This is a genomic window from Terriglobia bacterium, from assembly GCA_020072645.1.
Taxonomy (GTDB): domain Bacteria; phylum Acidobacteriota; class Terriglobia; order Terriglobales; family Acidobacteriaceae; genus Angelobacter.
In genome coordinates this window covers 1-115,343 of the sequence record JAIQGK010000013.1, presented here as the reverse complement: position 1 = coordinate 115,343, position 115,343 = coordinate 1, and the positions used below count along the sequence as shown (strand labels likewise).

Here is a 115,343-nt window from a genome sequence, read left to right as displayed (position 1 = left end):
ACATTGACTTCATCGGATCGCGCGAGGCAGAAAAAGCCCGCCTTTCGGCGGGCTTTAGTAACCAAACTATAATCCATCTACTGCACCGGGTTTCCATCCGCATCTATCTTGTGGATCTCGCCTAGGTTCAGCTCGCGGATGCCAGCTTCCACCTTGCTCATATCGCCAACGACCACCCAAATCAAGTGATCGGGCAGGATGAATTTCTTGGCGATCTCATTTGCGGACTCCGGCGTCAGCGACATCGCCTTTTGGGTAAACGTATTGAAGTAGTCCTCCGGCAAGCCGTATTGCAGGATCTGACTATAAGCTCCGGCAAGTTGCTGCACGGTTTCAAAACTACCGGGCAGGCCGAGCGTGGCATTGTCCTGCTCGTCTTTCAGTTCCTTTTCCACGATAGGCTTGCCGCCGGCGATGTCCTTGTATTCCTTGACCAGTTCTGCCAGGGATTCCTTAGTCTTGTCAGTTTCCACAGGCGAGATGCTCAGGTAAGGGCGCTGGCCGCGCGCCGCAGGGATCGCGCTGAAGACACCGTATGACCAGTGCTTGTCTTCACGCAGGTTCATGTTAATGCGCGAGCCGAAGCTGCCGCCGAAAACGTCATTCACCAGTTGCAGTGCGACCGCGTCAGGATCGTTGCGCGGCGGGGCCAGTTGCGCGCCAAAGATGATGCTTTGCTTGGAATCAGGACGGTCGATCAGGTAAACGACATTCTTTTCCGGCTCCGGCACTTTTGTGACGTTCTTCTTTGGCACGTCGCCCGGCTTCCATCCGGCAAAAAGTTTCTCCAACTTGGGTTTGATGGCGTCCAGAGTGGTATCCCCCACAATCAGCAGCGTAGCGTTGTTGGGCTTGAACCATGTGTCATGCCACTTGGCCAGGTCTTCACGCGTGAGCTTGCTTACGCTGGCTTCAGTTCCGCTACCGGTAAAAGGCAATGAATAAGGATGCCCTTTGCCATAAAGAAGCTGCGGCACCACGCGCAGGGCCATCGTCTGCGGCTGAACTTTTTCACGCCGGATAATGGCAATGCGGTCCTGTTGCAGCCGCGCAAACTCCTTCTGTGGAAACGCCGGATGCAGAATGAGGTCGGCATAGATATCAAGCGCTTTATCCATGGTGAGCGCCAGCGTGTTCAGGTTGACGAAGGCCCAGTCAAGGTTCGCTCCGGCGCCAAAGTTTGCGCTGAGCGATTCCAGTTCTTCACCTATCTTGAGTGAGTCGCGCGTGGGCGTGCCTTCTTCCAGCATGCGCTGTGAGAAGCTGGCTGTGCCGGGAGCGCTGGATGGATCGGCGGCATATCCGCTATCCACCAGCAGTGAGAAGTTTACGACTGGCGCTGTGTGCCGCTCTGCCAGCACAATCTTCAGCCCATTGGAAAGCGTTGCTTTCTGCATGGGCGGCAGCTTGAGTGACATAGGTTCACCCGTGGCCGGCGGCTTGGAGCGATCTAGTTTGGCGTCAGTTTTCAGGTTAGAAGGATAGGGCTGCACTTCAAGAACATAGTCGCCGTCGCTAAGCCAGTCGTTAGCCGCTTTTTTTACTGTGGCAGGGGTGGCGGCTTGTATCCACTTGAGATAGTCCTTGTAGCAGTCAGGATTGCCGGTAAAGGTCTGGCAGCGGGCCAGAAGATCACTCTTTCCGCCAAAGCCACCAATGCGCTCCACAATGCGCGCATAGTTGCCAAAGATCTGTGTCTTGGCCAATTGTAGTTCAGCTTCTGTAGGACCATTCTTCAGGAAGTTTTTCAGTTCTTCATCAGCGGCTTTCTCAGAGTTGCGGAAGTTTGCCTGGGCTTTTTGCAGGTCCTGATCGGGCTTGGCCGTGATGGTGAAATCAAACTGGCCGCCGATCTCGTTTGTGTCGTCAGAAGCGGTGGCGCTGGTGGCAGTCTGGTCTTTATAGACAAGGCGCTTGTAAAGCCGGGAAGTTTTTCCGCGGCCCAGCACCTGCGCCGCCAGATCAAGCTGCGCTTCTTCCGGGGAGCCATATTGCGGAACATTCCATATGCGGTAAAGCCGCGCTTGCGGGACGCGGTCCTGCACCCAGCCACGATGCGTGCCGGTACGCTTGGCAACCCACGTTTCCTGCTTGGCAATCGGAGGGCCGGGAGGAATCTCACCGTAATATTTTTCAACTTTCTGGCGCGCAACTTCAGGAGTGATATCGCCGGCGATCACCAGCGTAGTGTTGTTGGGCCCATAATAAGTCTTGAACCACTCCTGCACGTCAGTCATGGCGGCGTCGTCAAGGTCCTTCATTTCGCCAATAACAGTCCATGAATAAGGATGGCCCGCCGGATAGGTATTCTTAGTAACCAACTCTTCAACTACACCATAGGGTTGGTTTTCACCCTGGCGCTTTTCGTTCTGCACCACGCCGCGCTGCAGGTCGAGCTTCTTCTGGTCGAGCACCGGCAGCAGGTGGCCCATGCGGTCGCTTTCGGCAAAAAGCGCATAGTCCAGCATGGAAGTAGGCACGTTCTCAAAATAATTGGTGCGATCGTTATTGGTAGTGCCATTCAGGTTGGTGGCGCCGATGCGTTCCAGCGCATTGAGAAAAGTAGTATTAAAGTTCTCACTTCCGCTGAACATCAGGTGTTCAAACAAGTGAGCAAAGCCGGTCTTGCCCGGCTTCTCATTCTTGGATCCCACGTGATACCAGGTGTTCACGGCCACGATCGGCGCTTTATGGTCCTCATGCACCAGGACCGTCAGTCCGTTCTTCAAAACAAACTTTGTGTACTTAATGTCAGGTATGGGGATTTGCGGGGATTTTGCCGCGGAGTGCGCGGCTGCCTTTGGCGCAGGATCCGCCGCTGGCTTGGTCGGAGCGCTCTGGCTGAAAGAACTGGTGCCGATCAGGACAACTACCAGGTACAGGCCGGCGATTGTATGCATGAACTTGCTTCTCAAGGTGCCTCCATGTTGAATAACCATGTTGAATAACAGAGATAAGTTGGACCTGCGGCGGCAATCATGCCGGCGCGATTGGTTTCAAAAATCCCACAAAAGGTCTGGCTCCCCGCTGACGCAGCTCTCTCCAAAAACATGTGTGAGAGAAAAAAGCGTAGCAAAGATTGTCGGGCTTCAAGGGGTGCTGCGCATAATCATACCAGCGCAGGCGGCATATTTTATGCCTCTTTGCAGATGTTTTTGGCCTTTATCTGGCTTTCGCAGTTATAACCATCTAACGTTGCCGTGGCGCGCGAGTCTAAAGTCAATGTAGGAGTGTTTCTGTCGGCTTAGCGTGGCGGCTCTGTCACTACAAAGGCTTTTGGATATCAGAGTCGTTAGCGCGACGATTCGTGTTACGAGCCAGGAAAAACTTTTTCCATCGCGACTGCAATGCCCCGCGCCGTGATGTTGCATTCTTCTGCCGTGATAATAAACGGCGGAGCGAGCAGGATGTGATCGCCGTGCACTCCGTCCACCCAGCCTTGCGTTGGATAGGTGAGCACACCCTGGTCTATGGCAGCCTGAAAAATTTTGCCGGCAATGTTCTCTTCGCGCGGGAACTGCGCGCGGGCGTTCTTATCTTTTACGAACTCGATACCTGCCAGCAAACCGAGGCCGCGAACATCGCCCACGTGACGGTGTTGTTTGAGGGGCTCAAGCGCGGCAAAAAGTTCGCGACTCGCTGCCGGCACTCGCGTAAATAGCTTCTGCTCTTGCAGGATATCGAGCACCGCATTGCCTGCCGCCATCGAGACCGGATGGTTCTGGTAGGTGAAGCCATGCTGAAAAGCGCCGGAGCCGCTTTCGATGGCTTCCACCACGCGCGGCGCGACAATCACTCCACCCAGTGGAGCATAGCCACTGGCCGCGCCCTTGCCGAACGTAATCATGTCCGGCTCAACGCGCCAGTGATCCACCGCGAAGGGCTTGCCGGTTCGGCCTATGCCGGTCATTGCCTCATCGGCGATGAGAAGCACATCGTGCTGACCACAGATTTCGGCAATCCGCTGAACATAGCCATCGGGCGGAACGGCTGCGCCCAGTGTCGCGCCGACTACGGGCTCGAAGATAAATGCCGCGATAGATTTTTCGCGATCCTCGCGCAGCAGGATTTCCAGTTCTTCGGCGCAGGCCAGCCTGCATTCAGGGAACCGCAATCCCAGGGGGCAATGCCGGCAAAAGCACGGATCAACGTGTCCCCACTCCAGGAGCAGCGGCTGGTAGGGCTCACGCCGGGCCATGTTGCCGCTCATGGCCATGGCGCCGAGCGTGCTGCCGTGATAACTCTGCCGCCGGCTGACCACGCGAAAGCGTTGCGGCTGGCCTCGCTCCAGAAAATGCTGGCGTGCCAGCTTGATGGCGGTCTCATTGGCCTCAGACCCACCCGAACAGAAATAGATGCGGCCTCCGCGGCGCATAGCTTCAGGAGCTAGTGCAAGCAGACGCGCAGCAAGTCTTTCGGCTGTTGCGGTATGAAACTGGGAGCTGTGCGCAAAAGCAAGCTGTGAAGCCTGTTCGGCCATCGCCCTTGCGACAGAAGCCAGGCCATGCCCGATGTTTACGACCGCAGCCTGACCCACTGCGTCCAGATATCTTCTGCCGTCAGCGGCGGTAATCCAGCAGCCTTCTCCACGCACAGCAATGGGGTATTGCTTTTTGAAATTACGCGGAAAGAGCGCTGCATCATTCGGCACGGCGTGAGGATTTTAGCAGAGCGGCGGACGACCGTCAGTCAACAGGCTCAAACAGATCTCTGCTGCGGTGCTCCATGATCGTATCCAGCCCGTCGATGACATATTGCTTGAAGTATGGCGCATTGCGATGGGCTTCCAGCGCCGCAGCATCCTTATATTGCTCATAGAAAAGGAACTTGCGCGGGTCTTCTGTGGACTGGTGTCCGATGTACAGCAGGCAACCAGGCTCCTTGCGCGAATGTTCCTGCAGGATTTGGATGTACTCACGGCACTTCGCTTCTGTGCCGGGCTTCAGCAGCATGTCAACTTTTAGAACGATCATTTTGAATCACCTTCCACAAACCGGTAGCTGGCATGGCAGTCATAATCAATGCCATGTTCTTTCTTTAATTCCTGAATGTAGTGGAGCGTGGTTTGCGCGTGCGGCCCAACACCATCATTTGTATGCAGCAGCATCTCTTCCAGGCAACTGGTCACGCTCATGCGTTTGTGCTTTGCCAGGTCCTGGAGCAGGGCGGCAAGGCGTTTCTCCAGTCGCACCGGCACGTCCACCCGCTCAATCTTGATCGGCGGCCCAGCGTTGAAGATATGGTGCCCGAACGAGAGATGGTATCCATTCAGATCGCGCACGCCGTAGTCTCTGATTCCATAATCCCTGTCGGTAATCTCCGCTGTGACTTCAACGCCCTTAGCGCGATGGAATGCGTAGAGCTGGTCCGCGTCGCCGACGAGAAAGGTCACGGAACATCCCTTGGGACTGGGCGTTCCCTTCTGCAAGAACATCTGCACCTTGCCAAGGTTCACGCCCGCGAAAGTCGGCGGATCACCACCCCATGTGAACGTCAGTTTGAAGCCTAACTTTTTTGTGTAAAAGTCTATGGCGGCGGGGATGTCGCTGACTGCCAGTACCGCATGGACTTGATCGCATTCCACAAAGGGAGGGGCCGAGGCCGTCATGGCGTTCTCCTCTTAAACTATTTTAAATTTGGGTCTGTTTTGTACAAAAAAGCAAGTCCCACCACGGATGAACACGGATGACACGGATTTATTAATTCAAATGGTTTTATCGAACTTTTTTTGATCCGTGTAAATCAGTGTCATCTGTGGTGAGGTTTGGGGTTTTTGTGCAAAGCCATTTGGGTCCATTATTTCGCTTTTGCGCCTTTTACCGGAGCAGCTTTCTCAGCCGGGCCAATGATCGCGGCTTCGAATTCCGGCAGAAGCATGGTCTGATCGCGCTCAGGACCGGTGGAAACCATCCCGATCTTAGCTCCGCTCTCGCGCTCAATGAATCGCAGGTATTCCTGCGCTTTCTTCGGCAGATCGTCAAAGCTGGCCGCGCCTTCAGTAGATTTCTTCCAGCCCGGCATTTTTTCATAGATGGGTTGCACCTGCTCAAAGCCGGTGGCCAGCGCAGGGATGGAATCCATTTTCTTGCCCTTGACCTTGTAGCCCACGCAGACGGGGACTTCATCGAGCACGTCCAGCACGTCCAGCTTTGTCACCACCCACCAGTTCACGCCGTTGATCATTTGCGCATAGCGGAGAAGCGGCAGGTCAATCCAGCCGCAACGGCGGGGGCGTCCGGTGACCGCGCCGTATTCATTGCCACGCGCGCGAAGCTGATCGGCAACCGGTCCTTCAACCTCACTAGGGAAGGGACCGCCGCCCACGCGGGTGCAGTACGCCTTGGTCACGCCGATCACATTTTGAATCGCGTTTGGAGGTACGCCGGTGCCGGTGGCCGCGCCGCCCGCGGTGCAGCTTGATGACGTAACAAAAGGATACGTTCCGTGGTCGATATCAAGCATGGTAGCTTGCGCGCCCTCAAACATCACCGACCCGCCTTCCGCCAGCGCCTGGTTCAGCAGCACAGCAGTATCGGCCACGAAGGGCGCAATCTGTTTGGCGGCTTCTGCGTATTCGGCGTACATGCTGTCGGCGTCGAGCGGGTCGGAATTGAAGAGCGCGTGCGCGATCATGTTTTTCTCGCGGCAGGCGTTTTCAATCGTTGACTTGAGCAGCGTGGAGTCCAGCAGGTCGGCCACACGCAGCCCGCGGCGTCCCATCTTGTCTTCATACGCCGGACCGATTCCGCGCGATGTGGTGCCAATCTTCACGCGTCCCGGGGCATTCTCCGCTCCCATCTCAATCATGCGGTGGTAGGGCAGGATCACGTGGGCGCGGTTAGAAACGAATAGGTTGCCATCCACTTGCACGCCAGCTTCGCGCAGCATCTTTACTTCCTTCAGGAAGGCCAGCGGGTCAAGCACTACGCCGTTGCCGATGACCGAGCGGCAGCCTTTGCGCAGCACGCCACAGGGAACAAGCTGCAGCACAAATTTTTTGCCCTTGATAATGACGGTGTGCCCGGCGTTATGCCCTCCGGCATAACGGGCCACCACGGAGAAATTGTGCGACAGTACGTCGACAATTTTGCCTTTGCCTTCGTCGCCCCACTGGGCGCCTACGATCACTGCTGTCCTGCCGCGCTTCACTGGAAATGCACACTCCTCGCCCGTAACAATTTTTCACAGACTAAAAAAATGATCCTGGGAAATCTAGACGGGAAAGTTTCTGTTACTTATAGATTTTAACAGAGAAGCCTCGTATTCGCAGATGTGGAATCATGGCCTCTTTCATCGTCGCGTTGACTAATCTTTGCCGTACTTTGTAAAACTTTGGTTCTTTCAGAGTGCCTGCTCTTCTATCATCTTCCATATCAGCCTGACTATAAAGGCTCAGGGGACCTGTTCGCAGTTGAATTGAAAACGTCGGATCGGAGGAGTTATGAGAATCGCTCTCATCATGATGTTTTTGGCCGTATCCGCATTTGTCCAGGACGAGCCTCCTGTCCCGGCAGCTTGCGGCCGTAAAGATACAAACTTCAAAGTTAAGCTGGATGAGTCCAGACACGCGATCGCGCAAGCCGAACCCGGAAAAGCGCGGGTTTACTTCATTCAGGATGTTGGCCGGATAAGCTGCCTGGGAGGTTGCTTTAAAACAAAAATTGGGGTGAACGGAACCTGGGTTGGCGCCAATCAGCGCAACTCCTATTTCTCAATCTCCGTGGAACCGGGCGAGCACCATATGTGCGCGAACACAGGATCAGTAATAGCGCTTGCGCATTTCACTGCTGAAGCAGGAAAGGTCTATTACTTCCGCGTCCGGGCTTTTAATACGGACCAATGGATCTTCGATTTTGACCCCATCGATAGTGATCAGGCCGAGTATCTAATTGCTTCTTATCCGTTGAGCGTTTCGCGCCCAAATCCGTAAGCAGTAAAAGCCATTGCGCGCTGCGAAACACGGAATCGCGCCCTAATTGGACGCGATTCCAAAGAAGCATTATTGTGCCTTCGCACAATTCAACATCCACTTGGTCCCGAATTGGTCCGTGAACATGGCAAAACGTTTGGCCCAGGGAGTTTCCTGCGGCGGCTGTATGGTTTTGCCTTTTTCGCTGAGCGCAGCAAACAATTTATCTGCCTCCTGTACAGATTCACACTGTATGCAAACAAAATAGTTATCGCCGGCGTTGAACGCCATTCCCGGCATATTGTCTGAGGCCAGCAAAACCGCGGCGCCCTTGCTGATTCTGGCGTGGGCAATCCGGTCTTTGGCATCCGGTGGCACATTGCCGCCCATATCGCCGAACGTTATCAGTTGCAGTTCAGAGCCAAGGCATTTCTGGTAAAACGTCATTGCCTCGCGACAGTTTCCATTAAAGATGAGATATGCGCTGATTTCCTTCATGGTCCACTCCATTTTTAGTTTTAATGACTGACGAAATGAATTATGTTGTTGGCAACACTAACTCCGCAGCGGGATAAGGGCACACGGTCGATTTTCGCGCAGCTACAGTCCTCCACACAACAGCAAGCCGCGTTGCTTGAATTTGCTTCGCGTATACTTGCAGGTGGGAGACTGAAAGCCATGCTCTCATCGCAACACCGTTCCCGCACCTTCCAGCCTGCTCAACGGTTGATCTTTCCCTATCTGCTTGCGATTGTCCTGCTGTTGAATGGATGCGGCATGGGCAGCAAAAATCCGCCGCCAATGGCCACAGCCGGCTTTGCCTTTGTAACCAATTCAGGTTCCGGCTCTGTTTCTGCATTGGCCATGGATAGTTCCGGCGCTCTTTCACTCATTGCCGGTTCTCCGTTTCCGGCGGGCGCCGGCGCAGAGTTCCTCACATTTGATTCAGTGCATAAGTTTCTCTTTGTGAGCAACCAGAATGCGAACACAGTCTCAGCATTTTCAGTAAGTACCGGCACTGGCCAGCTTACCGCTGTGCCCGGCTCTCCGTTTGCCACCGGCGCACGACCCATTGGGATTGCCGTTGATCCAGCGGGAAAATTTGTTTTTGTAGCGAACCAGGCGGCGGACAGCATTTCCGCTTTCAGCATCGGTGCAAACGGCTCGCTGGCTCCTGTTGCAGGATCACCGTTCACCGTCGGCAATCCCTATGGACTGGCTGTGAATGTAGCGGGGACGGTATTGTTCGCCAACAATTTCCCTGATTCTTCAATCTCTGATCTCAACACTGTCTCCGCGTTCCAGATTGGAGCCAACGGCGCTTTAACCTCCGTTGCCGGCTCTCCATTTCCGACCTCAAGCACCGCAGGCTTTGCGTCTGCAATCGGACTCGCCGCCGATCCCGCGGGAAAATTCCTGTTTGTTGGCGATCACATGGCCCAATCCATTGTCCCATTCAACATCACTGCCACAGGGGCTTTGACGCCGGTTTCCGCGCTGCCCGCTGCCGCGCCCGCTTGCTCTGTTTCCTGCCACAATAATCCGTTGCGGCTGGCGGTCCATCCCAATGATCAGTTCGTTTACGCGACGAACGTGCAGGCCGGAACCGTGTCCGCGTTCAAAATAACAAATGGCGCGCTCTCTTCGATTGCAGATGTTCCGGCCGGCCAGCATCCATTTGGCGTGGCGCTTGATCCCGCAGGGCAGTTTTTGTTTGCGGTCAACAAAGCTGATAACACCGTGTCTGCCTACGCCGTGAATTCTTCAACCGGCATGCTTTCTCCACTGAGCGGCTCGCCCTTTTCTGGAAACTTGAATGCGCCCACGGACATTGTGGTAATAGCTAAAAAATAAACGGCAGGAACAGTTTTGCATCTGCTGGGTTTGCATTTGTTCATGCGCGCGAGCGCCTGTGGCAGGGCGAATTGTTACGCGTCCCAGCAGCAAAAGTGACAGTTCTGGGATTTACGTGCCGAATCTTTCGGCCGCACGCGCGCGTGCTTTAGCGGCCTCTTCTTCCCGGTTCTTGGGCGGCGCGGTGGTTTCCAAAGAGCGCAGCAGCCGGTTTGAGATAGCGGCGATTTCATCAATCGCTGTTTGAAACGCCGCCTCATTGGCCTTGGACGGCTTGTTAAAGCCGGTGATCTTTCTTACGAACTGAAGCGAAGCTGCCTGCACTTCTTCCTTAGTCACTGGCGGATCAAAGTTAAAAAGCGTTTTGATGTTTCTGCACATCTCTCAATCCTTAGGGATTTGGCTTGCGGCCGTTGGCCGGGCACGAACATGATTGTCCTAATGTTCGCGCACTTTAATTTAGATTCGATGGAGCCGCCTACCGGCTCACGATTTCATGCCCTAGGCCGCGCGGGCTACGCTCGCCGCCGTGCCAAGACGAAACTTCTTAACCGCCAGAGTTCCCGCCACAATGAAGAGCACCAGCAGAATGCCCTGGGCAATCGCAAACGGAGGCTCATTTCCATTTGGCGCGAGCGCGTGGAGTGACGGGATCTTCAGGAAGCTCTGCGCGATCAGCACGAAGCAATTAAAGTACAGAGCGATCACAGCGGTGATCACGTAGAGCGCCCGCCATTTACCCGCCATGTGAAATGAATAACGCGCAGGGATCGTGATAGCAAGGACTATCAGGGACAGAATCCCAAGGATGATGCCGGGCGTCACGTGTTCAAACGGAAATCCGAAGCCGGTCAGGCTGGTCAGGGCAGTGGTCGCAAGAAAGAGCGCGGTCATGCCGTCAAGCCGCTTGGCGCCGAACATCCCGAACAAAACAATCAGGCCGGAGACGATGCCAATCAGGCTGATGACGACGTGGATCAACGTGTAGGTTGCCAGAGACATGCCGAAGACCATGGGAACCTCCCCTCGCAAAATTGCGATCTGAAATGGTACGACTCCGCGCAGCAAATTGCCACCAGAGACGGGCCGTGCGCATGCGGGCTTTGCATAGCGAAGGTGCGAAAGGATACCCTTATCGGCGATGCTTCCTTTCAAACTGATTTATACCGACGACTACTATCTGCCCATCGGCGCGCATGTTTTCCCGGCGGAAAAATACCGGATGATCCATAAGCGGCTGCTGGAGAGCGGCGTGGCCGAGCCGGGAGATTTCATCACGCCCAAGCCGGCGCATGATGAAGATATTCTGCTGGTGCATACGCGAGAATACGTGCACAAGCTGAAGACCGGCACGCTCTCAGCCCAGGAAGAGTTGCAGATGGAGGTGCCGTACTCGCCGGAGCTGGTGAAGGCGTTCTGGCTGGCCGCGGGCGGATCGATCCTGGCGGCGGACATGGCGCTGCGCGACGGCGTCGCGTGCAACATTGGCGGAGGATTTCATCACGCCATGCCGGACCACGGCGAGGGCTTCTGCGTGATCCACGATGTGGCTGTCGCCATCAAGCGCATGCACCAGGAAGGCAAGATCGATCGCGCGATGACCGTCGATTGCGACGTGCATAACGGCAATGGCACGGCGGTAATTTTTCCCCCCAAGATCAGGCCCGGCCATCCGCTGCCGAGCGCCAGCGCAAGCAGCCGCGACATTCATACAAAGCACGAAGACCACTTTGCTCATCCCGTGGGCGAGCTGGATGTGTTTACGATCTCGCTGCACCAGGCGCACAACTATCCGGTGGTGAAGCCGCCGTCGTCGATTGACATTAATTTGCCCGATGGGACGAACGATGACGAATATCTGGGCTGGCTCGATCAGTCGCTAAGCTCGGCGTTCCGGCATTTTTCGCCGGAGCTGCTCTGCTACATGGCCGGCGCAGATCCATATAAAGAAGATCAGCTTGGCGGGCTGGCAATGACCATCGACGGGTTGAAGAAGCGCGATGAGTTGGTGATGCGCGTGGCCAAAGAGCATAACGTCCCGGTGATGGTGACGTATGCCGGCGGATATGCGCGGCACGTGGAAGATACGGTGACGATCCACTGCAACACCGTACTGGCGGCGAAGGAGATTTTTACAACGTAGACCTGGGCTGGAGGGAGACACATCCTATGCGTTGGCTGTGCTTTGTAGTTCTGTCATGTGCGGTTGCGTGCGCCCAGACGCCCGCGGACACAAACCCTTTCCAAAATCACGATCCTGAGAAAACCCTGATCACGGACGACGATGTGACGCTTTTCTGGAAAGCCTATGACCATTGGAAAAATGATTTGAAAGGCGATCCAGCAAAGCTCCCCGAAGCGCTGCAGACGGGATACCTCGATAAAGGTTCACAAGGCGTGAAGGACTTTATGGCTGGGAGGATCGAAAACGCTAAGCACTTGAGCGCGGTCGTGCTGAAATACCAGCCCGCTTACGAAAGTGCGCGGCGCAACAATGCCAAGATCCAAGGCCTGCTGCCGGAGATCCGAGGGAACTTTGTCAAGCTGAAGCAGCTTTATCCGGATGCCATCTTTCCGCCGGTTTATTTCGTAATCGGGGCCCTGAGTACAGGAGGGACGCAGAGCAGGCATGGACTGATCATCGGGGCGGAGATGTTGTCCGGCGAAAATCCATATTCCATCGAACTCGATGGCGTGGGGTTGGTGATGCACGAACTCGCGCATTATCAGCAGAAGCATCCCGATAACGACCTGTTGGCCAAATGCATGCGCGAGGGCACAGCTGATTTTGTGGCCGAACTGGTGAGCGGCCACAACCTCGACGCGCGCATCAAGGTTTACGGAGATTCGCACGAGGAACAGCTCTGGATCAAGTTTCAGCGGGACATCAGCCGGAATGAGAATCTGGATGATTGGCTCTACAACGGCGGAAAAGAAGGCCTCAAGTTCCCGCCCGACCTGGGCTATTACGTGGGATATAAGATTTCCCAGGCGCTGTATGAGTCAGCTAAAGACAAGAGCACGGCCCTGAGAATGATTATTGAAATGCGCGATCCGCAGAAAATTTATGAGCTGAGCGGCTACGGCAAGCGCTTCAGCAATCAGGCGGTGAATTAGATGAAGTTGCAACTCGTCCGCCATGCCACGCTATTGCTGGATTATGCGGGGATGAAGGTCCTGGTTGATCCGATGCTGAGCGAAGCGGGAGCCATGGCGGCCATTCAGAATTCGCCGCAGCCGCGGCCGAATCCGCTGGTGCCGCTGCCGTTTCCCGTCGAACAAGTCCTTGATGGCGTGCAACTGGTGCTGGTAACGCATACGCATCGCGACCACTGGGACGATGCGGCGATCCAGCTTGTGCCCAAAGACCTGCCGCTGCTGTGCCAGCCGGAGGACATGCACAAGATGGAAGCAGTGCATTTTGTGAATGCCTCGCCGGTGCATGATATGAAGCACTGGAGCCACATCTGCATTACGCGCACGCCGGCGCAGCATGGATCGGGAGAGATTGCGCGTGCCATGGCGCCTTCCAGTGGATACGTGCTCACCAGCGCAGGCGAGCCTACGCTTTACATCACCGGCGACACCATCTGGTATGACCAGGTGGCAGAGACGATCAAACAATTCAGCCCCCAGGTGATTGTGGCGAATGCCGGCGCAGCGCAGTTTCTGCATGGCGATCCCATTACCATGACAGCCGGAGACGTTGTCCGCGTCTGCCGGGCAGCGCCGCGTGCGCAGGTGATCGCAGTCCACATGGAAGCCATCAATCACTGCTTGCTCACGCGGGAAGAACTGGCCAAGAAGGCGGAGAGCGCGGGCGTGCGGGTGATCATCCCTGATGATGGTGAAGAGATGCAGTGCGGGTAAAACATTTCGCCGCAGATCTGCGCAAATGCACGCAGATAAAAAACAAAGTTAGCCGCGATCACGCGAATCAACGCGAATGGATTGCAGTAAAGATGCGGAGCAGGTCCGCTGCAGACCCGCTGATAAGAACTCCTTGAGGCTGTCTTTTCTCTCGAAACAATACCCTCATGCAACTGACGCAGGGGGTTAAGGCTACTGGAGCCTCGTCTGTAACTTTTTGTGAAGTAGAGAATCTTACGTAAAGCAGAGGGAGAAAAAATCCAGAGCTGCACAACTCTTTTGGGCCTTAAGGGTTCCTACCTAGGAGAGCAAAAGCCATGAAATGCGAAATCTGCAAAACCATCGAGAAACTTGGACTTGATCCGGCAACGCATGATTCATGGATGTGCGCGGATTCCAAATCTCCCAGGCTGGCGCTGAACAAGACGCAGACAGCGGCCCATCACTTCTTTCACGCACTGAGCGCGCTTTTTCAGGCGAAGTGGCACCATGCCGGCCACAGGCTATGGCAGCGGGCACAGTACGTGACGCTGGGACTCTAAATTAAAGATCTCGACTTTCGTATTTATTTTGCTATAATCGAAAGTGCTCTAGCGGTATATCCGCGAACTCCAGTGACAAGACGCAACGGTAACCGCCGTTGCGTTTTGTCATTTTGGGGTGCGACCCTCTGCCGATTCTTGGGTGGAATTGAGTGTACATAGGGGGAGGGTGGGCGTGCGTAGCGCGCCTAATCGACGGAATCGCACGTAATCGCCGACATCGCCGGGATCGGAAAAGAAAGGACTTACCGCGGATGAGCGCGGATTTTCACGGATCGGAAAGAAGACTTACCACTGATAACACTGATTCAAGAATGGAGAATTCGCTTCTGTTTGGTTCGCCTTCGTACTATTTACGCGAAGGTCCCGAAGACGGGCAGCGCTTGCCCGTGGCAAGGCCAAGAAGCTCGAGAAGGTTTACAATTTGAGCAATCAGGCAAAGGCGAGAACCAGCAGCACAGAACCAGCAGAGGCCAACGAATCTATGGACTCCTCGATCATCCGCCAACTCAGGAAAATTGCAGGCAAAGATGCGGTATTGGACCGCCCGGAAGAGCTGATGCTCTATGAGTATGACGCGGGCGTGGACAAGCACCGGCCCGGCGCGGTGGTGTTTGCCCAAACCACGCAGCAGGTGTCGCAGGTGATGAAGCTGGCGAGCGACAAGAAGATTCCCGTGGTTCCGCGAGGCGCGGGCACGGGACTAAGCGGCGGCGCCATCGCGCGGCGCGAGGCGATTGTGCTTTCACTGGCGCGGATGAACAAGATCCTGGAAATTGACGTTCCGAACCAGCGCGCCGTGGTCCAGCCGGGCGTGGTGAACCTGGAACTGAGCAACGCGACCACAAAATTCGGCTATTACTATGCGCCTGATCCTTCCAGCCAGAAAGCATGCACCATCGGCGGCAACGTGGCGGAAAATTCCGGCGGCCCGCATACCTTGGCGCTGGGCGTGACGGTGAATCACGTCACGGGACTCGAAGTGGTGCTCCCGGACGGAAAAGTGATTGAGCTGGGTGGCAAAGCACAGGACTCTACGGGGCTCGACCTCACAGGATTTTTTGTGGGCTCGGAAGGCACCATGGGCGTGGTTACCCGAATCACCGTGAAGCTGACCAAGCTGCCGGAGCACGTGACGACGCTGCTGGCGATTTATAACACTGTGGAAGACGCCGCTAATACGGTTGTCGCGATCACGCAAAGCGGAGTAACACCGGCGGCGCTGGAAATGCTGGATGGCTGGATGGTGCGTTGCGTTGAAGCCAACGTCCACGCCGGATATCCGGAGGACGCAGCGGCGGTGTTGCTGATTGAGCTTGAGGGCATGCGCGAAACAGTGAACGAGCAAGCCGAGGCGGTAAGCGCTGTTTGCATGCAGCAGAAGGCCCGCGAAGTGCGCCACGCCAAAGACGAGAAACAGCGCCAGCTCTTATGGCTGGGACGCAAAACCGCGTTTGGCGCCGTGGGTCGCGTTTCACCTTCTTATTACACGCAGGATGGCGTGATTCCCCGCACCAAGGTCCCGTACACGCTGGCCGAGATCGAACGCATCAGCAAACATTACGGGCTGGTTATCGGAAACGTGTTTCATGCGGGCGACGGCAACCTTCATCCGCTGATCCTGTTTGATAGCCGCGATCCCAGGCAGACGGAAAACAGCCGCAAGGCCGCTAAGGAAATCATGGCGTGCTGCCTGAAGTTTGGCGGATCGATTACTGGCGAGCACGGCGTGGGTCTGGAAAAAATGAGTTTGATGACGGCGATGTTTACCGAGGACGATCTTGAGGTCATGGTGCGGCTGCGCAATGCCTTCAATCCGGAGTCGATCCTGAACCCGCAGAAGATGATCCCTGATCTGCACTTCTGCCGCGAAATTACCGGGCCGCTGCCCAAAGCCAAATTTGAGCCCGTGGCAGGATTGCCGGTATGAGCACCGTAACATCACCAGCTTCGGTTGATCGTGAACTGGCCGCGATTGTGGGCAACGCCAACGTCAAGCGCACAGACTTTGAGATTAACGGCATTGTTCCTTCCGTTGTGGTCTCTCCCGGCTCAGCCGATGAGGTTGGCGCGATTCTGCATTTGGCGAATAACCGCGATTTGATCGTGGCCCCTGCGGGCGGACTCACCAAGCAGCAGATTGGCTGCGTGCCGGAGCGAATCGACATTCTGCTGAGCACCACGCGCCTGAACAAGGTTGAAGAATATGATCCGGGCGACCTGACGATTGCAGTGCAGGCCGGCATGCCGTTTGCGGAAATGCAGCGGCAGTTGGGTGAACATCAGCAGTGGGTCCCGTGCGATGCGTCCAGTTTGGAGCACGCGACGATTGGCGGGCTGCTCGCTACGGGCGCGGCAGGGCCGCTCAAATCCACGTTCGGCCACATGCGCGACTTCTGCATTGGAGTCCAGTTCGTGACGGCCGATGGCAAAGTGGTAAAAGGCGGCGGACGCGTGGTGAAGAACGTCGCGGGTTATGATCTGATGAAGCTGCTTACCGGCAGCTACGGATCGCTGGCGGTAATCACGCGGGCCAACTTCAAAGTCTTTCCCCGGCCGCGGCAGACGCGGACGTTTGCCTGCTCATTCCATTCACTCGATGAAGCGCTGCAATTCCGCACGCGGCTCTTTCAGTCTCCGCTGACGCCCATGTGCATGGAAATTATTTCTCCGGGAGCTTCAGAGTATCTGCGCAACCAGGGAACGGTGCGCGATCCAGACCATTACTCGCCGGAGCAGCCCGTTTCACTGCCAGCCGTGGAGTGGCAGATTGTGCTGCGCGCAACGGGAAGCGACAACATCCTGGGCCGCTATGCCCGCGAACTTGGTTCGGCTGTCACTCGCACGCTGGAAGGCGCGGCTGAAGAAGAGTTCTGGGGATGGATTTCCCACTTTGAGGAAAGCGTGCTGGCACGGCACAGAAACGCCATGGTGCTGTACACGCATCTGGCCATCCAGAATGTTGGCCCGGCATTGCAGGCGCTGCAACGCGTGGCTCCGGATTACAACCTTATTCCTGCCGCCGTGGGCCGCGCCGCCACTGGTAACCTGGTGCTGGCGCTCATGCCGCTCTCGGTCGATCCGCCATCGGCCATGCAGTATGCCAACTGCGTTTCCGCGTTGCGCGGGATGCTGCCGCCTGGCTCGTCGGCTGAAGTGGCGCACTGCCCCAAAGAAGCCAAGCCTCACTTTGACGTTTGGGGCACGACGCCGACGGACGTGAAGATGATGCGCGCGGTGAAGCGGGCCATTGATCCGAAAAACATTTTGAACAGGGGAAGATTCATTGTCTGAGACCACCGCGTTCAAGCCGCATGTGCACGATCCTCATTTGCAGCCGCCTGCAAACCTTGCAAAGGATGCTCCGAGCTGGGAGCTGCTTTCCACGTGCGTCCATTGCGGGCTGTGCCTGAACCATTGTCCCACGTACAAAGTTCTGGGCATGGAGATGGATTCGCCGCGCGGCCGCATCTACCAGACATTGCAGGTGAATGAAGGCAAGATGCCGCTGGGGGATACGTTTGTCCAGCACATTGACCGCTGCCTGGGCTGCGTGGCCTGCGAGATCGCGTGCCCCTCCGGCGTGAAATATGGGCGCATTGTGGAGCGGGCGCGGGCGCAGATTGAACAGGGCTATAAGCGTCCGTTTATTCAGCGCGTGCTCCGGAGCTTTTTTTATAACAAGGTGATTCCGAATTTCCGTACCTTAAGTCTCGTGGCCAAGCTCATGCGTTTCTATCAAAGGTCAGGTTTGCAGACGCTGGTGCGGAAGTCTGGCCTGCTGAAGCTGCTGGGCGTAGCTGACCTGGACAAACTTTCTCCACAGATCGACAAGGAGTTTTTCTTCGGCGAGATTGGCAAGGTCTTTCCGGCAGTCGGCGCGAAGCGCGGCAAAGTGGCTTTCGTGGCAGGATGCATCAACAACGTCGCGTTCTCACACCTCAACCATGCCACGGTAAACGTGCTCACGCAGAACGGAATTGAAGTCCACATTCCCGATGGGCAGGGCTGCTGCGGCGCGTTGCATGCTCACGCCGGACTGCGGGAAGAAGCGCGCGAGCTGGCGCGGCATAACATCAATATCTTTCTGGGCGCCGACTATGACGCGATTGTGACCAACGCAGCTGGTTGTGGATCGAATATGAAGGAATATGACGACCTGCTGGAAAACGATCCGGCATACCTGGGCCGCGCGAAAGAATTCAAGGCCAAGATGAAAGACGTGACGGAATATCTGGCGGGAATCGGTTTGGTTGCGCCGAAAAGAAAAATCGGGCAGAAGGTGGCTTATCAGGATCCGTGCCATCTGGCCAATGCGCAGCGCATCCGCACGCAGCCACGCGAACTGCTGGCAGCCATTGGATGCGAACTGGTGGAATTGCCGCACTCTGACCAGTGCTGCGGCAGCGCCGGAGTGTATAACGTGGCGCAGAATGAGCTCTCGATGAAAATCCTGGAGAAGAAGATGGAAGACGTGACCTCCGTTTCTTCTGACATGCTGGCTACGGCGAACGTGGGGTGCATGATCCAGTTACGCGCCGGAGTGCAGCAGCGTGGGCTGCATACGCCGGTGAAGCATGTGATGGAACTGCTGGATGAGGCGTACTCGAGCAATTAGCAGCTAGCAGCTAGCAATTGGCAATCAGCCAAGGCGAGATGTGCAAGCAGCCTGAGGTAGAGGCTAAGAGCCAAAGCCAAAAGCCAAGAGCCAATTTGGAAGCAGCAAATGAAGATCGTGCCGGGTTCAGGAAGACTTGATGGCAACTCAAACCAGAACCGAAGTCAACGTCGAACAGGCCGTACCGTTCTTTCGTGTCAGCAGCATGGAAGCGTCGCTGCGTTTTTATGTCGACGGACTCGGCTTTGAGATGACCAAAAAATGGACTCCGGATGGCGACGGCAAAATACGCTGGTGCTGGCTGGAACTTGGTAATGCCGCGATCATGCTGCAGGAGTTCCGTAAAGAAGGTCCAAATGCCTGGACGGCGGAAAGCAAGGTTGGCGTGGGCGTTTCCATCTGCTTCCAATGCAAAGACGCGCCGGCTCTTTACAAAGATTTCAAGTCCCGCGGGATTGAAGCGAAAAGGCCGTTCGTCGGGAACGCGATGTGGGTAACGTCCGTGGAAGATCCCGACGGCTACAAACTCGACTTCGAAAGCTTTACTGACGTCCCAGAGGAAACGGTGTTTTCAGAACCCCGAGAGTAGTCAATCGAGCTGAAATTGCACCGCACAATGATTAGTGCATGAGCTGAAAAAGCATGGCTGAAATCGCGCAGTTTAAGGTGTTCCAGCTTTTTACGCAGCGCTGAATTCTGTTCAGAAAAACCGGCAACTTGTGTGATTACCCTCACAGAAATGGGCGGTCTTTAGGCGCAAACTGTTGCTCGATCCTGCCAAGTAACGTTATGCAGGTAACGTTACTTAGCTAGTGGATAGTAGGCAGGGTTCTAAGGTCTTTGAGTGATTCGCGGTTGCGTTCACTCCTAGAACAATGGTGAAGCTATGAACAGAGTCGTAAACAAATTCGTGCAAGCCCATGACCGGTATTTGGAACTCGACCGCATTCGTACGGAATGCACCAGCCCCGCGCAGCGCGAATCAGTGCATATTGCGCTGATGACGGCGTACCTGGAAGTTCAGCACCACGCAAAGCAGATTGCCGGGCTGCAGTTTGCCGACGGCATGGACTTTGCTGAAGTGAACTAAAGGCCCGTTCCCCGGATGGGTTGTTAAGTTTGCTGAAGTGACTGAAAAGGTCGCCCCCCAGACACCCCTCGCCTCGCAATTTGCGTCTAATTATCCACGCCACTGCTGTACTATGTACACGTGCGGCTGGATTCCTGAAAGATTCCGGCCTCTGTAAAATCTCCTGGGAGGTGGCTCCCCCATGCCACTGGCTCGCATACTTACGCGCAATCCGGAACGGACAGCGGACCTTTCCAGCCAACTCAAGCAACAGGGTTATAGCGTTGAAGTGGCGCGTCCGGACCAAATCAATCTGACCCCGGCTGATCTGGAAATAGAGTTTGAGGTCTGCGAAAGGGCAGACGTGCTGGACCGCGCCGCTGACCTGGCGACCGAGCTTGGGGCTGACGTGGCCGTGGCTCCCGGCGTTTTGCAGATGACGCCAAAGCCTGCAGCAGAGCCGATTATGTATGGATCGACCGCGCCACAGCCGATTGAATCCGAGATGAGAGCGCCCGAGCCTGCGATATTCCAGAAAGTCATGGCTGAACCGGTGGCTGAAAAAGTGATGCATCTGGAGTCGCAGCCTGCGGCTGAGCGCGATCCAGAGCGCGATTTTGAAGCTGCTTTTGCTCCCGTGATTGAAATGCCGGCAGCGCAGGTCAGCAATGAAGTGATTGATGTACCTGTAATGGAACAGGAACCAATGCCGCCCGTGGCGTTCCTGGAAGATTCGCCCGCCGTGGAACCTATGGCGGCTGCACCGATGGCCGAACGGCGCACGGAAGAGCATGCTGCTGCTCCCATCATCTTTCCTGAGCCGCCCCGGGCCGCCGATCCCATGCCTTACTTGGCACAACTAACACCTTTTAGCGGTCGGACAAACCGCACGGATGAAGAGAAACAGCAAGAGGCTGCGCCTGTAGTCCGTCGCCAGGATCATTCGCACATCCCTGAGCGCGGCAAAAAAGTTTTGCAGGATGGCGCACGAGTCGCAGCACAGACATGGGCAGGCGCGCTGGCTCTGGCTGCATCCACTAAGGCTTCTGTTCGCGATCATTTTGAGGAATACAGGAAGCGGGCGCAGGTGCGCTCCGCTGAAGCTCGGGCTGAACATGCCGCTCGCCTGCTGGATCTGGAACAGCGCCGCGCGGAAGCGCATCAACGTGCCGCGGAGCTGGAACTGGCACGCGAACAGGCAGCCGCAAGGCTAATGGAACTTGTCCGCCAGCGCGAGCCCGGATTGCCTCCGGAGCGAGCGCGTGAATCCATGCCTTTTGAGCCCCCCATGCCGGCGCCGAGCCAGTCTTCATCGAGCTATTATCAAAGACCGCCTGCTCAGGAACGTCGGCGCGAAGCGCCGGCTGTTGCGGCCTCGAAACCAGAGCCGGTAAGTCCAGCCCGTGCCGCCATCACGGCTACGCCGATGGAGCTATGGCGCAGTATCAATCCGCCGTTGCGCGCTGTGTTGACCGGGGCCGCCGCAGTAACCGCGCTGTTCATCATGGGAATTGTCCTGGGACTGTTTCATTCGTCGCGCCCGCCCTTGGCCAGCACTACAACTCGGCCCTCGAATGGCGTGACTGTGCAAACCGGAGGGCAAACTGCAGGCGTAACTGTCCAGACCGGAACGACTAAGCAGCAGACATCGCAGCCCATTGCGGCGTTGCCACAAGCCAAGCCGCAGCCGGGGCAAGGAGCGCGGCCCACGCAAACACAATCGGCGGGAACTGTTACAAAGCCTTCGCCGCGCGTGCGACAAGCGCACCTGGTGGCGGAGCAGTCTGAAAAGCAGATTGGCGATGACGTTGTCATACGCCACTATTCACGCCCGATGCCGACGCAGAAACCAAAACAGGCTGGCCAGCAGGCAGGATTGAAACATTTTTCTGATTTGGACAATTAGGTCAGAGATTTAAGAAGGATCAGCCGGTGCTTGAGCGCCGGCTTTTCTTTTTATTGGCGATTGTTAGCGCGAGGATGAAGGCCGGATCGCTCTGCGCGGAACCAGTTTTATGTTGACCCACTCATGCAGTGACGTCATTGGAAAATCCAGGCGCTCAATCGTGTCGGCAAATCCGGGACTCTCGACTCTGAGTAAATGCGCCTGGCGTGACAGGTGCGGAATCACATACCTGCCGTAGGATGTTGGAGGCAGTTCTTTGCCGTCAAGAAAGACCGTTACGTCCGGCGGGCTGCAGACAATCACGGTTTCCACGCCCATAAAATACCAGCCGCCAAAACCACCAATCACGATTAACAGCAGCAGGACCAGAACAATTATGCGAAATCCGTTTCCTCCGGGCTGCGCGGGCGGATAGTCACTGGGCGTGGCGTAAAGCGGCGCAGCAACGTGCGGAGTTGGTTCGACTGGAGCGGGTTCAACTAGAGTTGGTTGGATCGGAACAGCTGCAATGGGCCGAGCTTCCACCAAAGGCTTTGCTGCGACTGCGGATTGCGTTGATTCCACTCTCGAAGCCACAGGTGCAGCGACAACCGGCTCCGCCTTGTTTGGATATTTTGTTTGCTCGTCACTGGCTGGGTTCGCAATGACCGGTTCGACGCGAACCGGCTGCGTAGCTTCAACCGCCGGAGTCGGGATCGCAGCGTTTTTCTCTTGGTGCGGAACGTTGGTTGATTCGTCCGCTATCGGCTGTCCGCAATTCGTACAAAAGCCGGTTCCGGGTTCCAGCTTGGTTCCACACGATGTGCAAAAAGGATTACGTGAAGCTGTGGGCGCAGTGTTCTTTGCTTCGGGCGGAGCAATGGCCGCGACAGCAGGAGCAGCTTCGCCAATCAGTGCTGGCTCAGCGTTCAGCGGTTTGCCGCATTCCGTGCAGAAAACAGAATCAGGATCGGCCTGCGCGCCGCAGGAAGCGCAAATTGGCCGCGCAACCGTTACCGCCGAGGAAGGCCGTGCCGCAACGGGCATTGGCTTGCCACACGACGTACAGAAACTTGCCGCGTCCTCTACCTGATTGCCGCACGACGTACAAAGCGCCATTCACTTTGCTCCAGGCATTCGCACTGCGCCTCTTGGCACAAGCAGCCAATACGCGGGCTGAATTTATTTTCCTGCCGCAATCTTCTCCACCAGCTGTGAGTAGTCGGTCTTCTCGATCCCGTAAACCTGCTTGTTGAACTCGTCCACCTTCTGCGAGTAATTCATGGAGCAGAATTTTGGCCCGCACATGGAGCAGAACTTGGCTTCCTTGTAGTAGTCATCGGCCAGCGTTTCGTCATGCATGGAGCGCGCGGTTTCCGGATCAAGCGATAAGGCGAACTGCTTGTCCCAGTCGAAGGTATAGCGTGCATAGCTCAGAGCGTTGTCGCGGTCCTGCGCTCCGGGGCGATGCCGCGCCACATCCGCCGCGTGCGCCGCGATCTTGTACGCGATGATTCCGTCCTTAACATCTTTTTCATTGGGCAGGCCAAGGTGCTCCTTGGGCGTGACGTAGCACAGCATCGATGCGCCATGCCATCCGATCATCGCCGCGCCAATGGCGGAAGTAATGTGGTCGTAGCCGGGAGCAATGTCCGTAACCAGCGGCCCCAGCGTATAGAACGGAGCGCCGTGGCACCACTCCACTTCTTTGTCGACTTGCTCTTTGATCTTGTCCAGCGGCACGTGTCCTGGGCCTTCAATCATTACCTGGACGTCGTGCTCCCAGGCTTTGCTGGTGAGTTCGCCCAGCGTGCGCAGCTCAGCGAATTGCGCTTCATCGCTGGCATCTGCAATGCAGCCCGGTCGGAGCCCATCGCCCAGCGAGTAAGAAACGTCATACTTCTTCATGATCTTGGTGATGTCGTCAAAGCACTCGTAAAGAAAATTCTGTTTGTGATGGTGCGCCATCCATTGCGCCAGGATTGCGCCGCCACGGCTCACAATGCCGGTGATGCGTTTAGAGATCAGCGGCAGGTATTGCACGAGCACGCCGGCATGGATCGTCATGTAATCGACGCCCTGCTGCGCCTGCTCTTCAATTACTTCCAGCATCAGCGCCGCATTCAGGTCTTCAATGCGCTTCACCCGAGAGACAGCTTCGTAAATCGGTACGGTACCAATCGGCACGGGCGAGTGCCGCAGAATGGCTTCACGAATTTCATGGATTCCGCCGCCGGTGGAAAGGTCCATCACCGTGTCAGCGCCAAAGTGGACAGCCGTATGCAGCTTCCTCAACTCTTCGTCCACGTTGGAAGTAATCGCCGAATTGCCGATATTGGCGTTGATCTTGCACAGCGATTCCACCCCAATCGCCATCGGCTCCAGCTCAGGATGATTAATGTTGGCCGGGATAATCATCCGCCCTGCGGCCACTTCATCCCGAATCAGCTCCGGCTTTACCTTTTCCCGCTCTGCCACGTACAGCATCTCTTCTGTAATCAGGCCTTTACGGGCAAAGTGCATCTGTGAAACATTGTCGTCACCGGTGCGGGTTGCATGTTCTCGCCGGCGCGTAATCCACTCTTCACGGGGTTTAATTTGCGCTTTGGGGTGGGTTTGCGGAGTGTTGTGGGTTGTGCTCATGAATTCACCTTATGATCGGAAACCCTTTATTATACGCGCCATAGAAAGCCCTTGTGATCTGTATCACGCATCTCCATTAAGACGCTTGACCCGCGCCCCAAGCGGGGATAACCTTTGAGAAGTCATGTCACAAGAACGCAATAAATACCTTAAGTTTGGGGCCGCGATCATGCTGATCGTGTTGACCGTGGCTTATCTGGCCTATCTGGGCGCGCAGGAAAGCAAGAGCTATTACGTCACCATTAAAGAGCTGCACGCGATGGGTGATGATGTTTACAAGAAGAACCTGCGCGTTGCCGGCAATGTACTTCCCGGATCCATCAAGATGAGCGGCCCGCATGCCGATTTCCAGTTGGTGGAAAACGGCGAGACGCTGCGTGTGGTCTATAAAGGCTCAGAGCCGCCGCCGGACACTTTCAAGGACAACGCCCAGGCGCTGGCCATGGGTGTTTATAAGCACGATGGCGTTTTTTACGCCAATGAGCTACAGGCTAAATGCGCCTCAAAATACGCTCCGCAGCAGCAACAGCCCGGAGCGCCGGCCGCACAGCAGCCGTCGAAAGGATACTGAGGTCCGCCGCTGACGACTCCCGACGCTCCTCCTGTCCGCACTGAAAACGTCTCCAAGATTTATGGCCGCACCGCCGCGGTAAGAAAAGTCTCGCTTGCGCTGGAGCCGGGGCGGTTTTATGTACTGCGCGGAGAAAACGGCGCAGGCAAATCCACGTTGCTGCGCATGATTGCCGGACTCAATGAGCCGACGGAAGGCAGCATCCAGATTTATGGCATTCACAACAAGCAGGCGCTCAATCGCATGGGCTATATGGCCCACGCGCCGCTGCTCTATGACGAGCTTTCCGGCATGGAGAACCTGCGCTTCTTTGGCCAGCTTTACGGCGTGAACTCTGATGAGCCTCTGGCCCAGGCGATGCAGCGTGTCGGCCTGGATGACAAGCTGGACCGCCGAATCGGCCAGTATTCACAGGGAATGCGCCAGCGGCTTTCTCTGGCGCGGGCGATTTTTCACGAGCCGCGGCTCCTCTTGCTCGATGAGCCTTTTTCCAACGTGGATCCTGACTCAGCATTGCAGATTGCCAAACTGCTGGCGGACATGCGCTCCGGCGGCACTACAATTTTGCTGGTCACACACCAGATCGGATTGCTGGCCAATTTAGCCGACGAATACCTGATGCTTTCGCACGGACAGCTTGTCGATCGCGGGCCGATGACAAAAGGAACGGCGTGAGCATGTCCATCGCAAAGCTCACATGGATCAACGTCAGTAAGGACCTCCGGCTGGAATGGCGGTCGCGCGACGTTTTTAATTCCATGATGTTCTTTGCCCTCGTCGTAGTGGTAGTCTTCAGCTTTTCCTTTGAGAAGGAAGATTCGCGCCCGGTAATGGGCGGGCTGATCTGGATTGCATTTTTGTTCTCCACCACCATGGCGCTGAACCAGAGTTGGGCGCGTGAGCTGCGCAACGGCGTGCTGGACGCCTACCGCGTCTCCCCGGCTCCCGCCGAAGCTTTGTTCCTGGGCAAGTGCTTAGGTAACTTTATTCTGGTGATGTTGCTGGAATGCCTGATGGCCCCATTATTCGTAGTCTTTTACAATTTAAGTACGGTGGGGCCTCTATGGCAGTTGCTGCTGGTTGCCATTTTAGGCACTTGGGCGCTGGTGGTAAATGGAACGTTTTTTGCCGCCATGTCCATTCGTACCCGCAACCGCGAACTCATGCTGCCGCTGCTTCTGTTGCCCATTTCACTTCCGGCAGTGATCAGCATGGTAGGGGGCACTACCCAGGTACTGAGCGGCGAGGGTTCGCCCGCTGTACAGTTGAAATTTCTGGCAGGATTCTGCGTGATCTTTACCACCGCATGTTTCCTGCTGTTTGATACGGTGTTAAACGCAGAATGAAAACCAAACTATTTTTCGCTTTCGCCGCTTTTTGCTGTGCCTTTCTGGCCTACGGAACGTACCAGGGACTCGTCGTTGCGCCCACTGAAGAAACCATGGGCGACGTGCAGCGAATCTTTTATGTCCACGTTCCCGCTGCCACGGTCGGCTTCACCATGTTCTTTGTCAACTTCCTGGCGTCCGTCTTTTATCTTTGGAAGCGTAGCGCGAAGGCGGATGCGCTGGCCGCTACCACCGCTGAAGTGGGCGTGGTGTTCTGCACCGTTGTGCTGATTACGGGACCCATCTGGGCGCGTTATGCCTGGGGTACATGGTGGTCAACCTGGGACATGCGGCTCAACACCACGCTGATGCTGTGGCTGTTGTACGTGAGCTATTTAATGATGCGCCGCTCTTCCACGGCTGGTTCCACTTCAGTTTTGGCGGCAGCGCTGGCGGTCTTCGCATTCCTCGATGTGCCAATTGTTTACATGGCCAACCGCTGGTTTAAGACCCACCATCCACCGCCGATGATTGGCACTTCCAACCTTGATCCCAGCATGCAGCATATTTTATTCATCAATATGCTGGCTTTCCTCTGCTTCGGTTCGCTGATTGGCTGGTTTCGCTATGAGATGGAGCGTACGGCCCAGAAGATTGACGCGGCGCACATCCAGCGCGCCGCCGGCGGCGCAGCCGGCATGATGCTGATACCGGCAATGTTCTTTATGTCTCCCGGTCATGTCGCACCGATTTCATATCTGTGGGCGGGCTACCTGGCGGCATGGGGCATCTACGTTGCCTATCTGCTCTTCCTGATGAGCAAGCTGGCCCGGCTGAAAAAGGAAGCGGCGGAGTTGGGCGCGTAGGCCACGTAAATGCAGAGTGGCGTAATGTATCCTAATACTGGGATAACATGCCGCACCACCGAACCAAAGCACCACGCGGAGCGTTAGCTAGAGCGCTTGTTGTCACTGGTTAGGATTGGCGAGGGTTGGATAAACGCCATGGAATTCAAAAAGCGTACTCTCATGCAGATATCTGACATGATCTGCGGTAATTTCAAAGCTGAGGAAAGCTTCTTCCGGTACCGAAGCAGCAGTTACTTAAACGAATTCTTTGAGGACTGCGGCACCGATTTTAGACACGATGGCTCAACACGAAATTACTGGGTCGCAGAAACAATTAAGCAAATTCTTGCTGAACCTCAACCTAATTCGAGCACACCGCCTGAGACCTTTTCACGGGTGATCCGGACACTTATGGACCAAGGGGATTCTGTAAACGAGGGAGCAGATAGGACAAGGGCCTTGGCACTCCTGAATGCAGCCCTTACTCGTGAGGGGTTCGAGGCGTTCTATGGCCCTGACAAACAATGCTATTTACGCCACATTGGGAGCGATACGGTCGCGACAATATCGCCCAACCCACACCGTCCTTTCTCGGCGGCGGAACTCAGGAAGCGGGAGCAGCTCATAATGTACCTCGACGACGCATCCGAGGACGCATTGATCAATGAGGTTCTATTACCTCTTTTTCGCCAGCTTGGCTTCCATCGTGTGACCGTTGCAGGGCACAAAGACAAGGCACTGGAATATGGCAAAGATGTTTGGATGAAATTCACACTGCCGACACAGCACGTGCTGTACTTTGGTATTCAAGCTAAAAAGGGAAAGTTAGATGCATCGGGCACCAGCCAAGCCGCAAACGTAAACGTTGCCGAAATCCATAATCAGGTCCTGATGATGCTCGGGCATCAGATTTTCGACCCGGAGATTGGTAAACGTGCACTCGTCGATCATGCATTCATTGTCGCGGGTGGAGAAATTACCAAAGCAGCACGGAACTGGCTCGGGAACAAATTGGACTCTTCGAAGAGGAGTCAGGTCCTTTTCATGGATCGAGATGACATTCTCAATCTATTTGTGGTCACTAACCTGCCGTTGCCGGGTGCAGCACAGTTGGGGACATCATCATTTGATGACATTCCACCGTTCTAGTTCGGCGCAGGAGGACTATGAAACGCGTTTCCGCGAAAAGTAAAACATCCGTCACTCCGGGATCGGGAAATGTCTTTACAGACTTGCGATTACCCAACGCCGAGGAAAAGCAGACGAAAGTCCGCCTGGCTGTAACTATTAACCAGATCCTTGCAAGCGCAAGTCTTTCCCAAGCTGCGGCTTCAGAGGTACTGAAAATAAATCAGCCGAAGATATCCGCTCTGGCGAATTACCGCCTGGATGGATTTTCCGTGGAACGCCTCATGAATTTTCTCAACGCGCTTGGCCGGGACGTAGATATTGTAATCCGCAAGGCTCCCGGAAAACGGGCTCCCAAAATCCGCGTGACTGCGGCGTGAGGTGAAATCGGAAATCCTCCCGCTCCCGCCCCATCCGAATATCAAGTTTTGCCGATCCATCATAAAATCAGCGATCTTTTGCTTCGGACGGATACGTGCTGCTGGAGTTCCCGGCGTGCCTGGGCGCGTAGAAACACCCTAACGATTGTCACGAGCCAGCAGTTGGCCTGACAAATTGAAACAGCGCAATAGAATTCATTTCACGAGGTAGCGATTCTGATACGATTTGGCCTCCTCTAATTTTCTACCGGGAGAGTATTTGTGACGGACGTCCGCCTTGGGCAAACCTGCTTACTCGCTTTGGTCCTTATTCTTCTGGTCACGCCGGGTCCGGCAATTGCCGCCACCTGTGAAAGCATGGCCGCGCTCAAGCTGCCTGATACCACTATCTCGTCAGCTCAGCCGGTTGCTGCCGGCGCATTTATTCCTCCGGGCGAGAGCGTGCCGCCTGCTTCGGTAAAAAATCTGCCGGCATTCTGTCGCGTTGCGGCCACTATCAAGCCGGCCAAAGATTCCGAGATCAAGATGGAAGTGTGGCTGCCGCTCACGGGGTGGAATGGCAAGTATCGCGGAGAAGGAAACGGCGGATTTGCCGGATCCATTTTCTATCCCGGACTGGCTACGGCGGTATCTGAGGGTTACGCTTCTGCCAGCACAGACACTGGGCACTCCGGCTCGCCAGTCGACGCCCACTGGGCGCTCGGTCATCCCGATAAAATTGTTGACTTCGGCTGGCGCGCCATCCATGAGATGACGGTCAAGGCCAAGAGCATCATCCAGGCGTTTTACGGCGACGCTCCAAAGAAATCCTATTTCACCGGCTGCTCCAACGGCGGCCGCCAGGCGCTGATGGAAGCGCAGCGCTTCCCTGAAGACTATGACGGCATCATCGCCGGTGCGCCAGCAAATTACTGGACCAAGGTCTTTGCCACCTTCATCTGGGACATCCAGGCCATGCAGGTGGAAACCGGCAGCTATATTGGCGCCAATAAAATTCCCACCATTGCCCACGCGGTGATCGCGGCGTGTGACGCCAATGATGGCGTGAAGGATGGTGTGCTCAATGATCCGCCTGCCTGCCACTTTGATCCCAAAGCGCTGCTCTGCCAACAGGGTGACTCCGATACTTGCCTGACTGCGCCGCAGGCGACCGCTCTCAAAAAGATTTATGACGGCCCCGTGGACGCCAAAGGCCAGCAGATGTTCCCCGGCTTTCTCCCTGGCGGAGAAGACGGTGAGGGCGGATGGGTAACGTGGATTGACGGCGGCCCTGGCAAAGACCTGCAATCTGTCTTTGCTCACGGGTTCTATACCAACATGATTTCCACTCAAGAGCCCATTGATCTGAAAACCATCAACGTTGAAACCGCCGTCAAACTGGCGGACGATCAGCAGGGCCAGACCTTCAATGCCATTGACCCGGACCTCAAGGCATTCGCTCGGCGCGGCGGAAAGCTCATTGTGTATCACGGCTGGAGTGATGCTGCTCTGCCGCCGCAAGGCTCCATCAATTATTACAACAGCGTGGAAGAGGCCATGGGACTGGGCAAGCCTGCGCTGTTCATGCGGCTCTTTATGGCTCCGGGCATGCAGCACTGCGGCGGCGGTCCGGGCCCAAATTCCTTTGGACAGTTTGCGCCAGGCGTCGATGCCGACCATGATCTCAACCAGGCGCTGGAGCGCTGGGTGGAAAAAGGAATCGCGCCGGACAAGCTCATCGCAACAAAGTTTGTGGACGATAAGCCTGAGAAGGGCGTGGCCATGACTCGTCCGCTCTGTCCTTATCCTGCGGCGGCAAATTATAAAGGCACGGGCGATACCAACGACGCCGCGAACTTTGAATGCACCCATGATGCCGAAATCATTCATGCGCTTAAGGACCCGGGGGTAAAAGCGCCTCGGCCTCTACATACTCCAGACCCAAAATATTCAAAGAGCGCAAAGAATCAGGGGATTGAGGGTACTGTAACGCTTTCCGCGGTCATCGGGATTGACGGCAAGGCCCACGATGTGAAAGTGGTGAAATCGCTTGAGCCTTCCCTGGACGCCAATGCCATTGAAGCGGTAAAGACCTGGAAGTTTGCCCCGGCCACCAAAGATGGACGGCCCGTGGCGGCGGCCATACGTTTGGAAGTCGACTTCAAGCTCTGGTGAAGGCCGTCGCGGAAAATCAAGACGATTTAATTGCAAGTCTTTCAATTGCAAGTCAATGAAGCTTTGCCCGTAAACATCTCGCCACTGACCGGGGTGGCCGTGATGGTTACTGGCGTCGCGACTGCGGTAGTACAAGTGGCTGTTACCTGCGTAGCTTGGGGAGCTGACAGATGAACAGAAGGATCGCTTGCCGTCCAATTGGAATTCACCAGGGCCGCTGTTACCGCAGGGCATCCGGGGTTGCCCTTGAATTGAAAGCTGGCGCTGAATAGCTGGTTGTTGCCGGGCGGCGCGGTGGCATGATTCACCGTGGCCGCAGCGGGACCGACGTTTAGGCCGTTGACTCCGCAATCAGGGGGATGCGGTACCGCCACAGCCCACGGCTGATAAGAGCTCCGTGGACAGCAGAACAGCGAAGAGCAATTTGCATCCAAACATCTTCTCTACCTCTTGCCGGATTGCTATTTTAACAACTCTGCTAAGTCCTGACACTCCGCGCTCCATCACTTCGGACATGGATACGAACTGCCTGGCGTGCCCGGAGTGCCTGGAATCACCGTGTCAGGCGTACGCGGGCTGCCTGGAATCACAATATCCGGCGCGCCATTCATTCCCGGAATCACTGTGTCGGGCGTTCCTGGTGACCCCGGGATTACCGTGTCCGGCGTTCCGGGTGAGCCGGAGTCATAGCACATCTTCGGTTTGACCGGAGGCTGCACGATCTGTACCGGAGCATTGCTGGTCTGCTGGTCGTACTGCTGGATCGCCGCCGCAACGCGCGTGGCATCGAGATAGACCGGCGCAGACAGAATGATTTCCAGTGGCGTGCCGACTTCTATTTCTGGATCGCGGTTGTGAGCCAGCACAATCAGCACAGTCGTTCCCACTGCGGCAGCTATTCCAACGCCGATCATGGCATTGCGCACGCCGTTGAAAGACGGCAAAGGCGGTAACGGCGGTAACGGTGGAGGAGTCACGCTTCCCACAGCCGCCATCGCTGGCACGGGCTGGCCAGCGGCAGAGCCGGGCTGCGGAGGCGCCAACGCGGCATTCGTTGTCCCGACCGTGACCGTGCCGCCAATCGAAACCGTGTAGCCGTTGGAAAAAATCAGGTTGGCGGAGCTGATGGCAAATTGCAGCGAGCGCCGGTCTTTCTTTACGATCTGCTGGACGATGCCCTGAACATACGCGCCCGGCGGGATCATCATCTGGTTTCCCACGGTTACCGGAAACGTAATCTGCAGATAAACGTCTTGTCCAGACTTGACCCGCAAAGGACGCAACAGCCCCAGCGGTAGTTTAGTTCCCGGCGGCAGCATATAGGCGGAGTTAGGAGGTTGAGCTTGCTGATTGTTTTGCGGGGAGGAAGTTTGCGCGGGAGCAGCTTGCTGTAGTTTTGCCGTTGCGTCCTCTTGCGCCTTTTTGGCTGACGCTGCGGCCTCAGCCTGCAGGACTGACGAATCGATCTCCTGCGCCCAGCCGCTGTTGACCACGATCAGCAGCAAAGTGGTTATTGCCAGGGCCTTTCTCAAGCTCTCGAACGCGGCCTTCTTCAAGGACGCCCAAGAACCCGATCTGAATGGATAACATGAATCCAGGTTCGCCATATGTGGCACCTTCATTACGGGGCCAGCGCGCTTGGCTCTAGCCGCTTGCCGGCCCACGCCGTTGGGAAGGAGCTTCTCTTCAGCGCACACCCATTTAACGTCCAGAGAAGCTGAAAGTGAGATTTGGATTTATGAAGATTTGTGGAAGGTCAGATAAGAAGAATGTAGGTTTAGTGAGGATCCACGCGGGTTAAGTCACACTCGTCGGGTGATCTACGGCGCGGCCGCTGCCTATTTACCCTTCCCCGGCACAACCAGATTGTTCCGGACGGAAAACACTCCCGGAACTCCGTTCGCGCGAATTCCGGCGAAGTTCTTGTCTGATTCATGATCGACAACGCCTTCCAGCGTTACGTTTCCGTGGTTCACGATGATGCGAATCGGGCGGTTTGATCCTACGCCATAATGCTGCAGCGGGCCGTAGCGGTAGATGGCGATGAACAAGTCGCGGCGCAGTCGATCGTCATTGCCTGACGTCGGCAGCACTTCAATATGGTTCTCGACGTGCTCCACGCCTTCAATTCTTTTCACCACGTGCTCGGCATCGCTCTTGAGCGAAGCTTGCACTACCTGCCCGTAGAGAACAACGTCATAGCCGTTGAGCTTGAACGCAATGCTATCGAAGGTGCCAAAGTCGGGAAGGGACAATATCTGGTGACGCACCTCTTTGGTAATGCGCTCCTGGGCTTTGGCGGAGAATTTCTTATCGCTCTGGGCGACTGCCTGCAAAAAACACACGGTGCAGGCCGTCACTGCAATTGCATAGATCGCTCTGCGCATGGTCGGGCCTCTCGTCTCTCATTCAGTTTAATCCTTCCGGACCTGCTCAATGGCAGTTTCAGATTTTGCCGCCTGCAATTAAGATAGTTCATTGCGCTGCCGAGCGCGCAAATCCTATGACGGCATCGAATCCCAGACCGGAAGAGACCGCAGCTCCCGAGCCGGCGCGCCCTTCCAACTTTATTCGCGACACCATTATTGAAGACCTGAAGACCGGCAAATACAACGGCCGCGTGTGGACCAGGTTTCCTCCCGAGCCGAACGGCTATCTTCACATTGGCCATGCCAAGGCCATCTGTCTCGATTTTGGCCTAGCCGACGAATTCGGCGGCGGCACCAACCTGCGCTTTGACGACACGAACCCGGAGAAGGAAGAAACCGAGTACGTTGAATCCATCATGGCCGACGTGAAGTGGCTGGGCTTTGAGTGGGAAGGGCTTTACTACGCTTCAGATTATTTTCAGCAACTGCATGACTGGGCCGTGCAGCTCATCAAAGCGGGCAAAGCTTACGTGGATGACTTGAGCGCGGAAGAAATCCGCAAACATCGCGGCACGCTGACTGAGCCGGGGAAGGAAAGCCCGTATCGCAACCGAACGGTGGAAGAAAATCTTGATCTCTTTGCGCGCATGAAGGCCGGCGAGTTCCCTGACGGTACGCGCGTGCTGCGGGCCAAGATTGATATGGCGTCGCCCAATTTGAACATGCGTGATCCCGTGATGTACCGCATTCTGCATGCGGAGCACCATCGCACGGGCGATAAGTGGTGCATTTATCCCATGTATGACTACGCGCACGGCCAGTCAGATTCGCTGGAAAACATTACGCACTCCATGTGCACGCTGGAGTTTGAAGACCATCGTCCGCTATATAACTGGTTCATCCAGGAGCTGGGCATATTCCCTTCACAGCAGATGGAGTTTGACCGGCTCAACCTGACCTACACGCTGCTGAGCAAGCGCAAGCTGCTGCAACTGGTGCAGGAAAGACACGTAAGCGGCTGGGACGATCCGCGCATGCCCACGCTGAGCGGTATCCGACGCCGCGGCTATACGCCGGAAGCGCTACGGAATTTTGTGGCGAACATCGGCGTGACCAAGACCAACGGCACGCTTGAACTGGCCATGCTGGAGCACTTTGTGCGCGAAGACCTGAACCGTCGCGCACAGCGCGTGATGGCTGTGCTGCGGCCCTTGAAGGTAGTGATCGATAACTACCCTGACGGCCAGACGGAAGAGATGGACGCCGTCAACAATCCTGAGGACGAAAGCGCGGGCAAGCGCAAAGTGCCGTTTTCCCGCGAACTTTATATCGAACAGGACGATTTCCGCGAAGTTCCGCCTAAAGGCTACTTCCGTCTTTCACCAGGAAAAGAGGTTCGGCTGCGTTATGGATATTTCATCACGGCGCAAAGCGTGGTCAAGAACGATCAAGGTGAGGTGGTGGAAGTTCACGTGACGTATGATCCGGCTACGCGAGGCGGCAACGCTCCCGATGGACGCAAGGTAAAGTCCACGATCCACTGGGTGTCTGCGGCGCACGCCATCAACGCCGAGGTGCGGCTCTATGACAACCTCTTCAGCAAGGAAGATCCCAATGATGTTCCTGAAGGCCAGGATTTTACCGCCAACCTGAATCCCAATTCGCTGGAGACGGTGACGGACGCAAAGCTTGAACCTTCGTTAAAGTCAGCATTGCCGGGCGCGCGTTACCAGTTTGAGCGGCTGGGATATTTTTGCGTGGATACTGATTCAAACCCAGGAACGCCGGTGTTCAATCGTACCGTGGCGTTAAAAGATACCTGGGCAAAAAAGCAATCAAAGTGAGTGGAAATTAGAGCGGAGCCAGACATTTGAGATATCGGGTCGCAGCATTCATCTTCAGCTTGTTGGTGTCCGCGGGCGCGTTTGCCGCGCAGATTACCGGAACCGTTACCAACGCCACCACCAACAAACCTTCCTCAGGCGATGAGGTTACCCTGCTCTCGCTGGCCAGCGGCATGGATGAAGTGGCAAAAACAAAAACCGATAGCCAGGGCCATTACACGCTGAATGTTCCCGATGAAGGCGGGCAGCACCTGGTTCGCGTGGCACGGCAGAACGTGCATTATTTCAAGGCCGCGCCGCCGGGCGTTGCCACTGTTGATATTACTGTTTATGACGCTGCTACTCAGGTTGAAGGGCTGGCCACGGATGCGCGGGTCTTTCATCTGCAAGCCAGCGGCGGCAACATGGACGTGCAAGAGCTTTACATCATCAACAACCAGTCGCAACCTCCGCGCACAAAAATCGGCAACCAGACTTTTGCCATCACGCTACCGGATGGCGCTCAGATCGGCGAAGCCTCTCTCACGGGTACAAGCGGCATGCCACTCACGGTGGCCGCGGTTCCTTCCGGAGCAAAGAACCGTTACGCGTATGATTTTGCTATTAAGCCGGGACAGACGCGTTTTGAAGTGACGTATAAAGTGCCCTACAGCGGGTCTCATGAGTTTTCCCTGAAGCCCGAATCGCCTTTGAGCGAGCTTGGCGTGTTGCTGCCCAAGAGCATGAAGTTCGATGGCATTTCCGGCGGCTTTGCCCAGGATGTTGATGAAGCTGGCCTCGCCGTCTTCTTCGCCAAGAATGTTCCTGCCAATCAGGAAGTAAAGTTTTCCGTCTCTGGTGAAGGACTCATTCCCAATGAGCCGCCGGGCGGAAATCCTGGCCAGCCAGCGGGTGACAGCAGCGGTACTCCGATTCCCAACTCCTCCGGCGGCACGCGGGAAGCCCTGTGGTTTATCGTGGGCGCGCTGGTGATACTGATCGGTGGCGGCGCGTTTGTAATGTGGCGCAAGAGCGTTGCGGCAAGAGTCGCTGCTCAAGATCCTAAAGCAGCCTCCAAAGCGAAAGTGCAGGCGCGAGCTCAGGCGCAGACTCAGCCGGCTAAGCCATCGCAGGGCGATATGCTGGACGTGCTGAAGGATGAACTTTTTCAGCTTGAGACTGATCGCGTGAGCGGCAAGATCTCTCAGGAAGAATATGAGAAGAGCAAAGCCGGATTGGACACGCTCTTTCGCCGCCAGATGAAAAGGAAATAATCAGTTGGGACTGGCGTGGTTTGTGCGTCTGCTGAGCACGATTCGGTCGGTAATGGCTCGTTCAGAAATGATTCGCTCAGGTGCGATTCGCTAGGAACTTACGTGTGGCAGAAATAACCGCAGAAGAACTCCGGATCAGAGAATCGCCAGATCACACCGCCCCGTGGCGAAGCTGGGGTCCATACGTAAGTGAGCGCGCGTGGGGGACCGTGCGCGAAGACTACAGCGCTAACGGCCAGCCGTGGGAGTATTTCCCGCATGATCATGCCCGCTCGCGGGCCTATCGCTGGAACGAAGATGGGCTGGCCGGAATCTGTGACCGCCACCAGCGTCTGTGCTTTGCGCTTGCGCTATGGAACGGCCGGGACACAATCCTCAAAGAGCGCCTGTTTGGCCTGAACGGTGAAGAAGGCAACCACGGCGAGGATGTGAAGGAGTATTACTTTTACCTCGACTCCACTCCAACGCACTCCTACATGAGGTATCTGTACAAGTATCCGCAGGCGGAATATCCCTATGAAAAATTGGTTGCGGAGAACGGCCGCCGTTCAAAGACTGACCCTGAATTTGAGCTGATTGATACAGGCATTTTCGATGAAGACCGTTACTTCGATGTTTTTGTCGAATACGCGAAAGCTGACTGGGACGATATTTGTATCCGTATCACGGTAACCAATCGCGGCCCGCAAGGCGCTGAAATCCTTCTTCTGCCAACTTTGTGGTTTCGCAACACATGGTCCTGGGCAGCGAAGCCCAAACCTGCGCTGGCATTGGACAAAACCACTGGCACAGACACAATACTGGCGCGGGAAAGCGAGATCGGCGATTACCGCCTCTACTATGCCGATGGCAGTTCACCTCTGTTCACTGAAAACGAAACGAATAGTGAACGGATCTTCGGCGCAAAAAATGCTTCGCCCTATGTAAAGGACGCGTTTCATCGCTACGTGATCAACGGTGAGACCACGGCAGTGAACCCGCAGCTCACAGGTACCAAAGCGGCAATTCAGTACAAATTCACCGTGCCGCCGGACGGGGAAGTTTCCATCAAACTGCGGCTCAGCAAGGACAAACCGGGAAATACCACTGCTACCGCTCTAGGCGAGGAATTTGAACGCACATTTGTCGCCCGCAAAGCTGAAGCCGACGCGTTTTACTCAAGCGTCATTCCTTCCACCGCAGATGATGATACGTGTAACGTGATGCGCCAGGCCTTTGCCGGCCTTCTGTGGACAAAGCAGTATTACCACTATGTTGTGCGCGACTGGCTCATGGGCGATCCTGCTGAGCCCGCGCCGCCGCCTGAGCGCAAAAACGGCCGCAACCACGCCTGGGGACACATCTACAATGCCGACATTATTTCCATGCCCGACAAGTGGGAGTACCCATGGTATGCGGCGTGGGACCTGGCTTTCCACTGCGTATCTTTGGCAATGATCGATCCCAGCTATGCCAAGGAGCAGCTTGTGCTCATGCTGCGCGAGTGGTACATGCATCCCAATGGACAGATTCCCGCGTATGAATGGGCATTCGGCGACGTGAATCCTCCTGTCCACGCATGGGCCACGTACCAGGTTTACCTCATCGACAAAGCAAAGAACGGCGGCGCAGGCGACACGCAATTTCTTGAGCGCGTTTTCCATAAGCTACTCTTGAACTTTACCTGGTGGGTGAACCGTAAAGATCCGGACGGCATGAACGTATTTCAAGGCGGCTTCCTTGGGCTGGACAATATCGGAGTGTTTGATCGCAGCTCCATCTTGCCGACCGGCGGACACATTGAGCAGTCTGATGGCACCAGTTGGATGGCCATGTACTCGCTCGATCTGCTGGCCATCGCGCTGGAACTGGCTGCGGGTGACGCGACGTATCAGGATGTCGCCAGCAAATTCTGGGAGCACTTCATTTATATTGCGCGCGCCATGAACCATCTTGGCGATGACGGCCTATGCCTGTGGAATGAGGATGACGGCTTTTTTTATGACGTGCTGCATCTGCCTGATGGAGCGCGGGTGCCCCTGCGCGTCCGGTCGATGGTTGGCCTGATCCCATTATTTGCCGTGCAGATCATGGAGCCGGAGCTGCTTGATTCCATGCCAGGCTTCAAGATGCGCCTGGAATGGTTTATTGAAAATCGCAAAGACCTTACCGGGCACATGGCCTGCATGGAAACCCCTGGACACAAGCAGCGCCGGCTGTTTTCCATTACAGACCGCGAACAACTCAGGCGCATTCTTGCGGTCATGCTGGATGAAAATGAGTTCCTGTCGCCGCACGGCATTCGCGCGCTCTCGCGTTATCACAAAGAGCATCCTTACATGCTGGACGTGGCCGGCATAAATCACCAGGTTGACTATGAGCCCGCGGAATCGACCACAGGACTTTTCGGCGGCAACTCCAACTGGCGCGGCCCCATCTGGTTCCCGGTAAACTTTCATTTGATCCAGGCGCTGCGCCGCTTCTATCAGTACTATCACGATGGGTTTTGCGTGGAATGCCCCACCGGCTCCGGCCAGATGATGAACCTGGACGAAGTAGCCGACGAGATCAGCCGTCGCCTGGTCTCGACCTTCCAGCGCGACGCCCAGGGATGCCGTGCGGTTTTTGGCGAGAATGAAAAATTCCAGTCAGACCCGCACTGGCGTGATTACGTGCCGTTTTATGAGTATTTTCATGGTGACACCGGTGCTGGAGTCGGCGCGAGCCACCAGACCGGCTGGACTGCGCTGGTGACCAAGATGATTGATGAACTCTCCTTGAAACAAAAAGCTGCTGACGGCATCACACTCAAGGCTACGCAAGGGCGCTGATTCAGATGAGAAAACGTTAACCAGCCAGCGTGTTCGCTGATACAAGGCATCCAAAATATCAATGAAGCGGCTGCGTCTTTTCGCAGTATGATACGCCAGTACTGCGCGGGCGATAGTGCTTCTAAAGCATAAGTCTCCCCGGCGCATCCGGCGGCGGACCCAAGATGTGCACGCTGACCTTTATCCCGAAGCCCAACGGATATCTGCTCGGCATGAACCGTGACGAGCGGCTGACCCGCGAAGTTGCGCGTGCGCCTGAGGCAACCGCCGTTGCCAACATGTCCGCTGTTTATCCCCGTGAAAGCGGCGGAGGCACATGGATCGGCTCCAACGCCGCCGGCATAACATTTGCTCTGCTCAATCAGAATCCCGGTCCGCAAGCGAAAGCCAAGGAGCGCAGCCGCGGGGAGATTATTCCCGCTCTTCTGGAGTCGTCGCGATTCCCCGCAGCCATGCGGCACTTTCAGCATCAGGACCTGCGCGGCATGTTGCCTTTTATGCTGGTCGGTATCTTTCCCACGGAGCAGATCATCAGCCAGTGCCAGTGGGATGGGGACGAATTAAAGTTCCTGCGTATCGGCTGGGACGTTCGCCACTGGTTTTCCTCCGGCGTTTCTGACGACATGGCGCGCAAAATCCGCGGCGGCACGTGTTATGAAGCCTGGCGTCGCCGTGACGCGGGCTCTGCGGAATGGCTGCGTGGACTCCATGCGTCGCACTCGCCGGTGCGTGGCTCGTTCAGCATCTGCGTCCATCGTCCTGATGCGGCAACAGTCAGCTATACAGAGATTGCCTTTACCGGCGGCGATCTCTCCATGCGCTATCATGCCGGGCATCCATGCCAGGCGCTGGGACGCTTTGACGCTGAAGTTAACCTCCCGACAACATCACCGATCGCGGCTGCCAGTTAAATTTCATATCGAATTCATAAATAAAAACGCCCCCGGGTTCGTCGCCGGGGGCTGGAGCGCTTCTTATTCGTGCGGTGTTACTGCACGTTCGCTGTCACTGACGAATTTGCGTTCAACGTCAGCGTACAGGTCTTGGCCTTTGCGCCGCCGCTGGAGCATGCGCCGCTCCAGATGGCATCTCGTCCGTTGGTGATGCTGAGCGTTACTGCGGCGCCGGGAGCAAATTGCGCGCTGCCGGTGCTGCCGGTTGCCACGCTCAGACCTGTTGGGTTCGATATAACTCGCTCCCCGCTGCGGCCACCCGCAGTTACAACCAGTGAGATGGTGCTTGGCGCTACGACCGGATTCAGCGTCAACGTGGCTGAGCGCGTTACTCCACCACCTGAGACTGAGATCGTTGCCAGCGTCTGCGTGCTGACCGCAGCAGTGTTGATGAAGAACCCGCCTGTCGTGCTGCCGGCCGGAATCGTCACTGAGTTTGCCGTCAGCGATGCTGCCGCGTTGCTGCTGCTGATCTGGAATATCTGGTCAGTGGCTGAAGGCGCCGCCATGGTCACGGTCGCAAAGGAGCTGGTTATTCCGCTTACTGAAGCCGGGCTCAATGCAATCGATGCAGGCTGCCCTTGTGGCATGATCGCCAGAGGAGATTGAACGCTTGCGCCGTTCCATCCGGCAGTAATGTTGGCCAGAGTGTTTGCGGCTACAGCGTTCGTAGGAATGGGAACCGTGACGGAATAGCTGCCTGCTGGAATTGTTGCCAGCGCGGGCGGCATGGCTGAAGGTGAATCGCTGGAGAGATCCACGACTGCGCCGCCTGCCGGGGCCTGGCCGTTGAGCATTACGATTGCGCCACCCTGAGCTCCGCCGCTGATGGTCGATGGGGTTAGAGAGATTGATTTGAGCGATGGCGGCTGAACGTTGAACTGCACAGTTGCCTGGCCTGAGTTAAGCGTGGCGGTAAGAGTTACGGGCGTTGCTGAAGTAACTTGTCCGGCCTGGAGCTGGAACTGCATCCATGCTGTGTTGCCTGGCATATTGACTGAAGCCGGAACAGGCGCGGCGGCTGGGTTTGAGCTGCTGAGGTTGATGATCGCGCCGCCGGCCGGCGCTGCCGCGCTGAGCTGCACCTGCACCCATGTGGTGTCGCCGCTGTAAAAAGTGTTGTTCGTAAGGGCCAATGATGCGGGGGCTGCCGGTGCTGCGCTAATGGTGAACGATCCCTGGGCCGACCACGCCGTTACGGCAGCGGTGGTGGGAGAAGAATCGCCCTGAGCCGAGCGTACGCGCCAGAACTTCTGGCCTGATGTTAATGAAAGCACCGTACGGTTGGGATTGTTGAGCTGCGGTGAATCATCTTCAATCTGCTGGAAGCCGGAATCTTTTGCGATCTGCAATTCGTAGCCGCTGGGCTGTGGATTGGCAACATCTGTCCAGGCCACCTGTACCGGCAACGTCAGCGATGCGCCATTGGCGGGCGAGACCGGAGCCGGCGGCGCTCCAATCGGATTGTTGTAGAAGACTGAGTAGTTGATGATGTTCGAAGGTACCCCGGCGATGCCGTTTGCGTTGACTGCATAGACGCGCGCTGAGTACGAACCTTCATCCGGCGTAGAAAAAGAATACGTGGGGTTCGGAATGTTGTTGAATGATGTCGTCGTGCTTATGGGGAAGCTTGAATCTGTCGAAACCTGAAGCACGTAGCTCACCGCGCCGGTCACCGGAGACCAGTTAAACGTCATGACTTCAAGCGGATGAAATGTGGAATAAGCCTTGGTCGGTGACAACACGGGCGCCGCCGGCTGTCCTGCTCCGGCGCCTGTGATGTTGAAGCTGCGTGCCGCGGACCATGCGCTCTTCACGAATGCGCCACTCACCGCCTGCACTCGCCAGAAATATGTGCCATTGGGAAGGCCGCTGACTGTGTCCTGCGTGGTTCCTACGTTTGTCGAATTTTGCAGGACAATCGTTGGGAACGTTGAAGAGGTGCTGACCTGCCAGTTATAGCCCAGAATTCCGCTCGGATCGGTTACAGCGGACCATGAGATCGTTAGTGGTGATTGCAAGCTTGCGCCAGAGGCGGGTGATAGAGGATTAGGAACCGCTACAGCGGCAAATGCGGAACAGGATGCGCCAAGAACCAGGATAATGGCAAGCAGCAGATTAAATACACGCGTTTTCATGGGGTGTGTCTCCAGTGGTTTTAAAGGGGGAACGGACGATCATTTGGCCCCGGATGGAATGATTCAGCCGATTAACCCTGATTGATGAAGCTGTTGCACATTCCGGAAATGTTTGGTGTTTCGGAATGTTGCTAACTCTGGTAAGACACGCATGCGCGCGCGTACAGAACAACTACGAGGTACATGTCCTTCATCGATGGTGGATATTGGCCCTGGCTGTCCGTAAGGACACTTTGTTTACGTGATGGAAATGTCTGAAGACCGTGGAATCATCGCGCACGCAGAACCGCTCTCGCATTCGAGGGATCACTGGAATGGTTTCTGTCGGAAAGCTGGTAACTATCCTCTGAGGGGAGAAAATTCAAATCCAAGATTATGCGGAGCCAATGGAATCCACGCCGTACGAATCAAGCACGTCGCGCAATGTGACCACGCCCTCAAGCTTATGAACATCGGCGCGGTTGACCACCGGCAAAATATCGATATGGGCATTGCTCATCCGCTCCAGTGCGACATGGAGTGCCTGGTCTGTATGCACGTGGGGAAACTCAATTGTATCCAGCAGGCTCAAGAGTGTTTCTGCTGACTTACCTTCATCAACCGCATTCGTTAGCTTTGTTCTGCTTAAGACCCCGACAATGTTTCCTTCGTCCATAAGCGGCCACGCGCGGAACTGGCTGTTGGCAATCAGTTCAATCGCCTGTTGCACGTTCGATTGTGCTGCCAGGCTTTCTGTGGCATTCCGCATTGCCTGAAAGACCTTGCGCTGCCCGAGTGTTGCCCGCGACTTTGAGTCCGGCAGATGAATGCCATCCTGGTGTGCCAGTGCTTCATAAATCGGCTGCTTCTGCAGTCGCGACGAAATAAAAAGGCTCGCCAGGTTGGCGATCATCAATGGCACAATGACCGCGTAGTCGTGCGTCATTTCAAAGATCATCAGCACGGAGGTCATGGGCGCGCGAACAATCCCCGCGAACAGCGCTCCCATGCCAACCAGCGCATAAGCTCCCGGCAGTGCGGTGGAAGCAGGAAAAAAATGATGGGCTATGCTGCCAATGGTCCCGCCAAGCATCGCACCAAGGAACAGCGCCGGACCAAAAATTCCGCCGGCGTTGCCTGAAGCGTAACTCACGGTCACCCCAAAAAGCTTCAGCACTACAAGGAGCGCCATCAGCTTCAAGGCCATATGGTTGTTCAGTGCATCGCCAACGTAGCTATAGCCAACTCCCAACGCCTGCGGCACAAACCAGCCCATCAATCCAACCAGCAGACCACCGGTTACCGGATGCCACCATCGCGTCTTCATGGGCAACAGTAAAAAGCGCGTGCGCATTCCCAACAAAAGCTTGGTAAAGGCCGCCGATAACAGTCCTCCCGCCACGCCCAGCACCGCATAAATCGCAAACTCTCCGGGATGGACCAACTCATACTGCGGGACGTGGAACAGTGGATTGTTACCCAGCAACATGCGCAATATCGCCCAGGAAGTTGCTGAGGCCAGCACCACCGATCCCAGGATCGGCGCATTCAGGTCTCCCATCACCTCCTCAAGGGAAAACAGAACGGCGGCCATGGGCGTGTTGAATGCGGCGGCAATAGCAGCGGCCGCGCCCACCGGTATGAGCGCTTTTACCTTTTCCTGACGCAATCCCAGCCGCCGTCCCAGCACAGAAGCTATCCCCGCGCCCACCTGCACCGATGGGCCTTCACGCCCCAGAGGAATTCCGCTGGCCAGCGTTGCCGCGGTGCAACCAAACTTCCCTATCACGGTGCGGAGTGAGATATATCCTTCGCGCGCAAACAATGCTGCTTTCGTCTGGGGCACGCCGCTGCCTCGGGCATTCGGGAAATAACGCGCCAGCAGATAACCCATCGCGAGCGATCCTGCCACGGGAATCAAGACACGCCTCCACGGATCGCTGCCTACCGGATATAGCCGCATCCCCATGTGCTCCGTCAGGACGATGAACGCGACCACTGCAAGTCCGACGAGCGCGCCAATGACCAGCGTCAGGGCAAGGAAAACCTGCTCTTCGCGCTGGGACGCAAACACAAGCCAGCGCTTTAGAAGGTTGTTCGTCTCCGATTCGGAAGTTATTTCGGTGGGAGAAATACTCACTCCTCTAGCTTACTAAAAACATCGCGTAACGATTAATTCTCCGGCTTGATCGTACATTCATCGTTTGCACTCGAAAAGCTTCATAGCGATCATAGGTTTCAATGCTTCGCCAATCATAGATGACGGTTAAAGAACTCCAGCGTGCGCTGCCGCGCCAGCTTCGCGGACTCTGGCTCGTAATCCTTGCGCTGATCGCAATTGAAACCATGGCCCGCTTCGTATAAGAATATCGGCAACTCAGGATGAGCTGCTTTGATCTTTTCGATTTCTGCAGGACCAATATGAGGATCCTTAGCGCCGAAATGCATCATCACGGGACAACGCGGCATCTCCGCGGCGTTGGCCGCGATCTGTCCGCCGTAATAGCACACGGCCGCGGCGGGATCGAGTCGAGTGGCGGTCAGCCACGCCAGACTGCCTCCGAAGCAATAGCCCAACACGCCAACTTTCAGCTTGCTCCATTCCGCTCTTGCATGGTTGATAGAAGCCGCAACATCCAATAAAGCTTTGTCCATGCCAATCTGTCTGGCTGCTTTCATGCCTTGCGTCATGTCAGTCGGGTTGTAGCCAAGTTCAAGGTTGCACTCTACGCGATCAAACAATGCCGGAGCAACAACGTGAAAGCCGTGACTCGCATAGTCATCCGCAACGGAGCGTATGTGGCTGTTGACGCCAAAGATTTCCTGGATCAGAACAATCGTGCCGCGCACCGGACCGCTGCTTTCGGCAATATATGCGTCAAGCTCGTGACCATCGGCGGCCTTCAGCTTTATTTTTGTGCCCATCTTCTCACCTATATATGCAAAGCCGAGAGTTTCTCGGTTGCGTCCAGCACCTGCGCCATAAAGTCCACCAGCTGCCATTGTTGCTGCCACGTTACTTTATTTCCCATATCCACGTGGACGAGCGCGGAACTGACCAATGACGCCCTGAGTTCAGCCGAGGGCACGTCTTTCGCCAACCACAGCGTTTCCGACGCTGGAATAACCATATCTCCCGCGCCATGCAGCAAAAACACTGGCGTGTGTAGCTGCGCCAGATGCGCGTGCGGCGAAACCGCCTCCATCTCATCTTTATGCAGCGTGATCTCTCTCAACAGCGGCTCACGCAACTGGTCGCGATGGTGAAGAAGCAGGTCAAGCTCATGCTTTCCTTCAGGACTCAATGCAGCCGCTGTCTTCATGGCTTCCGGTTGTTCCCACAACCATTGCCGCAACGCTTCGCGTGCGACGGGGATATCTTTGGCTGCAAAAAAATCTTCCAGGTGCGAATACGCCAGAATCAAAGCGCCATATTCATGTGCCTGAAGCCGAGCTTCCGCGCCATCGGGGCCGGTAATTACATTGGTGGCAAAAAATCGTGCCACGCGGATCATGTCATCGTGAGCGCCGATGGCCACCACAAAGCCGATATTGTCACTGAACTCTTTGCGGTCCGCCGCCAGCAAGGCAAGTCCACCGGCAAAGCTTAGCCCCAGAACGCCCACTTTGCGTCGCATGCGTTTGCTCAACGCCATCGCCGAATCCCCAATCACATCAATGGTCCTGGCCGTTACGCGGTAATCCGCCAGGTCCTGCAGCTCCGGAGTCATGACCAGCACTCCTGCGCCAGCCAGCGCCCGCGCCAGGTTCCACATCCGTGGATCATCGATTCCCAGATGGTGAACGCCGTGCAGCAGCACCACGCCGCCAGGATCCTGAACATCCTGCGGTGTGTAGGTCCTGAAACGGACGGGACCATGTGGGGTCAGAGCATAGCCATCTTCTTCTTTGAAAGGGTGATCGGCGAAGCGGGCCGGCAATCCCTGCGCATGAGCATCAGAAAACCGCAGCAGCAGTGACATGGCCCGCAAGTGAGCGCCCACAGGATGCAGCAGGACCGACCCGGTCAGAACGACCGAAGCCAACAGCACAAACAGGAAAATAAAAACTCTTTGTCTGCGTGTGAATCTTGCCACGCTATATCTCCAGAATTACCGGCATAATCAGCGGCCGGCGCGCTGTCGTCTTCACGATAAACCGCTTCAGGTCAGCACGGATTTTTTCCTTGATCACGCCGTAATCGGCCTTTTCTTCCGCCGTTGAGCTGTCCAGCGTTGCAGTGACGATGCGCCGAGCCTCGCGGACAAAGCCATCTTCAGATCCGGCAGCAAATCCGCGCATCACGATCTCGGGAATAGACTCCACTGTGCCCTTCAGTTTATTGATGGCGATGATCGGCAGCACAAATCCGTCTTCGCTCAGGTGGCGGCGGTCTTTGATGACCAGGTCTTCCACCACGTCCGTGCGCGATCCGGAATCAATGCAGATGCGGCCCACGGTGACTTTCTCCAGCTTGCGCGCGCCCAGCTCGTCGAACTCAAGTACGTCGCCGCTTTCAAGCATCATCACCTGGCCCACGGAGCCATGCATTGACCGCGCCATGTCAGCCTGAATCCGCATCTGCCGGTATTCGCCGTGGATGGGAATAAAATATTTTGGCTTTACCAGGTTCATAATCAGCTTTTGTTCTTCCTGGCTGGCGTGTCCGCTTACATGGACCGGCGGGTTGGAGCCATCGTCGTAAATCACGTCGGCTTCGCGGCGGAAGAGATGGTCAATCATCCTATAAATGCCTTTTTCATTGCCGGGAATAATGCGGGACGAAAGCACCACGGTATCGCCCTTCTCAATCCGCGCATGCTTGTGATTATCCACCGCCGCGCGCGAGAGCGCGGACATGGGCTCGCCCTGTGTTCCGCTGATCATCACGCAGACCTGCTGCGGCGCGTAATCCTTTATTTGCCCCGGATGAATCAGCAGTCCTTCAGGAACATCAATGTAGCCCAGGTCCATGGCGATCTCTGATGCTTCTGTCATGGAGCGGCCCACCAACGCAACCTTGCGCTTATATTCTCGCGCCATTTCAAATGCCAGCTTGATCCGGTGAATGGACGATGAGAAGCAGGAGATAAACAGCCGGCGATCAGCGCGTGCAAAAATTTCATCAAACTTGCCCCGCACCGCGCGCTCACTGGGCGTATAGCCGCGACGCTCTGCATTGGTGGAATCCTGCAGCAGCGCCAGCACGTTGCCGTCTTTGCCATATTCCGCGAATGTATGCAGATCAAATAAGCGCGTGTCGGTGGGCGTGGGATCAACCTTGAAATCGCCGGTGTGGATCACAACGCCAAGCGGCGTATGAACAGCCAGGGCGACGCAGTCCACAAGGCTATGCGTGACCTGTATAGGATTAATGGTGAATGGCCCAAGGCTAAAACGTGAGCCGGCGCGGATCTCGCGCAGATCAGAATCCTCAAGCAGGCCGTGCTCTTCCAGCTTGTTTTCCACCAAGGCCAACGTGAATTCCGTGCCAAAGACCGGGACTCTCAGCTCCGTGAGCACCCAGGGCAGAGCGCCGATGTGATCTTCATGCCCGTGGGTCAGCACAATGCCGCGAACTTTATCGCGGTTTTGCAGGAGATAGGTAATATCCGGAACAACGATGTCCACCCCGAGCAGTTCGGATTCAGGGAACATCAGACCGGCATCGATAACAATAATGTCGTCACCGTAGCGCACGGCCATGCAGTTCATTCCAAATTCGCCGAGGCCGCCAAGGGGTACAAGATGGAGTTTATGAGAGGGCATGGTCAACAGATGATGCTAACATTTCATCCTGTCGCTTCGCTCCAAACCGCTTACTTTCATTCTCGCCTGATATGCTTTTGCGCTCCTGGGGCAGCGCCGCTCGCCGCGTGGTCGGGCTCGCAGCTTTCCTGCAGGTCTTTTTATTGGATCTGAGAGCACTCATTGCGCCACAGCATCCATTACGGTAGGCGATGGAGTCTCGGTCCCCAGCTCTCCTTCCCATCGGGCAACCACGGCGCTAGCCAGGCAGTTGCCCAGAACGTTGGTGGCCGTCCGCGCCATATCCATGAACTGATCTATGCCCAAAATCAGCAGAACGGGCCAGGCTGGCAGATGGAAGGAATCAAGCGTGCCGAGCAGGATCACCAAGACGGCGCGCGGCACTCCGGCCACGCCTTTGCTGGTGAGCATCAGCGTAAAGACCATGACCAACTGCTGGCCGAAGGTCAGGTATATGCCTGCGGCCTGTGCAACAAAGATGGATGCCAGCGAGAGATAGAGCGTGCTTCCGTCCAGGTTGAAGCTATAACCGGTTGGCAGAACGAAAGCCACAATCTGGCGCGGCACGCCAAAGGCTTCCATACATTCCATGGCTCTGGGCAGGGCCGACTCCGAGCTGGCTGTGGCAAAAGCAATAGTCACCGGTTCAGCCACTGCTTTGATAAAACGCTTGATCGGCAACCGCGTAATCAACGCTACCGGCAGCAGCACACAGACAAGAAATACGATCAGCGCCGCGTAGAGCGTCACCAGAAGTTTAGCCAGATTGGCCATCACGCCAAAACCCATGGTTCCTACGGTGTATGCCATGGCGCCAGCCACGCCGATGGGCGCAAACAGCATCACGATGTTGGTGAACTTGAACATCGTTTCGGAAAGGCTTTCACAGAAGGCCAGCATGGGCCGCCGCTTGTCTTCGCCAATGAGCGCCAACGCTATCCCGAAGATAATGCTGAACACCACGACTTGAAGCACTTGGCCATCCGCCACGGATTTGGCAATATTTTCCGGAAAAATGTGCAGGACAACGTCAGTCCATTTTTGCGCCGGTGCGCCTGAAACTGTAGCGGTGGCGGCATTTGGCGGAGGCGTGAGGCCCACGCCGGCCTTAGAGAGATGGATTGCTCCCAGCCCAATAAACAGCGCCAGAGTGGTGACAATCTCAAAATACAAAAGCGCCTTGATGCCCATGCGCCCAACCTGTTTCAGGTTAGAGTGCCCGGCAATGCCGACAACGAGCGTACTGAAAATCAGTGGGGCAATGATGGTTTTGATCAGGCGCAGAAAGATGGAGCTCAATACCTGAAGATTGGCGGCGGTGTGCAAGCGTGTAGCTTCGCTGGCAAATGTGAGGTCATATCCAATTTCGGCGCCCACCAGCATGCCGGCAAAAATCCATGGCGTGAGCGAGCGGCGAAAAAACGCATAGCCGCAAAGAGCAACAATCGCTGCCCAGCGAGATCCCGCCAACAGATAAGGATGGATTAAGACGCCGCTGTAATGCGAGATCGCCCACAAAATGGAAGCGACGCCGGCAAACCCCAGAAACGCGAGTAGAAATCTGTTCTGCAAGCTTTTCATTGAAACGCCTTTGTGCTATCTGCTCATGCGGTGAGCTTCATTTATCTCAATGACGCTCCAGCCCTGTGCCTGTAAAAACCCAATGCTGCTCATCACTGCCGGGCCTGAATAAACGCCAGTGTTCACCCTCTAAAGAGTCGTTAGGAAATATCTGCAAGGTAAGGCCGCCTTCCAGCAGCAATGCAAGCGTTCCAGCCTGTCCCACTTCAATCCTTAGCACAACAAACTGGTTTGTTCCGCCTGCAAACAACTCGGCCAGCACTTCATCGCACCGGTTGGCTCCCTGCACGTCCCAATTGAATTCTTTAGGAATTTCTTCTCTTGTGTCCCGGTAGCTGGCTGGATAATATAGGTCGCGATTGCCTACCACGATCTTTTCGTCTTGCACAAAACGCCATGCGCATTGCACGTGCAAGGCGTATTCTCCAACCTCTCGGGGTTTGCCGCGAAAATCCTTGATGATCTGGCGTCGGCCGAAAGCTAACCACATCAGGTCGGCAGCCCTTCCCGCATCCCAAAGAGGTTTTCCACCAAGAGACGCCATTACATTCTCAACCTGTTGCTGGACTGAGAGAGGATCATCCATGCAAACGACCCGCTCGTCTGAGCCGCCATCTCTTCTTCAGGGCCTCCGCTTCTCCATGGCGGATTTTGGTTTGCGCAGCGATCACCGTAGCAGGTCCTCCAACTCAATCGATCCCTGGGTCTTATCGTCGCGGTATTTCACGATCACCGGAGTATAGAGTGAAAGCCCCCACTCCCGAGCTTTTCCTTTGGTGATGGCGCGCGACCCCGGCACGACGACGGCGTTCTCAGGTATTACCAGCGGCGAATCGGCCGATGAGCGACAGACTTCGCCGCGCACGATGTCATATACCGGCGTGGCGCGGGTAAGGATTACGCCTGCGCCCAGCACCGCGCCCTTCAGAACCTGCGTGCCTTCATAGACGCCGCAATTTCCGCCGACCAGAACGTCATCCTCAATAATCACGGGAGAAGCGCCCACCGGCTCAAGCACGCCGCCAATTTGCGCCGCCGCGCTCAGGTGCACGCGCTTGCCAATTTGCGCGCAGGAGCCGACCAGAGCATGCGAATCGATTAGCGTGGCTTCGTCCACATACGCGCCCACGTTAACGTACATCGGCGGCATGCAGATCACGCCGGGAGCGATATAAGCGCCGCTGCGGATTGACGATCCGCCGGGCACCACGCGCACACGATCTGACAGTCCGAAGCGACGTGCTGGAAAAGTGTCTTTATCAACGAAGCTAAGCACGCCGCTGCCGGATTCTTCCAGGTCGCCCAGGCGGAAGCCCAGCAGGATTCCCTGTTTCACCCAGGAGTTGACCCGCCATTGGCCGTTAACCTTCTCGGCTGCACGGACTTCGCCACGGGTGAGCGCTTCATGAAATTCCCGGAAAGCATGCCGCGCATGCACTGCCACTTCGGGGGGCAGGGTGCCCTTGGAATATAACCGCTCGATCTCTGCGCGTAAGACGTCCATGATTTATGGGCCGTGGAACTCAGGCCGGCGCTTGCCATCCCTTCAGGTTTTGAGTTTAAAAGAACAAGTGCGGAGTATAACTGCAAGAGCGTTTGGCCAGCAAAGCCTTACTTTATGTGGAGGTGTTTGGCATTCCCTCTGATCCTGCATCTAAAGCAACGATGGCCCGGATTCTTTACGTCGCGTATCCCCTGCTCCAGGTCCATGACGAGTCAGCGGGCGGCGCGGAACAGATCTTATGGACGCTGGAGCGCGAAATGGCTCGCGACGGCGCGCAGACCACTGTGGCCGCCTCCTCCGGATCGCGCCTGAGCGGCGAACTATTTTCTACCGGCGAGCCATGCGCGAAGATCGACGATTACGAGCGACGGCGCGACGAGCATGAAGACCGCGTCATTGAGTTGATTCACCGACGCGCGCGCGAGGGCAAGGCGTTCGATCTTGTCCATGACCATTCCGGAAGTTTCTGGAAGCGGGCCGCTGAGGTCGATGCGCCCGTGCTGGCCACGCTGCACCTGCCGCACAGTTTCTATCCGGCAGGAAGTTTCGTTGATGTTCCAGCCAATGTGAGCTTCAACTGTGTGTCCGATACGCAGGCGCGTACCTTCGCCAACCTCGATGCGCTGGCCGGTGTAGTTCCCAATGGTATCGCTTTGGACTGTTTTGAGGCCGAGAGCGATGTTGCGAGGAATGACGACCGCCAAGGGCTGCTCTGGCTGGGGCGTATCTGTGAAGAAAAAGCGCCGCATCTGGCCTTGGAGATCGCAGCGCAAGTGGAAGTCCCCATCACGATCGCCGGACAGGTCTATCCATTTTCTTATCATCAGCAGTATTTTGAGCGGGAAGTGGCGCCGCGACTGCAACGCGTTCCGAATGCCAGATTCATCTCCGCGCCACGGGCAGAGCTGAAGCGGCGCTTGCTGCGAGAGTCGCAAGCGCTGTTGATCACCAGTCTGGCGGAAGAAACCAGCTCCCTGGTAGCGATGGAAGCGGCGGCGTCTGGAACGCCAGTGATCGCCTTCCGCAAAGGCGCGCATGCTCAGGTCGTGAGAGACGGCGTAACGGGTTTGCTGGTGGAAGACGTGGCCCAGGCTGAGTTGGCTCTGCAGAAGATTTCCGCAATCGACTCAAAGACCTGCGTGCACCACGCTCAGAAAAACTTTAGTGCGGTAAAGATGGCTGAGAGATATTCCTCGCTCTATCAGCGGCTTGCCGATCCTGAGAAGATCGTCCGATTTGCTGAAGAGACGGCCTAGGGCTTCTTTCGTAGGCCTTGTGATCCTGAAGAAAGTTATTGAATCGGCTGCAAAATTAAAAATCTCTGCAAGAAACTTTGCCTGTCAGCGATCTTCCAATGAGGGATGTTCTCCTAGGTGGGTAAGCCCTCTGGACACGGACGCCGGGCAAGAATTTGAACTCCTTCCCCCGGCAGCCGTGTCCGGAGGCGATGCATGAGCGGCTGCGCTAAACGGCGTGGCCGCTCCTTTTTGCAGAATCGCTGCTGCGGCTTAGCTGAACATCTTCTGGTAATGCCGATACCAATTGCTCTGAAAGAGTCCCGCAGGATCGTACTGCGTCTTGAGCTTGAGGAACTGTTCGAACTGCGGATAGCAGGCTTCCACCTGTCGCCGCTCGGCGAATCGGTGATACGTAAGGTAGTAGCTGCCGTTGTGCTTGATGGCCAGATCAATCAGCGAACGGAAGCTGCGCGCGGCATTCTCAATTCCCACTGGATCATGCGTGACGTGGAGATTGAAGACCACGCAGGCATAGCGGTCTTTGGCCCAGGGCATAAAACTTTCATCGTCGCGCTCAATCAGCCGCACCACGCCATAGATCACGTTGGCATGCTCACGGCGCAAAGTCTGGGCGGCCTCATCCATGAAATCAATCAGCGCCGGACGCGGCACGTCAATTTCCGTAATCATCTCCGTTGCCGGGACGCGAACGTGCATCCGGCGATCGACATCTTCATGGTAATTGTCCAGATAGTTGCCGAAGAGCTGCGAGTCCGACCAGTAAACCTGCCCTGAGGTTTGCGCATATCGCGAGCCATAAATCTCAAAGGCGCGGCGCTTATATACATGGACGTAATACGTGAGCTTGGCCCAGTCTTCAGGGCTGAACCGTGTTGGGTGCTCGGTAATGGGAGTGCTGCCTGGCACGGGCTGATAGCAGGAGAAGACGCCCCGGTGCAGGAAGCTGGGCCGCCCGCTATCGATGGCAAACTGGAAATCGCCGTAAAGATAGCCATCGCGGATGCGCTGCTCAAAAGCATCCGGAATATCTTTCAGATCGTGAATCTCCACGATCCTGCGCACTTTTACCCGGCGACGTAGCCGCAGTTTTACTGAGGTAATCAGTCCGAACAGCCCATAGCCGCCGATGGCCAGGCGAAAAAGCTCAGGGTTGGATTGCCGGCTGCACTCGCGGAGCTCTCCGTCAGAGTCGAGCAAAGTGAAGGATTCTACGTTTTCGATGATGGGCTTGTTCTGCAGCACGCGGCCGTGGACGTTCGAGGCCAGAGATCCGCCCAGCGTGAATTTGTCCGCGCCAGTCTGCTTCTGCACAATGGCCCATTGCTTCTCTTGCCCTTCCTGTTCGGTATGCAAGTATTCGATCAATTCCGGCCACTCGATTCCGGCTTCCACGTCAAGCAGGCCGCGTTCGCGATCAAAGCTCACTACACGTTTCAGGCTGCGTGTATCGATCAAGACGGAACCATCCGCAAATTGCTGGCCGCCCATGGAGTGGCGGCCGCCCGCAACAGAAATGGCTTTGCCCGCCTGTCGTGCGGCGAGCAGGATGTCACGGCATTGGTCGATGGATGTCGGATTCTGCACTTCGCTCACCAGCGCCGAATTTAACTGCGAATGGATGTCATTGACCTTGATTCCGGTCAGGGCTGGCGGACTTGAAATCTCAGGCGCTGATGACAGGCTGATCGATTTCTTTTCCGCTGCGCATCCGCCAAGCCACAAGGCTGCGCCCGACACGACCGAGGTTTTCAGGAAATCGCGACGGGAAAATCTGGGCTTTGTGTTCTTCATTGCGCTAGCTCCGTGGTTGTCGATTGATGGCGGAAAAGCCGCCGACCACGAAGTTATAAAAGCAGGAGAGCGCGCTCAAGCGGCATGTTGCGGCAGGGGAGCCGTGCCGTGGAATGTCGTGCGGGAATCAGACGATCGCTGCCGGAAAGCAGTATTACTCCTGGCTTTTCGCTGGCGGCTCGCTTTTAGGAGAAACTGGATTGCATTCAGTGCGGTCAATGCGGATGGAGCCGGTTAGGTTGGACGAACCAGCATGCTTCTTCTTTCTTGGCTCTTCGTGAAGTGTGGTGTATCGGAGCATCAGATCAGACGAGATCCAGTCGCTAAGTTCTCCCCAGCCTTTGGTGATATCCACCTGATCGCCCCAGTGAGCGGCGACCTTGGTGAAATACTGCCGCTCCGTGCATCCCCAATCGGAACACGGCTGCGCCGCGGTCAGATTCGAGGCTTCTTCCGCGGTGGGTTCCCATCTTTGGGTAGAACACGAGAATTCGCCGCCTTCAGGGACAGGCGTTCTCTCTGCGACAAGCTCTGATACTTGTTGAATGATCAAGAGGTGGCAACAGCCCATGTGACCATACCCTCTGAAATAGGGGCGCCCACCAGCGACCTTCTCTTCGTGCGCAGCGTAGAACCGTCCGGTAATGGTTGAGGTCACCGTATAAAGACTACATATCCTAAGGCCGGCGCAGGCGCTCCCATCAGGTTCATGAGAACGGAAAGCGCTCAGGCGGTTATCCATGTCCCGATATTGCTGATCTTCGATCAATTTCACGCTATCGACGCGCGCCTGTTGAGCCCAGTTGCGCATGTCATCCGCCGGCCACCAGGAGTGGACAACAAGATAAGTCCTAGGACCTTTGCCATCGCCTCCGGGCTCGAGCCAGATGGAGTTGCCACATCTTTGAGGTAAAAAGAGAGCCGATGGATCACCGATGGTGAAATCCTCGAAACCGCGCGTCACGGTACCGCGCACGCGGACCAGCTTGCCTTCGAACTGCAGAGGATTGCGCTGAAGTTCGCACACTGTAACCGGCATGGCACTCTCCGCAGACTGCGCCAACGCTGCAGGGCCGGACGAGAGAAATCCCAGAACCAAAACCGCGAGCATGGTTGCAGTTTTCACAAGTTGCCTCCCAACTTTGCTGAGAGCGTGTGTCTACAAATCTGAAACTGATGCGTGCACTTGCAGCAACCCGACTTCAGCGGCAATCTTTTCCAGTTTCGACCGCGTTTCCGGCTTGACGGGCAGCATGGGCAGTCGCAGCACTTCTTCAATGCGGCCCATCATCGCCAGCACGGCCTTTGCTGGCATGGGATTTGATTCCAGGAAGTTGGCCTGCATCAGGCGCAGATATTGGCGCTGCAAGCGGCGGGCTTTGTCCCAATCATTGTTTAGAGCGGCCGCAGTGAGTTGCGACATTTCTTTGGGGATTTCATTCGAGCAGACGGAAATAATACCCACGCCGCCCAGGGCGATTACGGGAATCGTGATGGCGTCGTCGCCGGAAAAGACGAGGAAACTTTCCGGCACGTGATTGAAGACCTCAGCGATCTGGGAGATGTTGCCGCTGGCTTCCTTCACGGCAGTGATGTTGGGAATCTTGGCCAGGCGGCCCAGCGTCACGGGCTCAATGTTGGCACCGGTACGGCCAACGACACTGTAAAGCACCAGAGGCTTGTCCACGGCCTCGGCGATGGCTTTGAAATGTTGATATTGTCCTTCTTGCGTCGGCTTGTTGTAGTAGGGTGACGCGGTCAGGATCGCGTCCACGCCTTTGCGGCGATTCAGTTCTTGTGCCTTCTCCACGGCGTCAGCAGTGCAGTTCGACGTGGCACCGGCTACGATCGGCACGCGACCGCCTGCAACTTCAATCGTGATATCGATTACGCGCAGCCATTCGTCCTTGGTCAGCGTCGGCGTTTCGCCCGTAGTCCCGCACGGAACAAGGAAGTGAATGCCGGAGGCAATCTGCCACTCGACCAGTGAGCGAAGCGCTTTCTCGTCAATACTCTGGTCTTGCTTGAACGGGGTAATGAGCGCGGTGCCGCAGCCTTGTAGTTTCATGGAATTCTAGGATAAATGGAGGCGCGCCTTGCTGGCTACTGCGGTCTTTCAACTCTGAAATCTCAGGCGTACAATGGGTCGCCGCAGCCTACAGCTATATAGTTATTCGCCGAGTGTAATCCTGCGAGCAAGTCTGGGCCACTTTCACGATAGAAAAGGAGTATCGCATGTCACTCTCCCGCACGCGTTTCGCCGCTTCACCCTCCAGTTACCGGCCAGCCTTGTTCGCCCGAAGTCTGACATGGCTCCTGCTCTTTTTGCTGGCGCTTCCGCTTGCACTTTTCGCCCAAAATGATCTGGATAACATTACGCCCCAGAAGCTGCCGGGATTGCAGGCATCAGTGCGCGTGATTCGCGATACCAATGATATTCCGCACATCAAAGCGGGCAACGAACATGACATGGCATTCGTGCAAGGCTACCTCCATGCGCAGGACAGGCTGTTTCAGATGGATGTAAGCCGTCGCCAGGCCAGCGGCACGCTTGCGGAACTTGTGGGCCAGGCAGCGCTGGCGCAGGACGTGCAATTGCGCACGCTCGGACTGCGCAGAGCAGGAGCGCGGTCGCTGGCAGTGCAGTCGGCGCGCTCATTGAATCTGTTGCAGGGTTATGCCGATGGCATTAACGCCTGGGTGGCAACGCATCCGCTGCCGCCGGAGTACCAGGCGCTGGAACTGACCAAGTTCACGCCATGGACTCCCACGGACTCACTGGCAGTAGTGAAGCTGATTGCTTTTGGCCTGTCATTCGATATCGATACACAAGGCACGGTGGAATTGTTGAGCATGCAGGGAGCAGGAAAAGTCGTTGGGTTTGACGGCACAAAACTGTTCTTTGAAGATATCGAGCGCTCGGGGCCGTTTGATCCCGCATCGACGGTTCCCGACGCGTCAGTACCACTATCGCAACAGTTGTGGAGCAAGAGCGGCTTCAATAAAACCTTGCCTGGGGGACTTCGACCGGAAACGCTGGCTCTCGCGCAGGAATATGTGGCAAAGACTAAAGACATTCCGCTCCTGCGCCACGCGCGCGAACAGCAACTTGAAGGCGCGTCCAACGAGTTCGCGGTCAGCGGACGGCATACGACGAGCGGAGCGCCGCTGGTGGAAAACGATCCGCATCTTTCGCTGGGTGAGCCTTCCACGTGGTATCCCATACACCTTGAAGCAGGCGATCTGGACGTGATGGGCAATGGCTTCCCCGGCACGCCAGGCGTCACGCTGGGCCGCAACAAGTTTGTGGCCTGGGGCGCGACCAATGATGGGATCGACGTGACCGATACTTTCCAGGAACAGGTTGTGCCTGACGCTACGTCGCCGAGCGGATTTAGCACGATATTCAAGGGCGCGTTGGAGCATGTGATCCCGGTGCCGGAAGTTTTCAGGTTTAACAAAGTGGGAGATGGCATCGTGGACGATCTGATCACGGTGCCGCCGGGGGGAAGCATTCCTCCGGCGACTCTGATTGTTCCACGGCGGAATAATGGTCCGATCATTTCGCTGGATACGGCCACCGGAGCCGCTTTGAGCATCCAGTGGACGGGATACAGCCCCACGCACGAACTGGACGCGGTGCTGACGTGGGCTTCCGCGCACAACCTCAAAGAGTTTGAAGCGGGGCTGCCGTTCTTCTCCTGCCCGCCGCAGAATATTGCTTATGCCGATGTTGATGGCAACATCGCTTATTTTGCTGTTGGCGAAATGCCGGTGCGGGAAGACCTGCAAGCAGGTACCGTTAACGGTGTGCTGCCTGTTTTTATCCGCAATGGCCAGGGCGGGAATGAGTGGCTGCCGGTGATCCATCCTCAGCCGGGGCAGTCCACGGCGTTTGAGATTCTGCCGTTTGCAGAGATGCCGCACGTTATCAATCCGAAAGCGGGCTTTTTTGTGAATGCCAACAATGATCCCGCAGGCGTTACTCTGGGAAACAATCCCATTGGGCAGTTGCGGCCCGGCGGTGGAATCTACTATCTGGGCTACACGTTTGATGCGGGCTTCCGCTCCGGCAGGATTACGCGGCTCATCAAGGATCAGCTCAAGAATGGAAAGATCTCTTTCCAGGACATGCAGAAAATCCAGGCCAACGTGGCGCCGCTGGATGCCGAGTTCTTCACCTCTTTCATCACTCAGGCGTTTGATAATGCGCAAGCACGGGCCGCGCAAAACACACAACTCGCGCAGCTCTCTGGCGATCCGGCCATTGTGGAGGCTGTGGGCCGCTTGCGCGGATGGGATTTCACCATGCCCACGGGAATACCCGAGGGCTTTGATGGTTTCGATGTCGGCGCGCCACCGTTTCCGCGATCAGGCAAGGAGGTTGCCAATAGCATTGCAGCCACGCTTTATAACGTGTGGCGGAGCGAGTTCATCAGTCAAACGCTGGGAACAACGCTGAGCCATGTTGGGCTGGGATCGGTGGAGGCAGCACTGCCGTCACAGACGTATCTCAAAGCGTTGCGTCATTTGCTGGAGAATTTTTCCACGGCGCATGGCGTGGGCGCGTCTGGACTCAACTTTTTCCAGGTCAGCGGGGTAGCGGACGCAGGCGACCGGCGTGACATCGTGATCCTGCAAAGCCTGAAAGACGCGCTAACGCTGTTGGCAAGCCCGGCATTCAACGCTGCCTTTGGCGGATCAACCAACCAGAACGATTATCGCTGGGGCAAGCTGCACCGCATCACGTTCTCGCACATCCTGGGATCGCCTTTCAGCATTCCGCCGGCGGGTGGCGCATTCCCGCAGCCCCTGGCCGGATTGCCGGGTATCCCCACCGACGGCGGTTACCAGACGGTGGACGCAGCCAGCTTCTCCGTAACGGCCAACACTGTGAACGGATTTACTTTTTCCTCCGGCCCTTCTCAAAGGTTTGTTGGCGAAGGCAAGGATGAAGGGATTCGCGGTGTGAGTTCTTTGCCGGGCGGAATCAGCGGAGTGCTGGGCAGCCCGTTCTATGTAAACCTGTTGCCGCAATGGCTTACCAACCATGCATACCGGCAACTTTTCACCCATGATGACCTGGAGCACAACATTTTGAATGTAACCAGGTTTGTGCCGGGGCACTAAACGGCTAAAGACTTCAAACACAAAGGATACGAAGGTGTCCCTTCGTATCCTTTGGGGTAAATCGCTTTCTAAAGCTGGTCCACGATCTCCGGAAACTCAAAGAACCCCGTTTTCCCTCTGATCCATTCGGCGGCGCGCACTGCGCCTTCGGCAAAGCCGACGCGCGATTTAGCGTCGTGGGTGAAGAGAATCGTGTCATTGGCTGAGTCGAGCATGACCAGGTGCATGCCCACGGTCTCGCCTTCGCGGACTGAAGCGATTTCTACTTTCTCCCCAGAGCCAGACTCAAGAAGTCTCTGGAGTGTCACAGCCGTCCCGGAAGGCTTGTCTTTTTTATGGACGTGATGGCGCTCCACAATGCTGCCGCGATATTGGTGTTTCAAGATGGGCGCCACGGCCTGCACGGCCTTGAAGAAGAAATTCATCCCAATGGAAAAGTTTGAGCCGTAGAGCACGGCGGCTTTGCGTTCGCTAGTCAGCTCCCGCACTTTATCAATGTGGTGGTACCAACCAGTGGTGCCCACCACGATGGGAACTCCAGCTTCTACACAGCGAATAATGTTGGGAATCGCAGCGTGTGGCGTGGTGAAATCTATGACCGCATCGATCTCTTTCAGCGTGGCGGGTGTCAAGGCGCGGCCATCCTGGTTTTCCTGGCTGGCCAGCGAGCGGACTTCATGCCCGCGTTCTTTGGCTATCTCTGCAACCAGTGCGCCGGTTTTGCCGCGTCCCAGGACCAAAATTTTCAAGAGAGCACCCATTGACGTTTCATGCGAATGGCTTTCATGCGAACGGCTTTCATGCAAAGACCTCGGGATCCACCTGCGCAAAGAATGTGCGGTGCAGGCGCGAGACTACGTCCGGAACGGCGTCTTCATCAATCACAAATCCTATATTAATCTCCGATGCGCCCTGGGAGATCATGTGGATGTTGGCTTCAGGAATGGCGCTGAAGACCTTGGCGGCAATGCCCGGTGTGCTCTTGATGTTTTCACCCACCAGGCAGACGATGGCCTTGCGACCTTGATATTTCACGTCGGCCAGCTTGGCCAGATCCGCGGCAATGGCCGCAATGGATTCGTTTGAATCAACGGTGACTGAAACGCTGACCTCGGAAGTAGAAACCATATCCACCGGGCAGCGATGGTTGGCAAAAACTTCAAAAATATTCTTGAGAAAGCCATGCGCCATGAGCATGCGCGTGGCGACTACATCCACCACGGTAATGCGTTTCTTGGCGGCTATGGCCTTGAAAATGTTCTTACTCTTGGGAGCGGTGGCGGTGATCCGCGTGCCTTCGCATTTGGGATTGCGCGAGTTAAGAATCAGAACCGGGATATTCTTCTGGATGGCCGGCAGCAGCGTGGCCGGATGCAGAACTTTCGCGCCGAAATAGGCAAGCTCAGCCGCTTCTTCAAAGCTGATGTTTTTGATGCGACGCGCGTCGGGACAGAGATTAGGGTCGGTGGTCATCATGCCGTCCACGTCTGTCCAAATCTCAATGCGCTCGGCGTTAAGTCCTGCGCCGATGATGGCAGCGCTGAAATCCGATCCACCACGTCCCAGCGTGGTCGCAACGCCTTCTCGCGTGGCTGCGATAAAGCCCCCCATCACCGGAACTCGCTTGCGGTCGAGCAACGGCTTCACGGTTTCCGCCAGGCGGGCGTCCGTCTCTTCAAATTGTGGAACCGCCTTGCCGAACGTGGCGTCGGTTACGATGCATTTCCGTGAATCAACATGCTCGGCTTCGATATTGCGCTGGGAAAATGCAGCGGCGGCGATCTTGGATGACACTCGCTCGCCAAAGCCTGCAATCGTGTCGATGGTGCGGGGCGTGAGTTCGCCCACGGCAACAACGCCGCGCAAAAGCTCGTCCAGGCCGTTAAAGTCAGCTTCCAGCTCCGGCGCGATCTGCGCAAACGCATGTGTGCCCAGCAAATCGCTGGCACAGTTGTAATGGCGCTCGCGCGCAACGCGGGAAAGCTCAAGCGCTTTTGCGCGGTCGCCAGCCCCGGCGGCGGCTGACATGGCCAGAAGCTGATCTGTGATTTTGGCCAGCGCGCTGACGACGACCACGGGACATTCCGGCAGGCGTTCGCGCACGATGGCCGCGACGCGATCGATGGCTTGGGCGTCCTGCACGGAGGTGCCGCCGAATTTCATTACGATCATGCGGATAACCCCCACCACGGAGGCACGGAGGGACGGAGAAAGGCAATGGGAGATGTACTGATGAAAACGACGTTATTTTTCTGGCCGAGACAAGTGTCAGGGCATGACTTCAGTCGTGTCGTGTGCGGCTCAAGAAATTTGGCCTTCAGGCCCTGAGGTTTTGAGCAGGGGCTAAAGCCCAAATTCTTTTTCGGCTGAACGACACGAGTAAACTCGTGCCCTGACACTTGTCTCGCACGTGGATGCCATTTGATATGGTCGATCACAAATCGCGCTCGCAGCATCAATTGCTTGCGGTTCAAAAGCGAGGAGCTTTCGCCGCTTGAATTGCTGACCAGGATGTCGCGCAATCGAGCGTCCTTCAACTCAGATATCCCTGCGCTTTAAGCAGCTCGCCATTCAGCAGGGCCGCGCCCGCTGCGCCGCGGATCGTGTTGTGCGAGAGCACGGTGAATTTCCAGTCGAAGATGTTGCAGGGCCGCAAGCGCCCGCAGACAGCGCTCATGCCGCGTCCGCGATCTCGGTCGAGTCGAGGCTGCGGGCGGTCCGGCGCCGACTCATAGATCACTGGCTGTTCCGGTGCTGTGGGCAGCTTAAGCTTTTGCGGTAGGCAGCGAAATTCGTTCCAGGCTTCAATGATCTCTTCCGCCTGCGCCGACTTGCGTAGCTTTAATGAGACGGATTCAGTATGGCCATCTTCCACAGCAACGCGGTTGCAGTGCGCGCTGAGCGTGAGATCAGCATCGATCACGCGCGAGCCGTTCAACGATCCTTTTTTCAGTGAACCCAGCAGCTTGCGCGTCTCCGCTTCCATCTTGTCTTCTTCCTTGGCGATGTAGGGAATCACATTGCCCAGAATGTCCATGGAGGCGACGCCAGGATAGCCCGCGCCGCTGATGGCCTGCATGGTGGCGACGAAAATCTTGTCAATGCCAAAACGGCGATGCAACGGCGCAAGGGCCAGCACCAACCCAATGGCGGAGCAGTTGGGATTGGTCACCATGAAGCCGCCATTTTTCTTGTACCACTTCTGCGTCTTGATAAGCGGAACGTGGTCGCCATTGACTTCAGGGATGATCAAAGGAACGTCTTCCGCCATACGAAACGCGCTGGAGTTGGAAACCACAGCGTGGCCTGCTTCCGCAAACGCCGGCTCAATCTGCTGCGCGGCAGTGGCATCAAGTGCGGCAAAGACCAGCTTGGGCGTGCTGCTGTCCGGGGCGGCGGCGGAGACTTTCATTGCGGCGATCTTTCCCGGGATCGGCGTGGACAGGTTCCACTTGGCGGCTTCAGGGTAAAGCTTGCCTGCTGAGCGGTCTGAGGCCGCGAGCCATGTAATTTCAAACCACGGGTGTTCGTGGAGCAGTTGGATAAATCTCTGCCCGACGGTCCCGGTAGCGCCGAGAATGCCGACTGGAATTTTGCTGGTCATGGTGACTGTTGAAAATTAGATTTTAGCATCAGCAGAGAATCTCACCACAGAGACACTGAGGCACGGAGAAAAGCGGAAAGATTTACCGCAAAGGCCGCAAAGGAATTTATGGGGTTTCGCTATCCATCTGTGAACGCTTCACGCTTCATCGGCGATGGACGATCACAGTCGTTCTTAGATTGTCCTTTGCGACCTTCGCGTCCTTTGCGGTGAAGGGATCTTAGTCCGCCGCTGCTGCTGCCTTCGCCGCTTCTGCTGGCTTGCGTTTGACCAGGTATTCATCGGCCAGGACCATGACCAGCGCAGCGGTCGGAACGGAAACCAGCGCGCCTACAACGCCAGCCAATGCGCCTCCAAGAGAAAGAGCAATGATCACGGTGAGCGGCGACAGGTTGAGCGTGTGGCGCATGATGCGCGGCGAGAGGAAGACGCTTTCAATCTGGAAATAGACAGCAAAGAAGATGATTACGCCCACGAGTTTCTGTGGCGAGTCCATGATGGCCACGGCCGAGGCCAGTACAACAGCGCTGATGGGGCCGGCAATCGGCAGAATGTTAGCGATGCCGGCAAACATTGCCAGCAGATAAAAATATTTCAGGCCGAGCGCCCAATAGACGATCAGGCTGCATACTCCAAGGCTGAGCATGAGCATTGACTGGCCAATCAGCCAGTTGCGCATGCGGGCTTTGGCGCGCAGCAGAGTCGAGTTCAGCCGGGGCTGTTGGTGAAGCGGGAACATGGAGACAACCCAATAGAAGGTACGGTCGCCATCAATAATGAAGTATGCGGTGAGGATGATAGCGGTAAAGAAGCCGAAAATACCGCCAGCCAGGTTCAGGAAGAGTCCACCGGCGCCTCCGGCAATTTCGGCGGCATACTTCTGCAATCCTGCAGGATCAATCTTTGAGGCAAAAGGAAGATGCTTGATTCCTTCAGTGAACTCCGTCAGGTGCCGAGGCCAGTCAGCCGAGAAGTTGCGGCCGTCGCGATAAACGGGCGGCAGGGCAAACACGGCAAATAAGGTGCCCGCAAGGGCCAGCATCAGGATCAGGAAAACGATGGCGAAGCCGCGTCCAGCGCGCCAGCTGCCAATATGCATTTTCTGAATCATACCGATGGCCGGCGACAAGACCACGGCGAACAGCGCGCTTACATAGATGAGCATCAGCACGTCACGGACGCTATAGGCCACCCACAAGGCAAGGATCACGCCAAAAAAGAACAAGATGTCAGACCGGTGGTTATTCGCCATACATTAGTCAAGCCAAGATGAATCGAGCCAACATGGGGGAAGGGTTAACAAGAGTTTAACCCAGAATGGCTGAAAACGCGGTTTCCAGAGGTACTAAAACTTTGGGCGGAACGAGGTTTGGCAAAGGCCGGATATTTTCCGCGCAATAGCTGCGGAACGGACAGGTAAATTTCAAGTCAACTGCCTCAATTCACCATAACTTGCCCTGAATTGCCTTGATACCGTACGTGGAACCGTGCATCTTATCTAAAGAGACGAGTTCGCAACATTCCATGAAACGACTTTATATCATTCGTGTTTTTTCCGCGCTGCTGCTGGTTGCGGCTTTGTGTCCCGTCGCGTCGGCAGCCGAACTTAAACAGAAGACCAACACCGCGTTTGATCGCTACGTCGCGGCCACTGAGGCACGGTTTGCCAACGAACTGCGCCCGGGCGGGACGTTCCTCTATATCGACGCTATGAACCCCGACGCGCGGCGACAGGCTTATGACCAGCTCAAGAACGGCGAGATCCTGGTGGAGAAGCTCGAAACCAAAGCGTCGGGCGTAACCTCTGACGTTCCGGACGGCATGGTGCATCACTGGGTAGGACTTATCTTTATTCCTGGCGCCACGCTGGCTAAGACCTTGCCGATCGTCAAGGATTATGATCGGCGCGCCGAACTCTATAAGCCAGACGTGAGTGCATCCCGCACCATTTCCCACAATGGCGACGATTTCAAGATGTTCCTGCGGCTCCACCAGAAGCGATTTACCACCGTGGATTTCAACACAACGTATGACGTCCATTGGGGCAGGGTTGACGCAAGCAAAGTCTATTCCAACTCCATCAGCACGCGCATTGCTGAGGTAAAAGATCCGGCCAAGCCGGATGGAGAAGAGTTGCCGGTCGGTACCGGACACGGCTACCTTTGGCGGTTGAATACATACTGGCGCTTTGAAGAAAAAGATGGCGGCGTGTATTTACAGTGTGAAGCCCTGTCACTCACACGCGATATTCCCACCGGTCTGGGATGGTTGCTGAAGCCGCTGGTAACGTCGATCCCAAAACAATCGTTGAACCGCGCGCTGGGACAGACGAGAAACGTGGTCCTGCAGGAAGAGAAGAACTGCTGCAAGTCTGCGCAGGCACGCTAGACCCGTCAGACCATTGATGGGTAGCGAGAGCCAAACTTTGAAACACTGAGGAAAGGAGTAAACGAAGGGAATTTGGTAAATGAGTAATTTGGTAATTGGGTAAATGAGGATTGGCCCGCCCTCAAGCTTGCTCCCCCAGCCCAACCTCGATGTATTTTCGTGATTGCCGCAGTGAAGCTTCATACAATCAGATTCGGTATGAGATTTCAAACTCCTCCGCGTCCTCCGTTCCTCCGCGTTTCAAAGTTCTGGTTCTTGTCGCCAACAAAAAAGGGCCCGCCGAAGCGGACCCAGTTTTTTGCAAAGGACGAACGGTGCTGGTTATTGGTTGTCGTCAACGCGCGACGCGATCATGCTGTACGAGCCGGCGTTGAAGAAGATGAGACCGCGCACGCGCACGGTGTTGGCGTTCACGGGTGTGACTTTCAGGTTAGTGCCGCTCACGATTGAAACGGCGATGGTTGATTGACCGGTCAGGGTGGCAAAAGCGGAGCTGGCGTTCAGCGTCAGCGTAAAGCCTGACGCGCTTGCGCCGGAGACAGTTCCCACCAGCGCTTGTTCGCGCAGCTTGAGTTTGTCCGCGGGCATTGGCGAAACAGTGCTGCTGCCTGTATCGGCTTCAACGCGCTGGCCCTTGCCAATGTGGCTGGCATCAAAGGCCGGCGTGGCGCCGCCCAGATTCAGTTTGTCTGTGCGCACGGAGAACGCGGTGCTTGCGCTAATGGCAAGGTCCACGGTGACCGGCGGCGTAGCGGAGTTGGACGAATCAACCTGATGAGCAATCGTGATCTGCGTGGCCGGCGCGCCGGTTACGGCAGTGATTACGCCTTCAGCTTCTTCGCCGCTCTGGCTTTCTTCCACACCAATCTTGGTAGCAAGCTTGCTGCCGTCGGGCTTGGTGGTTGCATCCACTTCAACAATGTCACCTACCTTGAGCTGTGAAAGCGAGGTGATGCCATCCTTGAACTGCGTGGTGGCGTCAGTGGCAAAAACGATGCTGCTGGTCTGGGTCTGGATAGTGAAGTTCGGCGCTGCAATAGATGTCACGCTGCCGTGAACGTCATCCATTTCGCCGCTGTCTTCGTCAGTATTGGTGGCGGTGGCGGTGGTCACGTTGAATTTCGCCGTCACGGTGGCCGAGGTCGGCGGCGCGCCGTTGAGCACGACTGAGTTGGCCAGATCAAGGTCAAAGTTAATGACTGAGGAACTGCTGCTGGTCACGGTAATCGGGGCAGTGAAAGTCACCGTTACGCTGCCGCTGGTAAGGGTGGCCGGAATTTTTACCGGCGCCGGCGGTACAGCATTGTTCATGACCACGACTTCAGGATTGGAAACCGTGAGCGATGCTCCGGAATAAGTTCCCGGCGGAATGTTGACCAGGGCCAAAGGCTCAAACGATCCTGCCTGGTGGACAAACTCAACCTCGGACGTTTTAGAGAGCAAGTTGCCCGTGGTGGCTGTGGTTCCGCTTCCGGTAAGTGTCAGAGAGCTGACAGAAAGCTCAAACTTAACGATCGCATCGTTCAGACCGTCAGTAGTGTTGATGGTGGCGTTGGTCGGTCCGGCATTGAGATTGCCGGTTCCGCCGCAGCCTGTCGCCAATATCATGGCAACCATTGCAACAGTTAAAAGTAAATACCGCTTCATAGGGGCCTCCAAGTTTTCAGTGAGTGGGGAAGTCCTCGCGGTGGATAAATGCACTTGGCGGGCCAAGCGTGCCAAATAGGATAAGTGCTGCTTTTTCAGTCGCAGAAGTATGCGGGGGATAGGATTGGGTGGGGTCAAGGCAGTCCAGCTGTGGCGATAAGCCACACCGAATCAAACACTTGCGGCCAATGGCCAAAGGTAACATCCTTTGGTCCCGACAGAAAGGCAGGCGCGAAAACAGGTTAGAAAAGAGAAAAGGCCGCGATCCTCGGCAGCCTTTGAATATCGATTGATAAACGCTGACTTTACTGCAGTTCAATCTTGTTTACGGTCATACGCTCGCCATTCATGGTTCCGGTCACGTTGACCTTGATGTCATTATGCTTCTGCATATCGGCAATGAACTGTTTGGCTTTGGCGTTGCTTGCGGCGTCAAATTTGATGATTTTCTTGTCGTCCGTCAGCAGGCCGTATCCGCTACTCGCGCAATCCGGCATTTGCAGGCAGTCTTTTGAGTGCTTAACGCCAAAGTTGGCGCGTTGACCTTCTTCAGAAGCGCAGGCTATATCTACCAGATAACCCTGAACCTTTCTATCCGCGGCGAACGCGCTAAGCGCCACGGCTGTGAGCAATACGAGCGTTAGTTTCTTCATCCTTCTCCCCTGAACTGATTTGTCGTAAGTGTATAGATTGATAACTGATGTGCGGGTTACAAGTAAAGCGCTAGTTTGCGACCTTTGGCTGGGTGACTCAGAGACGAAAACAGCCCGCTCAGTGTAAAATCATATTGTTGCGGTCATTTTTTGTGGTCATTGGACGCACCGCTTGAGAGGCGTGCCGTCCCCAAATTTCCCGCCGCATTTGCCGCCGCCGACTAAGGCCGCGGAAACCCGACATCCTCAGGAGAAGATTGAATCATGGCTAAGATCGCCAAAACGGCAGACCGCAAGAAAATAATGGACACCACCAAGAGCACCGATTGCCCTAAATGCGGCAAGCCGACCAGAATCGTGAAGCGTGTGAAAGACCGCGAACGCAACACCCCTGGCGGAATCTTTATTTCCTGCTCTGGCTGCGAATTCCACGAGAAGCTCTAACACTTGCACGGGCTGCCGCGCTGACCTGCGACGGCCCACTTATTATCCCTTCGCTACTTCTTGCCACCTATTTTTTCTGGCTTCTTGCCCTGCATAGCAGCAGGGTTTGCGTTTAATGCCGGGCTAGGAGGTGCAAGCGGCAGAGCAGCAGGTTTTGCCAGCGCTGCTTTCGTCGGTTCAGGCAACTTGTCAGCATGCTGCAGCAGTTGCGATACCTGCCACATTTGCGTGGGCGTGAGCATGTCCTTAAAGCCGGGCATTCCGGTCAGGCGAATTCCGTTTTCCACTTTCCAGTAGATTTTGCCCGGCGGATCGTCGGTGACCATGTCGTCGCCGGATAGGAGCTGTGGCGGCAGGGGGAACATGCCTTTGGCCGCGAAGCTGGCTTTCTCGCCGGCAAAACCATGGCAGAAGGCGCAATTCTCAACATAAACATGCGCGCCCTGCGTCAGGTTAGGCTCGTCTGCCGGCACCGGCGATTGCTGCACCGGGTCTTTCGCCATTCGCGCGCGCAACGCCATCTTGGCGATCTTCTCTTCCATCGGCAAGGGCGCAGAGGCCGTGGCCACCGGCATCATGCCCATCTTGATGTATAAATAGCCGCCAATCGCAGGAATCAACAAGCCGACAATCAGTCCGAGAACAAATTTTTTCAAGTTGTTTCTCCTTGATCCTGATCAATGATAAGTGATCAGTAATGAGTGTATGAATCCAATTTGCGTTACAGCAAGTGTCTTCCAAGTGACAAAGCGGTCAGTCTCAGATCGTAGCTGGCGGCAGAACTGCAAGCAGCCAAGAGCTAATGGCCAAGGCCATTACCAATCTCCCATCACACAATCTTGTTCCCGCACTCCGGACAGAACTTTGTGCCGGCTTCAAACTTTGTTCCGCACTTGCCGCATTCGTTCTTTGGCCGCAGAGCCTTGCCGCACTCCGGACAGAACTTTGCTCCCTGCGTGCGCGCCCCGCAGGCGGGACACAGCGCCACGGCTTCCGTCGCCAGGTCCATGCCCTTGGTCATGTCTTGCTGTTGCAGCTTCTGCTTCATCTGATCGACGGTGGTCTGCACCTGCGCCGACGCCAATTCCGTATCAATATCCGGCGCACAGTCATAGCAGAGTGAGCGCTTCGCGTTCCAGCATGAAGCCTGACAAACCCAGTGTGTGCACTTGGGACATTGCCGGAAATTCGGCTTCGCCTCTTCGATTGCGTTGCGAAATGCTGAGTCGTGCGCCGGTCCTCTCACCGCGCGCTCAATTTCGTAGCTCGATGAACTGGCTTGTCCCAGGACGCCGCCGAAAAAACTTCCCGCCGCGTGCAGCGCGCTGGCCGCCATCCCCGTAGCCGACGCCTTATACTCGCTCATAAATCCGTTGCCGCAGCGATCGCAGAAAAACTCAAACTGAAAACCTTTGTCCGTGGAGTGGTCAGTGTGATTTCTTGTGAACTGGATAAGCGCCATGGCATTTCTCCCAGGAACGATGGGGGGATGCCTCGGATTCTAGTGGATGCAGCGGTGCGAGTCCACCCGGAACCCCTAACTGGTGGACGGACATGGATGGCACCCGAGGTTTCTGTTCACACGGATAAATGCAGGCCACAGGCGGGGGCACTGAGGCAAGACAAACTCACGTTCTCTGTGCCAAGACATCTGTAGAAGGGAAATGCCCAAAGTGGAGGCGTTCACAACCGCTGATCGCGATCATCATCACGATCATGCGTCTCTACCCGGATGAGAATCTCCCTTCTCAAGCAGAGTCGCAACAAGCAGAGTCGCAACAATAGGGCTCCCTCGCTCCGCTCGGGATGTTAGAAGATGTCAGGAAAGCAATCCTTCCACCGCAGCGTAAGCTTCATTCAACGCAGCATCAAGCTGGGCGGGATCTTTGCCGCCGGCTTCCGCCATGTCTGGGCGTCCGCCGCCGGAGCCGCCGACTTTTTCCGCGACCTGCTTAATCACTTTTCCGGCCTGCACGCGTGAAGTCAAATCGGCGGTGACGCCGACGATCAGCGCAACTTTGCCGTCTTGTACCGAGCCGAGCACCACAACGCCGGAGCCCAGCTTGTTGCGCATGTTATCGACCAGCGTGCGCATCTGGCCGCGATCAAGATTATCCACGCGCTGCGCCACGACTTTTACGCCTTTGATATCGCGCGCCTTTTCGCCGACAGATGCTACCTGCGAGCCTGCCGACTTCATGCGCATCTGTTCCAGCTCTTTTTGCAGCTTCTTGATCTCGGCATCTTTTTTGTCGAGTTCACCGCGCAGAGCTTCTGCCGGCGAGTGAGACTTGGTCTGTGGGATCAGAGAAGACACAAGGTTTTCCAGCTTGTGATCCAAGCGAAAGTGCTTGAGAGAGCCTTCACCGCTGAGAGCTTCAACGCGTCGCACGCCGGAAGAAACGCTGCCTTCACTCATGATCTTGATCAGGCCAATTTCGCCGGTGGCGTGCGTGTGCGTGCCGCCGCAGAGTTCGGTGGAAAAATCGCCGATCTTCACCACGCGGACGCGCTCGCCATATTTTTCTCCGAACAGCGCCATGGCCTTGTATTCGTTGATGGCCACGTCGATCGGGACATTCTCAATCGTATCCACGGGCGTGTTGCGCAGGACGTGTTTGTTCATCAGGTCTTCAATGTCCTGAAGTTCTTCATCGGCCACGGCGGCGAAGTGCGAAAAATCAAAACGCAGATGGCCAGGATCAACCAGCGATCCGGCCTGCTTTACGTGTGGGCCCAGCGTTTCCCGCAGCGCGGCATGCAGCAGATGCGTTGCGGTGTGGTTGCGCATGGTCGATTCGCGCACGTCCACGTGGACCACGGGATCAACTTTCATGCCGACGAAAATTGGCTGCCGCGCCTTGACCTTGTGCGCGCGCACGCCCTGTACCGGCATATAGCAGCCATTCACTTCAGCAACGATGCTTGAATGCGATTCGTCGTAAAGGATTCCGATGTCACCCACCTGCCCGCCGGAATCGGCATAGAACGGCGTATGGTCCAGAACGATCTCGCCTTCTTCGTCCGGGTTGAGCACCTTGACGCCTTGGCCGTCCTTTACGACAGCAAGCACCTCACTGCCTTTTGACCGCGTGGCGCGATAGCCTTCAAACTCGGTCTTCTTCAGGTCGCGATAGACAGGCGCGGCGGTCTGCTTGGAGCCGCCTTTCCAGGACGCGCGGGCGCGCTCGCGTTGCGCCTGCATCGCGCGCTCAAAACCTTCCACGTCCACGCTGATGCCCGCATCGCGGCAGGTGTCCATGATGAAATCAAAGGGTAGTCCAAAAGTGTCATACAGCTTGAACGCATCTTCACCGCGATAACGCAGCTCACGTGCGCTCTGGTACTGGTGCTGCGCCAGTTCCGCGCGCGACATGCCTTGCTCGCCCAGAGGATCGCGTGCGAGCGCGGCCTTCTGGCTGTCCGCTTTTTCCTTGCGCAATGTCTTGAGATCGGCCTCAAGCCGCGCCAGCCCGGCATCAAGGGTGTGCGCGAATCGGCGCTCTTCTTCAAAGACAACTTTGGAAACGCGATCTGCCTGCTCCACCAGCTCAGGGTAAGCGTCCTTCATCAGGTCGCGGACGGCCTTTACCATTTCATGCATGAACGGCTTGGTGGCGCCGAGCAGGCGTCCGTGGCGTATGCCGCGACGCAGAATTTTGCGCAGCACGTAACCGCGGCCTTCATTCGCGGGCAGGATTCCATCTGAAATCAGGAATGTGACAGCGCGTGCATGATCGGCGACAACACGCAGGCTGGCCGCTGAGCGCGAACCTTTTTCCGCCGCCAGTTCCTTTTCCAGATTGACTCCCGTGAGCTTTGCCGCAGCCGCCAGCAGAGGCATGAAGAGATCAGTATCGTAATTGGAAATCTTGCCTTGCAGGACAGACGCGACGCGCTCCAGTCCCATGCCGGTATCGATGGAAGGGCGCGGCAGCGGGTTGAGCGTGCCGGTGTTGTCACGATCAAACTGCATGAAAACCAGGTTCCAGATTTCCACGTAGCGGCCGCATTCGCAGGGGAACATGCAATCAGGATGGCCTTCGTCGGAAGCGGCGGGGCCCATATCGAAATGGATTTCACTGCACGGGCCGCAAGGACCGGTATCTCCCATTTGCCAGAAGTTGTCCTTCATGCCCATCTCAAAGATGCGCTCTTTAGGAACGCCCACGGCGCGCCAGTGCTTTTCCGCGTCGTCATCACGCGGAATACCCTGCTCGCCCTTGAAGATGGTCACGTAAAGATTGTCGCGGGAAATGCCATACCATTCAGAAGCGGTCACCAATTCCCACGCGTAAGAGATCGCTTCCGCCTTGAAGTAACTGCCAAAGCTGAAATTGCCGAGCATCTCAAAGAAAGTGTGGTGGCGCTTGGTAAAGCCCACGTTTTCCAGATCATTGTGCTTGCCGCCTGCGCGGACGCACTTCTGTGAGCTGGCGGCTTTGTTGTAGTCGCGCTTTTCCAAGCCAAGAAAAACGTCCTTAAACTGGTTCATGCCCGCGTTGGTGAAGAGCAGCGTGGGATCATTGGCAGGCAGCAATGACGACGAATGCGCGCGCTTGTGCCCTTTGCTTTCAAAGAAGCGCAGGAATTTCTCGCGAATTTCAGAGCCGGTCGGCATCATCTCTATTGTAAACATAGAAACATACAGAACGGCTTCCGATCCTGCGGGCCATGCCGCTCTTTCCACTTGCCGGGTTTCATCACTTCATCTAAAGTGTGCGATGAAAGTGAGGCCTCAGTGGCTCAACGGTTTGGTCTTGGGCAGACAAATAGGCTGGTCTTGTTGGCAGTCCTTGTGTGTTTTTCCTGCAAGGCCCAGGATAGCAATGAACTCGGCAAACTGGTGAACTCCATTTCAGAGTGGGGAGATGAACTCAACTCGCCGGGGACTAAACTTGAGGCGCACCTGATGGGAAAGCAGACAAGAAATGGCGCTGACTATGCCCTTTATGATTTCTATCTCACCGGGGCTCCGGCTGATCAGGTTTATACAATTTTCCAGTGGCCACTCGGCAAAGCTGGGCCTGAAACAGTTATGCCCGCGTATATTTCCGACAATGGCAGGCTTTGCATGCATGCGATCGGCTGCCAAGGCACTTCAGGCCCTTACGTATTGTTGGCCTTCCTTTCTTTCCCAGGCTTGCCGCATCGCATAGGCATTGCCTCCGAAGATAAAAAATATAAGGCCGCAATTACAATTATCCCCAATCCCATCATTGCTGAAGACAAAGGATGCAGCGTAGAAGTTATTCGCGCGCGCGAAGATTTTAGTCTTGCTGTCCTTCGCGGCAAGGGCTTTCAGCCCAGTGACGAAATCAAGTACACGTCAAATTCGGCCGGTGAGAAGATGAAGGGGTCCTTTAGAGCCAACGAGCATGGCGAGTTCGTTACAGGTTTCGGTCCTGGAGTGAAAGGCAAGCTGAAGGGAAACGACAAAATAGACTTTAAAGCTCCGGGCTGCGCCCCTTCTGTTTCCTATCATTGGGGCGCATTAGGAGATTAGTTGTCTCAGTCTGCCAAAATTCTCTCTGCCTACATTTAGCGTTGGCTGTTCGGTTCTTCGGTCGATTCCTGCTCCTGCTGTTTGCGCAGCAGCGGGAAAAGGATCACGTCGCGAATCGATCGCGAATCCGTCAGCAGCATGGTCAGCCGATCAATGCCGATGCCTTCGCCACCGGTCGGCGGCAGGCCGTAAGAGAGTGCGCGGATATAGTCTTCATCCATTGCGTGGGCTTCTTCATCGCCCCGCTCTTTTTCTTTTAGCTGCTGCTCAAAGCGGCGGCGCTGCTCTTCCGGATCGTTCAACTCGCTGAACGCATTGCCAATCTCCAGGCCGCCGATGAACACTTCAAAGCGCTCCACCCAGTCCGGTTCGTCGCGCTTGTTCTTTGATAAAGGCGAGATAGCGACGGGAAAGTCATACAAGATCGTAGGCTGGATCAGGTGATGCTCGGCCACATGCTCGAACATCGCTGCAATGGTCTTGCCCGCAGGCTCTTTGGGATCGTAAGGCATGTGCGGCATGTGGCTGGCGTTGAGGCGCTTTACCAGCGCAGCGACAGACTCATGCGTGGCAAAGTCCGCGATCTCCGGCTTGGGCGCGGCGGCTTCCGGCCAGTATTTAATAATGGCTTCGCGCATGGAGAGCCGCTGCCAGTCGGCAAAATCAAATTCCTTGCCGTCGAAAGTGGCCTTGGTGGTGCCGTTCACGTCCAACGCTACCTGCTTCAGCATGTCTTCCGTAAGCTGCATCATGTCGTGATAGTCGGCATAAGCCTGGTAGAACTCCAACATGGTGAACTCAGGATTGTGCTGCGTGGAAATGCCTTCATTGCGAAAATTGCGATTGATCTCGTAAACGCGTTCCAGCCCGCCTACGACGAGGCGCTTCAGGTACAGCTCAGGCGCAATGCGCAGAAAAAGATCGACATCGAGCGTGTTGTGGTGCGTAACAAATGGGCGCGCTGTCGCACCGCCGGCGATGGGCTGCATCATCGGCGTTTCCACTTCTACAAAATCGCGTGCATCCAGAAAGCGCCGGATCGACTGCACCACTTTGCTGCGTTTGACGAAGACCTCGCGCACGTCCTGGTTCATGACCATATCGACATAGCGCTGGCGATAACGCAGTTCCACATCGCTAAGGCCGTGCCATTTTTCCGGCAGCGGCAGAAAATCTTTGGCCAGAAAGGTGATGTCTTCCGCGTGGATCGTCAGCTCACCGGTTCGCGTGCGGAAAAGATATCCGCCCACACCAATGTGGTCGCCCAGATCGAGCAGCTTATACAAGGCGAAACCCTTTTCGCCGACAAAGTCGAGCTTCACGTATATCTGCAGCCGCTTGCCGCCCTGTTGCAGGTGGGCAAAGCCGGCCTTGCCCTGCAAGCGTATGGAGATGATGCGGCCAGCAACTTTTACCGGAACGCGGCCCTGTTCCAGCTCTTCAGCGGTGTTGTGGCCGAATTCGGCCAGAATCTGTGGCACGGTGTGGGTAAAGGCGAACTTGTGCGGATAAGCCTGCTGGCCCAGGGCTTCAATATCGCGCAGCTTCTGCTGCCGCAACTGGTAAACGCTATCTTCAAAGGACACTGTGTGGCTGAACCTCGTAGGTGTAAACGCTCGATTATAAATGACGCGAACCGGCAATCCGGCATCAGATGTCATGATGGCGGCGGCCCGTTTCCTGTATCATTCTGCCGCAGTCAAAGAGAGGAGCATCCATGCTCAAAGGTTTCCGGCAGTTCATTATGCGGGGCAACGTACTGGACCTGGCCGTGGCCGTGGTAATTGGCGCGGCGTTCGGCGCGGTAGTCACCTCATTTGTTGGCAACATTCTTACGCCGCTGATTGCAGCCATTGTGGGCAAACCGGATTTTTCTGCGCTTAACTTCTTCATCAACGGTGCAGTGATTTCCTATGGCATCTTCCTGAACGCGCTGATCTCATTCCTGCTGGTTGCGGCGGCGGTTTACTTCTTTATGATCGCGCCGATGAATGCCTGGAAGGCACGCGCTGCTCGCAACGCGATTCCGGCCGATCCCACCAGCAAGAAGTGCCCGGAATGCCTGAGCGAAATTCCCATTGCCGCGCGACGCTGCGCATTCTGTGCCTCAGTGGTATCCACGCCCACGGCGCCGGCAAACGCATAAGCTAGTGCCCGTGGTCCTGGGGTAGCAAGTTGATCAAAGTGCGTTGGACGGCGAGCAATAGATTGGCAGAAGTTATCTCATTTTTCCTGAGAACGCCTTTTTGAAGGCATCTTTACCGCAACGCATGTCCATGAGGACCCTTTGGCGGCATTGCTCCGCACTCGGATACCGCCGCCATATTTATTGGCGATTCCGCGGGCCATCCACAGCCCCAGGCCGCTGCCTTTTTCCGGCTTAGTGGAAAAGAACGGCTCAAAAATACGGTCGCGATGTTCAGGCGCAATGCCGGGGCCGTCGTCTGCGATGATAAGCCGGAATTCGCGCCGTGAACCTTCGCCGCCCAGGCGCGCGCTGTAAAGTTTTATCCGGACCACGCTGCGGCTCTTTTCCACCGCGTTTTCCATAAGCGCGGTAATTAACTGGCGCAGGTCCGCGTCAATTCCATAAAACTCGCAGGAAGAAAGGTTCGTTTCAAAGCGAATGCCTTTTTTCCTGATGCGCGAATCCAGGTTCGCCAGCGTATCTTCCACCACGCGTTGCACCTGTATATGCCGGGCAGCGGCAGTGCGATTATAAAGACCAATCATCTGGCGCGTGATCTTGGTAATGCGCCAAAGCGATTCCTGTGCCGTGCCAAGCAGTTCGTCCGCCTGCACTGGTCCGTTGTCCTGCCGCAGCAGAAACAGAGCATTGGTAAGCGCCGCCAGTGGATTGTTAATTTCATGTGCCAGGGCATTGGCCATGCGCGCTCCGGCTGCATTCAATTCGCTGGAGTTCAGCGCTTCCTCCGCGCGCTTAAGTTCGGTGATGTCACGGGAAATTCCCACAATGCCGATCACGGCTCCTGTGGAATCGCGACAAACATTCTTGGAGGAGTGCAGATGCCGCACGCCATCGGCGTAGACCCGCGTCTCCTCAAAAACCTCTGAAATGCCAGTCGCCATGATCTGACGGTCTTTTTCCATGATGTGCCGGGCATGCTCTTCAGGAAAGAGGGCGCGATCATCTTTGCCTATGATTTCCTGCGGGTTCATGCCCACTGAATGTGCGGCGGCGGGATTCACGAATACGTACCGGCCTTCGTGGTCTTTCATGTAAATGAAATCCGCGGTGCTCTCCAGCAAGGTCTCCAGCACGAGTTTGTGCTGAGCGAGCGCTTCCTCTGCTGTTTGCGTAACAGGCAAAGGCGTGACCTTATGGGCACGCTGAGTATTCGGTTGTTTCAACGCCATGGGCACTGCTCGAAGGCCGGAAGCCCTTCGAAAATTGCCTTGAGAATACAACTTTCACTGACGGAAAGCCAAGCCTTAGGTGCTCTTGCGGGACCGATTAAGAGATATGCCCGAGGAGCTGGCTGCTGCGATGCAACAACAACCTTTGTGTTCCCGCCAAGGCTCTTGTGGTGGTCGCTAGAGATACTTACCCGCAATACCGCCGCATGGTGCGCCACGTGCCCGGGCAAACATACGATTGTGGTGACTGCTAGAGTTACCAGGCACTCACGCGAGACATCACTGTAATGTGCCTGATTCGGAAGTCCGGCTTACCGCAAACATGGAGCAGCAAGGCCAGAAGATCAGCATCCGTTATGCCTTGCCTGCTACTGGCCCATGTGGAAATTCACGAACACTGTGGTTTCCACTTCCACTGGCTGCCCGCTGAGCATGTACGGTCTATACCGCCATTGCTTTACGGCATCCATGGCGGCAGCAACCAACATGGGATGACCCTCGACCACTTTTAAGGACTCAATCGTGCCCTGCGTCGAAATAATTGCCCGAAGCGTGACCGTGCCCTGCACGTGCGCTCTTTGGGCGATCATGGGATAAACAGGTTCAACCTGGCTTTGCAGCAGTCCCAGGGACACTCCTTGCGAAACAACCAGCCGTTTGGGAATCTCCGCTGCCTTTGGCGCCGGGGTGCTGCTGGCGTGGTTCGCCGTGGAGATGAGCGAACCGATTACTCCGCCCGGCTGGCCTCCAGGTACTCCGCCTACCACGCCTCCGGCCACTCCCATTGCCGGTGGCGGAGCCTCTTCTTCCTTGATCATCTTTACTTGTTTAGGGATTTTGTTGGGCGCCAGCAGTTGTCCATTCACGATCTGGCTTACCATCTTCACGGCCTTCATCGGGGGTGCCGGCGGGGGAGGCGGCGGCGGTGGCGGTGGCGCCACCAGGAAAGTTACCAACTGCTGCGCCGGCAGCGTATCAAGAAACCACAGCGGAAGAAGCACAAGAATGCCGACAATGAATCCCTGAACAACAAACGAGAACAGCGCCAACCCTTTCCTCCGTCTGCGTTCAGTCTTGCTGAGTTCCAGCAGGCTATCGGAGAACATTGGCCGCGGAGGAGTATATGTAGCCACCGTGGGAACGGCCGGACGTGGAGCTTTCTCCACAAGAAACGGTTTTTCCTCTTTTTTGAGCGCCGGTAACGCGTTCATGATGACAGCCTCCTTGCTGTAACTCTGGCCCGAAGGCGAATATGGCTTCTCTGGCGGTTACTCTGGATTTTCCCCTTTTGCGGCGGCGTCTGACTGTGACGGCGCTCACATTTCATTCAGCTCTCGTTGGCGAAATCACAACCGATGTCGCCCATGATCCTGCCCATCGGTCTCGCCATCTTGAAAGCGCGCTTGTAAGCGCACTACGTGGAGTGGGTTTTCTGAAAGACAATCTGGAGCGGAGAGAAAATGATGACCAAGAAACTGGTTCTATTGTGCTTTTGCTCGCATGGCCGCTGGCATTTTGCCAGGACAAAAAGCGGTGCTGGTTGCCAAGTGCTTAGTGCTCTTTACTACATAAATAACCTACAAATATTTTTTCCTTAACACCGACTCATGGTGCGCCGTATGTCCGGCCACGATGTACGCGCATGCCCTCACGCTGAACGGATTTCCACTGGCCGTGCCTGTTCTGGTCCAAGCTTCTTCTGGAAGATTGCGGAAGAACGAAATCGTTGCGAGACGGATCTCACGGAATTCTTCCAGGTGCCGCGCCCATGGGATTTCGTCTGACTTGGCGGCGGCGACGGCAATGTCCTGATCGAAGCTGGGAAGAGATGTGTCGAACTTGCGGGCGAACCACAAGGCACGCATCAGGAAGACGCGCTCAGTATCATTCACATGTCCCCACATCTGGCGGATGCTCCATTTTTCCTGCGCATAGCGGGAAAGCGATTTTTCTTCCGAGATGCCGCGCAAAAATGGCAGCGTTTCGTCGAGCTGGCCTTGCAGCGTGCTCAGGATGTCATCGCCGCTAACGCGGTTGATATAGCCGAAATAATACGGTGCAGCTTCGTTGGCTTCAGGGCGGCCGATCATGGAAGTGATCATGAAAATAATGTTAGCAGCCTGGGACGAGTGGAGCACAGGCACACTCTTGCCTGTGCCGTTTGCCGGCACTTGCGCTTTAAACCGCCGATCATAAAAAATGGGGCACTATGTTTAGCCGCAAAGCAAAACCCGAACCAGTGCAGGCCACCAGCGGACGGATTGAGATCGAGCGCCAGGGCCACGTGGCCTATCTTGAATACACGCTGGTGGGGAAAATCCTGCAGCTTAGCCATAGTGAAGTTCCACAGGCGTTGCGGGGCCAGGGTCTGGGCGCTGAGCTGGCGCATTCTGCCTTCGAGTGGGCCCGCGAACAAGGCCTGAAAGTTGACGTGATCTGCCCTTCGGTCGCGGAATACCTCAAAAAACATCCTGAATATGCTGACCTGGTACTCTAACCCGGTTAAGTTGCTATGCAATTGATTGCAGAGGGGTTATGCGCGGTTGGATTATAAGAATCTCTAATAACCCGGCTGATATGCGGCTGCACAGGTTAAAAGTCAGGCTGGAGAGTTTATTGATAAAAGAAGGCAGTAGTCGCCAACATCCGAGTAAGTCGCATGCCAGACACTCCGGTTACATAATATTCTTCAAAGCAGCTCGACCTCAACTAGGCTTTCCACATTAAAGTTATTAATGTTCTAGGCCAATCTATATTTTCCCAGTTATTTTGTACTCGCATTCCAGCCCTTCCGGAACCTCAAGGCTGGAAAGACTACATAAGAACGCCACCCTTCAGGCCCAAACAGCAGACCGACCGAATCCAACCGGCTCCTGCCAGTAACGCCTGACGTGTGTCTAAATCAAGGAGCCTCATCTAATGAAAAAGAGTCGACGCGATCTTTTGAAGTTCGGAGCCATGGCGGGCGCGGGGCTGGTTATCCCCAAATTCGCTTCCGGCCAGACAGTCAATACGCGGGTCCACACGCAAGGCGGTGTCACGTTTCATGGACACGTCCAGCATCCGATTGGACAACTCACAACCGCGGCCAACACGCTTACGCCGTTTGTTGACCAGCTGACGATCATGCCGGTGATTAAGCCCGATCCAAATGGAGTTACGCACATCCGCATGCAGCCCGCAATGCAGAAGGTCCATCGTGATCTTCCGCCTACTCCCATCTGGGGTTATAACGGAATCTGGCCGGGACCGACGATGGAAGTGCGCAGCGGCGTTCCGGTAAAGATCAAATATCACAATGACGCTTTACCCACGACGCATCCGCTGCCGGTGGACTTCACCATCCACGGATCGGAAGCCGACAAGCCGCAGGTGCGCAACGTTGTCCACCTGCATGGCGCCAAGATCCTGCCGGAAAGCGATGGTTATCCTGAAGCATGGATTTCTCCCGACGGCGTGACCGGTCCGGTGCTGTTCAATCCTGATGCGTTTGTCTATCCCAATGACCAGCAGTCCACCATGCTCTGGTATCACGACCACACGCTGGGCATCACACGGCTCAACATGATCATGGGCCTGGCCGGCGCTTACCTGATTCGTGACGCTGTGGAAGATTCGTTGAACCTTCCCAAAGGACAATTCGAAATCCCGCTGATCATCCAGGACCGGTTGTTCAATCCAGACGGCACGTTCCTTTATCCCACGGCTGACGGCGGAACGCACCAGTTCTGGATTCCCGAGTTCTTTGGCGACACCATGTGCGTGAACGGCAAGGCGTGGCCGGTAATTGATATTGAGCCGCGGCGCTATCGCCTGCGCATGCTCAATGGCTGCAACGCGCGCTTCCTGAACATGAACCTGGTCATGACGGACGCCAAGGGCGTAGCTCATGGCATGGCAGGCCCGCAATTCAACGTGATTGGCACCGATGGCGGCCTGTTGCCGGCTCCTGTGGCTTTGACCACGCTGCTGCAACTGCCGGCGGAGCGCTTTGACGTGATCGTGGACTTTACCGGCAAGGCGGGCAAGAATTTTGTGCTCACCAACAACGCTCCCGCGCCGTTCCCGGGCGGCGGAGAAGTTGTGCCCACGCAGATCATGATGTTCCGCGTTTCGAAGCCCTTGTCGTCAAGAGACGCCAGCACGATTCCGCAGGTGCTGAACCCCAGGCCGATGAACATTAATCCTCAATCCGCGGTGAAGACGCGCGACCTGATCCTTACGGAACTTGATCGCGCCTCAGATGGGTTCCCGATCATCGGGCTGCTCGACAACAAGAACTGGGACGATCCCGTCACTGAAGATCCAAAAGCAGGCTCCACGGAAATCTGGAACCTGATCAACGATACCGGTGACGCTCACCCCAAACACATCCATCTGGTGCAGTTCCAGGTGCTGAGCCGGAGGCCGTTTGACCAGGACACCTTCGACAATACCGGACAGCTTGTCTTCACCGGACCGCCGCAGGCTCCGTTCCCTGAAGAAGTGAACGCTGCCAAAGATGTGGTGAAGTCCTTCCCCGGCACTGTGACCCAGCTGATCATGAAATTCGATCTGCCAACGGGCACGGTTGTGGTCCCCGGACAGCACTACAAGTTCGTGTGGCACTGTCACATCCTTGAACATGAAGACAACGAAATGATGCGTCCAATGGACATCATTGGATAAATCGAGCGCCAGGTATGCGGCCGGTTTGCGCAGTGTGGCAGCCGGCTGCGGCTTGCGGCATTTCAAGAAGATCGATCTTCCGGGTGTGGCGAGCGGGCGCCACACAATATTTTTCATAAGTCAGGATCAATCAAGCACAGGGACCACCCATGAAACTTCGCGCATTCATTGCTTTCATCGTATTCATATTCACTGGTTTGCTTTACGCGCAGGGCCAGCCTGCTCCTGTCGCGCTGCCCGTGCCGGACATTGAAGTGGTAAATCAAAATGGCCGGCACGTGCGTTTCAATAGCCAGGTAGTTGACGGCCGAATCGCCATTGTCACCGGCTTCTTCACTTCGTGCAGCTCCATGTGCCCTATCACGCAGGAAAAGCTTTCCCATGTGGCCAAACTGCTGGGCCCCATGCTGGGAAAGGACGTGGTGATCGTTTCCGTCAGCGTGGACGCAGAAAACGACACGCCCGCACGCATGAAAGACTGGGCAGAAAAATTCCACATCGGTCCCGGATGGACGTTGCTAAGCGGCAATCGCACGGAGGTCGATACGCTGCTGAAGTCGCTAGGTCTGTTTGTTGAGCTGCGGCAGCGGCACCAGTCAGCTCTGATGATCGGCAGCGCCGCCACTGGCTGGGTAAGAATCAGTTCATGGACGACCTCAGAAAAGCTGGCCAAACTGGCGGAATCAATGTTGTCGGCAAAGCCGATGGTTAGCGCTGGCGTCCATCGGCAATGAGATAATGTCCGCGTAAAAGCGCTGGAACGATTGTGGCCCGGACTACCAGCGTGGACAAAACCCAATCATGACCGGAGCCTATTCATTCATCTGCGAATATTCGTCCACTGACGCGCTGTGCGCGCGCCTGAATCAGATCGCTTGGCAGTGGCGCGTCGGCGACAGTTACTGGTATGGCGACTACGTTGCTGCCGTGCCATTTCCCGGGGTGCGTATTCGCATCGTCGATTTCCCCAAGCACACGGAGACCGGATATCGATATGATTCCGACATCCGCATTCGCATAGAATGCACAACGCCAATGGGCGAAATCGACGCGGCTTACCGTAACGTGCTGGCGCAGATCCCCGCGCATGACATCAAAGAGATTGAATGGTTTGACTAGCGCGCCGAGCTTGAGCGGTTTGCTGATCGGATTGCTTGACCGACGACCGCCGCTGCTTTATCCATTCTCCGGCGGCGGTATGTAACTGCCTTTGCGGCGAATCTCCGCGATCCACTCCTTTTGCGGATAATCCGATGCCATCAGCCTGCCAACTTCCTTCTCCACGTCATAGGCCACGCGGCGGATCGTCGGCTTTCCATCATCGATCAACAGATAGGAACTTCGCGGATCGCCATCATAGGGCGAGCCTACGCTGCCAGTGTTGCAGACCGTCATGCTTCCGACTTTGCGAATGAATGGCCGATGGATGTGGCAGTAGATAATAATTTCGGCGTTCAGTGGAGCGTAAGTAGTTTCCAACTCGGCATCTTCTGCCGTATCCATAGGAGCGCGCCACACATTGCCGGGACTGGCATGCATCAGCGCCAGGTTTTCATGCCTAAGCTCCGTGGGAAGTGCGCGCAGCCAAGCCAGGCGCGATGGGCCAATCATCTTCGTCGTGGCCGGGCCAGACATATCAAAGAGCACTTTGAACAACGGCTTGAGCTGCGGCGCGGAAGCCTCCAGCGCGGGCCGCGCCGATGTGTCCCACAGCATTTCATCGGTGTTGCCCAGCACTCCGTTCCAACCTTCCTGAGCAATGCAGTCAATTACCTCACTGGGATGGCATCCACCAAAGGCGAGGTCTCCGCCGTGAAAGACCACGTCAGGCTGCTGCTGCCGCAGATCGGCCAGCACGGCATCCAGCGCCGTGAGATTCCCGTGAATGTCTGCAAGGATGGCAATTCGCATAGTGCCGCCAATTACCTCCTACCGAATAAAACGATAAACTAATCTCATGCCTGAAGTCGCCCTCAACTCGCTTGCCCACGCTTCATCTTCTTACCTGCGTTCCGCCATGCACCAGCCGATCCGCTGGCATGAGTGGGGAGCGGAGGCGTTCGACACCGCGAAGCGTGAGAACAAGCCTATCCTGCTCGATATCGGCGCGGTGTGGTGCCACTGGTGCCACGTGATGGACCGCGAGTCGTATGAGAGCCCTGAAATTGCGGCGATCGTGAACGAGCATTTCATCGCCATCAAGGTAGATCGCGACGAGCGGCCTGACGTTGACAGCCGTTACCAGACCGCGGTGCAGGCCATCAGCGGGCAGGGCGGCTGGCCGCTCACGGCGTTTCTTACGCCTGAAGGCAAGCCTTTTTATGCGGGAACATATTTTCCGCCGCAGGATTACCAGGGGCGTCCCAGCTTTAGCCGCGTGCTGCTCACGCTGGCGCAGGCTTATCGTGAAAAGCACGGTGACGTACTCGAGTCTGCTGAGAGCGTGATGAGCGCCATCAGCCAGGCTGAAGGCTTTGCCGGCAAGTCCGGATCGCTCAAGCCTGAGCTGATTGACAGCATGGTGGAATCCGCCATGAAGCTGTTTGATCCCGAGCATGGCGGCTTTGGGTCATCGCCCAAATTTCCTCATCCCAGCGGCATGGACTTGATAATGCAACGGGCCGCGGAAACCGGCAGCGCGGAACTGCTCAACGTGGTGATTGTTTCGCTCGACAAGATGGCTCGCGGCGGCGTTTATGACCAGCTCGCCGGCGGCTTCCATCGCTACTCCGTGGACGAGCACTGGATTGTTCCGCATTTTGAGAAGATGTCTTACGACAATTCCGAGCTGCTCAAGAATTACGTTCACGGGTACCAGCTTACAGGCAATGAGTTTTTTGCGTTTGTGGCGAGGGACATTGTCCGCTGGATGGACGAGGTGCTTTCTGATCGCGAGCACGGCGGCTTTTATGCTTCACAGGATGCAGACATTTCACTGGACGACGATGGCGACTATTTCACGTGGACCCTGGACGAAGCCGAAGCTGTGCTGAGCACCGACGAACTGCAAGTGGCCATGCTGCACTATGACATTGGCGAAGTGGGCGAGATGCACCACAATCCCGCCAAGAATGTGTTGTATCTGCGCGCCAGCATTGAAGAGGTGGCGGAGCGAGTGAAGAAGACGCCGGAGGAAGTGCAGGCAATTCTTGATTCGGCCAAGAAGAAGATGCTTGCCGCGCGATTGCAACGCACGACTCCGTTCGTCGACAAGACGGTTTACGTGGGCTGGAATGCGCTTTGCATTTCCGCTTACCTGAAAGCCGCGCGCGTATTAAAGCTTGAAGATGCGCGGCGATTTGCGTTGCGCTCGCTCGATCGCATTCTTTCCCAGGGATGGGATGCGAAGCTGGGCTTGCAGCGCGTGCTTGCCTATTCAGATCCTCAGGCAGCGAAGCGTCGCGTTGCCGGCGTGCTGGAAGATTATGCGTTCACGGCCATTGCCTGCCTGGACGCATATGAAGCCAGCGCCGACCTGAGCTATTTCCACTTTGCGGAGAAGATTATTGCCGCCATGGTGGTGCGCTTCCGTGATCCCAATGAAGGCGGCTTCTTTGACATGGCCAGCGGGCCAGACGTGGGCGATGGACTGGTGCTGGGCGCGCTTGCCGCACGGCGCAAGCCTTTGCAGGATTCACCCACGCCCGCGGGCAATCCCATGGCCGCAATCGCTCTGCTGCGGCTGCACGCTTATACCAACGACGCAAAGCACCGCGATCTTGCTGAAGGAACATTGAAGGCATTTGCCGGAATCGCCGCGCACTACGGCCTCTTTGCATCGACGTATGGAATCGCGCTGGGGATGTATCTGCATCCGCACACCCAGGTGGTGGTCGTCGGAAGCGGAGCAAGAGCGGAGCAACTTGAGGCCGCAGCGCTCAAACATTTGTCGTTGAACCAGTCCGTTCTCCATTTGCCGGAAGGGGAGGCGGTACCCCAGATGCTTCCACCCGTGCTGGCGGAAACGATCCCGAACTTGCCGGCGATCAAGAAAGGGCACACAGTTGCCGTGATTTGCAGCGGCTTTAGCTGCAAGCCGCCGATCGCTGAGCCTGCTGAGTTGGAGAAAGCGCTCGAACCCTAATCTTGATCTGCTTGCTAAAAACCCCAAACCTCACCACAGATGACACTGATAACACTGATTTACACGGATCAAAAAAGTTCATAGAACTCTTTTAAATTTAAAATCCGTGTCATCCGTGTTCATCTGTGGTGGGATTTGCTTTTTGTACAAAGCCGTCCTGATCAAGAATATCGTGGACTCCGGCATGTGTGTTGACGAATACTTGAGGAGCCATGAAGGAAGCCCGATATATATTGCTTCTCTTGTCGCTGGTTGCCGGGGCAACTACGCTGGCCAACTGCCAACAGATTTTGCAATGCACCGTGCCATCGACCCGCCCGGGAGCCACGGACGACGACTTTGTGCGGCCCAGGAGCGCTGAGGAGGTCGCGAGGCTTAAGCAAGCGCCGCACGGCGCGAAACGGCTGGGAGCTCATACTATTGAAGTCGGCTGGGCTGGCGGCAAGCGCATACTGAAAGACAAGCCGCCTTACGATGAGCCTCTTGATGGCCTTCGCTGGATTTATTGCGGCTATAACGCAGATTTGAAATTGCACATGCTTCTTAAAGAAGATAAGGGGCTCTTTACCGGATCGCTCGTCGACGAGGCGACCGGGGCGATCTTGCCGGGCGGGCAAAAAGTGTTGTTCTCAAAGAATGCAGAATACTACCTGGCTTACGAACAGCCTGATGGCCAGGATGGGGAAACAATCAAACTCTACCGGCGCAACGGCACACTGCTGTGGAAGGGCTACAACGGCTTTCTCTCAGCAAACAGAAAAGATGTGCTTGCTACTTTTGAAAGCATGCACTGGGACGACCACAACCGGCTGCAGGCCATTGCACGCCGGGAAGATGGAAAGACACAGACCGTCACTATGACACAAGGACGCGTCGGCAAATGGGATTGGCTGCCGCACATTTCGAAGTAGCACGTCGCTTTGCACAAAAACCCAAACCTTACCGCTGATGACACTGATTACACGGATTTACACGGATCAAAAAAAGTTCAATTACCGATTTCGAATTTGTAAATCCGTGTGCATCCGTAGTGAGATTTGCTTTTTATGCAAAACTTGAGCACATTCTCAACGGCCTCCGCCACGCAAAATCAAATTGAGGACAACCAAAGTCCTCACATATATCCTTCCAGCACTCCGGCAGCGCGATTAAGCGCGTCGGTCAGTATTTGCAATTGCGATGTCGTGAGCTGCGCGTCTTTCGCGTCAATCGATTCATTCACGCCGGGAATCACTACGGCGGCGTAGCCGGTGTATTGTCCCGGAGCATAGATCAGATGCCGGAACCACGGGCGATTTGGCAGGCCCTGCGGCGAAAGCAGCGCGCGCTCTGCGGCAATCAAAACCTGATTGAGCTTGGTTCCATCCTGCGGCGGATTTTTTTGCACTGCAAGAATCTTTGCGCCGGCATTTATGAAGCGCTTGGCCGCGTCAGAGGCTTTGGTGAAATCAGGAGCGTTGGCGCCCAGCATGCGCGTAGCTTTGTCGCGCGAGTTGTCGATATAAGCGCCGATTTCCTTGCCGTAAAGCTCGTAGTCGTAAGGCAGCACGTCGGCCTGAGACATGTGCAGCGCTTCAATGCCAAAGACGCGAGCCATCTCCTGTTCGTAGACAAAGGTGGGATCGGCAAATTTCTTGAACCAGTTGAAGTTGTCAAACGCAGAGTGGTACACGCCATACTGGCCGCTGGACGTCATGTCAGTGGAGGGAATGCCCAAGTGCTGGATGAAAACGCTGTAATCAGATCCGCTGCCGAGATCACCGACGGGCACATCATTTTCAACACGGGCGTTGGGCGTGCGACCCTGGCCGCTGTCAGGGCGGCGCTGCGGCTGTCCCATCTTTTCATCTTTCCACACGTTGTAAAGCATGCCGCCTTTGGGGCTGGGGACAACTTTGGTTACGTCGCGCATAAAGCCTTTGAGGCTCGGCACCGCTGAAGCGCCAAAATTTGAGCCTGACACCGCGACGTCAAGATTGAAATACGCGACGGCGTGGGCCAGATCTTTTTCGTGCTCCTCGCCCCATTCGGTACTTCCTATCAATCCTTCTTCCTCTGCGTCCCATGATGCAAATACGATTGTGCGGTCGGGCTTCCATCCGCGCCGCAGAAGATCGGCAAAGCCGTGGACTGTCTCCAGCATTGCCGCGGTGCCGCTGTTCGGGTCCACGGCGCCATACACCCACGCATCGCGATGGTTCCCCAGCACCACCCACTCGTCGGGATATTTCGTTCCCTTAATTTTTCCGATCACATTCCAGATGGTCCAATATCTGTAATTTTGCTTCAGGTGTATCTTCACCTTCACCGGCCCGGGGCCAATGTGATAAGTAAACGGCAGCGCGCCTTGCCAGTCGCGCGGCGTCTCCGGCCCAGCCAGATTTTGCAGGATGGGTTCCGCGTCTCCGTACGAAAGCGGCGTTGTCGGAATCTTGGGCATGTCCGCTGCCTTCTCCGGCGGCACGCGCTTCGACTCCGGCAAATCGACGGTGGACGCAAATCCCGGCGTCGTGGGATCGCCCGGATACTTGAACATGTACTGAATCGACCCGCGCTGCACGCCGCTCTCCGGACGCCACGGCCCCTTCGGATACGCATCGCCCTTGAAGTAGCCATCATCAATCGGGTCAGAATAGATGATCACTCCCGCCGCGCCGTGTTCTTCCGCCACAAAACTTTTTACGCCGCGAAAATTATCTCCATAGCGGACAATCACAATCTTTCCCCGCACATCGACTTTCAAGTCCTCAAGCTTTTTAAAATCCTCCGGCCTACCATAATTCGCGTATACGACTTCCGCCTCAACGTCGCCCGATGGCGACGATCCGTTAAACGGCATCACCACGCGCGGATTGTCCGCCAGCGGGTCGCCTTCAACATGTTCCGGCCGCGGGCCATTCATCTTCACGTTGGCTGGCGCAGTCACCGTCACGCTGATCTCTGACGGACGATTCATCCACACCGAATACTTGACCTCTTCCGTCTCCAGGCCGGCAATGTCAAAGTGCTTGGCCACGTGGTCCGCCGTGGCTTTGTCTTCCACTGAGCCGGCGATGTGCGGCAACGCCGTGAGGATCTTCAAGTGCTGCTCCGCGCGCGCCGGGCTGGGACTGGCCAGAAATTCCTGGTCCACCTGATACTGCTTGGCAAAATCCCTGAAGCCAAAAATTTGCGTGGGGGCAACTTGCGAAGCCGCGCCCTGCGCGGAAGCGGCAGGCGTGGGGCTGCTCTGCGACCCAGGGTTTTGCGACGACCCGGCCCGGTTCTGCAGGGCAAAACTGGAAAGTACAAAGACCGATATAACAACGACGATAAGTTTGGCGCGTTTCAATTTGGTACTCCTGGTTGGTTCCACCCAAGGTTTGTGAACGAACGTACTGCCTTAAGGGGAAACGAAAAAGCTTACACTATAGCGTGGCATTTATTCGAATCAGGGTCATGGGAAATTGAGTACGAACGCAGAAATAAATGGCGGCAGCACAGCGCGTCCCCCGGTCGCGAACCCGATCGGCAATGCCACGGTCTGTGAATCAAAGATCGGCGAATCCCCACTTTGTGAATCAACGACCGGCGGAACAACGACCGCTGAATCAACTATCACTGAACCCATCGGCCAAGTAAAAGTCGATGAACTTACCGCCAGCGAACTAACCGCCGAACCCACGCTCCCGCGCGCTGACGCCGTCGATGGCCTGGCTCACGGCGCGGTTACTGACGCGGCTGAAACCACCGTCATTGAAATTCCGCGGCTGGCCCGCGCTCTGCGCCATCGTGATTTTCGGCTCTTCTGGACAGGCAACTTCCTCTCCAACATCGGCACCTGGATGCAGAACATTGCCCAGGGCTGGCTGGTGCTGCAGCTTACCAACTCCGCTTTCTGGCTTGGAGTGGTGGGCTTTGCCGCATCGTTTCCCATTCTGCTGTTTGCGCTCATCGGCGGCGTAATTGCGGACCACGTTAACAAGCGCAAAATGCTCATGATCACGCAGTCCGCCATGATGGTTTTTGCTTTCATCATGGCCGCGCTGGCCTGGTTCAAAATCATCAACGTGCATGAGATTGTTTTTCTTGCGCTCGGCACCGGCATTGCCATGTCACTCAATACGCCTACGTATCAGGCGCTGGTGCCGCAGCTTGTTCCACGAGAAGACCTCACCAACGCCATCGCGCTCAACTCCGCGCAGTTCAATATGTCGCGCGTGCTGGGTCCAACGCTCGGCGGCTTTGCCATGGCGCTCATCGGCGTGGCCGGAAATTTCTTTCTCAACGGACTCAGCTTCCTCGCCGTGCTCATCGCGCTCACCCGCATCCGCTATACAGAGCCAGCCGCCCTCGCTGAAGGCCATCTCTGGGAAAAGCTCAAACAGGGTTTTACTTACGTCTTCCGGCATTCCGCCATGTCGTCTCTGGTGTTGCTGGTGGCCATCGGCAGCCTGCTGGCCATTCCGTATCTAACCTTTGTTCCATACTTTGCCCGCGACGTTCTTGGCACCGGCGAGCCCGGCCTCGGCATCCTCATGGCCTGCTCCGGCGCGGGCGCGTTTCTCGGCGCCATCACCATCGCGTGGCTCATGCATCTTCGCCGCCGGGGTCTCTTCGTTGTCCGCGCTTCCGCCGGATTCTTCGCCGCCATCATCGCTTTCACCTTCTCGCGCAACTTCTATCTTTCCGGGCTGCTGCTCGCCGTCGCCGGCTATTGCATGATCATCTCCGTGGCCACCATTAACTCTCTGCTGCAACACCTTGCAGAAGACCACATGCGCGGACGCGTGATGAGCATCTATTCCACCGCGTTTCTCGGTTTGCCCCCGATCGGCTGCCTCATCGCCGGATCGTTGTCTCATCTCTTTTACGCGCCTCACGTTATTGCCGGTATGTGCTCGCTGGCGATAGGAGGAAGCATGGCGGTGTATGTGAATAAGGAAGGGCTGAGGGAGTTGGATTGAGAAGAATGGCTCTTGGCTTTTGGCTCTTGGCTATTGGTCTTTTGCGGCCGACGACACTTTTTGCGTCCGCCAGACAGTAGCAGGGCCCGGGCTTTAGCCGGGCCGTAAAGATGATAAAAGGTACCGGCTTTAGCCGCTGGCCTTTTTCTTTTTCCTCAAATACGCGGAGCAATACGGATACTCTTCCGCGCTCTTTGCCAAGCCCGCTTTCACCGGGTTCTCATCGATATACTTCTTATGCGCCAGGTAACTCTTTCGGTCCAGTACCCGGACTTCGGAGAACCCCAGCGGCCAGATCTCTCCTGCCAACCCTAGCTCTTTATTCCGTCGGAATGAATACCCGCCTTTGATGAGTTGGGCCGCGCGTTCAATGCTCGTATTGCCGTCAACAGTCAGGAGCACGTGGAAGTGGTCCGGCATCACCACGAACTCGTGCAGCTTGAACTTGCCGGCCAGGGTGTTTGTCCGCAGCACGTCGATAAAAAGCTCGGCTTCGTTCTTGGCCTGAAAAAACGGTCGGTCCATGTAGGTCTTACACCCGGCGAAAAACGTCCGCCGACCCGCGACGATATTACGCCGGTCCGATTTTCGGGTGAGCTTTACCATAGGCAGCGGCTAAAGCCGGAATTCTACTACGGGACTCTTCCGGCCCGGCTGAAGCCCGGGCCCTGATACGAAGCAGATCTCGCTCCAGCGGAGTCCGTGAAAGTGATTCCCGCGTTCAAGCACAAGAAAGTGCTCGTCTGGTACGCCGCATTTTCCAACCATTGCAGCCTGTTTCCCACTGCCGCCGTGATTGAGCAGTTCAAGGACGAGCTAAAGGGCTTCTCTACATCCAAAGGGACCGTGCACTTTCCCACGGACAAGCCCATGCCGGTTGAGTTGATTAAGAAGATGGTGAGGGCGCGAGTCGTACAAAATGAAAGCGGCAAGAGAAGGTAGTGTTTCTCTTTTCCCCGGCGAGACAAGTGTCGGCATGAGTTTACTCGGGCCATCGCCATGCCCCCTAACCCCTGTCGTCCTGAGGAATCGAAGGATCCCGAAAATGCCTTCCCTGCCATGCTGCTTCAGGAAGTTCTCACCAAAGTGGTTGAGCTACCTCCAGTGCAGCATTCCAGCTCTGTCTTCTCGGATAACCGATTTGAGCTCGTATTCGGGAACAAAGACAGCGTACTTACCCTCCGCATGTGAGCCCACCGTGTATGTATCGAAATGAATCACGATTCCATTATTTCTCAAAGAAAAACAGGTGAAATTCTCGTATTTGGGCCCAGCGCCGGACAAAATCCATTCATCCTTCAAATTCTTTAGCTGTTCTATCGTTTCATCGTAACCGGCCCACCGGACCAGTTTTTGTTTGTGAAGATCGGTCACACAATATTTAGACAATATTTCCAAATACTTGCTGGACTCCCGGAACAGATCGCGCAGCTCCAATTGCAATGAAGGCTGCCGCTGAAAATTTTGGGTCATCGTTCCTGTATTCGGGTGCGCTGCACCTGCAAAGTAGCTCACAAGTTGAAATTCAATCGAAAGCACATCACGAGTGAACAGCACCACTTCATGAGACATGCTGAGGCCATCTAAGACTATTGCAGGAAATTCGCCCTTCTTCATCTCATTTTTTATGGCTGTTCGGCTCATTGCTTCTGCACGAAACCTTTGTAACTGACGTGTAACCAAGGCATTGATACACAGGTTTGTCTCGGTATCCGGCGGCGAGTAGCTCGCTCCGATCAAGGGGTAATCCGCTTCGAACTCATAGGTATGTTCTTCACTTTTTTCTCTGATCTGAAGATATCTTAGAACTCCTGAGTCTACAGCTGGGACCTCTGAGATACCACCTTGCTCATTGCGTCTTGCTTGAACTCGCTTGACCCAGTCAGCTTTATATTTTTTGACCTGAGCAGCATCAAGCTTCCTATCAAAACCGCCACGGATTTGCGTTTCCCGATGACAATCAAAACAGAGAACAGCCAAATTTTGGGCAGAGCTGTTGCCGGGATCATCATCTATATGGTGGAGTTGAACGGGTTTCCCTCGCACACGGCAAACACAACATGTCCGATCCGACTCAAAGAGGACTTCCGTTGCTATGTCGGAGGGAATCTCGATTCTTTGCTTTTTCTGGGCCATCGACAATGAGGGTAAAAGTTCAACCATCCGGAGGTCAATTTCCGGACTTCGATAGGCCGAGCACAACGCGCTGCAAAGGCCCAAGAAAGGACGATTCCGCCAACTGCTCTAAGAACTTGGTACATACTCAAACATCAGATCCGGCCCTAACCTACGAAGCGTTCCCGCACCACCAAATCCTAAAGTACCACCTACCGCATATGTATAGTGCTCGACGAGAATCTCTTCTACTCCGTCGCCGTCCAGGTCAGCACGCAGGAGCTCCCGTAGCATTGCACCGGCACCCTCCCACTCGAATACCAAACGAGTGCTCGAGACATCTACTATCTTAAGATTCCCTGCGCGTGCCAGCTCCTGTAGTGAGGACTCTTTGAGCTCTTCAATTCGACGATCATGGTCTGGACCAATAGTGGGAAGCACGTCTTTCGGAAGAAGCTGGAGGTCTGCGACACCAACGGACGGATTGCTTACATAGCTCAGCGAGGGAATCTGGGCGCGGGTAACTGCGTCTAATATCGCGTCCGCACTACTTAGAAATGCCTGCATCTTCAAGGCAAAGTTGGTCACGGGATAATATCCGGCGGCACGCGCGACTCGATATTCTCGGCAAGTGCGAATGGTCATCGAGCTCCCCGAATTATTGACAAACTCGATGCCATCGATATCTCGTGTACTGCCAAAGAGTACAGGCTTATCGAGCAAAGCGTCTATCGACTCCTTACGCAGCTCGCCTTCTACAGAGCCGTCAAAAAACTCAAGCCCGGCGCTCAGCGAGAATGATCCCGTATTGGATTGCATATCGGAGAGGTCTGCCAAGCTTATGCTTCCCGTATCTAGTGCATTGCGAAGAATGACTAGGATTCTTTCTTTACGATCCTGGAGCTTGAGAGACTCGAGCTGACGAAGAACCGCTACCTCTTTCCTTGACGCAATTTCTAAATAGAACCGGGCAGTCGCGGGGTTGAACATCTGGCCAGTTTTGGCAAGATTGCAGCGTCGATGCGCCGGGACGAGGTTCGGGATGGAATTCAAAGTAAATTCAGAAGGAAGCTCCAACTCTGCCTGGATTCGTGCTAGCTCGGTGCGATTATCGTTAAGGTTTTCGGGTATTACGTGGTCGACTTCCAATTCTCCGAAGTTGATCAGCTCGCCACAATAAAGACATTTCTTCCCATGTGCTCGCCAAATCGCAACTCTCGTTTGGACGGGCACTTGATACTTGGACATACTCGCAGTCTACATGACTTGGCGTTGATCGACAGACTCCTGTCAGTGCTTCTCCGTGCCTCCGTGGTGAAAATTGCCTTTCCGATTACGCGCGATCACGGCGATCCACATCCCCCTCATCACCTGCTAAACTCAATCTCTTCCGACGGTTCCATCAGGTTATGATCCCAGCACGCGCTGCGGTGATCAGCGCCGTTAGGCGCGTCGCGAAGTTGGCCCAAAGTTAGCCCAGTACGGCCGGAGGCGCGCTTGCGCGCTGAAGGGGTAAGTGCTGGGTTAGCTGAACAAACAAATCATTCCACACGCCGTAGGCCAGCGCGCAGCGGAGCGGAGCACGCAAAAGACGCAATAACCTGGCTCAAAGATGGGTGCGCTCTTATGACGACCCCATCGGCTTCTCATCGCGAACGCGAATCTCGCTGTAACGCATGCGATTCAGGTTTCCCGCTGCCTCAATAACACCGGATTCAGCCAGATGCTTGATGCGGGTTGAATAGAACATGTCCGGCAGGCCGGGAAATTCGAGATCGAGAACCAACATCGTCTGGCCAATGACTCGCGCAACCTTACTCCACTGGTGCGATGTGTTGGAAAGAAGACACTCGTCAATGCGCTTAAGATCGGCAGCCGTCAGCAGACGCGCTTGCGCCTCTTCCTCAGGGGTGAGAGGGCCGTCGGGTTGTTTGTCATCGGATTCCGTCATTGCTTTGGCTCGTTTCGAATATATCTTCTTTCGCCTCAATCCAGGGCGGACATTCCGGCCAGTTAAAATGCTGCGCGCAGCTCAGCGAAGCACACATGACCGAACTTTTCCACAGCAAGGCGAGAACTTTACTCTTGACGGATGGGCGAACAAATGGTAGAGTGTGATATTCGGCCCTGAGGTTGAAGTGTGTCCTGGGGCCTTGATCTTTGACAACAAGCCATCAGCACTCAGCAGTCAGCCCGGTTCGGAACGTGATTTTAGATCGTTCGGCTCCCGGCTGCGCCGCTCCCCTTCGACTGCGCTCAGGGCTCTGGCCTTTGGCCATCGGCAGGAACGATGACAGTTGGAAGCGCGGCGGTTTTCCACCCCGTCAAGCCAACGGCGGGCTCGTCGGGGACCCCGGTTTGCACCGCGCAGCTTTATGATGTTGCGACCCTCTGCCGACTTGGGATTGGGTCTGGGATTGGGTGGCCCTTGGGTGGCCCTTGGGCCACCCAAGGGCCACCCAAGGGCCACCCAAGCGCCACGCAAGGGCCATCCAAGGGTCGATTTGGATAACCCCTTTGTTTGCAACAAAAGTGCAAAAATAGGGGGTGGGGGGCGAAAAGTGGGCTTCGCCAATTTAGATCGTTCGACTCCCGGCAGTCGCCGGTCGCTCACGATGACAGTTTGAGGCGCGGCGAATTTGCGCCGCGCGGCTTATTGGGTGATCGCCGACATCGCGCGTGATCGGAAAGGCAAAACCTGCTAACCACAAAGGACACGAAGGAACACAGAGGAATTGCCAAAGTCGCCCAGCACCCCGTGATCGAAAAACCAAAAGCGCACCGCGGAGAAGGCAAAATCTACCACTGAGGCACTGAGGCACTGAGGCACGGAGAGCAACCCGAGATCGCGAAAAGGAAAAGGTGAAGTCCTAACTGTCTTTGCGATACAGCAGTTCGCGCATTGCTTGGCGGCGGGCTTCGTTCGCCTCTTTGGCATTCTCGTGTTGGGCGCCGCCCACGCGGTCACGGGTCGCAGGATCGGCAGCGTCAGGCTCGCTGCACGCCGGACAGCGGTTGGCAAAGCCGGGCTTGTCCGGCTTGAGCTCAAACTCTTCTGAGCAGACGACGCAAACTTTAATGGGAAAGGCCATGCTGTTTTTAGGATACAGCGAGCGGGAAAAGTGTTGTGCAAAAAAAGCCGTGCCGCTCAGGCTTTGGGCTTGGCTTTCAGCTTGGCCTGGCCGTTCTGCAGTTCCACGGTGTATTCCACGGCCTTGCAGCCATATTCTTTTTGCAGCTGCGCGGTCTTCTGTTTCACGAACTTCTTGAATGAGTCCAGGTTGGCGGCGCTTTTTTCACCGGTCTTCTTGCGCGCATCAGTGAGCGCCTGAAACAGTGACTCCACGTGCGTATGGTCTGAGCCATCGGAAACGGACATGCTGAACGGGCGGTCTTCGGTTGCCGCAGCATGGTGCTTCATCGCCTTTTGCGCTTCATGCTCTTCGTCCGTACGCAGGCCCTGGATTCCCAGCACGGCATCCTGCGGCCGCCGGTAGCCTTCTTCCTTGATGACGAGCTTCTGCTGCCACAGCGCGTTATAGAGCGCATAGCGTTGCTGGATGGTGGTATAGCGGTACCGCTGGGCGTAATTCATGCGGTTGCCGTCAGAGAACTTTTTCAGCAGGTTCTTGACCTTCCACTCCACGTCGGTGGGTGGTTTCTTGGAGCCTCCGCCAAAGTACATGTCGTACTCGATTTTCAGCCGGCGCAGCTGGTCTTCGAGCACGTTGAGTTCTTCGTCAATCGCCAAAGTGGCAGCTCCAGTTCCAGGGTCGGGCTCAAGGAGAGCATTTACGCGGAATATACCATAGACCGCAGCGGCCTTCCTACGTACTCAAGGTACACCCGGCGACCCTCACTGCGGTACTTTGCCAGCGGGCATTCGTCCTCGATAGCCCTGGGGGGCGGCGGTCGGCGATTTTTTACCGCTTGGGCCAACCTGCGAAGGAGGCATTTCATCATCCCTCTGAATTGCATCTAAGAAAGGGTATTCAAAGGACTAATCATGCTTCCTAAGGTCGTCGCTAAAAATCGAACCCGGATCGTTATTGCAGACGATCACACCGTCTTGCGTGAATCCCTTGCCGCTTTACTTTCCACGCAGCCCGATTTTGTGGTGGAAGGGCGCGCTTCCAACGGTCAGGAGGCCCTGGCAATCATGAAAGAGCAGCCGCCGGACGTGTTGCTGCTGGATCTCTTCATGCCGGAAGGAGACGGGTTTGAAGTGCTGCGCACCCTGGATCGCGCCGGAAGCCGTGTTGCCGCCGTGGTGCTTACCGGCTCAGACAACGAACTTGATTACGCTCAGGTGGTAAAGCTCGGCGCTCGCGGGCTGGTGCTCAAGAGCGATGGCCCGGAAAAATTGTTCGCCGCCGTGCGCACCGTCGCCAACGGAGAGCTTGCATTCTCTGATGAACTGGCCCAGCAGGTCCTTACCACCATGACGGCGGAATCCAAAACTTCCGCCAACACCATGAGCCGGCTTTCCACCCGTGAGCGACAGATTGCTTATCACGTGGCCCGCGGCATGAAGAACAAAGACATTGGCGAAGCGCTCACTATCAGCGAAAACACAGTCAAGCGCCACCTGCAAAGCATCTTTACTAAAACCGGTGCGCGTGACCGACTTGAACTGGCCGTGCTGGCCCTGAGCGAAGCAAGCAAGGCAGCGTAAGAGCAATTAGCACATAGCAATTGGCAATTAGCCAAGGCGATGAGCCGCGAAGCACGCGAATCAAAATCTTAGATTGTGAATCGTGTTTATTTGCCGCCGATTTTAATTGGTCTTTATCAGCAGAAATCTGCGGCCATGCTCCTCAGCTGAATACTGAGTGCTGATGGCTGATTGCTTTTTACTTCCCTGCGCCTGCGGCCATCTTTTTCACCATGGCCAGCACCAGCTTGCGGTCGCTGTCATTCAAACCCATGGAATAACGCCGGATCTGGGTCAGAAAGCGTACTTCATCTTCAGTAAGGGCCGGAAGATGTTTGGTGTTGCCGTTGGAAAAATGGTCGGCAAAGAACTGCCCTAGCGGCAGCTCCATTGCGCTGGCAATTTTGGAAAGCGTATCCAGTGAAGGGATGGTGTGGCCATTTTCCACGCGTGAAAGGTAGCAGCGCAAAAGCCCGGTGCGCTTCTCAATGTCACCCTGTGACATGCCTTTCTGCAGTCGATAAGTCCTGATTGTTTCGCCTATATTCATCGCTGGGACCAGCTCTTTGATCATTCGTTCCCGGGGTGATTGGATAGTAACCAGATAAGCAACTTTCTGCAAGAACATTTTTTGTCAATAGAAGCTGTGGCGATTCGCGATCCGGATTTCTGGATCGCAAGCGATGGTCACTGCGGCCAGTGCTAATGCGAACCATGATTGCTCCGGCAAAAACCCTATATTTACCATTTTGACATCAATCCGCGCAACGCAATTGCTGCTCGATTTCACGCAGTCGCCTGCCGCCGAGTCAATGCCAGCTCCATAAACAACGTATGTCCGACTGGGGTCTGGTAATAGGGATCAGTTTCCTTGAATCCCAGTTCGCGGTACATGGCGATTGCGGAATCCATTTTACCGGCGACCGTGTCCAGCCTCATTCGTGAATATCCGATTTCAGCCGCTGCCCGGATGACATGCTCCGCCAGCACTCGACCAATGTTATGGCCGCGAAACTCCGGCCGCACATAAAGCCGTTTCATCTCGCACAGCCCCGCTTCGTCCAGAGGCCGTAGTGCAATCACGCCTGCCGGTTTTCCGTCCCACAACGCCAGCAGAAGCTGTCCTGCTGGCGGCGCGTACTTGCCCGGCAGTGATTGCATCTCGTCTTCAAATCCCTGGAAGCAGAGTTTGAATTCCAGCCAGGCTGCATATTCTTCAATCAGCTGCCGCGCTGTGGCGATTTGTTCCGGGGTTTCGGCTTGTATGATCGTCAACATCTCAAGACTCACCCAGCCGCTTGTGCCGTGTTTTTTTTTGCTTCCATCCGGCTGATAAGCCCGTCATGCCAGCGGGAGAAAAACAGCAGGGCCGTCAACGCGCCCACGGCTGCGGTCGCCATGTCTTCCTGTGTGTCCCACGGATCACCCTGTGTGCCCAGAAAAGCGTCCGCCGCCGATCCCGTACCGACGGCAACTCGCCATTCCAGCAACTCATAAGCCGCGCTTACCGCCAGGCAGATACTCAATACGATGAAGAGCAGCCACCCGCGCTTCAAAACAATTTTTCGCCGCAAGAGAACTTCCCGGGCCACCAGTGCCGGTACAAAGCCCTGGGCAAAATGTCCCACTCGATCGTAATCATTCCGCGCCAGATGGTAATGATCTCGGATCCAGTTAAACAGCGGCACCTCGGCGTAGGTGTAATGCCCGCCTACAAAAAGAATGCACGCATGGAGCGTGATGAGCAGATACACGAACGAAGTGAATTGAAACCGAGGGTAGGTAATGGCGAGCGCGGCCAGCGCCAGAATCGCCGGGAATATTTCCAGCACCCAGGTGAAGTAATCGTGTGGATGGACGGCAGACCACGTCAGCACAATCGTGAAAAAGCACAGAAGTACGCCAAGAACATATCTCTGTTCACGCGGCATTGGGCCCACTAGCCCATCAGCATTCCGCCATTCACCTTGAGCACATGGCCGGTGATATAGCTTGCTTCTTCTGAGGCCAGGAAGCGGACGGCGTGTGCAACTTCCATGTCAGTCCCGGCGCGGCCCAGCGGGATCGCTTCATTCACTTTGGATTTCAATTCCGCTGAGAGTGCTTCCGTCATGGCGGTTTCAATGTATCCGGGCGCAACGGCATTCACCGTGATATTGCGTGAAGCAACTTCGCGAGCGATGGCCATGGTAAAACCGATGAGCCCGGCTTTTGAAGCCGCATAATTTGCCTGGCCCGCCTGGCCGGTCTGCCCAAAGACGCTGCTGATGTTAATGATGCGTCCCCAGCGCGGCTTCAACATGGAACCAATCACCGCTTGCGTCGTATAAAAAGCTCCACTCAGGTTCGTCTGGATAACGGAATCCCAGTCTTCTTTTTTCATCCGCATCAATAGCGTGTCTTTGGTCACGCCGGCATTGTTGACTAGAATCTCAATCTTTCCAAACCGTTCGATCGCGGCTTTCACCGCGCTCTTGACCTCAGCTTCATTGCTCACGTCCATGCGAAACGTTGCCGCCTGGCCGCCTTTGTCAGCGATTTCCTTGGCCACCGCGGCCAGCTTCTCTTCATTGCGTGCAGCCAGCGCGATCAAAGCGCCGCCTTCAGCCAGCGCCAGCGCGCAGGCGCGGCCAATCCCCTGTGAAGCTCCCGTTACCAGCGCCACGCGCCCTGTTACTCCCGGCATCTTTAGATCGTCTCCGTTTGGCAAAAGTTAACTGCAAATTATATGCGACTGCCCCTGTTTTCCTGAGCGAGGTCTGGGGGAGCTTGCGACCGGAGACGAGTCGAAGGACCGCGAGGATATATCGCCCCTCTCATGCTGCATCAGGGAATTCTCACCGCAATCCAATTCCTCAAAACATCCCCACCTTCCAAGCCCGAGCCTTTGCAATGTAGCATTCGCAGATTGCTAAAGAACTGGCTATTCCAGTGGAATCAGAGTGCCGACTATCGCCTGTATCGTGTGACCGTCATCACATCATTGTTGCTGGATGCGGCCTATATTAGGTCATCGTTGACTGGAAAGGCGCTATTCAAGCAGGTCCCAGAACGTAATGGGATCACCGGATTGCGCCCTGCGCACCAAGTTGACCCCATGACCCTTTTGCGGAGGTCATTGGCAACTTTAGAAAGCTGGCCACTGGGCCCCAAACCCTCTGGTCAGCTTTTTTTGCGTTTCACATGGCCGTGCTTCGCCGCTCTGCGCGGGCGGGCTCCAATACCACTTCATCACGAAAGGCCAGCTTCATAATCGGCGGCGCTACCAGCGTGGTGATACCGGTCATGAAGATGACCAGCGCATACGCCGATTCGGAAACTATATTCATCTGCAAGCCCACCAAAGCGACGATCAACCCAACTTCACCGCGAGGCACCATGCCGATTCCGACCTTGAAGGCGGTCCGCCAACCGGAGTGCAATACCGGCAGGCCGCAGCCCACCAGTTTGGAAACGATTGCCAGCAGTGAGATCACAATGGCTGAGACTATCAGCTTGCCATCGAATACTGACATATTCATCCTGGCGCCCATGCTGAAAAAGAAAAAAGGCGCCAGAAATTCATTGATGGAAAAAACACGCGCACGCAGGTTCCATCGCGGTGAGTATTCGGCAAACGCCAGTCCCGCAAAAAATGCGCCGATGATCGCAGCCATACCGATCTTTACCGCGGCATAAGAGAGTCCCAGGCAGATGGCCAGCGCAATGATCAGGGGCGCGTCCTGCGTGGACATGCGTTCCATGCCGGGCTCCATGCGCTTGACCACGCGCGGCGCATAAAACATCATGATCAGCGCAAAGCCAATGGCTTCAATCGCGGTGATGAGAAGCTGCGCCCATTCCAGCCCCGTGGAAGAAACCAGTCCAACCACAACGGCCAGCACAATCATTCCCAGCACGTCGTCAAACACGGCAGCGCCCAGGATGATGCGGGCGGAAATCGTTTGCAGCAGATTCATGTCGCCCAGCACACGTGCCGTTATGCCGACGCTGGTAGCCACCATCGCGGCAGCCACAAACACGGCCTCATGCGGGGGATGATGGCGCAACAGCATGTACGAGACGCCAAAAACAAACGGAACTGCAATGCCGGCCAGCGCGACGTACAGGGAAGTGCCGCCCACGCTGATCAGGTCTTTGGGCTGCGTTTCCAGGCCAACGGTAAATAAAAGAAAGATTGCGCCAATTCCAGCAATGGCGTAGATCGCGTCTGTTGGGACTACCAGCCGCGCGCCATACGGCCCCAGGAGAACACCGGCAAGGATCTCACCCAGCACGGCGGGAAGGTGCATCCGCTCAAAGGCTTCACCAAAGAGCTTGGCCCACACGAAGATAAAGAACAGCTGAAAAAGAAATGGGTCAGCAGTATGCATTGAACTGAATTTTGTGCAGGGCCCAGCGAAACCTTAAATCTATACGATGCGGGTTTGCGAGCCAAATCCAGAGTAGCTGCTGGATTTCAAAACCCATATCACTCTGTTTTTCCGGCCCGAGCTGTGGCTAATTGCCACGCTTATGTGCTTTTTCGACGCGCCTTGCTGAAGCAGCTCTCGAATTCTGGCAACCAGCTCTCGATTTTTCCCACAGCAACCCTGTCTTTTGTCATCCTATTTCCAGGGAAAAAACATGCAGCTCACGCATCACATCAGCAAGACCGCCATGAAAACAGCCGCTGGAAAGCTGTGGACTCTTCCGCTGATGGATGCCGCCATCGGGGGACTGGTTTGCGCTTTGGCCGCCCTGGCTTTAAGCTCGGCAGCCGATGGCCATACATGGAAGAATTTGGCGCCGCTGATTTTCACTGTCGTTCTGCTGATTATTGCCGGGCTCTTTGGATCGCGGGCGGGCATTATCGGCACGGTGTTGGCCGCCATGATATTTGCCAGTCTGCTTTTCAACCCTATGGGGAACATCCAGGTAGCCGATGAAACCGCCCGCGGCAATCTGGGCTGGATGATGTTGATTGGAATTGGCTTCTCCTTTTTATTCGCGCCGCCGAGTTCCGGAATCCGCCGCCACTAAGATTCCCATTCTTGAAAAGCGAAGCAAGAACGCAACAGCGTTTGCAGCCATGGCATCCTAACACTCTCAGTTCCAAAATTCGGGCATCCGCCCGACGGCAAGAGGAGTTCCCTATGGCTACCGCACCTCAGTTGCCCACAACTCGTCCGCGCTGGGCGCGCTCGCCTTTTTACTTCAATTCGGCGTCCCACCTGCTTCGCATTGGACGGGAAAAAGCAACCACGCTCATGGAGTTGCTGGAAGCCATACGCACATGTCCGGAGTCGTCTATTTTCCAGCATACGTTTCAGACGTTGGCGGAGCACCATTTTATTAGCTCCGGATTTTCCAATGACTTTTCCCACTGGGCTTTTGCTTCGTGCAATGAAGTTGAACTGGCGGAGCGGCTGGCCGCGATTGATGTCCGGGAATTTACCTCGATTGCCACGCTGCGTGAGCGCCTGGTCCACATCATGGAAAGTTATCTGCAGAAAAATCTGCGCGCCGCGGGCCGCGTCGCCATGGAGCCGTTTTATCTCATGGCCTCAGACCTGGTCGTGGTGCCTACTCCGTATGTCGCGCGCAATCTTGAAGAGTTTGCTGACGGTTTGCGCAGAGTCAGCATTCACGCCATTTACTACCACTTTATCGATGCGCGGCTGCGTCTCAAGCTGAACAGCAATGATTTTTCGGTCTGGCTGGACAAAGAACTAGATCTGCCCCAGGCCGCGGACAAGGTCAACCGCATTGATATTTACACATCCACCCTGGAAGACGTGCGGCGGGGCATTCTGAAAGTTATTGAGAGTGACGTCGCTGATCGTCTTTAGCTTGTAGTGCGCTTGCGCATGGTTTGGAGTCTTTGAATGAAGGACAAGAATCCGGGGAAGACGCTAGTGATCGATGAGGACGGCAGGGGCGGCGAATCCAGGCCTCAACAACATGCCTCGACCGAAGTCGCGCAAAACTCGGTAAAGGAAACTACACTTGCGCCACCGCCCGGAGTAGAACGCCGTTTCCGGCAGACGGATTTGCCCGCGCATTTTATAGAACGCCGCAAGCATCCGCGCATTAGCACAGAACAGCCTCCGGTTCCCGCGCCTCCTCGGTTTGAAGATTATGCGCCCATCATCGGCAAGCCGGAGCTGGATGAGATTCGTTTTCTGGCGCGCCATCTGCGCGGCAAGACCGTCAAGATGGTCAACTCCACCGCGCTGGGCGGTGGCGTGGCGGAAATCCTGAATCGTCTGATTCCCCTGATGAACGAGCTTGAAGTCCTCACGCGTTGGGACGTGATCACCGGTGGTAATGATTTTTTTGAAGTGACAAAGGGTTTCCACAACGCGCTTCATGGCGGCGACTACAACCTGACACGGCAGATTCAAGACATCTTCATGGCCTATAGCGAGCAGAACCGCAAGCGCATGGAGTTTGCCGAGGACCTGGTCGTTATTCACGATCCACAGCCGGTGGGACTGGTTCGCTCGAAATCGCAGATGCAAGGTAAATGGATTTGGCGCTGCCACATCGACCTTTCCAATCCGCATCCGGGAGTTTGGGATTTCATGAAGCCGATGGTCGAGCAGTACGATGCCACCATCTTTTCAGCGGCGGCCTTTACACGGCAACTGGCCACCCCGCAGTATCTTTTTTATCCTTCCATCGATCCGCTCTCAGAGAAGAACAAAGAACTTCCTGAAGAGTACATCAACAAGGTTTGTGACGACTTTGGCATTGATCGCTCGCGCCCGGTGATCACGCAGATCTCCCGCTTTGACCGGTTGAAAGATCCGGTGGGCGTGGTGGAAGCCTACAAGCTGGTAAAAAAATACGTGGACTGCCAATTGGTGCTGGCCGGAGGCGGCGCAACGGACGATCCTGAGGGCGCTGTGGTGCTGCAGGAAGTAATGGAAGCGGCGGGCGACGATCCTGACATCATCGTACTGAATTTACCGCCGTGGTCGGCCCTGGAAGTTAACGCGCTGCAGCGCGCTTCCACGGTGATTGTGCAGAAGTCATTGAAAGAAGGCTTTGGCCTCACCGTGACGGAAGGGCTTTGGAAAGAAAAGCCCGTGGTTGCAGGAGCTGTGGGCGGTATTACCTCACAGATTGTCCACAAACTTACGGGAGTGCTGGTGCATTCCGTGGAAGGTTGCGCATACCAGATCCGCTACCTGCTCACGCATCCGGAATTTGCCGCCCAGCTGGGAAAAAACGGCAAGGCCCACGCCAAGGAAAATTTCTTGATCACCGTGAGCCTCAAGCGCTGGCTGGTGTTGTTTCAGATTTTGCTCGGCATGGCCAGGCCCAATGCCGTGCTCTAAAAACGGATGTAAAGCAGCTCTAGCTTACCTTTTCCGGCCACCATACCAGCACTTCCAGGTTTCGGGAAAAATGCAGCAGCGGCTTGGTATCAGGCAACACAATGCCAGAGGCTTGCGCCATGGTATTCCTGTCAAACTCCGCTTCGGCATCCTGCAACTGCCATGGCAGGTGATGGATGTACGCGCGAAGAACGTGGCCTTTATCGACGGTGTAAAGGCAATAGCGTTCCGTGAAAAAAGCTTCGAGAGAATCTTTGTCACGGATGCGTGGCGGCGAAGTTGGCCGATAGCGAGCCAGAAAGTCCGCCGGCCGCGGTTCTTGCAGGCGGCTGCTGGTGTATTCAAACGATTCGCCCGACGAACGGACCAGCATGGCGGCATGAAAGTAGGGAAGCTTGTACGTGGCGCGCGCGCCCACTACCGCAGGAAGGCTGGCTGCATCGAGGCTGAAGAAATAAACGCCCGGCACGCCTTTATAACGGACATAGGTCCGCACGTTCAGTTCACAGAATTTTGAGAGGAAGGGTAGAGGCGGAGCCAGCCGCGCGCGGATGCTGCTCATCCAGAACGGCGCAACCGCAACCCACGCGCTGCCATCGCGCAGATCTAGTTCCAGTTCTTGTGGAACCAACGGCCGAATCTTTTCCGGTGCGAGCGGCCAATGGGCAAAAAGCAGGTCATGCCACTTCTGCTTCATGAACCATGGCCCGCTGGGCATGGCGATAGGACGGTGCGCGGTCTCAAGAAGAAGGGGATGCATTTGGTTCAACAATTGTAAATAATTCTCTGAGACCTTCGGGATCGATCTTGACGAGGAGATCAGAAACATGTGGCGCAGACACTCTTGTCTGCGGCCGGATCCCTCATGATGAACCAGAGCACAGGCAGGAGTGCCTGTGCCACAAAAGTCAGATGGAGTTCAGCGCTAAAGCAGGTATAGCTGCCATTTTGCTTTTGCCGATTATTTCTCCGTGCCTCAGTGTCTCAGTGGTAGGTTTTTTCGTCCGTCAAATAAAATCAACAGGTGGCCACCATCTTTACCATTGGGCATTCCACGCGCGACCTGGCTGATTTCTCTTCCGTCCTGCAGGCGCACGATATCCGAGTGCTGGAAGATATTCGCGCCTTTCCTATGTCGCGACGCCATCCGCATTTCAATCGTGAGCACCTGGAGCTGTGGCTGCCGGAAATCGGCTGCGAATACGTCTGGGAGAAAGACCTGGGCGGACGGCGCGGCAAGCAGATGCCGCCGGACGAATCGCCCAACATTGCACTGCGCAATCCATCGTTCCGCAATTACGCCGATTACATGCTGTCAGACAAATTTGCGCAGGCCATTCAGCGTCTGGTTGAGCGCGCCGGGAAAGCGAATACCGCCATTATGTGCGCGGAGCAGCTTTATTTCCGCTGCCATCGCATGCTGGTCTCAGACTATCTCGTTGCTCACGGTCACACGGTATTGCACATCATGGATCTAAAGCCTCCCAAAGAGCACACTCTGACCAAAGAGGCGCGCGTCATCGATGGACAGCTCGTGTATCGCGGCGACTACCTGCTCTGATCAGGAGATCTGGAGATCGAGACATAGGGTCATCCAAAAAACAAAAATCCAACACCTTTGAAACACGGAGGAAAGGAGGAAGCAGAGGATAAAACCGCCCTGGCTTGGTTTTCTCCGCGTCTCCGTGCCTCCGTGGTGAGATTTGTTTTTTCGATGGCCCGATTTCCTTTGCGTCCTTCGCGTCCTTTGCGGTAAAAGGGTTTTGCTAAATGCTGAACAAAACCGCAGTCCGGCTGATCAACCAGCTGGAACAGGCACGAACGCAGATCGGCATGATCAAAGAGCGGGAGCTTGTCCGCCTGCTCAGCGCCGCTGGCCGCATCACGTTTGGCAAAGACGCGCAATCTCTGATTGGATTTCATGACCTGCTTTTGTTCTTCCGCGCTTTTCCGCCCGGGCCGAGCGTTCTGCGACTGGCGGAGAAACTGCTGAAAACTTTTGAACCCAAGGTCAAAGCCGTGCTGGCTGCTGGCGCTGACGTGGACGACTTTGCGCCGGAAGAAGTCGTGGGAATTGCGGGAACCGTGGTCGAGGCGACGTTTAGTTATCCCATGGTTTGCTGGCTGGTTGAGCGCCATGCTAAATCCATCTCCATCCAGTGGGAAGACTATGAGCGAGAGACGCAGCGTGCGGTGATCTGGCCGCGTTTCTTTCCCTTGATGGAAGAAGATTCGCTCACAGAAGCCAACGTGCCTTATCTTGACTGGCTCAAGGCCGCGCGCGGTCGGCCCGATGAGTTGCCGTGGCTGGTAAGGCAATTCCAGCGGCTGCCCGGCTTTACCAAAGAAACGGCGGAAAAAGAAAAGGCCGCGCTCTATGACTCGCTGGAAATCATGGTGCGCTGGGACATGAGCGGCTCGCGTGCTTCACGCACGCTGTCACGCAAGCCGGTCAGGAATTTCTACTTTCATCGTGAGCCGCTGATCCAGCGACGCGAGGTTTCGTTTGCAGAAGAGCTTGCCAAGCCACGGTTGCCCATCAAGGTACTGCCGTCGCGGGAAGCGGAGAAGACTCTTGATCTCGTTAAAGAAGCAACGAGCGTTCGCTATCGCGAGCTGTACGGAACCGCCAACGCTGATCCGGCATGGGTGGTGCAAGCCAATCCCGGGCGCGGCGTGGAAATTTATTTCTGGGGATTGTCTCCAGGGAAGCGCCTGCCCCTGCGCGCCTATCTTGCCGGATTCACTGTAAAAAATGGCGTGCCCATCAATTACGTGGAATGTATTTCACTCTTTGACTGGACGGAAATTGGCTTCAATACTTTTCCCGCGTATCGCGATGGCGAGACAGCATGGATCTATGCGCAGCACTTGCGGCTCCTGCGGCAGCTCCACGGAACGAACGCCATCTCGGTTTATCCGTATCAGATTGGCGACGGCAATGAAGAAGCGATTGCCTCAGGCGCGTTCTGGTTTTACCGTAAGATGGGTTTCCGGTCGATGGATTCGGCGCTGGAGAAGCTGGCCCAGGCCGAAGAGAAGAAGGTACAAGCCAACGCCAAATATCGAACCGCGGCGGCGACACTTCGACGGCTGAGCAAGGCTAATGTCGTGTACGAACTGCCCGAAGCACAACGCGGCGCGTGGGACAGGTTCTCCACGCGCAACATCGGACTTGCAGTGCAGAGACGTATGGCGCGGGATTTTGATGGCGATGCTCAAGCGATGCAGAAGGCTGCTGTCGCGAGACTGGCACGTGCTATCAATGTGGACACACAGAAGCTAAAGGCTCAAGCGCGGATCGCGTTTGCTGATTTTGCCACAGTGCTCAGACTTGTTCCTGACCTCGACCGCTGGTCATCGGACGATAAAGATGGTTTGCGGCAGATTATTTCCGCCAAGGCTGGCCGGACAGAGCAGCGTTATCAACAACTGCTGATAAGTCATGAGCGTCTGCGCGGAGCCATCTTGAGAATCGGATCAGAAGCTCGTTAGCCGGCCGGAGCACACACTGTGGCAAAGAAAATGATGTCGTGGCTGCCAGCCAATGGCACGCGGCAAGCGGCGCTTCCGTCCTTATATCCACGATGGCAAATCCGATAGGTTTGACACCGACATTACCTTCAAAGTTCCATAGGATCCGGGCTCGTTTCCAGCACTAAAATCCTGCAAGAACTCTGGATCCTCGCGTTCTCCTGCAAGAATGCAGGAGTAAATATGAAAGCCCGTTTAACGACGGCCGCCATCGCGGCCATGTGTTTGCTCTATGTCCTCATCATTGTGAATCCGCAGAACGCTTCTGCGGGCCAGCCTCAGGGAAACAGCCAGCTACAAATCATCGGCAAAGACGGCAAAGTCACAGGCTTTGTTCCGCTCAAACACACCGGCATCAAGACGGAAATCAGCGGCTTTGTCGCGCGGATTGAGGTCACTCAGGAGTTTGAAAACGTTTTACCGGACGCGGTGGAAGCGGTTTATGTTTTTCCGCTGCCGCAAGAAAGCGCCGTAGACGGCATGACCATGACAGTGGGCGAACGCGAAATTCGCGCCGTGATCAAGGAACGCGACGAGGCGCGCAAAATCTATGAGCAGGCTCGCAACACTGGCCATACTGCCGCTCTGCTCGACCAGGAGCGTCCTAATATTTTCACGCAGTCGGTCACAAACATCCCGCCCAATGGCACCGTGCAGATCAAGCTATCCGTGCTTGAATTGCTCAAGTATGAAGCGGGCACGTATGAGTTTGCGTTTCCGCTGGTCGTGGGGCCGCGCTATATTCCCGGCAATCCCACGTCCGCGGGCGACCACGGCACCATGCCGAACAGTGATCAGGTTCCCGATGCTTCGCGTATCAGCCCGCCAGTGGCTGGCATCCACACAGATGATGCGACAGCGGGGCAGGATGTATCGATGGAGGTCAATTTAGCGGCGGGCGTTCCGGTAGGCGATATCGAGTCAACATCACACAAAATATTTGCTGACCGGACCGGCGCTGATTCCTACCATGTGACGCTCGCGGACCAGGCTGTGCCGCCAAACAAAGATTTCATCCTCAAGTACAAAGTTGCAGGCGCGGGCATTAGTGATGCCATCCTGACGCATGCCGACAAGAACGGAGGATATTTCACGCTGATTTTGCAGCCGCCTGACCGGCCGCAGGAAAAAGCCCTGGTGCCGCGGCAACTGATCTTTGTGGTGGATACCTCCGGCTCCATGTGGGGATTTCCGCTGGAGATGGCAAAGAAGACTGTACAGCGCGCGCTCGACAATCTGCGCAAAGATGAAACCTTTAACCTGATTACTTTTTCCGGTGATACCAGGATCCTTTTTCCTGAGCCGGTACCGGCAACGCCGGAGAATGTAGCCAAAGCAAAGGAAGTCATGGCCGGGGCCTACGGCAGCGGCGGGACCGAGATGATGAAGGCCATCCGCACGGCACTGGGCGACGATGCTGGCGCAGACAAGCCGATGGAAGCGGATCCCATTCGCGTGGTCTGCTTCATGACTGACGGTTACGTCGGCAATGATGCTGACATCATTGCGGAAATCAAGAAGCATTCTGACGCGCGTGTGTTCTCTTTCGGCATCGGTACGTCGGTGAATCGCTTCCTGCTGACCAAGATGGCGGAAGAAGGCCATGGCGACGTGGAGTTTGTTACCGCGCCGGGCGAAGCGCAAGCCGCCGCGGACCGCTTCTATGAGCGCGTGCATTCGCCCGTGCTGACAAACATTGCCATCGACTGGCATGGACTGCCGGTGACCGATGTCTACCCCAAGGACGTGCGCGATCTTTTTTCCGCCAAGCCGATCATCATCACCGGCAGGTATAGCGGAAGTCCGGCGGGCAAGATCACCATTAAGGGATATCAGGGAACCGGCGATTACAGCCGCACCATTCCTGTCGATTTCTCTTCTGCCGACGCGAGCAATGCGGCGCTGGAAAAAATCTGGGCGCGGCATAAAGTGGAAGACCTGATGTCACAGGACTGGAATGGCATACAGTCCGGCAATTCCAAGTACAAGGCAGACATTGTCAAGGTCGGGCTGGAACACAGCTTGGCAACGCAGTTTACGTCGTTCGTCGCCGTGGAAGAACGGACGGTGGTGTCAGACGGCAAGCCGGTGAAGGTTGAGGTCCCGGTTGAATTACCGGAAGGCGTGTCACGACTGGCGGTGCCGGGCGGAAGTTTGCAGGCAGAATACGCTGCCAAGGCAGCTCCAGGCTTTGGGGGCGGAGTTAGCGGAGGCGCATACACCTATCGCACCAGGCAGCCCGCTTATGCTCCGCCACCACCTCCATCGCCAGGTTCGTCGGGTCTTAGCGTCAATGAAACGGTTGAAGTCACAGCCAATGCGCCGCTCGTTGAAATGTCACAGTCAGACGTGGCAACAATAAAAAAGCCCGCGAGAGACGCCGCGCACAGACAAGCGGAAGCAAAAATGAGTCCTGAAGTGCTGACGATCTATCATTGCTCGGTTGCAAGAGGCCTCAGCGCCGCAGCCAGCAAGTGCAAAGCGGTTTCTTCTCCGCTCAAGGTGACGGTAGAGGTCACAGAGATCAAAGGAGATTTGGAAAAGAAGCTGGCGAGCGCAGGATTAAAAATCGTCAGCGGATCTGGTTCCCAAAAGCTAACCGGCATGATTGAGCCAGCAAAGCTAGGGCAACTGGCACAGATTGCGGAGGTGAAATCGATATCACTCAGCCAATAAAGCGATAATTCGCAAAAAGCAAGGGGATACCATGCGGCATCCCCCTTGTGTTTTTTGAAGAAATGCGAGTTACTCACGGACTTCTATGGCTTGCTTAAGCTTAAAGGTCAAGGGCTGTTCCGCGGGAAGGACTATCTCCTTGTTGCCGGTGAAAGCCGCACCGGCTGTTCCAGCACCGCCGCCAGCCAATGCGCCGATGGCCGCGCCTTTACCACCACCGGCCAATGCGCCGATCAGCGCACCTGCGCCAGCGCCACCGCCGATGAATCCAGCCGACCGCTTGCCCTTGCCTTTGACTGAACGGGCCACCATGCCGGTATCGACGGAAGTTTCTCTGCCGTTGATGGTTACGGAGCTAAGCCGAACTTCCAGCAGCGCTCCACCCTTGAAGTGGCCCATGCTTTTAGCATCGACCACGGTACCGCGCGCGGTCGCGCCTTTTTCAATCACGGTTTTTCCGTCCACTGCCACCGGCTCGGCGACGGTTGCGGAGAAGCTTTGTCCGGCGCTGCTGTCCTTGGAACTGAGCGTTTCGCCCAGGCGCACGGTGATCACCGTACCGACGGGGATGGTGACGATCTGCGGAACCGGTTTGCTTGCGGCGGACTTGCCTGCCGCCGATTTGCTTCCCGCGGCAGCTCCATTCGCAGTCGCGTTATCGCCGGCAGCGTTGGGATTCTCGGTTGAGGATGCCGGAGTGGACGGCTTGCTGGCACAGCCGATGACAAAACACAGCGCGAGTAGCGCCACAACATACAATATGCGCGTAGCTTTCAAAGTACCCCCTTTGATCGACACTTGCGTGTGTCTGGTGAATTATAGCCGCTGAATGAGAGCTATTTTTCTTTCGCAGCGGCAGCTTTTGAGCTCTCTAGTACATTGTCCGAGTGAACGGTCTCAGGCTGCGCCGCATCAGGATGTAAAACTGCTGGAGCAGCGCCGTTCCCGGTCTGTATTTTCTCCAGAAAATTCTTTGAGTTGAGCAGCGGACGAGCCAGGCTGGCGTTATAGGTCGTCCATTCGGCCCCCGGTTCGCGCTGGAAATGTGCGCGCATGCTTTCCATCTTGGAATCCAGATCGTCGAGATAATGCAGCATGAGCGCTTCAGGAAACATAGGCATCTTGGGGCTGCCGAATTCATACTTCCCGTGATGGCTGATGATCAGGTGCTCAATCAGTGTTTTGTATTCCGGCGGGAACCCCGGCACCTGGGCGATCTTCTGCTGCAGCATTTCGAGTTCAATGATCATGTGTCCCAGAAGCTGCCCGCGCGTGGTGTATGTAAATGAACGGGCAAAAGTCAGCTCGTGTATCTTGCCGATGTCATGCAGAAATGCGCCGGTCAGGAGCAGGTCACGGTTGATCGTTTCAGGGTAATTACGGCAGGCCAGATCGCAGAGCTTAAAGAGCGAGACAACGTGATCGAGCAGTCCGCCGATGAAAGCGTGGTGAAGCGTTTTGGCTGCCGGAGCATTCTTATATGCGTGTTCGATCTCAGGATCGGCGATGAACGCGCGCACCAGCGCCTGCAAATGCGGATCGCGGAAACCATCCACAAAATCCTTCACGGTCTGCCACAGTTCGCCGATGTCCTTGGTGGTGCGGGGCAGGTAGTCAGCAAAATCAACTTCTGATTCCTGCATGGAACGCACTTTGTGCACGGTGAGCTGGAAGCGTCCGTTGAATTTATTAAGCAGACCGCGAACTTTTACGAAATCGTCCTGCTCAAAGCAATTGATATGGTCAGCAACGTTGTCCCACATCTTGGCGTCAAGATGGCCGCTGCGGTCCGCCAGGGTCAACGCCAGATAAAGCTCACCGCTCTTCTTGGGCTTGGCTTGTTTTGAGACCACAAGAAACGAGGTGGTGACCACCTGGTTTTCAAAACGAACGCAATCAGAAATGTAAAACTCTTTCATGGGTACTGGTGAGTTTACTTCAATTTCGTCGCGGAAGGTGAGTGAAACTCAGTAGGCGCGGGGCTCAACTTTCCAGCGGTCAAAGATTTTGGCGGAGACGAAAATTTCAAACAGGCCGGGATCCAGTTCACCGTCATGAACGGAAAGATCCAAAATTTCCAGAGCGCGCTCCACCGACACGGCTTTCTTATAAGGACGGTCAGCAGCCGCAAGCGCGTCAAAAATATCAGAGATTGTCATCATGCGGGTCTGCACGGGAATTTCAGGGGCAGATAGTTTGTATGGATAGCCGGTGCCGTTCAGTTTCTCATGGTGGCCGCGGGCGATCTCCGGGACGTTGCGCAGTTCGCTGGTCCAGGGAATCTGTTGCAAAAAGCTGACGGTGTGGACCACATGCGATTCAATCTGAAGGCGCTCTTCTTCGTCCAGCGAGCCTTTGCGGATGGAAAGCATCTGCACTTCATCCATGGTCAATATGGGCCGCTTGTTGCCGTCCGTGTCCTGATAATGAAGGTTGGCGATGTCCAGCAGCCGCTCGAAATTGCCTTCAGGCAGCACAGTCGGCTCATTGGCCCAGATAATCGCTTCTTCGTATTCATTCAGTTCACGTAGCCGCTCAGCTAGGCGGGCCTCAAAATCTTTTTGTGCCGCCAGGAACTTTTCATTGCCGTGCTTTGCCAGGAAATCCATGCGCGCTTTGAGATTCTCATTTTCCAGCGAACGACGCACGAGTCCAAAGCGCTGTTGGATCACCTCAAGCTGGGCAGGATAGAGTTTTTTGGCTTTTACGAGTACTTCTTCACGAACGCCTACCTTGCCGAAGTCGTGCAGCAGGCTCGCATAGCGCAGTTCACGCATCTGGTCGCGGGTGAAGCGGATGCTGGAATAAGGGCCGCTATCCGCGCGGTCCACTGCTTCCGCCAGAGCGACCGTCAAGTTTGCTACCCGGAAAGAATGGCCGGAAGTTGCGGGGTCTCGCGTTTCAATGGCGGTCACAGCCGCGCGGACGAAGCCCTCAAACAAGCGCTGGATGGAGTCATACAACTGGCTGTTTTCCAGTGCCACGGCGGCTTGCCCGGCCAGCGATTGCACAATTTCCTGCTGGTGCGGCGTGTAAGGAAGCACTTGGTGTTCCACAGCATCGCGCGAATCGAGCCGCGCAGAGAAATCACGCTTGGGATTGATCAACTGGAGCACCGCAATGATCTTATCTTTCTGGTTGCGGATGGGCACAGCCAGAATTGACTTGGTGCGATAACCGGAATCTTCATCGAACTTGCGGTTGATGGAGTATGGAACGTCCTGCGGCAGATGATAAGCGTCTTCAATATTGACGATTTCACCCGTCAGCGCGACATAGCCTGCGATGGATTTTTCATCGATGTTGATCGCGACTTCACGGAATGGCACAGCAACGGTATCGTTCTGCGCCAGCTTGAAGCGCAGCCGCTCATGAGGCGCCTGCGGCGGCACGGGCATTCCTGGCTGCCCCGGGGGATACAGCAGCGATTGGCTCTTGCCGCCTTCTCCGGTGCTTTCCACCAGATAGACTGAGCCGGCATCGCTACTGGTGAATTCGCGCGACTTGGTAAGAATTAGCTCCAGAAGTTTTGCCGGATCGTGCTCCGCGGAAAGCGCCATGCCAATCTGGTTGAGTTCGTGGATTTCCCGGCTGGCCCCCGCGAGCTTCTGATTCACTTCATGGCGCGTGTGAACAAGATGAATATGGTCGAGCGCGTTATCGGCCATGCGTTCCAGCAGCTGTTCAGGAATGCCGTGAGGAAGATAGGCGTAAACCACGCCGTCATTGCGCGGGTCGCGGAAGCGTGAATTGGTGAGCGCCAGGACGCGTGTATTGGGAATGCGCAGTTCGTTGTAGTGCTGCTCCACCAGATCTTCATTGGAAATCAAGACGATTCTTTCGGCTTCAGCGTGCTCTGGTGAAAGCTTGTGGAACGGCAGCCGGCGAAAGCGCTGCACGCCAACAAAATATTTTGCGGCAAGCGCGTCAGACTCAAAATAGGTAATGATCGGCAAAGCCCTGTTGCCGGGCGTTTCGCGTCGCTTTGGAAAAACGGCGGAGCTCATTTGAGTGGCAAGGCCGCGGGAAAAAGGCCCGAAATCAGTGAATTGTGGAGAGATATTACCAAATAGTTACGATTTGGAACAGACGGGGTGGCGCGGTACGCAAGTAATCGTCCTTTTGGGTGTTGATTGCGCTTAATTTTGAGAGGAACACCCTAGCGGTACCAGGATTGCTGCATCCAAAATCACAATCTCTATCCTCATCAATATGCATCCTGAGCCGAGCACGATGCTCTGCTCCCTGTATCATGCTCCGGATGCGAGGCGAAGGATCTGCTCCGCTGCTCTTCAGGACAGCTAATCATCCAAGCAGTCCTGGATAGCCCTATAGCGCAGCGGGGCCGATCCTTCGGCTTCGCGAAAGCGGTGTCTGAAACACTTTGCAGTTCGGCGTGGCTTGCCTTGATTTCATAACAACGACGGCTCCTAACGAGTGCCGAGTAAACTTGAGTTGACGAAAACCAAGACTCGGAACGAAAGGAGCCGCCAATGAAGATTATAGGCTGTGATTTTCATCCGAGTTTCCAGCAAATTGCCA

Annotated in this window: 98 protein-coding genes; 44 read left to right on the top strand and 54 right to left on the bottom strand. The window is 55.8% G+C overall.

The features are described from left to right. Positions 1 to 77: 77 nt before the first annotated feature. The 5 genes from LAO76_20240 to LAO76_20220 all read right to left on the bottom strand — a co-directional run bounded on the left by LAO76_20240 (position 78) and on the right by LAO76_20220 (position 7,149). The gene (locus tag LAO76_20240; protein ID MBZ5493255.1) at positions 78 to 2,900 is read right to left on the bottom strand and encodes an insulinase family protein; all 2,823 of its coding nucleotides are present in this window, start codon (positions 2,898 to 2,900) and stop codon (positions 78 to 80) included. Positions 2,901 to 3,310: 410 nt separating this feature from the next. Next, positions 3,311 to 4,651: an aspartate aminotransferase family protein gene (locus tag LAO76_20235; protein ID MBZ5493254.1), complete on the bottom strand. Its 1,341-nt coding sequence runs from the start codon at positions 4,649 to 4,651 to the stop codon at positions 3,311 to 3,313. Between the two features lie 34 nt (positions 4,652 to 4,685). Then, positions 4,686 to 4,973, bottom strand: a complete 288-nt coding sequence (locus LAO76_20230) for an antibiotic biosynthesis monooxygenase (GenBank protein ID MBZ5493253.1) — start codon at positions 4,971 to 4,973, stop codon at positions 4,686 to 4,688. Beyond that, entirely contained in the window at positions 4,970 to 5,608 is a 639-nt protein-coding gene (locus LAO76_20225; protein ID MBZ5493252.1) for a VOC family protein, read from the bottom strand. Before LAO76_20225 ends, LAO76_20230 begins: the two co-directional genes overlap by 4 nt. A gap of 188 nt (positions 5,609 to 5,796) precedes the next feature. Then, entirely contained in the window at positions 5,797 to 7,149 is a 1,353-nt protein-coding gene (locus tag LAO76_20220; GenBank protein MBZ5493251.1) for an adenylosuccinate synthase, read from the bottom strand. Positions 7,150 to 7,441: 292 nt separating this feature from the next. Between LAO76_20220 and LAO76_20215 the strand changes: the two genes are divergently transcribed. Beyond that, positions 7,442 to 7,930 carry a DUF2846 domain-containing protein gene (locus LAO76_20215; protein ID MBZ5493250.1) on the top strand — a complete coding sequence of 163 codons (489 nt, stop codon included), beginning with the start codon at positions 7,442 to 7,444 and terminating at the stop codon, positions 7,928 to 7,930. A gap of 69 nt (positions 7,931 to 7,999) precedes the next feature. On the opposite strand, the gene LAO76_20210 is transcribed toward LAO76_20215, so the two are convergent. Further along, the gene (locus tag LAO76_20210) at positions 8,000 to 8,407 is read right to left on the bottom strand and encodes a VOC family protein (GenBank protein ID MBZ5493249.1); all 408 of its coding nucleotides are present in this window, start codon (positions 8,405 to 8,407) and stop codon (positions 8,000 to 8,002) included. A 180-nt stretch (positions 8,408 to 8,587) separates the two neighbouring features. Between LAO76_20210 and LAO76_20205 the strand changes: the two genes are divergently transcribed. Next, on the top strand, positions 8,588 to 9,763 hold the full coding sequence (locus LAO76_20205; GenBank protein ID MBZ5493248.1) for a lactonase family protein: 1,176 nt from the start codon (positions 8,588 to 8,590) through the stop codon (positions 9,761 to 9,763). Between the two features lie 111 nt (positions 9,764 to 9,874). On the opposite strand, the gene LAO76_20200 is transcribed toward LAO76_20205, so the two are convergent. Further along, positions 9,875 to 10,144: a DUF2277 domain-containing protein gene (locus LAO76_20200; GenBank protein ID MBZ5493247.1), complete on the bottom strand. Its 270-nt coding sequence runs from the start codon at positions 10,142 to 10,144 to the stop codon at positions 9,875 to 9,877. Between the two features lie 120 nt (positions 10,145 to 10,264). Further along, complete coding sequence (locus LAO76_20195) at positions 10,265 to 10,777, bottom strand: hypothetical protein (GenBank protein ID MBZ5493246.1); 513 nt, start codon at positions 10,775 to 10,777, stop codon at positions 10,265 to 10,267. 127 nt (positions 10,778 to 10,904) lie between these two features. On the opposite strand from LAO76_20195, the gene LAO76_20190 reads away from it, so the two are divergent. The 10 genes from LAO76_20190 (at position 10,905) to LAO76_20145 (ending at position 21,768) form a co-directional block, all read left to right on the top strand. Then, positions 10,905 to 11,906, top strand: coding sequence for a histone deacetylase (locus tag LAO76_20190; GenBank protein MBZ5493245.1), 1,002 nt, complete (start codon positions 10,905 to 10,907; stop codon positions 11,904 to 11,906). A gap of 26 nt (positions 11,907 to 11,932) precedes the next feature. Further along, positions 11,933 to 12,880, top strand: a complete 948-nt coding sequence (locus tag LAO76_20185; protein ID MBZ5493244.1) for a DUF2268 domain-containing protein — start codon at positions 11,933 to 11,935, stop codon at positions 12,878 to 12,880. Then, complete coding sequence (locus tag LAO76_20180) at positions 12,881 to 13,633, top strand: MBL fold metallo-hydrolase (protein ID MBZ5493243.1); 753 nt, start codon at positions 12,881 to 12,883, stop codon at positions 13,631 to 13,633. It begins immediately after the preceding gene. A 317-nt stretch (positions 13,634 to 13,950) separates the two neighbouring features. After that, on the top strand, positions 13,951 to 14,175 hold the full coding sequence (locus LAO76_20175) for a hypothetical protein (GenBank protein MBZ5493242.1): 225 nt from the start codon (positions 13,951 to 13,953) through the stop codon (positions 14,173 to 14,175). A gap of 484 nt (positions 14,176 to 14,659) precedes the next feature. Then, positions 14,660 to 16,105, top strand: a complete 1,446-nt coding sequence (locus LAO76_20170; GenBank protein MBZ5493241.1) for an FAD-binding protein — start codon at positions 14,660 to 14,662, stop codon at positions 16,103 to 16,105. Beyond that, the gene (locus LAO76_20165; protein MBZ5493240.1) at positions 16,102 to 17,469 is read left to right on the top strand and encodes an FAD-binding oxidoreductase; all 1,368 of its coding nucleotides are present in this window, start codon (positions 16,102 to 16,104) and stop codon (positions 17,467 to 17,469) included. Before LAO76_20170 ends, LAO76_20165 begins: the two co-directional genes overlap by 4 nt. After that, a complete protein-coding gene (locus LAO76_20160; GenBank protein MBZ5493239.1) occupies positions 17,462 to 18,793 on the top strand; it encodes a 4Fe-4S dicluster domain-containing protein in 1,332 nt (443 codons plus the stop codon). The genes LAO76_20165 and LAO76_20160 overlap by 8 nt, the downstream gene beginning before the upstream one ends. 139 nt (positions 18,794 to 18,932) lie before the next feature. Next, positions 18,933 to 19,382 (top strand): VOC family protein, encoded by a 450-nt coding sequence (locus LAO76_20155; protein MBZ5493238.1) that lies wholly within the window; start codon positions 18,933 to 18,935, stop codon positions 19,380 to 19,382. Positions 19,383 to 19,679: 297 nt separating this feature from the next. Further along, positions 19,680 to 19,883: a hypothetical protein gene (locus LAO76_20150; GenBank protein ID MBZ5493237.1), complete on the top strand. Its 204-nt coding sequence runs from the start codon at positions 19,680 to 19,682 to the stop codon at positions 19,881 to 19,883. Between the two features lie 181 nt (positions 19,884 to 20,064). After that, positions 20,065 to 21,768 carry a hypothetical protein gene (locus LAO76_20145; protein MBZ5493236.1) on the top strand — a complete coding sequence of 568 codons (1,704 nt, stop codon included), beginning with the start codon at positions 20,065 to 20,067 and terminating at the stop codon, positions 21,766 to 21,768. Positions 21,769 to 21,831: 63 nt separating this feature from the next. Here LAO76_20145 and LAO76_20140 read toward each other — a convergent pair whose 3' ends face one another. Further along, the gene (locus LAO76_20140; GenBank protein MBZ5493235.1) at positions 21,832 to 22,866 is read right to left on the bottom strand and encodes a zinc ribbon domain-containing protein; all 1,035 of its coding nucleotides are present in this window, start codon (positions 22,864 to 22,866) and stop codon (positions 21,832 to 21,834) included. A gap of 63 nt (positions 22,867 to 22,929) precedes the next feature. Beyond that, entirely contained in the window at positions 22,930 to 24,390 is a 1,461-nt protein-coding gene (gene thiC, locus LAO76_20135; GenBank protein MBZ5493234.1) for a phosphomethylpyrimidine synthase ThiC, read from the bottom strand. Between the two features lie 124 nt (positions 24,391 to 24,514). Here thiC and LAO76_20130 point away from each other — a divergent pair, with 124 nt between their 5' ends. The 7 genes from LAO76_20130 (at position 24,515) to LAO76_20100 (ending at position 30,799) form a co-directional block, all read left to right on the top strand. After that, positions 24,515 to 24,961: a cytochrome c maturation protein CcmE gene (locus tag LAO76_20130; protein ID MBZ5493233.1), complete on the top strand. Its 447-nt coding sequence runs from the start codon at positions 24,515 to 24,517 to the stop codon at positions 24,959 to 24,961. A gap of 9 nt (positions 24,962 to 24,970) precedes the next feature. After that, complete coding sequence (gene ccmA, locus LAO76_20125) at positions 24,971 to 25,636, top strand: heme ABC exporter ATP-binding protein CcmA (protein MBZ5493232.1); 666 nt, start codon at positions 24,971 to 24,973, stop codon at positions 25,634 to 25,636. A gap of 2 nt (positions 25,637 to 25,638) precedes the next feature. Further along, complete coding sequence (locus LAO76_20120; protein MBZ5493231.1) at positions 25,639 to 26,307, top strand: heme exporter protein CcmB; 669 nt, start codon at positions 25,639 to 25,641, stop codon at positions 26,305 to 26,307. After that, positions 26,304 to 27,155 (top strand): cytochrome c biogenesis protein, encoded by an 852-nt coding sequence (locus LAO76_20115; GenBank protein ID MBZ5493230.1) that lies wholly within the window; start codon positions 26,304 to 26,306, stop codon positions 27,153 to 27,155. Before LAO76_20120 ends, LAO76_20115 begins: the two co-directional genes overlap by 4 nt. A gap of 138 nt (positions 27,156 to 27,293) precedes the next feature. Beyond that, on the top strand, positions 27,294 to 28,286 hold the full coding sequence (locus LAO76_20110; GenBank protein MBZ5493229.1) for a hypothetical protein: 993 nt from the start codon (positions 27,294 to 27,296) through the stop codon (positions 28,284 to 28,286). Positions 28,287 to 28,303: 17 nt separating this feature from the next. Further along, the gene (locus tag LAO76_20105) at positions 28,304 to 28,645 is read left to right on the top strand and encodes a helix-turn-helix domain-containing protein (protein ID MBZ5493228.1); all 342 of its coding nucleotides are present in this window, start codon (positions 28,304 to 28,306) and stop codon (positions 28,643 to 28,645) included. A 261-nt stretch (positions 28,646 to 28,906) separates the two neighbouring features. After that, positions 28,907 to 30,799: a TonB family protein gene (locus LAO76_20100; protein MBZ5493227.1), complete on the top strand. Its 1,893-nt coding sequence runs from the start codon at positions 28,907 to 28,909 to the stop codon at positions 30,797 to 30,799. Between the two features lie 41 nt (positions 30,800 to 30,840). Here the strand turns inward: LAO76_20100 and LAO76_20095 are convergent, their stop codons facing one another. The 3 genes from LAO76_20095 to LAO76_20085 all read right to left on the bottom strand — a co-directional run bounded on the left by LAO76_20095 (position 30,841) and on the right by LAO76_20085 (position 33,186). After that, positions 30,841 to 31,173, bottom strand: coding sequence for a hypothetical protein (locus LAO76_20095; protein ID MBZ5493226.1), 333 nt, complete (start codon positions 31,171 to 31,173; stop codon positions 30,841 to 30,843). Positions 31,174 to 31,302: 129 nt separating this feature from the next. Next, complete coding sequence (locus tag LAO76_20090; protein ID MBZ5493225.1) at positions 31,303 to 32,331, bottom strand: hypothetical protein; 1,029 nt, start codon at positions 32,329 to 32,331, stop codon at positions 31,303 to 31,305. 306 nt (positions 32,332 to 32,637) lie between these two features. Beyond that, positions 32,638 to 33,186, bottom strand: a complete 549-nt coding sequence (locus LAO76_20085) for a BON domain-containing protein (protein MBZ5493224.1) — start codon at positions 33,184 to 33,186, stop codon at positions 32,638 to 32,640. Between the two features lie 116 nt (positions 33,187 to 33,302). Here LAO76_20085 and LAO76_20080 point away from each other — a divergent pair, with 116 nt between their 5' ends. From LAO76_20080 to LAO76_20065, 4 genes are all read left to right on the top strand, one after another. Then, the gene (locus tag LAO76_20080) at positions 33,303 to 35,012 is read left to right on the top strand and encodes a glutamine--tRNA ligase/YqeY domain fusion protein (GenBank protein MBZ5493223.1); all 1,710 of its coding nucleotides are present in this window, start codon (positions 33,303 to 33,305) and stop codon (positions 35,010 to 35,012) included. 26 nt (positions 35,013 to 35,038) lie between these two features. Beyond that, a complete protein-coding gene (locus LAO76_20075; GenBank protein MBZ5493222.1) occupies positions 35,039 to 36,265 on the top strand; it encodes a hypothetical protein in 1,227 nt (408 codons plus the stop codon). 113 nt (positions 36,266 to 36,378) lie between these two features. Further along, positions 36,379 to 39,075: a glucosidase gene (locus LAO76_20070; GenBank protein ID MBZ5493221.1), complete on the top strand. Its 2,697-nt coding sequence runs from the start codon at positions 36,379 to 36,381 to the stop codon at positions 39,073 to 39,075. Between the two features lie 164 nt (positions 39,076 to 39,239). Further along, entirely contained in the window at positions 39,240 to 39,986 is a 747-nt protein-coding gene (locus LAO76_20065) for an NRDE family protein (protein ID MBZ5493220.1), read from the top strand. Between the two features lie 77 nt (positions 39,987 to 40,063). Here LAO76_20065 and LAO76_20060 read toward each other — a convergent pair whose 3' ends face one another. From LAO76_20060 to LAO76_20025, 8 genes are all read right to left on the bottom strand, one after another. After that, positions 40,064 to 42,166: a hypothetical protein gene (locus LAO76_20060; protein MBZ5493219.1), complete on the bottom strand. Its 2,103-nt coding sequence runs from the start codon at positions 42,164 to 42,166 to the stop codon at positions 40,064 to 40,066. A gap of 373 nt (positions 42,167 to 42,539) precedes the next feature. Beyond that, positions 42,540 to 44,285: a chloride channel protein gene (locus tag LAO76_20055; protein ID MBZ5493218.1), complete on the bottom strand. Its 1,746-nt coding sequence runs from the start codon at positions 44,283 to 44,285 to the stop codon at positions 42,540 to 42,542. Positions 44,286 to 44,398: 113 nt separating this feature from the next. After that, positions 44,399 to 45,070, bottom strand: coding sequence for a dienelactone hydrolase family protein (locus LAO76_20050; GenBank protein ID MBZ5493217.1), 672 nt, complete (start codon positions 45,068 to 45,070; stop codon positions 44,399 to 44,401). 8 nt (positions 45,071 to 45,078) lie between these two features. Beyond that, a complete protein-coding gene (locus LAO76_20045; protein ID MBZ5493216.1) occupies positions 45,079 to 46,242 on the bottom strand; it encodes an alpha/beta hydrolase in 1,164 nt (387 codons plus the stop codon). A 1-nt stretch (position 46,243) separates the two neighbouring features. Continuing rightward, positions 46,244 to 47,914: a ribonuclease J gene (locus LAO76_20040; GenBank protein MBZ5493215.1), complete on the bottom strand. Its 1,671-nt coding sequence runs from the start codon at positions 47,912 to 47,914 to the stop codon at positions 46,244 to 46,246. 159 nt (positions 47,915 to 48,073) lie between these two features. Then, a complete protein-coding gene (locus LAO76_20035; GenBank protein MBZ5493214.1) occupies positions 48,074 to 49,495 on the bottom strand; it encodes a cation:dicarboxylase symporter family transporter in 1,422 nt (473 codons plus the stop codon). A gap of 46 nt (positions 49,496 to 49,541) precedes the next feature. Further along, positions 49,542 to 50,081 carry a hypothetical protein gene (locus tag LAO76_20030; protein MBZ5493213.1) on the bottom strand — a complete coding sequence of 180 codons (540 nt, stop codon included), beginning with the start codon at positions 50,079 to 50,081 and terminating at the stop codon, positions 49,542 to 49,544. Between the two features lie 81 nt (positions 50,082 to 50,162). Continuing rightward, the gene (locus tag LAO76_20025) at positions 50,163 to 50,999 is read right to left on the bottom strand and encodes a 2,3,4,5-tetrahydropyridine-2,6-dicarboxylate N-succinyltransferase (protein ID MBZ5493212.1); all 837 of its coding nucleotides are present in this window, start codon (positions 50,997 to 50,999) and stop codon (positions 50,163 to 50,165) included. 92 nt (positions 51,000 to 51,091) lie between these two features. Between LAO76_20025 and LAO76_20020 the strand changes: the two genes are divergently transcribed. After that, positions 51,092 to 52,255: a glycosyltransferase gene (locus tag LAO76_20020; GenBank protein ID MBZ5493211.1), complete on the top strand. Its 1,164-nt coding sequence runs from the start codon at positions 51,092 to 51,094 to the stop codon at positions 52,253 to 52,255. Positions 52,256 to 52,507: 252 nt separating this feature from the next. Here LAO76_20020 and LAO76_20015 read toward each other — a convergent pair whose 3' ends face one another. The 3 genes from LAO76_20015 to dapA form a co-directional block, all read right to left on the bottom strand. Next, positions 52,508 to 54,049: an FAD-binding protein gene (locus LAO76_20015; GenBank protein ID MBZ5493210.1), complete on the bottom strand. Its 1,542-nt coding sequence runs from the start codon at positions 54,047 to 54,049 to the stop codon at positions 52,508 to 52,510. A gap of 154 nt (positions 54,050 to 54,203) precedes the next feature. Beyond that, the gene (locus tag LAO76_20010; protein MBZ5493209.1) at positions 54,204 to 55,175 is read right to left on the bottom strand and encodes a hypothetical protein; all 972 of its coding nucleotides are present in this window, start codon (positions 55,173 to 55,175) and stop codon (positions 54,204 to 54,206) included. Between the two features lie 33 nt (positions 55,176 to 55,208). Then, on the bottom strand, positions 55,209 to 56,117 hold the full coding sequence (gene dapA / locus LAO76_20005; protein ID MBZ5493208.1) for a 4-hydroxy-tetrahydrodipicolinate synthase: 909 nt from the start codon (positions 56,115 to 56,117) through the stop codon (positions 55,209 to 55,211). Between the two features lie 167 nt (positions 56,118 to 56,284). Here dapA and LAO76_20000 point away from each other — a divergent pair, with 167 nt between their 5' ends. Continuing rightward, positions 56,285 to 59,179: a penicillin acylase family protein gene (locus tag LAO76_20000; GenBank protein MBZ5493207.1), complete on the top strand. Its 2,895-nt coding sequence runs from the start codon at positions 56,285 to 56,287 to the stop codon at positions 59,177 to 59,179. Positions 59,180 to 59,247: 68 nt separating this feature from the next. Here LAO76_20000 and LAO76_19995 read toward each other — a convergent pair whose 3' ends face one another. From LAO76_19995 to LAO76_19980, 4 genes are all read right to left on the bottom strand, one after another. Further along, positions 59,248 to 59,928 (bottom strand): 4-hydroxy-tetrahydrodipicolinate reductase, encoded by a 681-nt coding sequence (locus LAO76_19995; protein MBZ5493206.1) that lies wholly within the window; start codon positions 59,926 to 59,928, stop codon positions 59,248 to 59,250. Positions 59,929 to 59,977: 49 nt separating this feature from the next. Further along, positions 59,978 to 61,351: a lysine-sensitive aspartokinase 3 gene (gene lysC, locus LAO76_19990; protein MBZ5493205.1), complete on the bottom strand. Its 1,374-nt coding sequence runs from the start codon at positions 61,349 to 61,351 to the stop codon at positions 59,978 to 59,980. A gap of 361 nt (positions 61,352 to 61,712) precedes the next feature. Continuing rightward, entirely contained in the window at positions 61,713 to 62,783 is a 1,071-nt protein-coding gene (gene asd, locus LAO76_19985; protein MBZ5493204.1) for an aspartate-semialdehyde dehydrogenase, read from the bottom strand. A 220-nt stretch (positions 62,784 to 63,003) separates the two neighbouring features. Beyond that, entirely contained in the window at positions 63,004 to 64,035 is a 1,032-nt protein-coding gene (locus tag LAO76_19980) for an AI-2E family transporter (GenBank protein MBZ5493203.1), read from the bottom strand. Positions 64,036 to 64,307: 272 nt separating this feature from the next. Here LAO76_19980 and LAO76_19975 point away from each other — a divergent pair, with 272 nt between their 5' ends. Continuing rightward, a complete protein-coding gene (locus LAO76_19975) occupies positions 64,308 to 65,171 on the top strand; it encodes a hypothetical protein (GenBank protein MBZ5493202.1) in 864 nt (287 codons plus the stop codon). 321 nt (positions 65,172 to 65,492) lie between these two features. Here LAO76_19975 and LAO76_19970 read toward each other — a convergent pair whose 3' ends face one another. Both LAO76_19970 and LAO76_19965 read right to left on the bottom strand, forming a co-directional pair. Next, the gene (locus tag LAO76_19970) at positions 65,493 to 66,818 is read right to left on the bottom strand and encodes a DUF5666 domain-containing protein (protein ID MBZ5493201.1); all 1,326 of its coding nucleotides are present in this window, start codon (positions 66,816 to 66,818) and stop codon (positions 65,493 to 65,495) included. Positions 66,819 to 67,123: 305 nt separating this feature from the next. Then, positions 67,124 to 67,471 (bottom strand): hypothetical protein, encoded by a 348-nt coding sequence (locus LAO76_19965; GenBank protein MBZ5493200.1) that lies wholly within the window; start codon positions 67,469 to 67,471, stop codon positions 67,124 to 67,126. A gap of 264 nt (positions 67,472 to 67,735) precedes the next feature. On the opposite strand from LAO76_19965, the gene LAO76_19960 reads away from it, so the two are divergent. Then, positions 67,736 to 67,915, top strand: coding sequence for a hypothetical protein (locus tag LAO76_19960; protein ID MBZ5493199.1), 180 nt, complete (start codon positions 67,736 to 67,738; stop codon positions 67,913 to 67,915). Between the two features lie 53 nt (positions 67,916 to 67,968). Here the strand turns inward: LAO76_19960 and LAO76_19955 are convergent, their stop codons facing one another. The 3 genes from LAO76_19955 to alaS form a co-directional block, all read right to left on the bottom strand. Next, positions 67,969 to 68,499, bottom strand: a complete 531-nt coding sequence (locus LAO76_19955; GenBank protein ID MBZ5493198.1) for a cytochrome c — start codon at positions 68,497 to 68,499, stop codon at positions 67,969 to 67,971. Positions 68,500 to 68,744: 245 nt separating this feature from the next. Beyond that, positions 68,745 to 69,377, bottom strand: coding sequence for a zinc ribbon domain-containing protein (locus LAO76_19950; protein ID MBZ5493197.1), 633 nt, complete (start codon positions 69,375 to 69,377; stop codon positions 68,745 to 68,747). Positions 69,378 to 69,734: 357 nt separating this feature from the next. Beyond that, positions 69,735 to 72,539, bottom strand: a complete 2,805-nt coding sequence (gene alaS, locus LAO76_19945; protein MBZ5493196.1) for an alanine--tRNA ligase — start codon at positions 72,537 to 72,539, stop codon at positions 69,735 to 69,737. Between the two features lie 117 nt (positions 72,540 to 72,656). On the opposite strand from alaS, the gene LAO76_19940 reads away from it, so the two are divergent. Then, positions 72,657 to 73,421, top strand: a complete 765-nt coding sequence (locus tag LAO76_19940) for a hypothetical protein (GenBank protein ID MBZ5493195.1) — start codon at positions 72,657 to 72,659, stop codon at positions 73,419 to 73,421. Positions 73,422 to 73,456: 35 nt separating this feature from the next. Here the strand turns inward: LAO76_19940 and lysS are convergent, their stop codons facing one another. Further along, on the bottom strand, positions 73,457 to 75,082 hold the full coding sequence (gene lysS, locus LAO76_19935; GenBank protein ID MBZ5493194.1) for a lysine--tRNA ligase: 1,626 nt from the start codon (positions 75,080 to 75,082) through the stop codon (positions 73,457 to 73,459). A 56-nt stretch (positions 75,083 to 75,138) separates the two neighbouring features. Here lysS and mscL point away from each other — a divergent pair, with 56 nt between their 5' ends. Further along, the gene (gene mscL, locus LAO76_19930; protein MBZ5493193.1) at positions 75,139 to 75,567 is read left to right on the top strand and encodes a large conductance mechanosensitive channel protein MscL; all 429 of its coding nucleotides are present in this window, start codon (positions 75,139 to 75,141) and stop codon (positions 75,565 to 75,567) included. Between the two features lie 77 nt (positions 75,568 to 75,644). On the opposite strand, the gene LAO76_19925 is transcribed toward mscL, so the two are convergent. The 3 genes from LAO76_19925 to LAO76_19915 form a co-directional block, all read right to left on the bottom strand. Beyond that, positions 75,645 to 76,799, bottom strand: a complete 1,155-nt coding sequence (locus LAO76_19925) for a PAS domain-containing protein (GenBank protein ID MBZ5493192.1) — start codon at positions 76,797 to 76,799, stop codon at positions 75,645 to 75,647. Between the two features lie 368 nt (positions 76,800 to 77,167). After that, positions 77,168 to 77,905, bottom strand: a complete 738-nt coding sequence (locus LAO76_19920; protein ID MBZ5493191.1) for an energy transducer TonB — start codon at positions 77,903 to 77,905, stop codon at positions 77,168 to 77,170. Between the two features lie 471 nt (positions 77,906 to 78,376). Then, positions 78,377 to 78,901: a DinB family protein gene (locus tag LAO76_19915; GenBank protein MBZ5493190.1), complete on the bottom strand. Its 525-nt coding sequence runs from the start codon at positions 78,899 to 78,901 to the stop codon at positions 78,377 to 78,379. Positions 78,902 to 79,008: 107 nt separating this feature from the next. On the opposite strand from LAO76_19915, the gene LAO76_19910 reads away from it, so the two are divergent. The 4 genes from LAO76_19910 (at position 79,009) to LAO76_19895 (ending at position 82,586) form a co-directional block, all read left to right on the top strand. Continuing rightward, positions 79,009 to 79,296: an N-acetyltransferase gene (locus LAO76_19910; protein ID MBZ5493189.1), complete on the top strand. Its 288-nt coding sequence runs from the start codon at positions 79,009 to 79,011 to the stop codon at positions 79,294 to 79,296. A 629-nt stretch (positions 79,297 to 79,925) separates the two neighbouring features. Then, the gene (locus tag LAO76_19905; GenBank protein MBZ5493188.1) at positions 79,926 to 81,467 is read left to right on the top strand and encodes a multicopper oxidase domain-containing protein; all 1,542 of its coding nucleotides are present in this window, start codon (positions 79,926 to 79,928) and stop codon (positions 81,465 to 81,467) included. 149 nt (positions 81,468 to 81,616) lie between these two features. Further along, positions 81,617 to 82,201 carry an SCO family protein gene (locus LAO76_19900; GenBank protein MBZ5493187.1) on the top strand — a complete coding sequence of 195 codons (585 nt, stop codon included), beginning with the start codon at positions 81,617 to 81,619 and terminating at the stop codon, positions 82,199 to 82,201. Positions 82,202 to 82,268: 67 nt separating this feature from the next. Further along, positions 82,269 to 82,586, top strand: coding sequence for a hypothetical protein (locus tag LAO76_19895; protein MBZ5493186.1), 318 nt, complete (start codon positions 82,269 to 82,271; stop codon positions 82,584 to 82,586). A 57-nt stretch (positions 82,587 to 82,643) separates the two neighbouring features. On the opposite strand, the gene LAO76_19890 is transcribed toward LAO76_19895, so the two are convergent. Beyond that, entirely contained in the window at positions 82,644 to 83,378 is a 735-nt protein-coding gene (locus tag LAO76_19890; GenBank protein ID MBZ5493185.1) for a metallophosphatase family protein, read from the bottom strand. A 46-nt stretch (positions 83,379 to 83,424) separates the two neighbouring features. On the opposite strand from LAO76_19890, the gene LAO76_19885 reads away from it, so the two are divergent. Together LAO76_19885 and LAO76_19880 are read left to right on the top strand one after the other, a co-directional pair. Further along, positions 83,425 to 85,551, top strand: coding sequence for a thioredoxin domain-containing protein (locus LAO76_19885; protein ID MBZ5493184.1), 2,127 nt, complete (start codon positions 83,425 to 83,427; stop codon positions 85,549 to 85,551). A 212-nt stretch (positions 85,552 to 85,763) separates the two neighbouring features. After that, entirely contained in the window at positions 85,764 to 86,462 is a 699-nt protein-coding gene (locus LAO76_19880; GenBank protein ID MBZ5493183.1) for a hypothetical protein, read from the top strand. 203 nt (positions 86,463 to 86,665) lie between these two features. Here LAO76_19880 and LAO76_19875 read toward each other — a convergent pair whose 3' ends face one another. After that, positions 86,666 to 88,852 carry a M28 family metallopeptidase gene (locus LAO76_19875; GenBank protein MBZ5493182.1) on the bottom strand — a complete coding sequence of 729 codons (2,187 nt, stop codon included), beginning with the start codon at positions 88,850 to 88,852 and terminating at the stop codon, positions 86,666 to 86,668. Positions 88,853 to 88,997: 145 nt separating this feature from the next. On the opposite strand from LAO76_19875, the gene LAO76_19870 reads away from it, so the two are divergent. Next, complete coding sequence (locus LAO76_19870; GenBank protein MBZ5493181.1) at positions 88,998 to 90,497, top strand: MFS transporter; 1,500 nt, start codon at positions 88,998 to 89,000, stop codon at positions 90,495 to 90,497. A 129-nt stretch (positions 90,498 to 90,626) separates the two neighbouring features. On the opposite strand, the gene LAO76_19865 is transcribed toward LAO76_19870, so the two are convergent. Beyond that, a complete protein-coding gene (locus LAO76_19865; protein ID MBZ5493180.1) occupies positions 90,627 to 91,022 on the bottom strand; it encodes a transposase in 396 nt (131 codons plus the stop codon). Positions 91,023 to 91,199: 177 nt separating this feature from the next. Here LAO76_19865 and LAO76_19860 point away from each other — a divergent pair, with 177 nt between their 5' ends. Then, the gene (locus LAO76_19860) at positions 91,200 to 91,439 is read left to right on the top strand and encodes a DUF1801 domain-containing protein (GenBank protein ID MBZ5493179.1); all 240 of its coding nucleotides are present in this window, start codon (positions 91,200 to 91,202) and stop codon (positions 91,437 to 91,439) included. A 153-nt stretch (positions 91,440 to 91,592) separates the two neighbouring features. Here the strand turns inward: LAO76_19860 and LAO76_19855 are convergent, their stop codons facing one another. The 5 genes from LAO76_19855 to LAO76_19835 form a co-directional block, all read right to left on the bottom strand. Beyond that, positions 91,593 to 92,660: a DUF3298 domain-containing protein gene (locus tag LAO76_19855; GenBank protein ID MBZ5493178.1), complete on the bottom strand. Its 1,068-nt coding sequence runs from the start codon at positions 92,658 to 92,660 to the stop codon at positions 91,593 to 91,595. 81 nt (positions 92,661 to 92,741) lie between these two features. Further along, positions 92,742 to 93,860, bottom strand: a complete 1,119-nt coding sequence (locus LAO76_19850) for an HNH endonuclease (protein ID MBZ5493177.1) — start codon at positions 93,858 to 93,860, stop codon at positions 92,742 to 92,744. 376 nt (positions 93,861 to 94,236) lie between these two features. Further along, positions 94,237 to 94,563 carry a DUF3658 domain-containing protein gene (locus tag LAO76_19845; protein ID MBZ5493176.1) on the bottom strand — a complete coding sequence of 109 codons (327 nt, stop codon included), beginning with the start codon at positions 94,561 to 94,563 and terminating at the stop codon, positions 94,237 to 94,239. A gap of 919 nt (positions 94,564 to 95,482) precedes the next feature. Next, positions 95,483 to 95,704 (bottom strand): hypothetical protein, encoded by a 222-nt coding sequence (locus LAO76_19840; protein ID MBZ5493175.1) that lies wholly within the window; start codon positions 95,702 to 95,704, stop codon positions 95,483 to 95,485. A 56-nt stretch (positions 95,705 to 95,760) separates the two neighbouring features. Further along, positions 95,761 to 96,363 carry a hypothetical protein gene (locus tag LAO76_19835; protein MBZ5493174.1) on the bottom strand — a complete coding sequence of 201 codons (603 nt, stop codon included), beginning with the start codon at positions 96,361 to 96,363 and terminating at the stop codon, positions 95,761 to 95,763. 255 nt (positions 96,364 to 96,618) lie between these two features. Between LAO76_19835 and LAO76_19830 the strand changes: the two genes are divergently transcribed. Beyond that, positions 96,619 to 97,287: a response regulator transcription factor gene (locus LAO76_19830; GenBank protein ID MBZ5493173.1), complete on the top strand. Its 669-nt coding sequence runs from the start codon at positions 96,619 to 96,621 to the stop codon at positions 97,285 to 97,287. A gap of 178 nt (positions 97,288 to 97,465) precedes the next feature. Here the strand turns inward: LAO76_19830 and LAO76_19825 are convergent, their stop codons facing one another. The 5 genes from LAO76_19825 to LAO76_19805 form a co-directional block, all read right to left on the bottom strand. Further along, positions 97,466 to 97,816, bottom strand: a complete 351-nt coding sequence (locus LAO76_19825; GenBank protein MBZ5493172.1) for a helix-turn-helix domain-containing protein — start codon at positions 97,814 to 97,816, stop codon at positions 97,466 to 97,468. A gap of 236 nt (positions 97,817 to 98,052) precedes the next feature. Next, on the bottom strand, positions 98,053 to 98,544 hold the full coding sequence (locus LAO76_19820) for a GNAT family N-acetyltransferase (GenBank protein ID MBZ5493171.1): 492 nt from the start codon (positions 98,542 to 98,544) through the stop codon (positions 98,053 to 98,055). Between the two features lie 8 nt (positions 98,545 to 98,552). Next, positions 98,553 to 99,197 carry a DUF2238 domain-containing protein gene (locus tag LAO76_19815; protein MBZ5493170.1) on the bottom strand — a complete coding sequence of 215 codons (645 nt, stop codon included), beginning with the start codon at positions 99,195 to 99,197 and terminating at the stop codon, positions 98,553 to 98,555. Between the two features lie 8 nt (positions 99,198 to 99,205). Then, the gene (fabG, locus tag LAO76_19810) at positions 99,206 to 99,952 is read right to left on the bottom strand and encodes a 3-oxoacyl-[acyl-carrier-protein] reductase (protein ID MBZ5493169.1); all 747 of its coding nucleotides are present in this window, start codon (positions 99,950 to 99,952) and stop codon (positions 99,206 to 99,208) included. A 493-nt stretch (positions 99,953 to 100,445) separates the two neighbouring features. Then, the gene (locus tag LAO76_19805; protein MBZ5493168.1) at positions 100,446 to 101,639 is read right to left on the bottom strand and encodes a cation:proton antiporter; all 1,194 of its coding nucleotides are present in this window, start codon (positions 101,637 to 101,639) and stop codon (positions 100,446 to 100,448) included. Positions 101,640 to 101,892: 253 nt separating this feature from the next. Between LAO76_19805 and LAO76_19800 the strand changes: the two genes are divergently transcribed. The 3 genes from LAO76_19800 to LAO76_19790 all read left to right on the top strand — a co-directional run bounded on the left by LAO76_19800 (position 101,893) and on the right by LAO76_19790 (position 104,591). Continuing rightward, positions 101,893 to 102,288: a hypothetical protein gene (locus tag LAO76_19800; protein ID MBZ5493167.1), complete on the top strand. Its 396-nt coding sequence runs from the start codon at positions 101,893 to 101,895 to the stop codon at positions 102,286 to 102,288. Between the two features lie 113 nt (positions 102,289 to 102,401). Beyond that, complete coding sequence (locus LAO76_19795; protein ID MBZ5493166.1) at positions 102,402 to 103,097, top strand: DUF5752 family protein; 696 nt, start codon at positions 102,402 to 102,404, stop codon at positions 103,095 to 103,097. Positions 103,098 to 103,463: 366 nt separating this feature from the next. Next, positions 103,464 to 104,591, top strand: a complete 1,128-nt coding sequence (locus LAO76_19790; GenBank protein ID MBZ5493165.1) for a glycosyltransferase — start codon at positions 103,464 to 103,466, stop codon at positions 104,589 to 104,591. 19 nt (positions 104,592 to 104,610) lie between these two features. Here LAO76_19790 and LAO76_19785 read toward each other — a convergent pair whose 3' ends face one another. After that, positions 104,611 to 105,351, bottom strand: a complete 741-nt coding sequence (locus LAO76_19785; protein ID MBZ5493164.1) for a DUF2071 domain-containing protein — start codon at positions 105,349 to 105,351, stop codon at positions 104,611 to 104,613. 264 nt (positions 105,352 to 105,615) lie between these two features. Here LAO76_19785 and LAO76_19780 point away from each other — a divergent pair, with 264 nt between their 5' ends. The 3 genes from LAO76_19780 (at position 105,616) to LAO76_19770 (ending at position 110,801) form a co-directional block, all read left to right on the top strand. After that, entirely contained in the window at positions 105,616 to 106,152 is a 537-nt protein-coding gene (locus LAO76_19780; GenBank protein ID MBZ5493163.1) for a DUF488 domain-containing protein, read from the top strand. Positions 106,153 to 106,361: 209 nt separating this feature from the next. Beyond that, positions 106,362 to 108,086, top strand: coding sequence for a hypothetical protein (locus LAO76_19775; GenBank protein MBZ5493162.1), 1,725 nt, complete (start codon positions 106,362 to 106,364; stop codon positions 108,084 to 108,086). A gap of 222 nt (positions 108,087 to 108,308) precedes the next feature. Beyond that, entirely contained in the window at positions 108,309 to 110,801 is a 2,493-nt protein-coding gene (locus LAO76_19770) for a VWA domain-containing protein (GenBank protein ID MBZ5493161.1), read from the top strand. Positions 110,802 to 110,870: 69 nt separating this feature from the next. On the opposite strand, the gene LAO76_19765 is transcribed toward LAO76_19770, so the two are convergent. The 3 genes from LAO76_19765 to LAO76_19755 are packed head-to-tail and all read right to left on the bottom strand — an operon-like array spanning position 110,871 to position 114,808. Continuing rightward, positions 110,871 to 111,578: a hypothetical protein gene (locus tag LAO76_19765; protein ID MBZ5493160.1), complete on the bottom strand. Its 708-nt coding sequence runs from the start codon at positions 111,576 to 111,578 to the stop codon at positions 110,871 to 110,873. Positions 111,579 to 111,637: 59 nt separating this feature from the next. Next, positions 111,638 to 112,720 carry an HD domain-containing protein gene (locus LAO76_19760; GenBank protein ID MBZ5493159.1) on the bottom strand — a complete coding sequence of 361 codons (1,083 nt, stop codon included), beginning with the start codon at positions 112,718 to 112,720 and terminating at the stop codon, positions 111,638 to 111,640. 48 nt (positions 112,721 to 112,768) lie between these two features. Then, a complete protein-coding gene (locus LAO76_19755; GenBank protein ID MBZ5493158.1) occupies positions 112,769 to 114,808 on the bottom strand; it encodes a GAF domain-containing protein in 2,040 nt (679 codons plus the stop codon). Between the last annotated feature and the right edge of the window lie 535 nt (positions 114,809 to 115,343).

Bases quoted from the DNA above. Each gene is read 5' to 3' on its own strand.
- LAO76_20085 (MBZ5493224.1), bottom strand. From the start codon at position 33,186: ATGCGCAGAGCGATCTATGCAATTGCAGTGACGGCCTGCACCGTGTGT.
- LAO76_20065 (MBZ5493220.1), top strand. From the start codon at position 39,240: ATGTGCACGCTGACCTTTATCCCGAAGCCCAACGGATATCTGCTCGGC.
- LAO76_20210 (MBZ5493249.1), bottom strand. From the start codon at position 8,407: ATGAAGGAAATCAGCGCATATCTCATCTTTAATGGAAACTGTCGCGAG.
- LAO76_20080 (MBZ5493223.1), top strand. From the start codon at position 33,303: ATGACGGCATCGAATCCCAGACCGGAAGAGACCGCAGCTCCCGAGCCG.
- LAO76_19865 (MBZ5493180.1), bottom strand. From the start codon at position 91,022: ATGGACCGACCGTTTTTTCAGGCCAAGAACGAAGCCGAGCTTTTTATC.
- LAO76_20170 (MBZ5493241.1), top strand. From the start codon at position 14,660: ATGGACTCCTCGATCATCCGCCAACTCAGGAAAATTGCAGGCAAAGAT.
- LAO76_19805 (MBZ5493168.1), bottom strand. From the start codon at position 101,639: ATGCATACTGCTGACCCATTTCTTTTTCAGCTGTTCTTTATCTTCGTG.
- LAO76_19895 (MBZ5493186.1), top strand. From the start codon at position 82,269: ATGACCGGAGCCTATTCATTCATCTGCGAATATTCGTCCACTGACGCG.
- LAO76_20155 (MBZ5493238.1), top strand. From the start codon at position 18,933: ATGGCAACTCAAACCAGAACCGAAGTCAACGTCGAACAGGCCGTACCG.
- LAO76_20040 (MBZ5493215.1), bottom strand. From the start codon at position 47,914: ATGCCCTCTCATAAACTCCATCTTGTACCCCTTGGCGGCCTCGGCGAA.
- LAO76_20105 (MBZ5493228.1), top strand. From the start codon at position 28,304: ATGAAACGCGTTTCCGCGAAAAGTAAAACATCCGTCACTCCGGGATCG.
- LAO76_19840 (MBZ5493175.1), bottom strand. From the start codon at position 95,704: ATGGCCTTTCCCATTAAAGTTTGCGTCGTCTGCTCAGAAGAGTTTGAG.
- lysS (MBZ5493194.1), bottom strand. From the start codon at position 75,082: ATGACATCTGATGCCGGATTGCCGGTTCGCGTCATTTATAATCGAGCG.
- LAO76_20190 (MBZ5493245.1), top strand. From the start codon at position 10,905: ATGCTTCCTTTCAAACTGATTTATACCGACGACTACTATCTGCCCATC.
- LAO76_20025 (MBZ5493212.1), bottom strand. From the start codon at position 50,999: ATGGACGTCTTACGCGCAGAGATCGAGCGGTTATATTCCAAGGGCACC.
- lysC (MBZ5493205.1), bottom strand. From the start codon at position 61,351: ATGATCGTAATGAAATTCGGCGGCACCTCCGTGCAGGACGCCCAAGCC.
- LAO76_20140 (MBZ5493235.1), bottom strand. From the start codon at position 22,866: ATGGCGCTTTGTACGTCGTGCGGCAATCAGGTAGAGGACGCGGCAAGT.
- LAO76_19915 (MBZ5493190.1), bottom strand. From the start codon at position 78,901: ATGATCACTTCCATGATCGGCCGCCCTGAAGCCAACGAAGCTGCACCG.
- LAO76_20050 (MBZ5493217.1), bottom strand. From the start codon at position 45,070: ATGGGCACAAAAATAAAGCTGAAGGCCGCCGATGGTCACGAGCTTGAC.
- LAO76_20225 (MBZ5493252.1), bottom strand. From the start codon at position 5,608: ATGACGGCCTCGGCCCCTCCCTTTGTGGAATGCGATCAAGTCCATGCG.
- LAO76_20120 (MBZ5493231.1), top strand. From the start codon at position 25,639: ATGTCCATCGCAAAGCTCACATGGATCAACGTCAGTAAGGACCTCCGG.
- LAO76_19825 (MBZ5493172.1), bottom strand. From the start codon at position 97,816: ATGAATATAGGCGAAACAATCAGGACTTATCGACTGCAGAAAGGCATG.
- LAO76_20175 (MBZ5493242.1), top strand. From the start codon at position 13,951: ATGAAATGCGAAATCTGCAAAACCATCGAGAAACTTGGACTTGATCCG.
- LAO76_19965 (MBZ5493200.1), bottom strand. From the start codon at position 67,471: ATGAAGAAACTAACGCTCGTATTGCTCACAGCCGTGGCGCTTAGCGCG.
- LAO76_20130 (MBZ5493233.1), top strand. From the start codon at position 24,515: ATGTCACAAGAACGCAATAAATACCTTAAGTTTGGGGCCGCGATCATG.
- LAO76_19830 (MBZ5493173.1), top strand. From the start codon at position 96,619: ATGCTTCCTAAGGTCGTCGCTAAAAATCGAACCCGGATCGTTATTGCA.
- LAO76_19760 (MBZ5493159.1), bottom strand. From the start codon at position 112,720: ATGAAAGAGTTTTACATTTCTGATTGCGTTCGTTTTGAAAACCAGGTG.
- LAO76_20030 (MBZ5493213.1), bottom strand. From the start codon at position 50,081: ATGGATGATCCTCTCTCAGTCCAGCAACAGGTTGAGAATGTAATGGCG.
- alaS (MBZ5493196.1), bottom strand. From the start codon at position 72,539: ATGATGCCGACCGGCTCTGAAATTCGCGAGAAATTCCTGCGCTTCTTT.
- LAO76_19855 (MBZ5493178.1), bottom strand. From the start codon at position 92,660: ATGGTTGAACTTTTACCCTCATTGTCGATGGCCCAGAAAAAGCAAAGA.
- LAO76_20035 (MBZ5493214.1), bottom strand. From the start codon at position 49,495: ATGAAAAGCTTGCAGAACAGATTTCTACTCGCGTTTCTGGGGTTTGCC.
- LAO76_19790 (MBZ5493165.1), top strand. From the start codon at position 103,464: ATGGTCAACTCCACCGCGCTGGGCGGTGGCGTGGCGGAAATCCTGAAT.
- dapA (MBZ5493208.1), bottom strand. From the start codon at position 56,117: ATGAAACTACAAGGCTGCGGCACCGCGCTCATTACCCCGTTCAAGCAA.
- LAO76_19980 (MBZ5493203.1), bottom strand. From the start codon at position 64,035: ATGGCGAATAACCACCGGTCTGACATCTTGTTCTTTTTTGGCGTGATC.
- LAO76_20150 (MBZ5493237.1), top strand. From the start codon at position 19,680: ATGAACAGAGTCGTAAACAAATTCGTGCAAGCCCATGACCGGTATTTG.
- LAO76_20195 (MBZ5493246.1), bottom strand. From the start codon at position 10,777: ATGGTCTTCGGCATGTCTCTGGCAACCTACACGTTGATCCACGTCGTC.
- LAO76_19885 (MBZ5493184.1), top strand. From the start codon at position 83,425: ATGCCTGAAGTCGCCCTCAACTCGCTTGCCCACGCTTCATCTTCTTAC.
- LAO76_20180 (MBZ5493243.1), top strand. From the start codon at position 12,881: ATGAAGTTGCAACTCGTCCGCCATGCCACGCTATTGCTGGATTATGCG.
- LAO76_19905 (MBZ5493188.1), top strand. From the start codon at position 79,926: ATGCCGGTGATTAAGCCCGATCCAAATGGAGTTACGCACATCCGCATG.
- LAO76_19820 (MBZ5493171.1), bottom strand. From the start codon at position 98,544: ATGTTGACGATCATACAAGCCGAAACCCCGGAACAAATCGCCACAGCG.
- LAO76_19775 (MBZ5493162.1), top strand. From the start codon at position 106,362: ATGCTGAACAAAACCGCAGTCCGGCTGATCAACCAGCTGGAACAGGCA.
- LAO76_19880 (MBZ5493183.1), top strand. From the start codon at position 85,764: ATGAAGGAAGCCCGATATATATTGCTTCTCTTGTCGCTGGTTGCCGGG.
- LAO76_19850 (MBZ5493177.1), bottom strand. From the start codon at position 93,860: ATGTCCAAGTATCAAGTGCCCGTCCAAACGAGAGTTGCGATTTGGCGA.
- LAO76_19845 (MBZ5493176.1), bottom strand. From the start codon at position 94,563: ATGACGGAATCCGATGACAAACAACCCGACGGCCCTCTCACCCCTGAG.
- LAO76_20230 (MBZ5493253.1), bottom strand. From the start codon at position 4,973: ATGATCGTTCTAAAAGTTGACATGCTGCTGAAGCCCGGCACAGAAGCG.
- LAO76_19955 (MBZ5493198.1), bottom strand. From the start codon at position 68,499: ATGGGCATGATGCCGGTGGCCACGGCCTCTGCGCCCTTGCCGATGGAA.
- thiC (MBZ5493234.1), bottom strand. From the start codon at position 24,390: ATGAGCACAACCCACAACACTCCGCAAACCCACCCCAAAGCGCAAATT.
- LAO76_20215 (MBZ5493250.1), top strand. From the start codon at position 7,442: ATGAGAATCGCTCTCATCATGATGTTTTTGGCCGTATCCGCATTTGTC.
- LAO76_19925 (MBZ5493192.1), bottom strand. From the start codon at position 76,799: ATGGCGTTGAAACAACCGAATACTCAGCGTGCCCATAAGGTCACGCCT.
- LAO76_19960 (MBZ5493199.1), top strand. From the start codon at position 67,736: ATGGCTAAGATCGCCAAAACGGCAGACCGCAAGAAAATAATGGACACC.
- LAO76_19950 (MBZ5493197.1), bottom strand. From the start codon at position 69,377: ATGGCGCTTATCCAGTTCACAAGAAATCACACTGACCACTCCACGGAC.
- LAO76_20240 (MBZ5493255.1), bottom strand. From the start codon at position 2,900: ATGCATACAATCGCCGGCCTGTACCTGGTAGTTGTCCTGATCGGCACC.
- LAO76_20015 (MBZ5493210.1), bottom strand. From the start codon at position 54,049: ATGAAGAACACAAAGCCCAGATTTTCCCGTCGCGATTTCCTGAAAACC.
- LAO76_19910 (MBZ5493189.1), top strand. From the start codon at position 79,009: ATGTTTAGCCGCAAAGCAAAACCCGAACCAGTGCAGGCCACCAGCGGA.
- LAO76_19920 (MBZ5493191.1), bottom strand. From the start codon at position 77,905: ATGTTCTCCGATAGCCTGCTGGAACTCAGCAAGACTGAACGCAGACGG.
- LAO76_20110 (MBZ5493229.1), top strand. From the start codon at position 27,294: ATGGAATTCAAAAAGCGTACTCTCATGCAGATATCTGACATGATCTGC.
- LAO76_19800 (MBZ5493167.1), top strand. From the start codon at position 101,893: ATGCAGCTCACGCATCACATCAGCAAGACCGCCATGAAAACAGCCGCT.
- LAO76_20115 (MBZ5493230.1), top strand. From the start codon at position 26,304: ATGAAAACCAAACTATTTTTCGCTTTCGCCGCTTTTTGCTGTGCCTTT.
- LAO76_20060 (MBZ5493219.1), bottom strand. From the start codon at position 42,166: ATGAAAACGCGTGTATTTAATCTGCTGCTTGCCATTATCCTGGTTCTT.
- LAO76_19795 (MBZ5493166.1), top strand. From the start codon at position 102,402: ATGGCTACCGCACCTCAGTTGCCCACAACTCGTCCGCGCTGGGCGCGC.
- LAO76_19755 (MBZ5493158.1), bottom strand. From the start codon at position 114,808: ATGAGCTCCGCCGTTTTTCCAAAGCGACGCGAAACGCCCGGCAACAGG.
- LAO76_19970 (MBZ5493201.1), bottom strand. From the start codon at position 66,818: ATGAAGCGGTATTTACTTTTAACTGTTGCAATGGTTGCCATGATATTG.
- LAO76_19890 (MBZ5493185.1), bottom strand. From the start codon at position 83,378: ATGCGAATTGCCATCCTTGCAGACATTCACGGGAATCTCACGGCGCTG.
- fabG (MBZ5493169.1), bottom strand. From the start codon at position 99,952: ATGCCGGGAGTAACAGGGCGCGTGGCGCTGGTAACGGGAGCTTCACAG.
- mscL (MBZ5493193.1), top strand. From the start codon at position 75,139: ATGCTCAAAGGTTTCCGGCAGTTCATTATGCGGGGCAACGTACTGGAC.
- LAO76_20145 (MBZ5493236.1), top strand. From the start codon at position 20,065: ATGCCACTGGCTCGCATACTTACGCGCAATCCGGAACGGACAGCGGAC.
- LAO76_20205 (MBZ5493248.1), top strand. From the start codon at position 8,588: ATGCTCTCATCGCAACACCGTTCCCGCACCTTCCAGCCTGCTCAACGG.
- LAO76_19785 (MBZ5493164.1), bottom strand. From the start codon at position 105,351: ATGCATCCCCTTCTTCTTGAGACCGCGCACCGTCCTATCGCCATGCCC.
- LAO76_20185 (MBZ5493244.1), top strand. From the start codon at position 11,933: ATGCGTTGGCTGTGCTTTGTAGTTCTGTCATGTGCGGTTGCGTGCGCC.
- LAO76_19770 (MBZ5493161.1), top strand. From the start codon at position 108,309: ATGAAAGCCCGTTTAACGACGGCCGCCATCGCGGCCATGTGTTTGCTC.
- asd (MBZ5493204.1), bottom strand. From the start codon at position 62,783: ATGACCAGCAAAATTCCAGTCGGCATTCTCGGCGCTACCGGGACCGTC.
- LAO76_19900 (MBZ5493187.1), top strand. From the start codon at position 81,617: ATGAAACTTCGCGCATTCATTGCTTTCATCGTATTCATATTCACTGGT.
- LAO76_20165 (MBZ5493240.1), top strand. From the start codon at position 16,102: ATGAGCACCGTAACATCACCAGCTTCGGTTGATCGTGAACTGGCCGCG.
- LAO76_20200 (MBZ5493247.1), bottom strand. From the start codon at position 10,144: ATGTGCAGAAACATCAAAACGCTTTTTAACTTTGATCCGCCAGTGACT.
- LAO76_20000 (MBZ5493207.1), top strand. From the start codon at position 56,285: ATGTCACTCTCCCGCACGCGTTTCGCCGCTTCACCCTCCAGTTACCGG.
- LAO76_19975 (MBZ5493202.1), top strand. From the start codon at position 64,308: ATGAAACGACTTTATATCATTCGTGTTTTTTCCGCGCTGCTGCTGGTT.
- LAO76_19815 (MBZ5493170.1), bottom strand. From the start codon at position 99,197: ATGCCGCGTGAACAGAGATATGTTCTTGGCGTACTTCTGTGCTTTTTC.